Here is a 90,990-nt window from a genome sequence, read left to right as displayed (position 1 = left end):
CGATGCCGATGATGAGGTCGAATTTATCGGCGAAGAAGGCGACGGCTTCACTGCCAATCAAACCGGCTGATCCGGTAACGAGTGCAATCTTCATATCAATTCAGAGAAGTAAAGGGGTATTACCAGCCAAATAATGCTATTTCCCCATGTGCATGTTAAGACAAAAGTAACGCAAAAAATCAGACTTATGTCCGCTTATGTCTACTAAACCTCACCAGAAGAAACCAATTTTTACCAAGCGGGCAAACAAAACGAAAGCGGCAAACCAGCGTATTTACGCTAATTTGCCGCTTTTTTTAGGCTCATTAAACTAGTTTATGCGCCTTGTCCGATGGTTCCGGCACCAAATAATTTTTCACGGATTTTCTGCGTCCGTGCGTCCAAATCTGGGTTAGGCGTGTATTTATATTTTGTTTGTACAGCAGCGGAGTCTCTGCCAGCTCCGTATACTTCAGGATCGCCCGCCCGGTAATCAGCCCGGTAATCGTTGGCCCGGGCATCTTTCTGACGAATTGTGTTATATTTCTGATAGTCGCAGGATGCCAGCGATAAGACCGCTACAGCCAACAAACCTATGCTTTGTACGCGTTTCATAGCCACTTGATTACGAATTGATTCGGCAAAAATAGGTTAGACCGGTTAGGTTTCCAAACAAGAAAGCCTACTTCGGCTTTTTTTGAGAGGATTAACGGGATTGGCAGGATTTTACCTCTATGCATCCTGTCAATCCCGTTAATCCTCTCAAAAACTTGTCTGCATCTTACTTCCTTAAGGACTCAATCTCTTGCCAGACAAAGCCCATTAACTCGCGGATGTGCTCCTGCGAGAAGTCGAAAGGCACGTTTGCTGCGGCATAAATCTCGCGGATGGGTGCTTTATAACCCAGGCTTAAGGCTTCTTTGTACCCGTCAAGACCCGCTTTAGGGTCGCGCCGGTAATTTCGCCAGACGCCAATGGCCCCTAGTTGAGCAATACCGTACTCGATGTAATAGAACGGCACTTCGTACAAATGCAACTGCCGCTGCCAGAGATATTCCTGATAAAAGGCAAAACCATCCCAGTTGGTGATCGTGTCGGCAAACTGGTTGTATATACGTACCCAACTTTCACGGCGTTCGGCGTCACTATGCATTGGGTTCTCGTAAATCCAGTGCTGAAACTTATCGATGGTTGCCACCCAGGGTAGTGTTTCAATGATCGACTCCAGGTGCTGGAGTTTAGCCCGACGCAGTTCTTCAGGGTTTTCGAAAAATACGTCCCAGTGATCCATAGACAGCAATTCCATGCTCATGGAAGCCAGTTCGGCAACTTCCATGGGTGGGTTACGGAACGCTTTCAGAGACAAATCGCGGGTCAGAAAGGAGTGAACCGCGTGGCCCCCCTCGTGTACCATCGTTACCAGATCGCGCAGGCTGGAAGTGGCGTTCATAAAAATAAAGGGTACTCCAATTTCTTCCAGCGGGTAATTATAGCCGCCCGGTGCTTTGCCCTTCCGCGACTCCAGATCGAGGTGACCCATAGCGCGCATAATTCGCAGATCATCGCCCAATTCTTTATCGAGCCGGTCGAAACAGGTAATCGTTTTTTCGAGAAGTTCGGCTCCGGTGGAGAAGGGCTTCAGCGGTGGACGACCTTCTACATCGACCTTGGCATCCCAGGGGCGTAATGGATCTACCGCTAGCTTGCTCTTACGCTCCTGGGCCAGCTCGTTCAGTAACGGCACAACGGCCTCGGCAACCGATTCATGGAAGTTGATACAGTCTTCCGGGGTATAATCGAAGCGGCCCAGAGCAGCAAACGAGTAATCGCGGAAGTTGGCGAATCCGGCATTTACGGCTATCTGATGTCGTAAATCGCGTAGACGGTCAAATAGCTGATCCAGCGTTTCATGGTCCTGGAAACGCCGTTCCCAGATTTTGCGCCAGGCTTCCTCACGCACGGCCCGGTCGGTCGACTGGAGCCGGTCGCTGGCTTCGGGCAGGGTCATTTCGCGCCCGTCGATTTGCACGGTCATAGCCCCAACGATAGCACCATACTTACGCTCTTCGGTCTGGAGGTCGGTCTGGAGCGGGACGTTTTCTTCCCGATAAATTTCAATGGCTTTTTTCATGCCCCGCACCATCACGTCATAGCCATCATCGGTCAACTGGCTCAGAAAAGGGCTGTTAACCGCTTTCAGATCCAGTTCATTGCCGTAGGTGGTCATGGGCGGCTGAATTTCGGCAATGAAAAAATTCAACTGACTGACCAGTTCCTCGTTAGCCGTATCGCAGGTCATGCGGATGTACCGCCACGCAAAATTCTCGGATAGATACGATTCCAGTTCGCTCCGATCAATAAGCCATTGCTTCAGTTCATCGGCGTTGTCAATGGCGCGGTCCAGTAGTTCTTCGTACAGAGGTTTTACATCATTCCAACTGGTTAGTTCGATGGTCTCGCCAACAAAGGAACGGGTTGGCCGGGCTGGAAGATTCAGGGTTTGGTTTGCTGTCATGGGTCTTGTTACGTAGCGGCAAAGCTGTACGGCCAACGGCTATTTTTTAAGTGCTGATTTATTCAGGAATAAGCGGCTTTCGGCCACGTTACAGTAAGCCATTATGAAACTTTTTTGTTCACACACTTGCAACTACGAAATTGTTCGTATATGTTTACTACGAAATTATTCGTAGATAGATTATGAAGCCAACCGACTCCGAACTGGAAATCCTGCATGTACTCTGGGCCAATGGTCCCAGCACAGTGCGGCAAGTACACGAGAAGCTAAGCCAAAGCCGCGATATTGGTTACACAACCGCCCTGAAGTTAATGCAGATCATGCACGAGAAAGGGTTTTTATCACGCGACGAAGAGGCCCGTTCGCATACGTACACGGCCATCGTGAGTGAAGAAGATACGCAACGAGGTCTGGTCGACCGGTTTGTGGAAACAGCGTTTCGGGGTTCGGCATCCAAGCTGGTCATGCAGATCCTGGGCCAGCACAAGGCCTCCCGCGAAGAGCTGGACGAGATCAAAAAGCTGCTGAATGACCTGAACCGGGATTCATAGGATTTAAAGGATTAACACGATTTTGCCATGAACCATTTCAAATTTCTCACCAGTCCGGTTGCGGACGCCCTTGGCTGGACGTTGCTCCACGCAATCTGGCAAGGCTTTGCGCTGGTTTTACCCGTGGCCGTGGTACTGCACCTGTTGCGAAACCGGTCGAGTGCCTTGCGCTACCAGATTAGTACGCTAACGTTACTGGCTCAGTTGCTGGTATCGGCCGCAACATTTGCGTGGTATTATGAGCCACTGGTCAGTAGCGGTTCGTCAAAACCGATGGCTGTGGCGATGCAAACGCTGCCCATTCGCTGGCAGGCGATGGCCCAAACGCTGCCCTGGCCTCAGCAGCTACAACTCTTTCTGGAGAACCACCTCAGCCAGTTTGTCTTTGTGTACCTATTGGGCGTGGCGCTCTTCGGCCTGCGGCTGGCGGGTGGCTGGCTGTATCTGCAACGGCTCACGAAAACGGCTACCGAACCCACGTCTGCGGTATGGATGCAGCTCACCAACCGTCTCCGGTCAACGCTGGCGATTCGGGGCGCGGTGCAGGTTCGGGAATCGGCCCGCATCAGCGTGCCGATGGTCGTGGGCATTCTGAAGCCGATTTTATTGCTGCCCGTCTCCCTGGTTACGCAACTGACCACCCGCGAAATAGAAGCGGTGCTGGCGCACGAACTGGCGCACATCAAACGGCACGATTATGCGGTTAACCTCCTGCAATCGGTGGTGGAAGTGCTGTATTTTTTCCATCCGGCCCTGTGGTGGCTATCGGCGCGGGTCCGCGAAGAACGCGAACATTGCTGCGACGACCTGGCGGTACTGGCCTGCGGGGGCGACGGCCGAATTCTGGCACAGGCGCTGGCGCATGTCGAAGAGCTTCGGTTACGTCAGCAAACTGCCGCACCGGCGCTGGCGATGGCTTTTGCGGGTAAACGGCAGCATCTATTGCACCGGGTTCGGCGAATGCTGGGTGTACCCACGCGCCCGTTTGTTTCTAACGGTAGTCTGGCGGGCCTGACTCTGGCGACTATTTTATTGATGAGCGTATCGGTCTACGCTGTACAGGAACAGGCCCAACCGAAACCCAAACCGAAGACTAGCCAGCCGCACCCAACCCGAAAGCATAAAGCGGGGAATGGTACCGAATTCAGCATTACCGACAACCGAAAAGTCGACTACATTATCTGGAAAGGCAAGAAGTTACCCGCCAAACAGGTGGCCCAACTGCAACGGCAATTCGATCAGGTAATGGCCGGGCAGCTTAACCTCGATGACGTTAAGCAACCCAACCGCGATATTCTGCTGACCATTATCGAAACGGATTACGGGCATACGCAGGGAATGAATGCTTTGGCCGAAGGATTAGCCAATATTGATTACAGCAACATTGTGGCGTCGGCGCTGACGAACGTACCACTCAGCCCCGACGGTACGGTAGAAGGGCTGGCCAGGGTTAATTACGATTCGATCATCAATAGTGCATTGGCGTCGTTACCAGCCTTAAACGCGCTGCCCGATTCACTCGACAAGCTCAATCGGCTGAATCAGCATCTGTTTAACACGGATTCCCTTCCCGAAGAATTCCAGAATAAATTCCTGGAGCTTAAGCTTAAGTATGATCAAGTGGCTACGCAGTTGACGGAGCATGAAAAGGCTATGGAAAGATACATAGCGATGATGGAGGAGCCTTCAAAGCAGCGCCGACACATGGATCTGGAGCAACGAAAATTACAGGAAGAGATCGCCTATATGAAGAAACAGGCTTCCCGATCCGACTTTCGTGCGATCAACGATGCGCTTTCAGCACAAATCGCCACTGCCGAACGGAACCTTTCAGAAGCCCGTAAACGAATGAAGGAGCTTACTCGCAGGGAAATTAGCCCGTATTCAGATAGTTTATCCAAAGCGTTTAAGCGATTAACAAGGCTGAGGGATTCAATCCGGATCAATGAAGGCGAACTACTTAATATAGCACCTGTACCACCAATACCCCCGGCCACACCAGCCGCGCCGTCAGTTGGTGTACCGGTTCCTCTCCCGGCCCCCGCAGCACCTGCCGTTAAAGCATTGCGTGGCCGTGCAACGCCATCGGCCGTTCCTAAACCGCCAAAACCAGCTAAAGCGCCAAAAGCCGATTGGCCGAAAAAACCGGAACTTCCCGAGAAGCCGGATTAATGTAGTGCCGGGCGTCGTAACGCCGGGCGTCCCGCCCGGGGGTGTAGTCGGTGGCTAGTTACTGTCACGTTTTCTCACACCCGGGCGGGACGTCCGGTACTACTTACTCAATTTCAATCACCACGTCACGACCATCGGGGTGGGCGACGCAGGTGAGCACGTATCCGGCTTTCAGTTCGGATTCCGACAGGCCGTCTTCTTCATCCAGTTTCACTTTGCCGGAGATGCACTTGCCCAGACAGGCCGTACACATGCCCGCCTGACACGAATACGGCAGGTCGATATCCAGATCCAGAGCCGCTTCTAGAATGGTCTGGTGTGGCGCCACGGCAAACTTATATTCGCTGCCTTCGTACAATACCGTCACTTCGGGCGAACTGCTTTCGGCGGCTGTTTCGGGTTCTTCCACCACTTCACCGGCCGTAACAGGTGCCGTAGCGAAACTCTCCTTGTGGACGCGCTCCGCCGAAACACCCACCAGCGACAAAGCCGAACGGGCTTCGGCCATCATGCCATCGGGTCCGCACATGTAGAAACTGGCGTTCTGCAACTCAGCCTGCGATAGTTGGTCGAACAGTTTGGTGAGCGAATGCTGATTTAAGCGCCCTTCGGCACCCGTCCAGCCATGGGAAGGCTGGCTCAGCACGTGCGTTACCTGAAAGCGCGATTTTCCATAGGCCTGTTCCATGGCGTCCAGATGAGCTTTGTAAATGATCGACTCCTGATTCCGGTTGCCGTAGATAAGCCAGATACGGCTGTTCGGCTCCACGTGCAGGGTCGATTTTGCCATGGAAAACAGCGGTGTAATACCACTTCCGGCCCCAATCAGCACCAATGTCCGGCGGCCCTGTGGCTCCAGCTTTGGCACAAACGTGCCCATCGGTTCCAGACTCTCGATAATGTCGCCCGGCTTTATCCGGTCACAGAGATAATTGGAAGCGAGTCCACCGGGAACGCGTTTCACCGAAACCGCCAGCGATACATCTACGTGGGGCGACGAGGCCATTGAGTAGGACCGGCGTACCTTCTGGCCGTTGATGTTCAGCAGGAAGGTTAGGAACTGACCGGGTTGATAGCGAATTTCTTCGTTGATGGGGTGCCAGAAACTTATTGTCACAGCGTCGGCCGTTTCGCGGACAACGTCTTTAACTTTCAAAAAATACCGATTTGCCATTACTATTCAGGTTGTCTTTCAGCATGGATCGAATGGAGCAGAATGGAATTATCCTATTTTCTGTTTATTTCTCCGGCAGCAATTGGGTTCGGATCGCTACCTGTTCGTGCCATTGATTTCTTTTTTGCAAAGGTACAAGTGAACGGGTGGAACTTACCCATTTTTATGAAAATCAACGAGCGCTACAGCGGGTGCTTTGGTGATACGACCCATTGTTAAACCGGTTTGTTTGACAGCCTCGCGCAGTTGATCGGCGAAATAGTACGCAATCGAGCCCACAAAATGAACGGGCCACGTTTCGGACTCCGGAAAGCGTTTTACGTAAGTTGTTAGAAAGAGGACAAAAGCGTCAATTACAAGCTTCGTTATATAGGGTTGATCGAGATGCGCAAACAGGAAGGGCGTAAAGGACGCAAAGTACCGATTAGGGTACGGTTTCTGGTAGGCATTCTCCAATAAGGCCGGACGGTCGAGCGCATATTGGCTCTGGAAAGCCGCTTTCAAATCGGTGGGCAGCCGCTCCTGGAAAAAGTCGCGAACGAGGGTCTTACCCAGGTACCCCCCGCTTCCTTCATCACCCAGCCAGAAGCCCAGCGACTGAATACCCCGCGTAATCTGGATACCATCGTAACAACAGGCATTGGCCCCGGTGCCGAGAATACAAACAATTCCCGATTCATGGCCCAGGGCAGCTCTCACCGCCCCCAGCATGTCACTATTCACGTCAACCGTTTGTAAAGCTGGCAACACGGCCCGTAAGGCATCAGCAATAATATGATTTACGGCTGGCCCCGTACAGCCGGTTCCGTAGTAAAAAACCTTCGTTACAACCGCACCCGTCAGGTAAGGAATAAGCTGAGTTTGCAATGTTGCTACGATTTGTTGAGTAGTCTGATAATATGGATTGAAACCATCCGTTTGAATAGCGCGGGCCTGACCATCGGCAGTTATCAGTTGCCAGTCGGTTTTGGTCGAACCGCTATCAGCGATTAAAAGCATAAGTAAATCGAGTAGCGTAACGGTTTTGATTAGCGTAGTTTGCCGACGGCGGAAAAACGGGCAAAAACGCTGTTTGAATGAGGGGCATCCACGAGTTCGTCGGTGAGGTCCTGTCCAGCCCAGTGTTCATAATGCTTGCCGTTGCGCCAAAGGCGTGAGTTCGACAGGTCATAAATGATCCCTTCGAACGCACACCATATCTCGTCACGGTCCTGTCCATTTCGTAAGGCCAGCTGCGATCGAGTGTAGGTTGGCAAGGGCGTTTCAGGGGTTGACATGGCGTATCCATTTAGTCAAACTGTATGAATTATTGAGCATGCTTTTTGTAAGTGACAACAAAATTAGCGTAACTTAGCCACTTCTGTCTCCATTGCATTTTATTAACCATGAGAAAGACTCATTACATCGCTTTTCTTTCAGTAGTAACCCTCATTAGTGTGTTAATAGGCTGTAAGGGCAACAAACCGGCTCCCGTTTCGGAACGCATAGCCAAAGCCTGGACCGCCAGTAAAGTGAACGAGGGCACGGTTACAGTCTATACAAAAGGCGGTACGGCCAATGTTCGTAACTATGGCTCCTTCAAACTCGATTTGAGTCAGGCCCCAACGGTTCGCTATACAGAATTTGACGGCAATACATTTGTCGGAAAGTATTCTGTCCCCGCTGATAATCGCCTTGTACTGACTGACCTAACCCCTTCTCCTACCGGTGCCAATGGCACAATTGAATTTACGATCAATTCAATTGATGATTCCAGCGTTACACTCACACGGACAACGACCAGCCAGAAAACCGGTGGCACAACGAATGTTTACACGCTGACCAATCCATAGGACACCAGCAAACCAATTCATAAAAAAAGCCGTTCCGTATAGCAATCGGAGCGGCTTTTTTGGTTGTACCCACGGGTTTTAACCCGTGTTTTTCATTTTATCAACAACACGGGTTAAAACCCGTGGGTACAACCAAAAGCTTAATTAACACACAATGACTGATCTTAATACAATTGGCGAAATTGGCCTTATAGAACGTATCCGGCAGGCAACTACCGCACCTGCCCATCGCGAAACCGTACGGGGCATTGGCGATGATGCCGCTGTGTTCGACTGGGGCGATGACTATGGCCTGCTGTCGACCGATATGCTGGTTGAGGGTATTCATTTCGACCTGACGTATGTTCCCCTGAAGCACCTTGGTTATAAAGCCGTCACGTTTGGCGTTTCGGATATTGCCGCGATGAACGGGCTGCCTGTCCAACTGACCATTAGTATTGCATTGAGCAGTCGGTTTCCGGTAGAAGCCATCGACGAACTGTACGAGGGAATCCGGGCCGCCTGCGAAGCCTACAAGGTTGATCTGGTGGGTGGCGATACCTCCGCTTCCCGCTCAGGCCTGATCATTTCGGTATCGGTATTGGGTAAAGTTCCCAAAAATCTAATTACCTATCGAAACACGGCCAAACCCAACGATGTCGTTTGTGTAACGGGCGATCTGGGAGCGGCTTACCTGGGCCTTCAACTACTGGAACGCGAGAAACAGGTGTTCCTCGCCGACCCGAATATGCAGCCCAATCTCTCCGAAGAACGGGCCTATCTGGTACAGCGTCAACTCCGCCCCGATGCCCGAACTGACATGGTTCACGAACTCCGCGACCTCGGCATTCGTCCAACAGCCATGATCGACATCTCGGACGGCTTAGCGTCTGAATTGCTTCATCTCTGCCATCAGTCCGGTACCGGGGCGATCATTTTCGATGAGAATATCCCGATCGACGACCAGACGCATCTGGCAGCCGATGAATTCAAGATTAGCCCAATAACGGCGGCTCTCAACGGGGGCGAAGATTACGAACTGCTCTTTACAGTTCCTCCGCAGGAGTTTGAAAAACTGTCGGCCAACGCCCGCATTACGGCCATTGGCTATCTGACAGCTGACCCTAAACAGATTGTACTAGCCACCAAAGCCGGTCAGCAGACGCCGATCCGGGCGCAGGGCTGGAACCAGTAGTGTGCTGGCGCGGGCATTTGCCCGTGCCTTTACATAAAGCCAGTATTCACTGGCGGTTGAATGCGTCAGCGAATGCTGACTAAATGGTAGGCACGGGTGAATACCCGCGCCAGCACACACCCGCGCCAGCCACACCAAATACGATGCAAAAACGAGTACGGTTTGATTTTGAGATACAGTTCACCAACGGCGGTAGTTTGAAAGGTGAAGATTTCCGGTTGGATATTAACGACGATGCCATTTCCGATCAGGCTTTGACGGACTATATCATTGCCGACTTACGGCTGCTCATGGTGGGGCGAACCCGCATTTTCAACAAAGAGGTCATTATCGAAGCGCATAAGCGAACTCGTACGGTTGACGCAGGGCAACGGACGCGACTGGTCGATTTGAGCCATACCATTGAAGATGGCCTTATTACCTATAAAGGTTTGCCCGCACCCATCGTTTGCGACTATCTGAGCCGCGAAACCTCCCGCCAGTTCTACGAAGCGGGTACCGAGTTTCAGATCGGCAAGATCGAGATGGTTACGAATACCGGAACGTATCTGGATTGTCCTTTTCACCGGTATGCAGATGGCAAAGACCTATCCGAGTTCGGACTGGAAGCGTTTACGGATTTGGAAGGTACCGTTATTCACGTACCTCATACCGATACGCTGGCTATCACGGAAGCTCATTTGCAGGGATACGAAATCAGGAATCGGGCGGTCCTGATTCATACCGGCTGGGCCGACTTCTGGAATACCGAAGCCTATTACGAAAATCACCCGTTCCTGACCGCCAATGCGGCCGTTTACCTGCGCGATTGCGGGGTGAAGCTTGTGGGTATCGACTCGCATAACATCGACGATACCAGGGGCAATAGCCGACCGGTACACACTACGTTGCTGGGTGCGGATATTCTGATCGTGGAGCACTTGTGCAACCTGTCAGCCCTACCCGACTCCAGGTTTACCTTCAGCGCGACACCACCCAAATTCAAGGGTGTCGGGACATTCCCGGTGCGGGCTCTGGCGAAGGTGGGTTAGGTTGGCTAGGTTAGTAGTTAGTGGTTAGTGGTTAGTGGTTAGTGGTTAGTGGTTAGTGGTTAGTGGTTAGTGGTTAGTGGTTAGTGGTTAGTGGTTAGTGGTTAGTGGTTAGTGGAAAACAGTCCAACCTCGAAATTATTTACTCATTAACCGATAACTTAATAACTAACTACCAATTTATATATCCATTCCGATACCGTTGCCATTGTCTGAATCGTCGCTTTATCATCTTTGATCTCCTTCGACAGGAGGACCAGCACATACTTCCGGCCATCGGGCAGGAAAATGATACCGGAATCATGACGGACACCCGCAATGGAACCCGTCTTATGGGCTACTTTCACGTCTTTCGGCAACTTTCCGGGAATGGCGTCGTTAAATTTCTGGTCGAGCAAAGTCGTGATCATAGCTTTCGACGCGTCGGGGCTTACGGCTTTTCCCGTGGCAATCTTATCGAAAATGACCATCAGGTCGTAGGCGGTTGTGGTGTTGTTGAGTCCCTGGGCGAAGGCTTTACTATCTTCTACCCCCCGCCGAACCTGAATGTTTTTCGCCCCTAGCTCCCGCATAGTTTGCGTTACATTTTGAGCACCTACCCGCTCAATGACCATGTTGGTGGCCAGATTACTGCTCACGATAATCATGTCATAAACCAAAGCCGCCAGTGTTCGCTTTGTTCCTACGGCTTTATAGATACTCGTGTCGCTATCCTGCTCGGCACGAAGGCTGTATGGGCTACCATCTACAATACTCCTGAATTCGGTGGTGATAGTCATGGAGTCCTTGAGGGACAGCTTATGCTGAGCGACCTGCTTGTAAACCTCAATCATGACCGGCGTTTTCATGGTGCTGGCGGCATGGAACACTTCATGCTCCCGAATGAGCAATTCCTTACCGGTTGTCAGATCTTTGAAGGCAACGGCAAAAACACCGGGCTGCTTACTTAACTCCTGCTCGATCTGCTGGCGTAACTCCGGGAGTGTGGGTCGGGATTGGGAGAAAGCAGGCAACAAAAGGACTGATAAACAAATCAGGCCCAGAGCCCGGCAGCAATAGTTTACGCTCATATACCCCATACCCGCAAGTTGTGTTGTTGATTCCAGAATCAAAAATGCGGCCTATCTGGCATAATTCCTCACTTTACCCGTACGAATTTAGAGTAGCAGGGCTGCAGCTGATTACAGTTCGACAACAGCATGAGCATATCCTGCTGCACGACGAGTCGTTGTGGAACGGGAATGGTTGCCCCGTTGGTACTGATGAAGAAATTAACAAAAAGGCTATCGGGGTAGGTAGCGTCTACTCTAAAATTCTTGATAGACCGGTAATAGGTCATTTCGTTACCATTAGACGAAACCTGGCCATCAGCACCAAAAGTGAGGGTTTGTGGTGGAACAGCGGGATAGAGCTGGGTTTTATAGAAGGAGGTGTCGCGCCGAACAAAGATTGTATCGAGCTTCGTAATCGTCGTGTCTTTCCACACCGTTTGCCCGCCCACCGTCACCAAGATAGTATCGTGCCGGACATTCAGGTTGACCGTCAGAATTGACTTGATCGAATCTTTGGAAAAATAACGCTCCACGAGACGCCATGTGCCCGTAATCCGGGGATCGCCGGGGCCGGGCGAAAAGTTGGCCGTCTTGTCTTTGCAGTCAATCAGCAGGCAGGCCAGCAACAGGGTCAGACTCAGGTAGAAGACTTTTCTCACGGGGGTAATTAACGGTTCATAAAGCTAACGAACAGCGTACTAACTGCATTGTTTCGTCGGCTTTTTCTTCTCGTCACGTCTTTTTGTCTCGCCAACGAAGGAGGAAGCCCTGCTTCATCGGAAAGACAAAAAGACGTAACAAAAGACTTTATACAAACTCCGTGCCCCTTTCTTTAGCGTCGGCAACAAAGCTTTTCACCTTCTGCTCTTCTTCTTTACGGCAAATCATGAGTACATTATCGTACTCCGCAACGATATAGCCATCCAGCCCGTTAACGACTACCAGCCGATCTTTTGGGGTTTTGATGATGCAGTTTTTGGTATCGTACAATAAAATATGCCCGTCAATTACGTTGAGGTCATCGTTCTTGTCCGATACTTCGTACAACGATTTCCAGGTACCCAGATCCGACCAACCGAAATCACTCAGCACCACATACACGTTATCGGCTTTTTCCATGATACCGTTGTCAATGGAAATGCTTCGGGTGAGAGAGTACGCTTTATTGACAAATACTTTTTCCCGCTCGGTATAGTACGCGTCTTTCCCTTCTTCGAAAATCTCGGCAACTTCAGGTAAATGGGCTTCAAATGCCTTGATAATCGACTGGGCATTCCAGACGAAAATACCGGCATTCCAGACGAATTCACCGCTTTCCAGAAACTGTTGCGCCAGTTCCAGGTGCGGTTTTTCGGTGAATGTCTTTACCCGACGAAGCACTGATTTTTCAACCGATTGTCCCTCTTCGGAAACATACTGAATATAGCCGTAACCGGTATCTGGCCGACTTGGCTGGATACCAAGGGTTACCAGAATATCCTGTTCTTTTGTGGCATCGAGAGCGGTCTGAATCGTCCGTTTAAACTCTTCTTCTTTTAAGATGATATGATCGGCAGGCGCTACGACAATGTTTGCCTCTGGGTCCTGCTGGGCAATTTTATAACAGGCGTAAGCGATACAAGGCGCGGTATTCCGGGCTATTGGCTCACAAAGCACCTGATCATCAGACAATTGAGGAAGTTGCTGTTGACAAAGATCTTTATAGAGTGAACTGGTGACGATAAAAATATTTTCGGGTGGACAAACGCCATCAAATCGGTCGGCGGTTTGTTGAAGCAGGGTTCGGCCGGTGCCGAGTACATCGTGGAATTGCTTTGGATAGCTGGTTCGGCTGAAAGGCCAGAACCGCGTTCCGACACCTCCCGCCATGATAACAACATACGTATGATTCATTGACACTGGGTTATTTTGCAGCAAAGTTGTAACTATCTGCTTGATTTATAAAGTATGGAGTGAATTTACGATTCAGCGGACAGCAGAAAGGATATATCATGTAGGATGTATAATGTAGCTGGTCACTAGAGCAATACATCCTATATCATACATCTTTCTAAAAGTCTCCGCCAATAGTTCTTAAAAGAGCCACGGCAAACTGAACTTCCTGACTGCGAAGCTGCACCAGTTGCTGTTCCGTCGTTAAAATGGTTCGCTGGGCATCGAGTACTTCCAGATAAGTGGCCAGTCCTCGCACGTACAATTCACGGTTATACTGCTCCGTCCGCCGGGCCAGTGTCAGCGTTTGGCCCTGTAAGTCTATTTGCTGACGAAGCATGGTCAGGTTGTCGAGGGCGGTTTCGGCATCGCGCTGGGCAAGTTGCAGCGCCTGTAGATACACCTGCTGATTGGTCTGCGTCTGCTGTTTCGACAAAGCTATATTCTGGCGGGCGCGGTGACCTTCATACAGCGGGACCGATGCGTTGATGCCAACGAGGTACGTTGCAGCACTGGGTGTAAACCAGTTCCCTATTTTACCCGCCAAAACCCCGCCCGAGCCAACCAGCGTTACGCGTGGCTGGGTACTGGCTTGCTGAAGAATTACCTGCGCAGCGGCAATCTGGTTCTGCCGGATAAACTGCACCAGATCGGGCCGACGCTGGAGTTGCTCAGATGTGACGCTTGCATACGGGTAGGTCGGTATGGTTTGGGGCAAGGCACCGGATGGCACCTGGAACATAGTGGGGTCCTGTCCGCAAAGCTGGGCCAGCCCATTCACCAGCTCGACTCGGGCGCGTTCCAGCCCTTTGAGCGTCACCTGCAAACCGGCATAGTCTGTTTCGGCGCGTTGTACGTCGATCTGGTTGATCAGCCCCACCCGGAAGCGCTCGCGAAGAATAGACAGCGTGGTATCTCTCGACTGGATATTCCGACGAAAAACGGCCTGTTCGGCATCGTTTCCGCGAATGAGCATATAGGTGCGGGCGATGTCCGACGCCAGCGAAAGCCGGAATGACTGAAAATCAGCGTCACTGGCCTGCGCCTGTAAGTTGGCAACGGCAATCCCGCTGCGAATCCGCTTGAACAGGTCCAGCTCATAACTCGCATCGACGGGCAGCAACTGAAACGTATTCAACTGAAACCGGGGCAGTAAATCGACCTGATTGGGTATCGAAAGCGGACGCCGTTCGGACAGGCTCTGGGTTGTGATCAGAGCAGAACTTCGGAGCGAAGGCGACAAAAAGGACTGCGCGATACGAACCCGAATCCGTGATTCCTCCAGTCGGCTGAGGGCGGCCCGGAGGTTCGGGCTATTGTCCAGACCTTCCTGAATCAATGCCTCCAGCATCGGGTCGCCAAACCTCCGAAAGCCACTGGTTGTAAGCGTTGGCACCAGATCAGTAGCCGCCACCGTAGGCGTTGCATTCCCAAGGGGGCTTGCTGCCTGCGGCTGTACGGTTCCCGGCGTATTGGCCGGTCCGGTTCCCGGCTGAATGGTAACCGAACCGCCCGGTGCGTTGAGCGGGGTCGTCTGCGCGTTGACCTGAGCGACGAAAAGGCTTAAAACGAATACACTACGAAACAATTTCATCATCGTTGAACTATGATTTTTTCGGCTGGGGCTTTCCGAAATCTTACTTTCTGACCATCCCGCAGGCGGTCGTTTGGATTGGTGACAACTAACTCCTGCCCGGTCAGGCCACTTACGGCTTCGAGCGTTGTACCATAATCGCGACCAAGTTTAATCGGTACAAAATGAACCCGCTGTGTACTGTCGACTACTACCACTCGCGGCCCATCGGGGGTTATCTGCAAGGCATTCGCCGGAATCAATACGGGAGCCTGGGCGGCAATCATATCGAACTTCACCAGGCTGTAGAGCCCGGCGGGTAAGCTTTGGTTGGCATTCGGAATCACGACCTCGGCCAGCAGTGTTCGCGAATCGCTGCGTAACGCTCCCGATGTATGCATAACTTTTCCCTGGAAAGTCTGATTTTTCAACTCAGGAATTGTAACCGTAGCGGGCATTCCGATCTTCATGTATTGGTAATATGTTTGCGGCACATCCACAAATACCCGCAGCGAACCCACTTCCGAGAGTGTGAACAACGGCTGCCCCGTTCCGGGCGATACCAGTGTCCCGTTTTCGGCCGTCCGGCTGGTGATGATTCCGCTGAAGGGTGCCCGAATCTGTTGCAGGTTTTTCAGCGCCTGCAATCGGCCCACATTGGCTTCCGCTACCGTCACCGCCGACCGGCGTGTATCAACATCCTGCTGGGCAATGGCACCGGGCAACTGAACGCTTTTCAGGCGATCGAGATTAATTTGAGTCAATTGTAGATCAGCTTTGGCGCGGGCAATGTCCTGGTCCAGTTCGGGCACGTCGATGGTAGCCAGCAGTTGACCCTGTTTCACCTGTCCGCCAATGTCTACATACCACCGGCGCAGAAAGCCCTGCGTGCGGGCGTAGAGGGGCGTTTGCCGGAAGGGTTGTATCTGGCCGGGCAAGGTAAGGCCGGTTGTATCGGACGAGCGTTTGAGCGGCACCGCAGTCACAATTGGGACGCGGCTCTTTTCCTCCGAAACGGCCGCTTTCAGTTGCTGCGTATTACGCATCCGGGGCAATACGCCGAAAAAGACGAACACAGCCACCAACAGCAAAAGAGGAATTAGGATGCGAAGTGCTTTCATGTAGTAAGATTGACTAATGTATTCAGGTTATGGGTAGCGTAGCGACGTTATCGGCAGCCTATCAAAAAAGCGCGGCTTCCGTTCATTTATAAAATTTCGACATGAACTACGGCGTCTTTGTTAAGCGGCCCGTAAAGGTGTGGAAAAGCTTCGTTATTGGTAGCCAGTTCGTACTTCAGTTCACTGGTCAGCTTGCTGGTATCGACGTGCAACAGCAACAAATCGGGTACGTTTTGATAATAGCGGCTCAACGTTCCCGCCACCTGTTCTTTAGTGGACAGGTGGATGAACCCTTCCGTTTGCAGACTGGGCGCTTCGTAGGTAGACGTGCTTTCCTGCTGTTGCCAGTCGGCGGCTGAAACAATATGGTAGATGAGGTTCATTAAACGGACTTGGGTTTGCGAGCCAGATAGCTGAATACAACAGGAACAAAGAGGAGTGTGGTAAAGGTAGCCAGCAGCAGGCCGCCAATTACCGCCCGGCCCAGCGGAGCGTTTTGTTCTCCACCTTCACCCAGCCCCAGCGACATCGGCAGCATACCGATAATCATGGCGATGGCGGTCATGATAATGGGGCGCAGGCGTGTTCGACCCGCTTCGAGAGCGGCTTCGTAGGCATTCCCGCCCACTTCGGGGAGGTGGTCTTTGGCAAAGCTGACCAGCAGAATACTGTTGGCCGTGGCGACACCCACACTCATGATGGCCCCCATGAGCGACGGAATACTGAACGTTGTGCCCGTCAGGAACAACATCCACACCATGCCGCACAAAGCACCCGGCAGGGCGGTGATAATGATGAACGGATAGCGGAACGACTGAAAGTTGACCACCATGAGCAGATACACCAGCAAGGCCGCAAAGACAATGCCCAGACCCAATCGGCTAAAGGCACTTTCCATGCTTTCCACCTGCCCGCGAATCGAAATGACGTTACCGGGCTTGAGTTGTGTTTTGTATTCGGCCGTAATTTCTTCCAACGCTTTGGCCACCGACCCCAGATCCGTTTTTTCTACCGAAGCATATACATCGTAACTCGGCTGGGTGTTGACCCGGTTGATGATGACCGGTGCCGTGGTGCGCTTCATGGTCATCACGTTGCTCAGCAGTTGGGGCGTGGACCGGTCGGCCTGACCCGGTGCAACGGGTGTTTGCAGTAACTTATCGTAGGAGTCCAGCTTGTAGGGTGGCGTTTGTACCGCAATGATGTACGGAAAGCCTGTATTTGGATCAGGCCAGAAGTTCGGTCGGGTTTGGCCGGTACCGCTCAGTGAAATATTGAGGTTAGTTGCCACCCGCTGTTCGGTGAGGCCCAGTTGCCCGGCCCGCTCCCGGTCGACCGACAGAAAGAGTTCGGGCGCATCCAGCACCTGATGGAGGTGTACATCCACGGCACCGGGCACCTGGGCTATTTTCTGCTCCAGCTCTCGGGCTACTTTGAGGTTGTTCGCCCGGTCGAAACCGGACACCTGCACATCGATGGCAGCCGTCAGACCAAAGTTCAGAATCTGACTGACGATATCGGCGGGCAGAAAAAAGTACGTTACGTCGGGCATCTCCTCGCGCAGTCGGGCCCGGAGTTCGCGAACGTAGTCGATGGTTGGGTTCTCCCGATCTTCACTTAGGGAAATCAGCAATTCGGCATCCGCCGAACTGGCGGTCGAGTTATCCGAGAAGAAAAAGTTATACCGCTCCGATGTCAGACCGATGTTGCTGATCACCGAGCTTACTTCCTCTTCCGGAATAACTTCACGAACGATTTCGGTGGTTTGGGCGGCAATTTGTTCGGTATATTCCAGTCGGGAGCCTACCGGAGCACGCAGGTGAAGCTTTATCTGGCCACCATCCACCTGCGGAAAGAAATCCCGGCCAACGAAAGGAAGCAGCACAAACGTAAACACGACAACCACCAGAAAAACAGCGAACACCGTCCGCCGGTTAGCCAGCACCCACTCCAGCGCCCGAATGTAACGCGCCTGAAACCGGTCGAAACCCGCATTGAAGCGGTTATAAAATCGTGCGAAAGCGTTTGGCCGTTTACCCTCCGCATGACCATGCTGCGTTTCGCCACGCAGCATTAAATCGGCCAGAGCGGGCACTAACGTACGGGATAGTATATACGAAGCCAGCATGGCAAATACCACCGCTTCGGCAAGGGGGCCAAATAGGAAACGCGCCGGACCTTCGAGAAATAGCACCGACGTAAACACGATACAGATGGTGAGCGTCGATACCAGCGTTGGGGTAGCAATCTGCTGCGCCCCTTCCAGAATGGCCTGCCGCAGCGGTAATCCCAGCTCTTCGTTTCGGTGAATATTTTCAATAGTAACCGTGGCGTCATCGACCAGAATACCGATGGCCAGCGCCAACCCGCCCAGCGTTTGAATGTTCAGCGTTTCGCCAAGGAGGTACAACACAATCAGCGACGCCAGAATCGACAGCGGAATCGAGATAGCCACGATGAGCGTACTGCGCCAGCTTCCCAGAAAGAGCAGAATCAGCCCTGCCGTCAGCAAAGCGGCAATTAGTCCTTCCACCAGCACCCCTTTGATGGATGCCCGCACAAACACCGACTGGTCGAACAGGGCTTCGACGCGCAGGTTCGAGGGAGCCGCAGCGCGTACGGTAGGTAAAATCTGGTTCTTGATCTTATCGACAATCTCGGTGGTCGATGCATTTCCCGTTTTCACGATCCGCATCAGCACCCCTTTGCTGCCGTCCTGCTTCACAATATTAGACTGAACAGCCGCGCCATCGTGTACATTGGCCACATCGCGCATGTGCACGGTTGTACCGCCGATTGTTTTAATGGGAATATCGTTGAGGGTATTGATCACATCCGGTTTGGAGTTCAGGCGGATGTTGTATTCCCGCTCGGCCAGCCGGAGCGAGCCGCCGGGCAGGGTTAGATTCTGGGCAGCAACGGCATTCGTTACTTCTTCGGGCGTGACATTATAGGCCACCATCTGGTCGGGGTCCAGATCGACCGCAATCTGGCGGCTCTTTCCACCAAATCCCTGCGAGAGTCGGCTTCCCGGCACAGTCGAGATTTGTGGTCGAACCCGCGTTTGGGCGTAGTCGGTGATTTGAGCCTCGGTCAGGCTGTCGGATGAAAGGCCGAGCTGGAGAACAGGAACGTCGGTGGCGTTGTATCGGACAATGAGGGGCGGTTGCGTACCGGGCGGCATTCGAACCAGGATTGTCTGCGAAATAGCCGTCACCTGCGCCAGTGCCTCTTCAATCTTGACGGTTGGCTGAAAGTAAATCTTCAGAACGGCAGTCCCATTATACGTCTGCGATTCGAGCCGCTGGATGTCGCTAACGTTATTGATGAGGGAGGTTTCGGAGAAGTTGGTGATCATCTTCTCCATTTCGTTGGTCGACAGACCGGTATAGCCCCAGATGACTGAAACGACCGGAATATTGATTCTCGGAAAGATGTCGGTTGGCATTTGGATAACGGCCAACCCGCCCATAATCATGATAAGCAACGCCATGACAGCGATGGTATATTTTTTTTCAAGCGCCAGGCGTACAATCCACATGATGAGCCAACAAAATCAGAAATTTAGCGAATACTGCGCATGTACTACTACTCAGTCAGGTAGAAAGAGCAACGTATAATTGCATAAATCCAAGAAGTCAAAGGCGATGAAGTACCGTTTCTAACTTACCATCAGGCAATTTAGTTGGATTATTCCAAAAAAACGAATCTTAATAATTGACTTATTCGAAGAATAAATTGTTATGACAACTTTTTTGTTAAAGTAGACGGATGGACTGTACCAATCTGCTATTGACGGGAAATCCTCTTAATTTTGTAACAAACAAATCAATTTGAGTTATGCCAAAGGCACAGATGAATACCGACAAGGGGACGATGCTTATCGAATTTTTCGAGAAAGATGCGCCCAAAGCGGTTGATAATTTTATTACGTTAGCCAAGAAGGGATTTTACGACGGCGTTAAGTTTCACCGGGTTATCCCCAACTTCATGATTCAGGGGGGCGACCCAACCGGCACCGGAGCAGGTGGGCCGGGTTACACCATCGACTGCGAACTGACCGGCGATAATCAATACCACGACCGCGGTGTTCTGTCGATGGCTCACGCAGGACGTAACACGGGTGGCTCGCAGTTTTTCATCTGCCACAACCGGCAGAACACTGCCCACCTCGACCGCAACCACACTGTTTTCGGTAAAGTTGTAGACGGTCTGGACGTAATCGACCAGATTAAGCAGGGCGATAAAATTACCAGCATTACGGTAATTGAAGAGGAAGCGTAACGTGGCCGGAAGGCCGCGTAGCCGAAGGCTAAATTGAAGCGATTAACTGCTTCAATTTAGCATTCGGCTACTTAACTCAAAGGGTTAACAGTGAATGAATTAATTAGCCAAAATTAAACGATTAGTCTCTTTAAGTCTTTGATTATTAGGCTGGAATCTTGAACTTGCGACAGCTACCTGTAACACGAAAGGTTGAAAGGGGGACTAGCACCAAAAAACTAAAAAAATCGTTTCTTTCAGGTAATCAGTTGTTTTTTATTCTCTAAGGCCATGTTCGACGCAATATATATAGCCAACTACTTTGTGAATTTAGGCATTCTCAAAGATGCACCTGTCACTCACATGAAGTTGCAGAAGATGCTATATTTTGCCAACGGCCTGCATCTGGCTTTGACTGACAACCCGTTACTTAAGGAGGAAGTAGAAGCGTGGCAATATGGTCCCGTTGTTAGTTCGGTTTATCAACGCTTCAAAGAATGGGGTAGCCGCCCGATCACAAGTCCACAACCCTCAGGCAATATTGAACCTGATAAACAGACACTTGATGTGTTAGGAGCTGTTTGGGATATTACTAAAGATATTGATCCTATTAAATTGGCGAACTGGACTCATTTAGAAAATTCGCCCTGGTATACAGCATTCAAAAAGGCAGGTTGTACAACTAATTGTAATGCACCAATAGATAATGAACTTACAAAAAAATATTTCACAGAAACTTTTGGCGTTCATGCCGGTGCTGAAACTATGAGTTAATCCGACTCTTATCCATATATGTCTACAACCATACCAACCGGATTAACTCAACAGGCAACAGATCTCCTTAATCAACAACCCAATAGCCCAGATCCCAATACTGTAGCCAATTTAGCACGTGATAAGGCGCAGGCGGAATTGGCAAGCTACCTTCAAGATATGCACGAGCGACGAAAGTTTGCTCGGTACATTTTCTGGATGGTAGCGTTGTGGCTTTTAGGAATATTTTCGGTTGTCGTGTTCAAAGGATTAAAATCTTTCAAAACCGTAATGGTTATCAAGCTAAATGAAACTTACAGATTAATAGCTGACATTGCGTTTGACTTCGACCTCTCTGACACTGTCATGGTTGCCTTGATTACAACAACTACCATAAATGTAGCGGCCTTCTTTTTAGCCGTGACGAAATACCTTTTCCCCAGTAAACCAGAATCAAGCCAAAGTCAATAGATACATTGGCTCATTAGTAGGGTGCATATCCATGAGAAGATGATTAGCTAATCTCAAGCCCCCACTTTTAAGTGTTTACTATTAGCCGTAACTACTTGGTGAATTTAAGGCTCCTTCTCTGAACGTTCCCCAAACGCTAACTCACTTGCAAACCTCAACCCGGCCAATCGGAACACTCAGTCAACCAGGGTCCGAGAATGTAGGACTGAAACTTAACTAGCAGAGCGCTCAAACTGCCGTCCGGAAATGGAACTGAAGCATTTCTTAGCCTTCCTAGCTTCCCCTAACTATACACCGGCGTTTTCCTAGAAATAAGCCCAATAATGGCCAGCAACACAGCCACAATAGCACCCGCTCCCGCCACCAGCGGTACCTGGCCAACGCCCTCCTGCTCCACCGCAATTGCGGCATAGGCCCAGGCAAATACCAGAATATACGCCACACTTCGAAAACGGTTAAAGACGATAGCTCCCACCACCAGACCAACGATCAGCATGGCAATGGCCCAGGTCTGTTCACTCAGCCCCATGAGGCTAAATTCCGTCGATTTCAGAAAGACCGTTACGTTCAGAATCGTTGCAACGGTGAGCCAGCCAAAGTAGATCGAAAAAGGGATTCGGGCAACCCATGTTTCCGTTCCCGAAGCAGATGACTCGGGTAGGGTTAGATCGGGGTCGGCGTCAATGATCGGGACGTGCTTTCGTTCCAACAGACGCTGCTCGATAACGACCAGCGAGAGTAACATCACCAGAATAACGATCAGTGCTATCCCGATCTTTTCATTGTTGAAAAGCGGACTCCAGATGGCGTTTCCGAAGGCATTCAGCACCACCCACCAGCCTATAGCCCGGAAACGCGGATTCGTGCGTTGCGACCCAAGCCCCTGGTAGATGCCGAAGGCCAGCAATCCCAAAAATATAATTCCCCAAATGGAAAAGGCGTACCCGGCGGGCGTAATCAACGTATGGTACTGGTCTGAAATTTCCTTATTCGTCTTACCTCCAAAAGCAGCCATGTTGGACAGGTAGTTCATGACAATAAGCGTGATAATGCTGAAGAGGACGAAGAACTGGCGGAGTTTGTCGTTTTGCATAAGAAAAGGGCCTGATTACGGTTTAGTAACCAGGCCCTTCAAGGTAGTGTTTACGGGAATCAAAACCAATATACCTACCCTCCTTGTATCGACGCTCCCTTAGAGTTCCAGAATCTTGAACTCCGTTCGGCGGTTACGCTGGTGCTCCTCTTCCGTTTTGGCATTCTTGACGATCAACTGTGTTTCGCCGTATCCTTTGGCAATCATCCGGCTGGCGTCAACACCCTTCGAAACAATGTACTCAACGGCCGACTTAGCCCGGTTTTGTGACAGCTTCATGTTATACGCATCCGTATCACGAGCATCGGTATGTGAACTCAACTCAATTTTCAGGGTTGGGTTGTCCTTCAGAATAGTCACCAGCTTATCAAGTTCTTCGGCTGCATCCGGGCGGATGTTGAACTTGTTAAGATCATAATAGATATTCTCCAGTACGAACGTCCTGTTGAGCGTTGCCCGGTCGAGCAGCAGAGCCACGTTGAACGTGGTATCGGTCTGCGCTTTCGTCAGGAAAATAGCCGGGATACTTTTGCCCTGCATGGTAAATTGCTCCCGGCGGGTCAGGTAACCCCGGCGCTCAGCCAAGAGGGTATAATCTTTTCCTTCCTGCAACGGGTATTTGCCGAACGTGCCCGGCTGGCCGGTAGTGGCTTCGGCAATGGGTTGGCCCGTGGCATCGTCCAGAATGCGCACCCGTGCCGAGTCGAGCGGGACAATGGGCGTTTCGTTAGCCGAAACCGTTCCGGCAATGAAGTACCGCACAATTTTAGGTGCGTTGGCTGGTGGTGTCTGAACAATGGTCGTTGTTGTATCCGAAATCGGACCTTCCTGGAAGAAATAAATGTCGTCGTCTCCCTTTCCTCCTCCCCGGTTCGAGGCCATGAAGCCTTTGGTAGGTTCGGTATAAATCAGCCCGAAATCATCGGCGGGGGAGTTGATGGGCTGGCCCATGTTTTCCACCCGCGTTACCCCACCCGAACGGGTCGCTACGAATACGTCCAGCTTTCCTAAGCCGGGATGCCCGTCGGAAGCAAAATACAGTTTGGCGTTGGCACCCACGTATGGGAACATCTCATCGCCGGGCGTATTGATGTCGCGACCCATATTGACCGGACGGCTAAAGCGACCCGACGCGTCAATGCTGGTGCGGTATAAGTCGATACCACCCGCACCACCAGCCCGGTTCGATGCGAAATACAAGGTCTTGCCATCGGCCGAAAACGCGGGCGAACCATCCCAGGCGAGCGAGTCACTGATGGGCAGACGCAGCGGCTGGCTCCAGGCATTCCCTTCACCTAACCGACTGATGTAGAGGTCAACATCCAGTCCGCCTTTGCGCTTGCCGTTGTTGCCCCGCGCCAGAATCATGGTTTTGCCATCTTTCGAAAAAGCGGGTGTCCCTTCGTTCACATCGCCCTGAAAGATGTTCGTGCTGAATGGTTCGGGTTGGCCCGATGCACCGGTACTACCCGTTTCGTCGGGCTTCTGGTTCAACTTTGTTTTGTACAGGCCCAGCATGGGCTGGCCGTTGTTCTTATAAACCGTTTCTTTCCGCGATGCGGTGAAGACCAACTCCTCGCCCCGTACAACGGGCGCAAACTCGGCCCCCGGCGAATTGAGGTTGCTCATGTTGCGAAGCGTAATGAGCGATTTATTCTGGGCGATGATGTTGATGGCTTTCAGTGTTTCTACTTCGCGCCGGGCTTTGTCGAGGGTGGCTTTAGCGGTCGTTTTTGGGGCGTTGGCCACGTATTGTTGTAGCTGTTCAAGCGCACCGGTATAATTTCCCTGCGATTTTAGTGCGTAGGCGTAATTGAAACGGGCGTCCGGCTCCGTTGTGTTGGCTTCAATGGCTTTCTGGTAGAACGGCACGGCCTCGCTAAATCGGTTGGATAGTCGGTACGATTCGGCGGTATAATAATTCAGGCGGGCGGGGTCAATGGCACCTTTGGCGGCCTTCTGGAACTGGGTCAGGGCCAGATTATATTCACCGGCATCGTAATGACGAACTCCTTTTTTATACGCCTGCATGGCCGAATTGCAGCCCGTAAGTCCGCTGGCCAGACCGAACACGACGAGCAGTACAGATAACGTATTGATTTTCATATGGCTAAAAAAGCAAATCGCTGTTTCTCGCCCAAGATACTGGAAATTTGGGCGGGACATACGTTTAACGCTTATAATCGCTTTTTATTGAGGGTTGTTTACAGGAACGCGGGTTTCTATTCGCACTTTGTAGTCTTCTGTTTTGACGATTACAAAGCGTAAATAAAAACCCGCGTTCCTTACTCTATTTTCTTATGCCTGTTGCGCTACACCGGCTTCTTCGGCTACTTCCGTTGCGTATTCCTCAACGGGAATGCAGGAGCAAACGAGGTTCCGGTCGCCATAAGCCGAGTCGATACGGCTTACGCTTGGCCAGAACTTACGGGCACGCACCTGCGGCAGCGGGAAAACAGCTTTCTCGCGGCTGTAAGGCCGGTTCCAGGTATCACTCAGGGCAACCGTTGCTGTATGTGGCGCATGTTTCAGCACGTTGCTGGCCCGGTCGGCTTCGCCCGCTTCGATCTCCCGAATTTCGTTGCGAATGGCAATCATGGCTTCGCAGAACCGGTCGAGTTCGGCTTTCGACTCCGACTCGGTTGGCTCGATCATCATCGTTCCCGCTACCGGGAACGACACCGTTGGCGCGTGGAAACCATAGTCCATCAGTCGCTTGGCGATATCCTCAACCTCAACACCCGTCGTTGCTTTAAACGGACGGCAGTCGATGATCATTTCGTGGGCACAACGGCCGTTAGTACCCGTGTACAAGGTGTCGTAATGACCGTCCAGACGCGCTTTGATGTAGTTGGCATTCAGGATCGCCCGTTTTGTGGCATTCGTCAGCCCTTCGCCACCCATCATCGCAATGTAAGCGTAGGAAATAGTGAGGATGCTGGCCGAGCCATAGGGCGCTGCCGATACCGCGTGAATGGCCTGATCGCCACCGATGTGTACCACCGCGTGACCCGGCAGGAACGGCACCAACTGCGACGCGACACCGATAGGGCCCATACCCGGACCGCCACCACCGTGCGGAATGCAGAAGGTTTTATGGAGATTCAGGTGACAAACATCGGCACCAATAGCCGCCGGTGAGGTCACGCCAACCTGGGCGTTCATATTCGCGCCATCCATATACACCTGCCCGCCGTGCTGGTGAATTATGTCACAGATCTCTTTGATGCTTGCTTCAAATACGCCGTGGGTGGATGGATAAGTGACCATCAGGCACGACAGATCGTTGCTGTATTGTTCGGCTTTCGCTTTCAGGTCGGCGAGGTCGATATTGCCGCGCTCATCGCACTTCACGATAACGACTTTCATACCAGCCATCACGGCGCTGGCAGGGTTGGTGCCGTGCGCCGACTGCGGAATCAGCGAAATTGTCCTGTGGAAATCACCCCGGCTTTCGTGATACGCCCGAATCACCATAAGACCGGCGTATTCGCCCTGAGCACCGGAGTTAGGTTGTAGCGACATAGCCGCAAAACCCGTCACTTCGCAAAGCCAGGCGTTCAGGTCGGCGAACATCTGCTGATAACCCGCCGTCTGATCTTTCGGCGCAAACGGGTGCAGTTTGCCCAGTTCAGGCCAGGTAACCGGAATCATCTCGGCGGTGGCGTTCAGCTTCATGGTGCAGCTACCGAGCGAAATCATGGAATGAACCAGCGAAAGGTCTTTTTCTTCCAGCGACTTCAGATAACGCAGCATTTCGTGCTCCGTATGGTGCGTGTTGAATACCGGGTGCGTCAGGTAATCCGACTGCCGGATGAGTTCGTCCGGCCAGGTGATCTCCAGACTGTCCAGAATAGCCTCCATATCGGGTTTAATCCCAAAAACGGTCAGCAGTTCGGTTACGTCGTGAAGGGATTTAGCTTCGTCGAACGACACGCCTACGTGCTCCTCATCGTCGGAGTAACGGAGGTTGATTTGCGCAGCCTTCGCCGATTTCTTCAGCGATTCGGTGTCGGCTACGGCTACCGTAATGGTATCGAAATAATTCTCGGTCATCACCTCATACCCATTCCAGCGAAGCGCGGTAGCGAATATTTTGGTGAGCGTGTGCACCTGTTCAGCAATGGCACGGAGCCGTTCGGGGCCGTGATACACGGCATAACTACCGGCCATAACGGCCAGCAGTACCTGTGCGGTACAAATATTTGACGTCGCTTTTTCGCGACGGATGTGCTGTTCGCGGGTTTGAAGCGCCATCCGAAGGGCGGGACGGCCTTCGGCATCCTGCGACACTCCGATAATCCGGCCCGGAATCTGCCGTTTGAAGGCATCGCGGGTTGCGAAGAAGGCGGCATGTGGACCACCATAGCCCATAGGAACACCAAACCGCTGTGATGAGCCAACCACTACATCGGCTCCCATTTCGCCGGGAGGAGTTAATAAAGTCAGCGCCAGCAGATCGGCGGCAACGGCAACGGTAATAGTCAGCTCATGGGCGGAGGCAATCAGATCGGTGTAGTCGAATACTTCACCATCCGAAGCGGGGTATTGCAACAGCATCCCGAAGATATCGCCACTGGTCAGGTCGACTGTGCGGTGATCGCCAATGAGCACCTTCACGCCAATGGGGGTAGCCCGCGTCAATAATACGTCGATGGTTTGCGGGTGGCACCGGTCGGATACAAAGAACGTGGACGCCGATTTTTTCTGGGCCGGACGCATGGCGTACAGCATGTGCATGGCTTCGGCAGCAGCGGTGGCCTCATCGAGTAGCGACGCATTGGCCAGATCCATTCCTGTCAGGTCGGAAATTACCGTCTGGAAGTTCAGCAACGCTTCGAGTCGTCCCTGCGCAATTTCGGCCTGATAGGGCGTATAGGCGGTATACCAGGCTGGATTTTCGAGAATGTTCCGGAGGATAACGTTCGGTGTCAGGGTGTCGTAATAGCCCGTGCCGATGTATGATTTAAAGATTTTGTTTTGCCCGGCAACTTTTTTAAAATCAGTCAGAAAGGTCATTTCTGATTTTGGTTCGGGCAGATTCAGGGGATGGGCCAGCCGAATCGCGTCGGGTACTGTCTGGCTAATTAACTCATCAATTGATTCCACGCCAACGGTCTGGAGAATCTCGGCCAGTGCCGCGTCGGTTTGACCGTGATGTCGGTCTTCAAATAGGTCTGTCTGTTGAAGTTTTAGTTTCATGCCGGGATCACCCACCTTTTCGTTTTAATGGAAACTCAAATTTACGGCAAAACGTGCGAAGTCGGCGGATTCGGCACATTAGTTGTTAACTTTCGTTTGGAACATACATTGATGTCCTGTTTTTATCCAGTATCTAACCCTCTATCAACGCATTTATATGAAACAGGCCCTCCTTAATACGGTATCGACAGCCCTCGACAAACTAGGTTTTGATGGTGATCGTGTGCTGTTTAAAACGGCCATTTTAGCCCATAAACTAGGCTTAAAGGGATCAATCGACAACAGTAAGCCGTACAATTTCGGTGACTTTTCGATGTACGTGGATCCACACGATACGCTCCAGATCATCAACTCCGGGAAGTTCGAAGAGACCGAAACCCAGACCATTCTTTCGTTCGTGAAGGCCGATACGGTCATGCTCGACATTGGTGCTAACATGGGTTTTTACAGCATCCGGGTTGGCCAGAAAGCTGTACAGGGCAAAGTGCTTGCCTTTGAACCCGACCCCGGCAATTTTGCTACCCTCCAGAAAAACCTGGCCCTCAATAACCTGACGAACGTAACGGCGTACAATGCAGCTTTGTCTGATAAGAAAGAGACGCTCCGGCTGTATAAACACCCCTTCAACGTTGGTGATTATCGCCTGTACAACGACGGCGATTTTACCGAATACGTCGATGTGCCAACACTACGGCTCGATGATACCGTTAGGGAACGGGTCGACCTCATCAAGATTGACGTTCAGGGGTTTGAGTATTTTGTTCTCAAAGGCGGCAAGGCTCTTTTAGCGAAGTACATGCCCATTGTCATTAGTGAGTTCTGGCCGCGTGGGTTATACAACAGTGGCGCTTCTCCCGCCGATTACCTGTCGATGATGCAGGACCTGGGCTACGGTGTCAGTCAAATTGATGAGGAGAAAAACGAAGTGGTCGCTACGACGTACGATGCCTTGTTTGACTTAGGCAAGAAGCCCCTTAATCGATATATCAATTTGGTTTTTCAGGCTACCCGATAGCACAAACTAGTATTCGCTCTCTGTAAGCATAGACTTAATAGCTATTTTCACCCGCTCAACGCTTATCTCATTGATGGAGAGCGGAGATTCAGGGTTAAAGTCGGGGGCGATAGCGGACAAGTCGGCCCGATGCTGCTCAATGTAATCCGGGTACAGATAGGTTATCATTTCCCCAAACTCGGCTGGATACGGGTGCCAGCGCACCAATGATTTTCCCTGCGAAATGACGATAGAGGGCGTTTGCGTGGAAGCCGCTATGTGCACGATGCCCGTTTCATTGGCAATCAGCAAATCAGCTTTTGTCAATACATAGACCAATTGAGGAATGGACAGTGAACCCGTTAGATCAACAACGTCCGACGTGTCGGGCAGCTGTTTCAGGAACGATTCGGTATAAATCTTCTCACTCGGTGCTCCAGTCAAAACGAGTTTATAGGCTGGATACTGCACTGAAACGAACCGGGCGACCTCCGCAAATCGGTCGGCGGGCCATATCCGAAATTCCTGTCCGGCTCCTAACGAGAGCACAATGTATCGCTCAGGAACAGTTAGGGCGTTGGCAGAGTGGCTGTCCAGAAGCGGGGGATGAACCGCCACCGGCTCCTGTACGAACCCTTCCACAATTCGCCGGTCGCGTTCCATTTCAAACAGAATGCCTGGCCCGGAGTCGATCAGGCGCGTGTACAACCGGTCGCCCAAAGCCGCTTCCCAGGGCGCTATGTTGATGTAGTCCGTCCGGCAGCCTACCCGTTCCGAAGCGCCGGTTGCCCAGGCCATGAAATCGTCCAGCACCAGCACCCGGCTGTAGGTCGGGCAGAGAACCACCGAAAATCCCTGAGAACGCAACTGACGCGCAACCCTGAACCGATAAAGCGGCTGCGTCGATAACTTGTATATGTCGACCCAGATAAAGTGATCAATCAGCGCGTTGTCAAACGTTTCGGCCAGCGATTTCACGGCCAGATTACCAAACAACGTGATCGAATGGTTTCCGTATCGGTCCGACTCTTTGATCTGACGCAGGTAATTCCGAAACATCAGGTAGTCACCCATCACATCCAGCCGAATCACCACCAGTGAAAGCGGCTTTGGCGGTGTGCGCACGGTTAGTACGGCCAGCCGGTCAACCAGCCACAGGACAAGGTCAATGGATGCCAGTAGAGGTAGCAGCAGCGGGGACGTTTTGAGGAGCCGGATAAACCGCTTGAGCATCACTTTACGAAGTTATAAACGGAGGTTATAGCCCGGTTGTGCAGTTTGTGGAGCAATCGAATGGGAGTTCCGGACCAGTATCGACAGCAGGTCTCGTAATCTTCATCGAACTGAAGCGTGTATTGATTGCCGCCTTTGGAATTGGCGTGAATTCGAAAAGCCGTTAACGGTTGCGGCAGGATGGCCGGGGGCTGGAGCGTTTGCAGGCGTAACCACCAGTCGTAATCCATCGTAAAATGCAGCGACTCCGTCAGGTACCCCAGTTGGGCGTGTGCATCTCGTCGCCAGAAAGTAGCGGGCTGACAAATGGCATTGGTCATGCCCAGATACAGAGCCGGTGTCAGGGAACGAAGCAGCCGTTTGTAGTGCCGCACCGGCTGCTGAATCGGTACGCTAGCCTCATCGACAATCTGACAGTCACCGGTGAGCCAAAGCGCATTGGGATGCTGGGCGAAGAAATCCCCGACAGTAGCCAGTGCACCCGGCAGAAAGTAATCGTCGGAGTTCAGCCAGCAGACAATATCGCCGGTAGCCCGACGCAATCCCTTGTTGATGGCGTCGGTTTGGCCGTTGTCCCGTTCGGCAATCAGCGTGAGCCGATTGGCATACTCGCCCACAATCGATAGCGTGTCATCCGTCGACAACCCATCCACCACAATATACTCGACACGGGGGTAGTCTTGCGAGAGCACCGATTCCACCGTTTGCCGAATAAACTTGCCCTGGTTGTACGACGGAGTGATAACGCTAATAAGGGGTTGCATAATCAATTGGTAAGAGCCGCCGATGGCGACGCTGCGCTGGTTTCCGGCTCGTTGATCACATGCCGGTTCTTGAGTTCGTTTCGCAGCAGCGCCACTTCCTGCGTCAGTACTTTTATCTGGTTCTGCTGCCGGGAAACCACAACCGACAGGTGAACCAGGAAAATGGTAATCGCAAAAATGGCCCCTAGAAAGATCAGCGAAGGTGGGTAAAATACGCCCAGCGCCAGTGAAATCTGTTCAAGACCTTTCCGCCAGATCGAGAAGATGATCAGGATTACGGTGCAGACGATCCATAAGATCGAGTACTCCTCGCGCAGTTTTCCTTTTACAATCAGCCGAAAAATAAAGAGCAGAAACAACAATGCGCTCAATAGGCTGATAATCTGAATGGTTATGGGTACAGAAGCCATCAGCGATGCCGTTTATTGTTCAGACGAAAATACATAAACACGATCCCCAGCGACACCTTGAGCATGTAGTACAACGCCCGACTGGTGTTGATGGACGATACACCCTCTGCCCGATTGCGCATCCGAACGGGCACTTCCCGGATGCGAAGCCCCTGCAAACCAAACTGCACAATCGACTCTGGCTCAGGGTACTCGTCGGGATAATAACGATTTACAATCTCGATGGTTCTCCGGTTAAACGCCCGGAACCCCGATGTACTGTCGTGTACAGTTTCGCCGATGAGTAGTTGATTCAGCCAGCGAAAATACTGAATCCCCAACCGGCGGCTGAACGACGACTGAAACCCCTCTCGGCTGATAAACCGGGACCCGATGGACACGTCGGCTTCCTGCTGAAAAATAGGCTGTAATACCGTTGGCAGTTCGTTTGCCGGATGCTGGCCGTCGCCATCCATCTGTACAGCTATGTCATACCCGTTTTGGTAGGCGTACCGGTAGCCGCTGTGCATGGCCCCGCCAATGCCGAGGTTGACCGGCAGGTTCAGGTACGAGCAGGGCAGCGACCGAATAATACTCAGTGAGTTATCCGTCGAGCAATCATTGACGACCAGAATGTCCAGTTTATACCCTTCCCGATCCCGCACGGCCATCAGTTCATGGACCACATTGGCAATAGCGCCCTGCTCATTATAACAGGGTACGATAACCAGAATACGTGATTGAGGAGTCATTTGGCTTGCACTAAGGATTAGCCTGATAAATAGTGAGCGAACCCAGCGTAGCGACCGATTTCATACAACGCACTTCTACCGGTTGCGGCTGGTGGTCGAAAACCTGATATTTAACGTTCAGCTGCTTCATCCGGGGCGAACAGGGGTCCATGGCAATTACGTAAGCATCTTCGAACTGATTGAACAGAATCACCGAATCCCGGCCATTGATGTAGCTTTGATTCGTTACGTGGGCGTATCGGTTATAGGCCGAATCCCGCTTCATTTCCGGGTCCAGCACCTTAAGAACGTGCTTTCTGTCGGGCAGGTATTTTACGCCCGTAATCTGTTTGGCCCCCGTTGCCGTAACCATATAGGTCAGGTACTGGCTACCATTTACCAGCCAACGGGCCTGCGGGTCCTGCTCCACCAGTTGCCGGACGGTTTTGTAAAATACATTATCGGTAATGGGGCTCAGCCCTTTCGACAGGGGATTGGCTTTCAGGTTTGGCAACAGAAAAATCAGCAGACCGGCGCAAAAAATAGTTACCCGGTAACGAACCGGAATGGTGAACAGCAGCAGCGCATTCATGAGCGCAAAAAATACGACCGGCACGAATGTCTGATAGGGCTTAATTAAGCCATCCGAATCGTTGACATTCACATAGGCGGTGTAGACGACGAAGCCAACGATAGCGGTCAGCGCCAGGGCGTTACCCCAAACCGGAACCCGACGGTACAGGTCACGAAGGGCACTGTCCCGGATGGCCCCCAGGTAGGAAATCAGCAGAATAATTCCCCCGACGCCCATCGGAATCTGTGCCCGACGCGTAGGAACCATACTCATTAGGCTGGCTTTAGCCAGTCCTGACGGGAAGCCCACCTCCACCCAGATCCACATCAGTACAACAAATAGGGCCGTTGCCGCCAGCATCCAGTCGATTTTCCGGTTAAGCACAAACAGCAGAATCATCAGTGGAATAATGACCGGTGCGAAATTAAGGTAATGCGACAATTCGCAAATATTAAGCCATCCTTTAGGCACTTTCTGATCATCAAAAAACCAGCTATAATACTCTGAATACCAGTTAGCCACAAAGCCTGTACCACCGCTTTCACTGCGCTGACCCGGATACACCGTACCGGTCACCGCCTTGAGCGTTTCCTGTACATCGCCCAAAAACAGCCACAGCACAACGCCCGCCAGACCAGCTGCAACGGCCAGCGAAGCCAGCTTGACCACAACAGCTTTGAGCGGAAAAATGCTGCGGTAGTTATTGGCCAGATACCCGATCAGCGCAAAGCCGAACAGATAAGCCATGGGCAGCTGGTAAGGCGGATACAGGATCAGGGCAAAGGAACAGACTAACCAAACGAGAAGGAGAGCAAAAAGGGCCACCCGCGCCGGTTTCTTTTCGTGTAACAGGTAGACAACCGTGACAAAAGCCGCACAGCAATACCCGATCATGGCCGACGGGATAAAAGACCAGCGAACCGTTCCGGACGATAATAACAACGTAAGCGCTCCCACCAGCGACAACCCGTATTGATTGCGCGTGATCAACAGGAAGAACAGGAACGAACCAACCAGCAGAATGAGCGGATTGATGTCATAAATCCAACTGTACCCCCGTTCGGTGTCGAGGAACATGAATCCCCAGTGCCCTGGCCTGAACAGCGTAACCACGTGATGCGTTGGTAAAAGTATCAGCGAGGAGTTCAGTCCGCCGATGGCTTCATTTTCCTGCGCAAAGCCGTTGGTGGCATTGGACAAAATCCACGGAGCCGCCACAGCATAATCGTCCATCCGGATCTGTTTGGGTGTTCCGGTAACCAGGCCACGTGTGGTTGGGGATCCGTCGGGCAGAATTGTGTTCCAGATGGGCAGCGACACGTAGTGCCATTTGAACAGGACAAACAACAGAAACAGGCCGACAAACACCCCGAGGGTGATTTTCACCCGCTTTGTAAACCGAATCAAGTCAAAACCAGACGCACTCTCGTCGGAGTCAACGGGTTGTGTTGTGGGCTGTGACGAGGTGGGGCTGGCGGGAGTCGGGGGTTTCGGGGCTGGGCTGGCACTGACAACAGCGGCCCGGCCTTTTTGTTTCTTTGACATAAGAAAGGCAATGAACGAATTTTCGGAATGGGTTAGCAGTACGCGCAATCAAACTTACTAATACCATGCCAGTTTGCCAACATCGGGCATTTTCTTTCCGAAAATCGGTAATTTGGCCACATGAATAAACGGGTCATGCGGCAGGTAGTGCCGATTTTACTAGCCACTGGCTTACTCTGGTATGTTCTGAACGATGTACCACTGACCCAAATTGGCAACCAGTTCAGAAAAGCCGACTACGGCTTGCTGGGGCTGGTAGGTCTGCTGATTGGCCTGTTTTATGTTCTCCGGGCGGCCCGCTGGCAGCTTACCCTCCAGGCTATTGGCTATAAACCATCGCTCTTCCGGGCCACGGTGGCACTCCTGGCCGGATCGCTGGCCAGTATGATCGTGCCGGGAGCCGGTGAATTGACCCGGTGCGGCTCACTTCAGCAAACGGATGGCATCCCGGTTTCGCAGGGACTTGGCTCGGTAGTCGCCGAGCGGATCATCGACTTGTTCATGCTGGTTCTTGTGCTTCTGCTGACTATCCTGCTGGAATTCGGCCGGGCAAAAACGTACTTTTCCAACCTGACACTGGCTTTGCCGGGTACGGTGATACTGGTAGTGGGCCTGATACTGGCCTTGCTGGCAGCCCTCATCATCTGGCAGATGCTCAGGCATCCAGCGGCACAAAACCGCCCCTTTGTTCTGAAATTAACTAACCTGATCCGGGGGTTCGGCCGGGGATTTATGGCCATTCGGCAACTTCCCAGGCCCGGCCTGTTCGTTTCAATTACCCTGCTCATTCAGGTTTTCGCCTGGCTAACAACTTATGTCCTGCTGCTAGCTACCGACAGCACGCAGCACCTGCCCCTTACCGCGGCCCTTACCATTCTGGCGGTCAGTTCGCTGGGGGGGCTGGCCATACCAACGCAGGGCGGCATAGGTACCTACCATTTTCTGGTCAGCCGGGCGCTGGTGCTGTATGGATTCAGCACCACAGAAGGGGTTTCGCTGGCAACGTTCATGCACGCCGTTAGCTTTGGGTTCAACCTGTTGTTCAGTAGCCTGAGTTTCCTGATCGTCCCGGTACTGGTGCAGCAACGCAAACAGCCAACCCCTTTGGAGCGGGACGTATGAACGCCGGAAAAACGGAGCCTTTACTAGCTATAACCTGTTCCATTTATCGTTATCACCATCGTATATTGTGGATTGATTAGATTCTCAAACAAATCCGTTACATGACATTTCAACAACTAATGCTGGCCACCGGGCTCATTTCCCTTCCTTTTGTGAGTAGTGCGCAGGAAAAATTTGCCAATACCATCACCGCCAGCGACCTCGAAAAACACCTCCGCGTGCTGGCCGCCGATGACATGGAGGGCCGCGAAACCGGAACCCGTGGGCAACGTAAAGCCGCCGAATACATTGCTACCCAGTTTGCCGCCGAGGGTCTGAAACCTATCGTCAAGGCCGACGATGGAAAACTTGTTTATCAGCAACCCTACACGCTTTACAAGAAAAACTGGGGAGATTTCTACGTCAGCGCAGGCGGCAAACGCTTCGAACCATCCAAAGACTTCATGCCGAATGGGCTATTGTACCTCCCTACCGAAACAAGCTACGAAACGGTCTTTGCAGGTTATGGAATCGGCGACGCCAATTACGACGACTATGCCGGGCGCGACCTGAAAGGCAAAGCGCTCGTAATCCTGGATGATGAGCCAAAAACCGCCGATGGCAAAAAACTAGTCAGTGGCACCACCGAAGCCTCTAAATGGGGTGGCCCGGACGGCTGGCGGGCCAAAAGTTTGCTGGCTAAGGAGAAAGGCGTGGCTCAATTGTTCATCGTTTCGGCCGAATCCGCAGAAGCGTTCAAGCAGTTGCTCACCCAGCGTAGTGCCATGCAGGCTCGGTTTAACCGGCTCAGCCTGAAGGCTGGTGCTGAAAATGTAGGGACAATGGGTGTGTTTCTGGTCACTGCCGACATGGCTGCCAGTCTGCTGAATACAACCACCGCTACCTTAACGCAAACCATGACCCAGGTAGCTCAATCAGCTAAACCCGTATCGTCGACCCTTGCAGGCAAGGTAGCCGTGAAAGCCGACCGCGTCGATGAAAAAACCGAATCGTCGAACGTGCTGGGTTTCATTGAGGGAACGGACAAGAAAGACGAAGTATTGGTTGTTTCGTCGCATTACGACCATATTGGCATCAGCGCCGATGGGCAGATTAACAACGGCGCGAATGACGATGGCTCGGGAACGGTATCCGTTCTGGAAATTGCGCAGGCGTTTGCCAAAGCCAAAGCCGCCGGCAAAGGCCCCCGTCGGTCCATTCTGTTCCTGACCGTTTCGGGCGAAGAAAAAGGGTTGCTCGGCTCGCAATACTACGCCGACATGAACCCGGTTATTCCGCTGGAGAAAACCGTGGCCGACCTGAATATCGACATGGTAGGCCGCGTCGATGACCTGCACCTGGGCAAATCCGACAATTACATTTATGTGATCGGCTCGGACAAGCTTTCGTCGGATCTGCACAAGATCAGCGAGGAAGCCAACAAGAAGCACATTAACATGGAGCTGGATTACAAGTACAACGATCCGCAGGATTCCCAGCGCATTTATTACCGCTCGGATCACTATAACTTCGCCAAGCACCAGATTCCCATTATTTTCTATTTCAACGGGCTACACCCGGATTACCACAAACCAACGGACGACATCGAGAAGATCGACTTCAAACTGGCCGAAAAATCCGCCCGGCTCGTGTTCTACACCGCCTGGGAAATCGCCAACCGCGAGCAGCGCCTGGTGGTGGATAGTAATAAGCAGTAGGAAGGTAGTATTAGTATTAGTATTAGGAGTGAGGAGTTAGGAGTTAGGAGTTAGGAGCCATCCGGCGGCACAGCGTGCGCCAGCCCTCCTCACTTCTCGCTCCTCACTCCTAACTCCTTGTACTTCCCCTTTCCCTCACAATTCGAGCAAACTTTATCCTCTTTGCCAGCTGCTGCGGGTTTACCCGTTGATGAGTGGATTGCATCCGTCAAGTACAACCGGTGTTCTACTCCAGTCTGACCTAAAAAACGGATGAAACAAGTAAAGCTATTATTTATGGGACTGTGCCTGGCTGCCTGTTCCACCCAAAGTCGGGATAATTTAGAAACCCTCAATGCCGCCGGTGCCGGAGACGCCGACAGTAAACTAGCCAGACGCGTTAGCGGTACCTGGTTGCTCAGCACCGATTATCGCTATCAGGAACGGTGCAACTACCTGCCCGAAGAGTTTGTCAAGAACCTCTTCAAACTCGGCGAAGACGTCGAACTGGCGAAGTACAGCGGGCTTAACAACTGCGAACTTCGCTGGGGGAACAACAAAATTGCCTTCTATCTGGAAAGCAAGAAGCCGTTTGAGTCTACGTTTCAGTCTGAGTATCATTTTAACAAGCTGTTTGAACCACAGGCCAATGTAGCCGAGGAACAAGCTAACCAGCCTAAGCCAACAATTTACGGCCCCGCACCTGAAGGAACCGGTGCCGAATTCCCGGCTACGACGGAGTCCACTACTCCGGAGCAGGATTCAACCCGAGGGGGCGACCCATCGGCTCCGCTGGCAGGTATCACCGCTCCAAGTCCGCCCATTGCTACACCTGCCAAAAACACGGCAACTGGCGAAGCCGTAACCGAAGTGGGTGATAAAGCCATCTGGGAACCGGGCAAAAAAGCACTGCACGTTTTGTATAACAATCACGTTTTCAGCGTTGTCGTACAGGCGCCCGGTAGCATTGATCAAGCAAAACAGGGAGCCATCAGCCTCGCTAAATTAATTACCAACTCCCTCGACGACCCCAGCGACGCTAATCACGGGTAGGTCTATCTCCCGGTTCTTACCGTACCGTTCCCTTACTTCTTATGGCAATAGATGCCTCAAATGAGTTGGTTTAGATACAGCGCTTCAATAAGTGTCTGTATCTAAACCGACTCATTTGAGTAAATAACCTATGAAAACTATCATCATCACCCTGGCCATGACCCTGTTGATCGGTGTGGCCACCGTTAACGCCCAGGCAGCCGGAGGAAAATATAGCGGCAACAGCAGCAACGCCGGACGACAGGGAAACTCTTCTCAGAATAATGCCCGAAAGGCCAATACGAGCCAGACGATGGGCAATGGGGTTCCCTATAATAAAGACGCAGAACAGAAACGAGCCATAGCCAGCGGGTCGACCTCCACCACGGGCGGACCAACGGTTAACCGGGGGCAATCGGCATCCGCATCGGCACCTGCTACCGCTAAACGAAACAACTCGTCGGGCACTAAAACCGGTACAAAATCGGGAGGCACACCGCCCAAAGGTTCGGGTTCGAGCAACCAGTAGCCTTCAACAGATAAACAACAACTAAACGAACGAACACGCGTATGCTAGCTATGAATTATCGGGGGCCGTTCCGAGTCCGGGCCGCCCAAAAACCGTATCCAGAAATCCTGCATCCGGGCGATGCCATTGTTCGGGTCACCCGTTCCTGTATCTGCGGGTCCGATCTACACCTTTACCACGGGCTGGTCCCCGACACACGCGTTGGAATGACCTTCGGCCATGAGTTTATCGGGGTAGTGGAAGAAATTGGGTCGTCGGTTCAGAATCTCTCGGTAGGCGATAACGTGATCGTACCCTTTAACGTTGCCTGTGGTAAATGTGCCTTTTGTAAGCAGGGGCTATTCGGCAACTGCCACGAATCCAACCCCGAAGCCACCGCAGTAGGCGGCATTTTTGGATACTCCCACACCGCCGGCGGCTACGACGGCGGACAGGCCGAGTTTGTACGGGTTCCTTATGCCGATGTAGGCCCGACAATCATTCCCGACTGGATGGACCACGACGATGCCGTACTGCTCACCGATGTCGTACCCACTGGCTATCAGGCAGCCGAGATGGGCGGTATAAAAAAAGGCGATACTGTGGTCGTATTCGGAGCTGGCCCGGTGGGTATTATGGCCGCTAAATCGGCCTGGCTGTTTGGTGCGGGACGGGTTATTGTGATCGACCACCTCGAATATCGGCTCGACTTTGTCAAGAAGTACGCGCAGTGCGAAGCCTACAACTTTCGGTCAATGGAAGATCCGGTTCTGTTCATCAAAAAAACCACCGACTGGTTTGGGGCTGATGTTTGTATCGATGCCGTGGGTGGCGATGCAGCCGGTAGCGCCCTGCAGACCATTACGGGCCGAAAACTGATGATTCAGGCGGGTTCCGCGACCGCACTTCACTGGGCTATAAACTCGGTCAAGAAGGGCGGCATTGTCTCCATTGTAGGTGTTTATGGTCCTACGGATAACCTCGTCCCCATAGGTAACGTCGTTAACAAAGGCATTACCATCCGGGCCAATCAGGCTTCCGTCAAGCGGCTATTGCCCCGGCTCATCGACCATATCCAGGCGGGTCGGCTGAATCCGAAAGAGATTATAACGCACCGCGTTCCATTGGAAGAAGTATCGGATGCTTATCACATCTTTTCGGCCAAACTCGACAACTGCATCAAGCCCATTCTTATCCCCCCATCCGCCAGACAATAACAACGCGCATTATGGAACCAACAGCAACCGATTACTCGCATATTAACGGCTGGGGAATAGATGCCGATCCCAACAATGAGCCGACATACCCGCTTAAGAACTACACCGGCGACGACCACCAGCGGCTAAATTGGGAAAGGCCCCCGCAACAAGTTCAAACGGTAGAAATTCTTCACTCTAACGAACGTCCGAACCTGACGGCGGTTTTTGGTACCTCTTCGCCCCCATCGGGTCTGAGTGGCGTCATTCGCCGGTTTGCGTTCAGGTTCAGTGAATCAGAATACGGCCACTGGCTTCCGCTGTTACTGGCCGACCGCGTCAATGTGGTAGAAGGTATTGTGGATGATTTAGCCCACGGGCATATTCCGAATATTTTTGCTGAAAAAGGCTGGAAAGCCGACTGGAAGCACAACCGCGCCGGACTGGTACAGAATGTAGTGATTGGTGTAGCCGCTACCGCTCTTGTCTTTGCGTTCATCAATCGCAACAAGAAAGAAACGGCTTTCACAAGGCTGAAAAAGACGATTTCAAATTAACACCATTCAGTAGCTGGCAGATTACCCATGCTATCAATCCACTTATGAAACTTAAACCAGCCATCGATCAGCTTCAGCACGAGACAAAAGCGGTTCAGGGTGATGCCAGTAAGGACAAGACTTATTCCAGTCAGAATACCTTTCCTGACGAAGCTGCCGCCCGGGAAGCCTTTGCCCGGTCGGTGGAGAAGTTGCTGAATGTGAATGGCTGGTCGGGGCTATCCGCTTTCACCGCCGACTTTTCGTTGTATGACTCCACCGGCAGGGAGAAGCCTAACGGGCCGGTACAGCAGGGCGACTTTATTCAAATCCTGTTGCCTGGCCCTATGCCCGAAAACTGGGTACATGTTACGGAGGTAGCCTCCAGCGCAAGGTGTGTGCAGTTCACGGTCCAGCCAAGCCATGACCCCGGCAGCAGCCATCCGGAACAAACGGAGCACTTCTTTAGCGAACAGGCGCGTAGCACATTTCGGGTCGAATTGCTGGGCAATACGGTTCGCGCTGCCGAAATTGGGAAGGACGAAAGCATTAACAACCAGCAGCCCGAGGCCGGTAGTATTGGCCGCGCCCTGGTAAACACCGTCATTGCCGAAGGAGGCTGGCTCTTTTATCAAAAGTTACAGTGGCAACTCCTGACCGATTACCTGGTGCATTTATAATACCAATCGTCAATGGTACAACAGAAAGGGTTTATTAACCATAATGACACCATGTGTCCGGAGGTTGATGAACCCTTTTTGTTTGATGCCTGCTAACTGGCTGATCACTTTATTTGTTTGACTTTATTTGAGCCGTTTCCTCAGCTTACACAATTTTTTCGGTACACTTGGTGCCTTTGTTAGTTAAGTGTGTGTATAACCTATTCATCTTTATACTAAAGCCATAAGATGAGAGCATAACTCTTAATTTTCTGTTTGGCATGGCTCACCATTCGTTTGATTATTCACACACGCTCGACGAAATAGCTGCGTTTTTGTTTAACCGGCGGGAAACACTGTTAAATAACTGGCGTACAGCTTGCGAGGCAGACCCCTCTCTCAAGAAAATATCAGCACTTAGTCGTGAAGAGTTCAACAATATTGTCCCTATTATTCTTGATAGCTTAGAGCAACAGTTACTGGGGAAAAAGTTAGAGGTAAATCCGGCCATAGCAGCACAGTCTCATGGCTTGCAGCGCTGGCAAAAGTCGCTCGACTTGCCGGATTTATTAACCGAGTTGAGTCATTTATCCGTCATTATATTTGATGAATTAAAGCTCTTTCGTCAACTGTTTCCACAATCGGAACCGGATGCTATTTTACAGGTGCAGCAAAAAGTTCTGGTGTTCATGCACGAAACTATGCTGGGCAGTATCACCAAGCACGATGAACTTCAGCGGCTGGAAGCAGCCAACCGGGCCGCCAGCCTGGAACAGGCCCTGCAGGAGATGGAAGACCTCTCCCGGCAGCGGGGCGATTTTTTGCGAACATCGTCGCACGATTTGCGAAGCGGCCTGAGCCTGAGTATGGGGGCTGCCCATTTTTTACAGATGGACGACCTAAGCCCCGAAGAAAGGCAGCAGTACGCTGACATGTTGACGCGTAACCTTACGAACGTTCAGTCACTGCTTACGGGCCTGATGGACCTGGCCCGACTGGAGGCTGGTCATGAACCCGTACAACTACAGGAGTTTGATGCCGCTCACCTGTTAACCGATTTGGTAACGGGTGTTCAGCCCATCGCTGCCGAGCGAAGCCTTATCCTGCGTGCCGATGGTCCGGCTTCCATGGTGGTAAAAACAGACCGGCTCAAGCTATACCGCATTGCGCAGAATTTACTGACGAATGCGCTGAAATATACCCCTTCTCTTCCAGACCGCCCCGGCCTGATATCCATATCCTGGTCGGCGGAGAACGATTGGCGATGGGGCTTCAGCGTTCAGGATTCAGGGCCGGGCTTACCGGCGGGTTTGCTGGAAGTATTTCATAAGCAACTCAAGCCCATTGTTGAGGAAACCAGCACACTAGCGCCGGATGCGGCTCAACCCGCAGCAGCCTTGCCAAACGACGAACACCGAGTACCAGACGATCCCTTAACGGAAACGCCACCCGGCGCATTGACGGACAAAGGAGAAGGCATTGGCTTACAGATTGTCAAGCGGCTTTGTGAATCAATAGGCGCTAGTCTGGAAATTGAATCGACGCCGGGTCGGGGAACGCTCTTCCGTGTTCGTATGCTTATGCAGCCTTCCTCCTGAATTGAATTCACCGTTCTTATCTACCTATACCCAAGCTATCTGTCAGGTAACATCTATTCAGAATTTAGCGTCACACAATTATGTTACTTTTTATAAATGGAATCTATGAAGGCGTTGAATGTGCTCATGTAGGGTACTGGGTCGACGACTATGAATTGGCTTTTGAGTTATTGACGCAGCTCGTTACTGATAACTGGATCTTGCAGGAAGCTACCATTGTGGACGGTCAGGATCGGCTTGATGTTCCGATAAAAGCCATCGACGGTGAGCCTATTCAGGCTCATATCCGCATGTTGCAACGTCAGTGGGAGCTGATTCTGAACAACAGCGGCAACAACGACCAAACTAACTCATCAATCGCGCTCAGGCAGCAACAATTTATAAGCTGGCACCTTCATCTGGATGCCTACTATGACGATATGCTGCTTCACCTGGAGAAGATGATTGTGTCGCTGGAAAAAAGAAAGTCGTTGATGTTGATCAGCCAGTCGAACGAGTCATTACGTCTGCTCATGAATGATCAGTATGATTCCCTTCTTAAGAGCAATAAGCGTATGTACAGAAAGACCAAATTAAATCGCCAGAAGAACATGATTCGCTTACAGCAGATTAATAATGATCCGTCTGTACGATAACAAGAGTAGCTATCAGGATGTAAATAGCGTTAGAAGTTTCTAACTTACTTGACAAACCAATTATACTCTACAACTAGCCAGACGAGATGCATATCTGATTCGACCAAAACCAAACGGATACTGCATGTTGATATACATGAATACAAAGGCTGCGATTTCTCCCATAAATTCATAGTTTGCCCATCCACGCCAACCCTGACTTTATGGCTTGATGAGGGTCGACAGCAGAAATTTCTATGGATACATGGTCCAACCGAACGGCAACTTTACAAGGATTGGAGGAGTGATACCAGCGTGGTAGTAACAATATTAACGGGAACCCTCTAACCCGAGGGCAATCAATTGGTACGGCGAGTTGGAATTTTAGCCAGTTCAAACCAGTAAAGTCGTATCTGTTCGGCCAGATGAACTAGTTCCTGGTGGTTGTGCGGTTTAGTAATAAACGTATTGGCGCCCAACTGGTAAGCTTTGTTTATGTCTGCTTCGTTAGACGACGTCGTTAAAATAACAATGGGAACGTGGCGATAAAAAACCGATTGCTTTAAATGATAGAGTACTTCAAACCCATTAATAACGGGCATGTTCAAATCCAGCAAAATCAAGTCCGGTAAGAACGCGGGGCTTTCGATACCTTCCAGAACATCCGTTCCATCGGCAGCAAATTGAACGATATAACGGCCTGAATCTTTCTCAAAAGCCATTTTAACGAGAAATTGGTCATCGTAGTCATCATCAACGACCAGAACATTGTAGGTTGTTTTCATATAAGAGGCAGTAACGGTAGGGTCATAAACTGAGTGAGACTTGTAATATACAAGGAATGGATCGACTTCCGGAGAGTATATACGCAACGGATAAAATTCCACAACAAAACACCGTACTCTTTTGCTATGGCAAGAAGAGTACGGTGTTTTATTGTGGAGTGATTGTTTAGATCACCATCCTTCAGGGTTTTCCTGAAGGGTAGCGTTGGATGATAAGCGCACTGGGTATAAACAGGACAACTAGTTTGACGTCCCTTGCAAAGCCAATTCGGCTTCCGCAATTGCCCGCCGAATTTGCCGATTTAAATAGATGCGTTGGTCATCCAGGAAAAAGGCGAGATCACCCTCAAATTCAGTAGTAAAGAATACGCCGTTAGCGAAATAGCCCGTTCCTCGATTGAAGTACCAATTGAAACGGGGATTAGTAGCGTACACCTGTGGATTCACGCTGATGTTTGGTAAACCTGCACGCAGCCAGCTCACCAGCGAGGTAATATCCTGAATTTTACCGTGAACACCCACACCTTCGTAAAAGTCGATTCGCTTGCCTTCATGCTGCGCTCGTAGCAGTATGTAATCTACCAGAATGATTAATTCAGCAAATTTCGGTTGCCATGGATTTACTCCATCCGCATCGTGTTTGAACTCGGGCGAATCCAGCAATTGATGAATCCGGCTAAAGCGTTGTTCAACTTGATTATCAGAGTATAACATATCAATATTGTTAAAAATAATGAACTGGCGTCGAGCTTTATTTACCCTTTGTGGCGGCCTTACCCGAGGGTGGCACAAGTCCAGTGGTAATGGCCGCTTCGCGCTGAGCGTACTTAGGTAATTTAACTGCACCTTGTTTCTTAGGCGCTTTGGTCGCTACTTTTTTAATATCTTTCTGATGGTTGGCCATAATTGAATCTGTTTACTAGTCGGTGATCAATAGAAGTAGACACAGAGAGGTGCTCCGGTAAGAGCTAACCTCAACCCACAAGGGTACACATTGCCCATCAGTCAATTATCAGTGAGGTCCAACTAAGTAGTATCAGGTAAGGCAGGGATTCCTGATTCGCGGAGAAGGAAGTTATTCCATAAATAGCCCAACAACTTCATCACTACTAGTTGATGGATCGATCGGCTTAACGCTGTTACATATGTTTGTTGATAAGTGAACACTACCAGAGAGAAAACGATTTAAAATAAGTGAATTACTTTCTCCCGGCAGGCCATCAATTCCCTTTCGGCATACAACCACGCCTATACCGATGAACGTATGCTAACACAATACCGTTGTTAACCATAAATGGCTTCACGGCATAACTAAATGAATTTCAAGCAAATCTATCAACTCGAACAGGGCCAGCAGGTTCAGCACCAGGTATATGGACCCTGCACAGTAGACGGTGTTATACGCAGTTATGGCCCTCTTTTACTGCCAAACACCATTGCCGGACGGACGCTGCTCAGTCAGGCATCCAGAACGCCCGTGGGTACTCCTGTTGTTGAAACAGACTTTCATCTACTAACCAGCTTAAGCGCACCTGCGCTGGCCCAAAAGCCGGATAATCCCAGTCCGCTAACGGGAACGATACCCCGCTATTGACCATAAACCTGAAGAAATATTCTACAGCGTCTATAGTTCATCCTTATTTTGGTACTACCCATTTATGGCATTTTTTAATTTGTTAACCAGTGATATTGCCATTGACCTGGGCACGGCCAATACCCTGATTATTTTGAACGATGAGATAGTGGTCGATGAACCATCCATCATTGCAATAGATAAAGTTAGCGGCAAGGTTCTGGCCATTGGGCATAAAGCCATGCAAATGCACGGCAAGACCAATGACAGCATCAAAACCATTCGTCCGTTGAAAGACGGGGTGATTGCCGACTTCACCGCTGCCGAGTTGATGATTCGGGGACTGGTGAAACTGCTCAAACCAGGCAACCGGCTTTTCTTACCGTCGCATCGGATGGTGGTGAGCATTCCATCGGGTATCACGGAAGTCGAAAAACGGGCCGTGAAGGACTCCTGCGAACATGCCGGGGCCAAGGAGGTCTATATGGTATATGAACCCATTGCGGCTGCCATTGGCATCGGTATCGACATTACGCAACCTAATGGAACCATGATCGTCGACATTGGTGGAGGCACAACCGAGATTGCGGTCATTGCTCTGTCGGGAATTATCTGCGAACAATCCATCCGGATTGCGGGGGATGTTTTCACCCGCGATATTGTCGATTACATGCGTCGGGAACACAATCTGCTCATTGGCGAGCGGTCGGCCGAGCAGATTAAAATGTCGGTAGGCTCTGCCCTTTCCGAACTAGCGAACCCACCGGCGGATTACGAGATTCGGGGACGCGATTTGATGACGGGTATTCCCAAAGAGATTAAAGTAACGTACAGTGAAATTGCGTACTGCCTCGACAAATCCATTGCTAAGATTGAAGAAGCGACCCTGAAAGCGCTGGAAATGGCCCCCCCCGAGGTATCGGCCGACATTTACACCAATGGCATTCATCTGACCGGCGGTGGGGCTATGCTGCACGGCCTCGACCAACGTTTACGGGCCAAGACCAAGCTTCCGATTCACATCGCCGACGATCCCCTCAAAGCGGTCGTAAAAGGAACGGGGGTAATCATCAAGAACCTGGAAATGTACCAGTCCATCCTTATTCGTTAAGGTTGGTTGGGCATGAACATCGTACTGTGGTTTACAGGATTGACGGAGTCGGACTGCGTTGATCAGGTAATGTTCCGGCCACTAATGCCGTCTGTAAAAGTTGCCAGGCTTCCCGAAAAGATGCGGATTTGGGTTTACGTTGCCGCTTATCGGCTTCTACAAGGTGAATTTCGGAGCCATACCCAATAAAATCAGCAACGGGCATTATGTAAAAGACGTGCAACGTATCAAGATAAATAATCGCAAAATCGAAGTCGGTCAGGCAGTAATTTTCCCGCACCATCGCACGTCTATTCGTTTTGGTGCGTCGATTATCAACGACATAGTTTCCTCGGCTATCATCAAACCAGGCACTTTTAACCTGGATTTTCAATAAACACCCATCTATATCAAACACTAAATCATAAGGTAGCCTGTCGCCAACGGGTTTGCAAACACCCCAGCCCAAGCGCAGAGCCTGTAAAATGACAGCTTGCTCAGCAATGTCTCCTTTTTGCTTCGTTATCATAGTTGAAAACTAACAAAAAAGGCTTAAACGCAAAAAAGCCACTGAATTTCAGTGGCTTTTACTTAGTAGCGGGAGCTGGACTCGAACCAGCGACCTTTGGGTTATGCTTACTACTACAACTTTCGTTGCTCCTGCGTTGGCAGAATTTGTAGTCTGGACTGTCTCTTCGCCCTCGCCATGATGCGTTAGGGTGCCTACCATTCAGTCTCTACACCTTCCCGAAGTTTCCTTCGGGCTTGGCTCGGGATTACCGCACTACCGGCTTCCCCGAATTTGGCAAGTTAACATACCGGCGTTTCCCCCGGTACCGCCCATCAAGTCAATCATTTGAATCTTTCAATTCGCTAATTAGAAACGTGCTTCCTAATTAAACTAATGTTGACATTGCCATTACCGTCTTACCGGTAAACTTGAGCCCAACGAGCTACCAACTGCTCCATCCCGCGCTGTTGGGACTGCAAATGTACGACGACTTTCTAGAAATACAATTATCTTTGTAAAAAAAGTTTTAACCCCTGTCGAAACGTTTTCTGCCGGGAGAGAGTTGTTGTCTAAAGCCGCTGGTAATCAGCCAGCGGGATCACCTACGAATGAATACGGAAACTATAGAAAATTTCCCGGCCGATCATAAGGCTGGGTTCGTCAGTATCGTTGGAAAGCCAAACGTCGGCAAATCCACCCTGATGAATCAACTCGTCGGCGAGCGGTTATCCATTATTACCGCTAAAGCGCAGACCACCCGCCACCGCATTATGGGTATCCTTAACGGAACCCACGAGGGCACAGAATTCCAGCTCGTTTACTCCGATACCCCCGGCATTATCAAGCCGCTCTACAAGCTTCATGAGTCCATGATGAGCTTCGTGCGTGGTTCTATTGAAGATGCCGACGTGGTGCTGTTCGTAACCGACATTTTTGAGCAGCACGACGAAAACGATGTGATCGAGCGATTACAAAAATCCGAAGTGCCGGTTCTCTTGCTGATCAATAAGGTAGATCAGGCCACGCAAGACCAGGTAATCGAGAAAATTGCATACTGGGAAGAACGATTTAAGGCTACGGAAATAATCCCTATTTCGGCCCTTAACGATTTCAACGTCGATCGCGTTTTTGAAGGCATAATCAGCCGCCTACCGCAACACCCACCCTATTTTCCTAAGAGTGAACTGACCGACAAACCCGAGCGTTTCTTTGCGTCGGAAATAATTCGGGAAAAAATCTTTCTGAATTACAAGAAAGAAGTTCCCTACAGCAGCGAAGTGGTAGTAACAGGCTTCAAAGAGAAAGACGACATCATCGTCATTCAGGCTGAGATTTTGGTGGAGCGGGCCACTCAACGGGCGATCCTGCTCGGCGAAGGCGGTAGAATGATTAAGAAAACGGGTATCATGGCTCGTGAAGAACTCGAACGTTTCTTCGGCAAGAAAGTATATCTGGAACAGTTCGTTAAAGTAGAACCCGACTGGCGGCAAAAAGAGCGCATGCTCAAGCGGCTCGGATATGATGAATAAGTATGTAGGAGTTAGGAGCGAGTAGTGAGGAGCCATCCGGCGGCACAGCGTGCGTCAGCCCTCCTCACTTCCCATTCCTAACTCCTCGCTCCTTAAATAAGTAGAAGCCAGAAGCGCGAAGTAAGGAAATGCCCATTGGCATAACTTGCGTCAGCAACTCCTCACTCCTCGCTCCTCACTCCTCACTCCTTCTAAAAAAATGGCAAACATAGTTGCAATCGTTGGCCGCCCAAATGTGGGCAAGTCCACGCTGTTTAACCGCTTGACGGAACAGCGCCAGGCCATCATGGATAATGAAAGTGGTGTTACACGCGACCGCCATTACGGCACCGCCGAGTGGAACGATAAATATTTTACCGTCATCGACACGGGTGGTTATGTAGTGGGTTCGGAGGATGTATTCGAAGAGTCTATTCGTGAGCAGGTCGAAATGGCTATTCAGGAGTCAACCCTGCTGCTGTTCGTCGTTGACACTCAAACGGGCATTACCGGGCTGGACCAGGACTTCGCCGACGTACTCCGCCGGTCGAAAAAGCCGGTTTATGTGGTGGCGAACAAAGCTGAAACGGCCGAACGGGCGCACACAGCCGCCGAATTCTACGCACTTGGTCTGGGCGACCCTTACCCGATCTCGTCGCAGACGGGTACCGGTACCGGCGATCTGCTGGACGAAGTGGTGAAGCACTTCCAGACACCGGGTATCGAAGATCCCGACGCGGGTATTCCCCGAATCGCTATTCTGGGACGGCCGAACGTAGGTAAATCATCGTTCCTGAATGTCCTCACGGGCCAGGAGCGTAGCATTGTTACGGACATTGCCGGTACCACCCGCGATGCCATCAACACGCGCTATAAAGCTTACGGGAAAGATTTTATCCTGACCGATACAGCGGGTATCCGGCGCAAAGCCCGGGTCGACTCCAACATTGAGTTTTACTCGGTGCTGCGTTCGATCAAGGCGATGGAGGACTCCGACGTTTGTATTATCATGCTGGACGCTACCCGCGGGCTGGAAGCGCAGGACCTGAATATTATTGGTCAGGCCATCAAAGCCAAAAAAGGCGTGGTGATCATGGTGAATAAGTGGGACGCCGTTGAGAAAGACCACCGCACGGCTGATGTGTTGCGCAAAGAGATGATTCAGCGGATGATGCCCATTGACTATGTACCCATCATTTTCGCGTCGGTTCACGAAAAACAACGCATCTTCCAGGTTATGGAGAAGGCGATGGAAGTCTATGAAAACAAGACCAAGAAAATTGCAACGTCGAAACTAAACGAAGCGATGCAGGCAGAAATTGAAAAGTACCCGCCACCATCACTTAAAGGGAAATTCGTGAAGATAAAATACATGGTTCAGGTGCCAACACCATCGCCTACGTTTATCTTCTTCTGTAACCTGCCCCAGTATGTTCAGGAGTCGTACCAGCGCTTTCTGGAAAACCGGCTCCGTGACCACTTCGACTTTACGGGCGTTCCCATTACAGTGTTTTTCAGACAGAAATAAGTTTTATTACACTATCTGAACAGGGTCAGGGATTTTAACTAATTCCTGACCTTTTTTTGCACAATTAACAACTTTTTGCCAGTTGTGGTAATGGAGGTAGTACCTTAATTATTACCATGCTGAGTCTAAATTCGCAATTGTATTGATAACAATTATATTGCACGAAGTGGGCAGTATTGAACAGCTGGTACATACCCTTTCTATACTGGCAGACACTGTTTAATTACCTGACATGGTAAGATACAATTTGCCAATAATTATAAGATTAGGTATTATTGCTCAAAATATAACGTTCATTTCTTACCAAAAAGTTACCAAGCGGGAAAATCAACAAATGGTCATCTTATGATAGGATTTTAAAAACAACCATTAAATAAATTCCTGCTCACTTTCAGAGCGTTAGTGATTAATATGCAACACCTTTCATTACTATACCTTATAGACTAAAGACTTTTTTATGGCAACTGATAAACTAGTTGATGACGAGAAGCGGATTGATAAAGCTGCTTATGTTCTTAAAGCAGTAGCGCATCCCCTGCGTATTAGAATCATTCAAATGTTGAACGATAACAAAGAATTGAATGTGTCGGCGATTTACAAAAATCTTAATGCCGAACAATCTCTTATCTCTCACCATCTGATCAACATGCGCGACAAAGGGATACTGGATATTCGACGTAGTGGAAAAAATATCTATTACTTTCTGGTCGATACCGCCGTAGCCGATGTGATTGAATGCATTTACAAGAGCAAGATTCTGAATTAGTTCGGCACTCTTTGACAACACAAAGCGCCCTAACATCAGACTAGTAGTCTGTATTAGGGCGCTTTCTCTATCTTCAGTGTTTTTTTATCCAAAAAGCTCACCAGCTTTATAAGGAGGAACAATGCCCAGATGGATATAGGCCCGCTCGGTAGCTTCCCGTCCACGAGACGTTCGCTTCAAAAAACCCTCCTGAATAAGGAAAGGCTCGTACACCTCTTCAATGGTTTCTGACTCCTCACCACAGGCCGTTGCAATCGTCGATAAACCAACCGGACCACCCTTAAATTTTTCGATAATCGTCATCAAAATCCGGTTATCCATCTCGTCTAATCCGTTCTGATCGACTTCGAGAGCACTTAACGCAATCTCGGCGATATCGACGTTAATATAACCGTTACCCTTAACCTGGGCAAAATCCCGGGTTCGGCGCAACAGGTTATTGGCAATACGTGGTGTACCCCGGCTCCGGCGGGCAATCTCATACGCGCCGGTTTCGTCAATGGGTGTTCCCAAAATAGCCGCCGATCGCTGCACAATCGTTGTGAGCAGTTGGGCGTCGTAGTACTCCAGTCGGGAGCTAATGCCAAATCGTGCCCGCAAGGGAGCCGTCAGCATACCCGCACGGGTCGTAGCGCCAATGAGCGTAAACGGATTCAGTTTGATCTGTACCGTTCGGGCATTAGGACCGGAGTCCAGCATAATATCAATCTTGTAATCCTCCATTGCCGAATACAGATACTCTTCCACAATGGGGTTAAGCCGGTGTATTTCGTCAATGAACAGAACATCATTAGGCTGTAGGTTCGTGAGCAGCCCCGCCAGGTCGCTGGGTTTATCGAGTACCGGGCCAGAGGTCATCTTAATACCCGCATTCAGCTCATTAGCGATGATGTGCGAGAGCGTTGTCTTACCTAATCCCGGAGGTCCGTGAAGCAGTACATGGTCCAGGGCTTCCCCTCGCTGCATGGCAGCTTTAACAAAGACCTCCAGATTTTCAAGCGCTTTGGCCTGACCGGTAAAGTCTTCGAACGAAAGGGGCCGAAGCGCCCGTTCAATTTCTTTATCGGTAGCGGTCATCCCGTCGGCTGAACCTTTCAAAAAGTCGTTTCGCATGGTTTTGATTGGGACAAACCCTATTCAGTAATTGCCCTGAAACGGGCAGATTTTGCCGGGTCGTTTACCTCAAATTTACGAAAAAACAGCCGAATTTACTAGCGTATCAGGAGGACGGAGCCGCGCTTTACAGCCCTATCCCGTTCCGGGAAAAACTCACTTTTATAGGTAACAACATACGGGTAAATCATGGATGGATAAGTGCTCCCTTTGTACGTTCCATCCCATTTTTGCTCGGGGTTATTGCTGGAAAAGATGACTTCGCCCCAGCGATTGTAGATCCGGAATTCGTAATCGGTGATGTAGGCAGTAAACACTTGAAGCAGGTCGTTCGTGCCATCGCTGTTTGGGGTAAACGCATCCGGCACATTAACGCGCGGCTCACATAGGTTCAGGACTTTGGCAACCGCCGTAGCTGTACAGCCCAGGGGATCGGTAACTCGAATGGGATAGTCGCCCGCACGCTGAACCGTTATGGTTTTGGTCGTATCGTTACGGCTTACCCACAAGTACGACAAGCCAGTTGCTCCATTGGCCGAGAGAGTAGTCGTACCTTGGTCGCCCTCACAAAGAGCCGCTTTCTGGGTGTATGAAAACGCTGGCGGTGGTCGGTCGCCCACGCGAATACTACTCCGGCCAACGCAGCCGTTTAACGTGTTTCGCAGGACGAGACTATAGGAACCCGGCTGCGCCACAGAAATAGTTGGCGTGGTGGCCCCCGTACTCCATTGATACACATTGCCAGGTATGTCGCCGATAAGGGGAACAAGCGCCACGGCAACACCATTACATTTGAGAGTGTCGGGCCCCAATCGGGCAAAGCCTGTACTATCCAGTCCTACCTTTATGCTGTCTTCAAGTGCTTTGCATCCGTTAATGTCTACCACTTGAACGGTATATAATCCTGGTGCGGCTTCGCCAAATACAGCCGTTGTGGATACAACTTTGTTCGTTGCGTCCAGCCAGGCATACGTAGCCGGGGTTCCGCCCGTTACCGTCAGAGTAATGGTACCGCTATTCGGTACGGCACAGAGCGCATCTCTTACTCTGGGCGTGAGTTGTAACTGGTTGGCTGGTGATTTTAACACGAAGGCTGTATCTACTTTACACTCATGCAGCGTATCGGTCACATTCACCTTGTAGCCACCCTCGGCCAGATTCGCCTGTTGGTTTGAACTATCCCTTAGCGTTGCTCCATCTACACCCGTCCAGACGTACTGGTAATTACCCGCCGGAGTGGGTGTTAGAACGATAGAACCATCGGTCGAGGTACACGCGGTTGGGCCGCTCAGAGCCGCCTGTACCCTGATTTTGGGCAACTCCGTAACCCGAATCGTGTCCGAATTGACGCAGGTTGTTCCATTAACAGTCGATTGTGCCGTTACAGAATATACGCCGGATGTACTCACCGAAATTGTCTGCGTATTTGCGCCGTTGCTCCACTGAAACTGTGTCCAGGTTCTCTGTGGCACAGTTACATCAACTTTCGATCGATAACAGAAAAGCGTATCTGGTCCCAGGTCGAGAGAGGGTACCGGTTTTACCTGTACCTCAATGGTATCGCTTTTGAAGCACTCGCCATTAGCGGCTAACCCAACGGCAAAGTAATAGCCTGGCCTGGTGAGTGTGAGGGTCCGTTGCCTACTTACAACGGCCCCGTTAACCACCCAGACATATACTTTGGCTTGTACTTTTATGTCGAGTGTAATGCCCTGCTTATTACAAATGGCCGTATCGGCACCCAGCTTTATATCGGGCGGGGTTTCCAGGATGGTTAGTGCATAGGTACTGTCAAATGTCTGGCAAATGTTGCCCGCGCTTGTTCGTGTAATAATTGACAGCGCCACCGTATACGAACCCGGCCTTGTATAGGTATGTGTAATTGGCTGCGTTGATGTCGTTGACGTTGGTCGACTTCCATCGCCAAAATTCAGGGTGTAAGTTTCTTTCAGCTTCGGGCAGTTCGGACTGACCTGGAATACGGTTGGCTGATTAGCACAGGTATCTGAATAGGTTAATCCGGGTCCGCTGGACTGGTCGTTGAAATTCGCCACCAGGTTCGGCAAACCCAACTGGCTGGTTTGCCCGCCCAGCGATTGCCCGGAGGGGTTAAATATCAGACTATCGAGCAGACCGCCATTGGGGTTTTCAATAGTTCCCAGGGAGGTACTGCCTTTTATGGCAACGTAAATTCGGCCGTCGGGTCCAATCTGAAGCGAACCGTACTGCCGGGTGGTACTGCTGTCGACAACTGTTTTTGAGCGAGTCAACAGAGAATCCCGTTGATTTAAGTCATATTTCAGAATATAGGAAGACCCCTTCTGGCTGCCGTCGGCGTTTGTATCGGCCAGCATGCTCACGTACAGGCTTTTACCGTCGGGCGAAAACTCAACCCCGTAAGCTTTCGGTGGTGCCGGTCCTATATCAATCGTCCGGTCAAATTTCAATACGCCCGTCGAGTCATTAAAGGTATACAGGTCAATAGAGTTTTTGGGGGGGCCAGGAATAACGACCGCCATGGGGCGATTACCCTGGTTACCACCGGTAGTATCGGCAGGGCCAATTTTAATGTATCCTTCGGCATTGGCCAGGGAGTCGATTACCTGACCACCCGTATACGTTATAGGATCAACGTTATCGCCACGGGTCAAATGGCGAACCTCGAACTGATTGGTTCCGTACTTCCGGGTAATGACCCAGTAAGTAGAATCGCGTGTATTCGCCACCGATGCCGACTGCTCAGTACTCTGACCGGAAAGCGGAATGTTTTTTTCAACAATAGCTCCTTTCCCTCCGTTCTGACGCATGTCTACCACGCTATACGTCAGGGTCTTCTGGCCCCTGATCTCAGAAGTCGTGTAGACGTAGTAGAGGTATTCGCAACCCCGGCAGGTTGGTTTTGGTACGATCAATGCCGACTGGGTCGAGTTTTTATTCCCTCCTAACGGCACCTGCGTAGCCAGCGTATCGCCCGGCACCAGGGACTTCATGGGTTTACCATCTTTGTCGTAAATAGTAATCCCGTCAGAGTAGAACAATAAGATCCCCTTTGTATTGGCAATGGACGATGAACCCTCGATGGTGTTCAGCTTACCATCCGTAATGGGTTGAGGAGAGCCCCCGCCACTGAAGTCCAGACCGGCGTTCTGCCCGAAATACCACTTTACCCCCTGCGATTCTTTCTTTTCTCCGCACACATCGACATTGATCCGATCCTGATAGGAGCACCCCAGCGAGTTGATTACCTCTACAGAGTAACAGCCCGAGCTGTCAATCTGAATACTCTGGGTGGTATCTCCTTTAGGATACCATATAAACCGAAGTCCCGATTGTGGAGGTCCTCCCGCATACGGGTCCAGGGTGATAACCTCGCCTTTACAAATAGTGGTATCCGTTCGCCAGTTCACGAAAGACTGGGGGCGGTTACCAATTGTAATATCCCTCGTTGACGTAACAGATACGCCGTTAACCGTTCGAGTCAACCTTACGGTATACCTACCGGCTTGCTGATACACGTGCTTAGCAACGGAATCCCGCTGTTTTGTGATCGTAGTGCCGTCTCCAAAATCCCAGACACGCGTTGTCACACCCGTCAGTATACTATCTGTGAACGTTGCAGAATCCGCACTACACTCCACATCAGGTACACAAAATTTACCACTGACTTTAAAGCCTGTGCCCGACTGCCCCAGAGCCACAGAGAGCCCCGCCAGCAGAAACAGCACGGCCCAAAGCCCAACTACCCGAATATGCTTATTAAAGATTGACATGAAAAACGTTGAATGAAGTCCGCCCACGCAAATTCGATACTCAACATAACAACAACAGGGGCATTACGTTAGTATAAACGACATTGTCCCGTTAAAATTTTATCCGACAGTAGCCACAAAAGCGCCTAAAATCCAACTAATTTTAGAGGTTGTTGTGCTGATAAATACTTGGTTTACGTTACAAACGTTGCAACACTATTATTGGCCCAGTCTTTGCCTTGCTCTAGCCATATGTTTAACAGATTTATACTAACAGTTTTGGTGCTGACCCTGAGCCGCCCTGTATTTGCTCAGGACCCCCAGTTCACTCAATTTTATGCGGCCCCACAGTATCTGAACCCGGCATTTGCAGGCTCGGCACTGGCACCACGCGTAACGGCGAACTACCGGAACCAATGGCCGGCTATTACGAATTACGTGACAACGATGGTTGGTGTGGATCACTTCATCGAAAAGTACAACAGCGGTGTTGGTTTACTAATTCAAAGCGATAATCAGGGACAGGGAAGGATTCAATCGACAGACATAGGGTTGCAATATGCCTACCAGTTTCAGGTAAGCGAATCGGCGTTTGTGCGTCTTGGGTTACAAGGCTCTTACGTGAACCGAAGTATCAACTATTTTGGTCTGACAACGGGCGATCAATTTACTGATCGGGGTTTCATTACGGGCAGTATCTCTGGTGACCCAACCTTACAGGGCGGATTACCCACTAAAAAATACGTGGATTTTTCGACTGGGGGCCTTTTTTACTCCGACTGGTTCTGGATTGGTGCAGCAGCTCATCATATCAACCGTCCCGAGCAGGGCTTCTTTGCCGGAGACCAGGATCGACTACCCATGAAAACAAGCATTCAGGCCGGATTACGCATTCCACTGGGCGGCTTCACGGGATTAGCAGACGAAGAGGATCGTGAAATCAGCTTTTCACCCGTTTTGATGTATAAGCATCAGGGCAAATACGATCAGCTAGACATAGGCGCTTACCTGACCTACTCCCCGCTAACTGTTGGTGCCTATTACCGGGGCATTCCCTTCAAGAAATACAACCAGACGTTGAATAACCACGATGCCGTTGCCGCATTGATTGGCTGGCGGATGGAAAAATTCTCTATTGGGTACAGTTACGACATTACGGTCTCCACGCTCGGCAACAGCGGTGGCTCACACGAGTTATCCCTCTCCTATGTGTTTGACAAACCGGAAGCACGACGGGGCGGAGTTAAACGGCGCAGCAAGAAGCTGCCCTGTCCGAAGTTTTAATAAGCTATTTATTAACGAGAGAGGGCCGATATTGACATCGGCCCTCTTTTATTTTTACCCTAGGCCAACTTCTTATACTTGATCCTAGTCGGTGTAGCCTCGGTGCCAAGTCGTTTGCGCCGGTTTTCTTCGTATTCCGAGAAGTTGCCTTCAAACCAGTAAACCTGTGAGTCGCCTTCGAAGGCCAGAATGTGCGTAGCGATCCGGTCCAGAAACCAGCGGTCGTGGCTGATGACTACGGCGCATCCGGCAAAGTTTTCTAATCCTTCTTCCAGCGCCCGTAGCGTGTTTACATCCAGATCGTTGGTGGGCTCATCCAGCAGCAGCAGGTTGGCACCTTCTTTAAGGATCATAGCCAGGTGAACGCGGTTCCGCTCCCCACCCGACAACATACCTATCTTCTTTTCCTGATCGGCTCCGGCAAAGTTGAACCGGCTCACGTACGCGCGGGCGTTCGATTGCTTACCCCCCATCATAATCCACTCACTCCCGCCCGAAATTGTCTCAAATACGGTTTTGTTCGGGTCAAGGCCGTCGTGCTCTTGGTCGACATAAGCGACTTTTACAGTATCACCTACATCAAACGTACCGGCATCGGGTTTTTCACGGCCTGTTATAAGCTTAAAAAGTGTCGTTTTACCAGCGCCGTTTGGTCCGATAATCCCTACAATGCCACCCTGTGGCAGTCGGAAACCCAGGTGTTCAAATAATAGCCGGTCGCCGAAGGCCTTGGCAACATCCTCCGCTTCGATCACTTTTGACCCCAGACGTGGTCCGGCCGGGATAAAGATTTCGAGCTTATCGTCGCGTTGTTTAGCATCTTCGTTCAGCAGTTTTTCGTAAGCACCCAAACGGGCTTTCGATTTCGCCTGCCGGGCTTTGGGAGCCATTTTTACCCACTCCAACTCGCGCTGAAGTGTCTTCTGCCGTTTCGACTCGGTCTTTTCTTCCTTAGCCAGGCGGTTTTGCTTCTGCTCCAGCCAGGATGAGTAATTTCCCTTCCAGGGGATACCCTCGCCCCGGTCGAGTTCGAGAATCCAGCCCGCTACGTTATCGAGAAAGTAACGATCGTGAGTTACGGCAATGACCGTTCCCGTGTATAGGCGTAGGTGTTCTTCGAGCCACAATACCGACTCCGCATCGAGGTGGTTGGTCGGTTCGTCGAGCAGCAGAACATCGGGTTGCTGAAGCAGCAGTCGGCAAAGAGCCACCCGCCGTTTTTCACCACCCGACAGGTTATCGATTACAGCCTCGGGGGGCGGACAGCGCAGGGCATCCATGGCCCGTTCCAGTTTCTGATCGAGTTCCCAGCCGTTGAAATGGTCAATTTTTTCCTGTACTTCACCCTGCCGGGCAATCAACTTATCGAAGTCGGCATCGGGGTCGCCGAAAGCTTCGTTAATCTCATCAAATTCTTTTAACAGATTAACTACTTCCTGAACGCCTTCTTCAACAATTTCGCGAACCGTACGGCCGGGTGTAAATTGGGGTTCCTGTTCCAGCATACCCACCGAGTAGCCGGGCGAGAAAACGACTTCGCCGGTGTAATTTTTATCAATACCGGCAATGATGCGTAATAAAGTAGATTTACCAGAACCGTTAAGCCCTAAAACACCAATTTTAGCACCATAAAAGAAGGAAAGGTATATGTTCTTTAGGATTTGTCGGTTAGGCGGAATATTTTTACTCACGCCTGCCATAGAGAAAATTATGGTTTCCTGGCTCATTAATTTCTGATAGATTTGCGGTTAGCATTAATCCTCAAATTTAACCCACAGCGCAGCCTTAACCAAGCACAGTAATGGAAAACGCTTCACTGGTAGATGAATACGGTTACGTCAAAGACGGAAAGGTATTTTTGAAAGGCTACCTGAATTACGAAGACCGCCAGATTGGCGAAGTCAAACGCACCGAGCAGGAAGCGCTCGATTATTTCAAGAATCGCTTCATCATCGCTGAAAACAAAGTCAGCCAGTTAGAAAAAGATATTGAAGAGGCCCAGAATAAAGGCTCTTATCTGACAAAACTGGTTCAGCTTCGCAAGAAGCTCCTTGGTTTCGACGCGCTGGGCGATTTCCCGCCCCTGCTCGAACGGCTGGATGAGCAGGAAAAGCTACTAGCTGATCTAATTACGGTCAATCAGCTGAAAAACCTTGAAATCAAACGAGCCCTGATTGCCGAAGCAGAAGCCCTGGCCGATAGCACAGACTGGCGTAATACGGCCGATGCCCTTCAGGAAATCAAGGTCAAATGGATTAAAACAGGGCCCGTCGACAAAACCGCCGAAGCGGAGGTAGAAGGCCGCTTTCAGGAGCTTCTGGATGGTTTCTTTACCCGCCGACGTGAGTTCTTCAATGAACAGAACAAGGTTATTCAGGAGCGGCTTGATAAGTACGATGAGCTGATTCGACTGGCATTCCGCGCTAACCGATTGGGCGATCTGGATGCGGCATTTCAGGAAGTACGCAAACTGAACAATGCTTGGAAACAGGTTGGTGAGGTGCCTATTAAGAAAAGCGGCAAACTCTACAAGCAGTTCAAGAAGGCGACGACCATGTTCTACGCCAAGTACAACGACGCGAAGGGCATTGTGATCGTACCGAAAATTGACCCGCGTATCGAGCAGCAGATGAAAATGGCCGACGAAGCCGAAAAGCTGTCGAAACAGTCGGATATTTTCGCGGCTGCGGAACGAGCCAAAGTGCTACTCAACAGCTGGAAAGAAATTCGGGTGCCGTTTAAGCTTCAGGATAAAGTTGTAAACGAACGCTTCCGGGCCGCCTGCGACAAGATTTTCGAGCTGAGCTACCTCGGCCGCGTACTTACGCGCAAATACCCGGCGTTTGAACTCAAAAGCCAGTCGGAGCAGATTCGGACAAAGATTAGGGAGATGGAATACCTCGTTAAACGCGAGAAAAACGACCTTCAGTTTGCCTTACAGGACGCTGATGGCCTCGACCCCAATAAGGACGAAGACAAACAAATTCTGAACAAGATCAATACCCAGAAGCGCAAAATCGCGATGAAAGAAACCATTCTCCGCGAGTTTCAGAAGCAACTGGAAACGGCTGGCTTTTAATTTACCCTTGTTCTAAACGAAACGTGCCCCGGTTTTAATCGGGGCACGTTTCGTTTAGGGGGTTTGTTCTATTGATATGGAAACGAACCTGATTAATTCTGATTTTACTGCCGACGAAACGGCCTTCAGAGCCGCGATTATCCCCGGCAAATTTGTGCGGCTTGAGTACCTCACCGACCTGAATGAGTTCATAAAAGCCGACGTAACCATCAAGCAAATTCTAAACGGGAACGGAATTGAATCGCTGGAACTAGCCACCGGTGACGTTGTACCGCTGGACCGTGTAGTAAGTGTTTCGGGTAATTTGTCGCCCCGCTATCCCGGCTATGGTAATTACTCCTGCGATTGTTAATTTGCCGGGGTTTCCTGCTTTAAACCCTTGTTTTTATGAAAGTTCGTCCGTCTGCTCTTATCTGGCGTCAGTTTGACGGCCAGACTCAAGTCTTGTTTATGCGCTACTCTTACGGCGGGCAGGATGTGTACGCCTTACCCGGCGGCAACCCCGATAGGGGCGAGATTCTGACGGAAACGGTCATCCGGGAAATCCAGGAAGAACTGCGTGTTTCGGTCGATCTGGGCGAGATGATTCTGGCGGGCGAAATGCTCCTGTCAGAGCGCAATGACGATGTGTTACATGTCGTGTTCGCAGCCCGCAACCTCAAAGGCGAACCCGTCCTGAACCCCGACGAAACTACCGCGCTCGACCTCGTCTGGTTGCCCGTTGCCGATCTGGATCAGTACAATCTCTATCCAAACATTGGGGCCCGGCTCCAACCCTGGTTTAGCAGCGCCACCTATCTGGGCTATGTCGGCCGGATTGAGCAGAAGTACTTCGAGTAGAGGTAGAAGCAGGCTCCAGCTGTTTATTTATAGCTAACCCACCAAACCACATGCTCATTCAAACCTTAAAAACCCTCTTCCGTCGTGATCTAAGCCGCTTACGAACGGAAGTAGACGCCTACAAAAGCGAAGAAACTATCTGGCAGATTGAACGCGGCATTGCCAACTCAGCGGGTAATCTCTGCCTGCATTTGATCGGTAATCTGAATACCTATGTAGGGGCCGAACTTGGTAAAACGGGCTATGTTCGTCATAGAGAGCTGGAATTTTCCCTAAAGGATATTCCCAGGGCCGAACTTCTGAAGAAAATAGACGAAACCATTCTCGTTGTCGATAATGCACTGAATACGGTTACCGATAGTCAACTGGAGGAAGAATATCCGTTGCTGGTCTTTGACGAAAAGACATCGACGGGGTATTTTCTGGTGCATCTGGAAACCCACCTCGGCTATCATTTAGGCCAGATCAACTACCATCGTCGATTGCTGGATAGCTGACCAAACGTTAGCTGCTCCCTTTGCTTTTTACAGATTTCGCCTTATTCGCTAAACTTCCGACGATCATGGCCACGGTACTCGCTAATAATCCCCAAAGCATCGGCGAGTATTCCGTATCCAGCCACAGACAGGCAAGCCAGACGCCAAAGCCAACCAGCATCGAATACAGGCAACCGGTCAAATTGGCCCGTTTCCAATAAATACCAGCCGCTAAGGGCACAAAAAGAGATACCAGACTAAACGCCGACGACTCGCCCACCAGATCGAATATATTCGCATCACGCGTTGTGCTCATAATTACGCAGATGACGGTAATAACAACGACCACCCACCGAATCGTCTGTAGCAAAGCTTTGTCGCTAATGTCGGGTCGAAAAAACTTCATTACGTTTTCTCCAAAAACGGTTGCCGGAGCCAGTATGGCCCCGCTCGATACACTCAGTATGGCCGATGTTACGGCACCAAAGAACAACACCTGTAGGGGTAGGCTACCGTGCCGCATGACCATATTCGGGATAATGAGTTGATTATCTTTGGGCAGATCGGGGTGAAGTAGTTTGGCACTTAGCGCAATAAACAGCGGCAGCATGGCAATGGTGAGATACATTCCCGAGGCTAGAAACGAGGCCCGAACGGCCGTCTCTTCCGTCTTGGCGGCCATCACACGCTGAAAAACGTCCTGCTGTGGAATGGAGCCCAGGCCAATGGTTATCCAGGCCGCTATGTACGTAAGCCAGTCTTTAGTGGTTGACTGGGGCAGAACACGGAAGAAGCCTTCCGGAGTACGTTTCTCAATCGTTTCCCAGCCACCTACCTCATTCCAGAGCATAACGCCCAGCACCGCCAGGGCCAGAATGATAATCAGGTTATGAAAAAAATCAGTAACCGAAATAGACCACATACCACCCAACAGGGTATAGGCCATAACGATTGCCGCGCTGCCAATGATACAGTACTCCCGAGGTATATCCGTCACCACGCTCAACACGATTCCAATAGCGACGAGTTGCGCCGAAATCCAGCTAAAGTAAGACGGGATAACCATAATGGCCGACAGTAACTCTGCCGAACGACCAAAACGGATATGGAAATAATCGCAGAAGGTCGTGATATTGAGCCGGTAAAGTGGCCGGGCGAAAAAGGCACCAACCAGAAACAGGCACAACGCAGAACCGAACGGTTCTTCGATAACCGCCAGGAATCCACCTTCCACGAACATTGCCGGAGCGCCCATAATCGTCTCGGAACCAAACCACGTGGCAAAAGTCACCGAAGCCGCCAGCAACAGCGGCAGTCGTCGCCCAGCCAGTACAAAATCCTGAGAAGTGGTTACCCGCCGGGCTGCCCATGCACCGACGGCTACGTTGGAGAGTAGATACAGTGTTATGAAAAAGAGAAGCATTGGCGGGGAGTTAAACAAAAAGGCACAACGCATACAAATTAGCTTTGTACACATTGTGCCTTCAAATTACATCGTAACCACCTATTTACGGCAGTTTTTCGTGCAAATAAGCCAAGACTAGCTGTAAGGTTTGCTTGATGGTGCCTACGTCCTGCTTGAGGATGCTCACATCCTGCTTGAGGATACTCACGTCCTGCTTGAGGACGCTAACATCCTGCTTGAGGACGCTCACATCCGCTTCCAGGTTATCAAGTCGGGCATTGACTTGCTTAAACCCTTCTGTTACATCCCGGCGAATAGCGCGTACATCAACTGTAAGGTCAGCCACCGCATGAGCGGTCATCTTATTTTGTTTCTCAACCTGCTCAATGCGATCTTCCAGGTACATATAGCCTTGTTTTTACGGTGTCGGTCTTCTTTGTACAATTATAAGAAGAAGTAGTTACAACCGCAACGTAGCCGGTAAATACTTAGCAATCAAATCTTCATAATAAGGCTTCAATTCGCTCACGACTGGAGGTTTAGGGCTCTTTGAATACAGATCATACGGATTGAATTTCCGAACCCATTTGAACATCTCATGGTCGTGCTCGTCCATCAGATGGTTATAAGCCTCCTCACGGTGCTGGGAATAGAATGAGTGATACCGCATCATGTACAGAGCCGGTTCGGGCATGTAGTCTTTCATGATCTGGTACAAGTACTCATCGTGACCCCACGACATATGCACGTTACGCAGACCGCAATTGGGCTCATATACGCCATATTTCGTGTTGTACCGCTCATCTTTCGAATCTGGGTTGTTGGCGAAGTACTCTGGGTAAACAATCTTGTCGGAGTGCTGGCAACCCACCGGAAAGGTATCGCCCACAACGGCCCACTGTGGCTCACCGAACAGACAAAGGACTTTACCCATGTCGTGTACAAAGCCCGTCAGGACGAACCAATCGGGGTGACCGTCGGCGCGGATGGCTTCGGCGGTTTGCAGCAGGTGCTGAAGCTGGTCAAGATCCGTATCAGGATCGGAGTCATCTACGAGGGTGTTCAAAAACTCCATTGCCCCCCAAACCGGCAGTTCTTTTTTGTCGAAAGCCAGAAACTCGCGCTCTTTCTCCCGCACAAAATCGTAGGTCTGGTAGGTGTGGTTTAACCGATAGAACTCCCGTACGGTATCGCGCTCCGGTGAGTCATAATTTCGGTAATCTTCTTTCGATTTGTGCTCGGGTTCGGGGTAGCGACTCAGCAGGTCGTCTTCCCACTGATCGAGGCTGGTAAGAGGGGCAGTTTCGCTGATCATGTCCAAAATAGTTAAGAGGGCAAATTTAAAAGTTTATTACTGTCAACCAGCAAGATAGAGCAAAAGTTATTCCTAGAATTTATCACTGTGTCAGATCGTCCAGCGCCAGTATATCAGCAGCCTTCGAATACCCGGATTCAGCCAGTACCTTCATAATGGCCAGGGCGTTCGGCTTGTTGTTCGCTTTATTCGAGAAGCAAACCATTAAAAACCGTTCCGACGGTATACTGACAACGTAATTATTAAAGCCGCAGGTACTACCAGAGTGAAATAGTATTGACTTTTCGGGCTGCTGATAAAACCAGCCAGCCCCGTAAAAGCTATCCCCCGTTTGCGAAATTGCCTTGCCTGTTCGTGCCAGCGCTACCTTCAGATCAAGCAGTTTATTGGTAGAAAGCGCATCGCTCCATTTCTGGTAGTCAATCAGGGACGTATACACTCCCCCATCACCCTTGGTCGCACTCGTTACACTTTGATCGGAGAAAACGAATTGACTACCCTCCTTTCGGTAACCCATTGCACGCTTGTTAATTGGCTTTCCAGCTTCGTATACAGTCGACTGGTTCATGTGCAAAGGCTGAAAAATCCGTTGCCGAACGAACGACGCGAACGACTGACCGGAAACCCGTTCAACAATCAACGCCAGCAGACAATAGGCCGAATTACTGTACCTAAATTGTGTCCCGGGTTCGAAATAAAGTGAATCCCGATTTTTGATCAGCGTCAGCACATCGGCATCCAGTAACTGCTCCCGTTGTTGTGGGTTCATCACGGACTCATAATCAAAAATGCCCGACGTATGTGTCAGCAGGTGGCGGATTCGTACTTTTTGGCCCACAGTCGGATTAAAATCCGGACAGAAGTGGGTCGATGGATCTTTCAACGATAGCTTCCCCTCTTTTTCCAGCAACAGAATACACATGGCCGTAAACTGCTTGGAGACCGATGCCATGCGGAAGTTCGTTTCGGGCGTAATGCGTGCTTTTGTTTCGGTGTTGGCTAGTCCGTACCCGTTTTTATAGATCGTTTTTCCGTTCACCAGCACCAGCAGGGCAGCTCCCGGCTCAGTCGGTGCGTTCATTGACCGCATAACGGAATCGAGTCGCTCTGTCACTTGCGCTATTGTTGACAAGCTCATAAACAGAAATACCGCTGGCAAAAACGTCCTCATTGACTCTACCAAAACTTGGTGTACAGGACTACCAGAATCGCCAAAATCCCAACCGACCCGATGACGAACGAAGGCGTAACGCGGAACAGCTTCTGGTCAACAATTATGCTTTTGCCGGTTTTGTATCCGGCCGGGTCAGTGAGCGATACTACGACCATCAGAACCATGTCGATGCAGAAAACCAGCGTGGTCCGGTGTAAAAAGGGAATGGTATCGACCTGCACATCGAACAGGCCCATTACTTCCGGCCAGAATTTAAGCAGGGTCGAAAACGGAATGGTCATGATAGCCACCGTCAGAGCGGCCCGGTTGGTAGCCCGTTTCCAGAAGAAACCCAGCAGGAAAATGGCAAATACGCCCGGCGTAATAAAGTTGGTATATTCCTGAATGTACTGGTACACCTGATCGAGCGACCGCAGCATGGGTGCCAGTACAATTGCCACGGCAAACGACGCGACAATAGCCCAGCGCCCTACATTAACCAGTTTCTGCTCCGACGCTGTTTTATCGATGTATTTCTTGTAGAGATCGAGCGTAAAAATCGTCGAGATCGAGTTGCATTTGCCCGCCAGCGAGGCCACTACGGCAGCCGTCAGAGCCGCAAAAGCCAGGCCTTTCATGCCAATGGGCAGCAGATTCATCAACACCGGGTATGCATGGTCGGGTTTTACAACGCCCGACGCATCGGTCATGGCATCGTGGAAGGGACCACTCTGGTACAAAACATACGCGGCAATACCGGGAATAACGACAATGACCGGAATAAACAGCTTGAGGAAAGCGGCAAACAGGATTCCGGAACGAGCCGTTTTCAGATCGGCCCCCAGTGCCCGCTGAACGATGTATTGATTACAGCCCCAGTAAGAGAGATTATTGATCCACATGCCGCCCGTAACCAGTGCCATACCCGGCAGTACCTCGTAATGCGGATGCCCTTTCGGGAAAAACATGTGGAAATGGCTATCGGCCTGTTCTTTTATTGTCACCAACCCAGTCCAGACACCCGATATACCCGACTCCTGCGCCACAAGCTGCAAAGCCAGATAGGTGACGACCAGGCCTCCAAAGATCAATACAACCACCTGAATAACATCGGTATACCCGATCACTTTCATACCGCCCAGCGTAATGAAAATGGCAAACAGGGCCAGACCAATGGTGCAGGTCGTGAACGAAATACCTACCAGCGACTCGATAGCAATAGCACCGAGGTACAAAATGGACGTCAGGTTGACCAGCACATACACCACCAGCCAGAACACCGCCAGAATGGTACTAACGGTATCGCTATACCGCTGCGCCAAAAACTGTGGCATGGTATAGATGTGATTTCGGAGATAAATCGGGATAAAAAAAACGGCCACGATAATCAGGGTGGCCGCAGCAAACCACTCGTAGGAAGAAATGGCCAGGCCCATTGCAAAGCCGGAACCAGCCATCCCGATAAAGTGCTCGGCCGAAATATTAGAGGCAATCAACGAGGCACCGATAGCCCACCAGGTCAATGACCCTTCGGCCAGAAAAAAGTCAGTTGTATTCATCTGGGCCTGGCGTTTGCGCCGATAGACCCAGTAGCCGTAGCCAACAACAATAATGAAGTAAACGAAGAAAACGATGTAATCGGCCGTAGCGAGGTGATTCATGCAGTAAGTACAAAAAAACGGGGTGTCTTGCCACTAAAGCAAGACACCCCGTTTTTTCTAATGTATACCGCCTGCCAGTGCTCTGGCAAGCCTACTATATCTTACTGAAATCGAACGTTTCCAGAAAAGCCGTTGTAAACTGACCAGATTGAAATTTAGGGTCATCCATTAGTCGAATATGGAATGGTATCGTGGTTTTAATGCCTTCAATTACGAACTCCTGCAACGCCCGCTTCATCCGCGTGATGACTTCCTCGCGCGACTGACCCGATACGATCAACTTGGCGATCATAGAGTCGTAGTTGGGCGGAATGGTATAGCCGCTGTACACGTGGCTGTCGATCCGGACGCCGTGTCCGCCGGGGAAGTGCAGGTTTGTAATTTTACCGGGCGATGGCCGGAACCCGTTGGCGGGGTCTTCGGCATTAATCCGGCACTCCATGGCAAATAATTTCGGGGTGTAGTTACGGCCCGAAATTTCGGCACCGGCGGCTACTTTAATCTGCTCTTTGATCAGGTCGAAATCCGTTACCTCTTCGGTGATGGGGTGCTCCACCTGAATTCGGGTGTTCATTTCCATGAAATAGAAATCCCCGTGCTTGTCGACCAGAAACTCGACTGTTCCGGCACCTTCGTAACCGATAGCCTGCGCCCCTTTGATAGCAGCTTCACCCATTTTCTCCCGAAGTTCGGGCGAGACGATGGGCGATGGGGTTTCTTCAATCAGTTTCTGGTGACGACGCTGAATGGAACAATCCCGCTCCGACAGGTGACACACTTTGCCGTACTGGTCGCCCACAATCTGAATTTCGATGTGGCGGGGTTCTTCAACGAATTTCTCCAGATAGAGGCCATCGTTGCCAAAGGCAGCACCCGCTTCTGTACGGGCGTCGTTCCACGCTTTTTCGAAGTCCTCTTCTGCCCGAACAATCCGCATACCACGGCCACCACCACCAGCGGTTGCTTTCACAATAACCGGATAACCCATTTCGGCTGATAATCGCTTGCCTTGCTCCACGGATTCAAGTAGTCCGTCCGAACCGGGAATAACCGGAACACCAGCCGCTTTCATCGTTGCTTTGGCCGTCGATTTATCACCCATACCATTGATCTGCTCGGCGGTAGCTCCAATGAATTTGATACCATAATCGGCGCAGATCTGGGAGAATTCAGCGTTTTCGGAAAGGAAGCCGTAGCCGGGGTGAATGGCATCGGCACCGGTTACTTCGGCCGCCGAAATAATGCTGGGAATACTTAAATAAGATAGTTTGCTAGTGGGCGGGCCAATGCAAACGGCCTCATCGGCGAAACGTACGTGCAGGCTATCGCGATCGGCAGTTGAGTAAACAGCCACCGTTTTAATACCCATTTCACGACACGTACGGATAATCCGCAACGCGATCTCTCCCCGATTGGCGATTAATATTTTTTTGAACATGATATAAATGATAAATGAGTGAATGAGTGAATGAGTGAATAATTCTAAATCAACTATTCACTCATTCGCTCATTCACTCATTCACTAATTAAATTAAATGGGTTCTACCAAAAACAGCGGCTGGTCGTATTCGACTGGCGTGGCATTTTCGACAAGAATTTTCACGATACGGCCCGAAACTTCCGATTCAATTTCGTTGAAGAGCTTCATAGCTTCAATGATACAAACCACTTTACCTTCACTCACCGTATCGCCAACTTCAACGAACATCGGCGAGTCTGGATTTGCCGACCGGTAGAACGTTCCGATCATCGGCGACTTAATCGTGATGTAGTTTGAGGTGTCTGCTTTAGGCGCGGCTGGAGCAGCAACGGGTGCCGCCGGAGCGGCTACCGCCTGTTGTACAGGGGCTGGTGCAACGGCTACAGATGCGGCTGGTGCTGCAGGTGCGCCGGAACCATACCGTTTGACGCTGATTTTCAGGTCAGTTGTTTCGATGTTAACCTCGTCTAAACCAGATCGCGAGATGAAGTCGATAAGTTGCTGTATGTCTTGTGTGCTCATAGTTCAGGAGTGAGAAGCGAGGAGTGGGGAGTGCGGAGTAATCCAGACATTGCGTCTTCTCACTCCTCACTCCTCGCCCCTAACTCCTCGGTTATTTCACTCGTTCTACATAATCTCTGGTTCGGGTATCGACGCGGATTTTCTGACCTGACTCAATAAAGAGGGGAACCATGATTTTGGCACCCGACTCCACTTCAACCCGCTTTTTAGGGCTGTTTGCGGTATCGCCTTTAATACCCGGCTCAGCGTAGGTTACTTCCAGTTCAACGAACGGAGGCAGCTCGCACGAAAGCGGTGTATCGCTGTCAGCATTTATTAAAATTTCAACTTCCTGCCCTTCTTTCATCAGATCAGCTCCGTCAATGAGTTTTTCATCGAGGTTAATCTGATCAAACGACTCCTGGTCCATAAAGTTAAACCCGGCTTCGTCTTTGTAAAGGTATTGGAATTTCCGACGCTCTACACGAACAGGGTAAATTGTTGCCCCTGAGTTGAAGGTGTTGTCAATTACCCGGCCTGTGGTTAGGCTTTTCAATTTCGTACGAACGAAAGCTGCGCCTTTGCCCGGCTTTACGTGCTGAAATTCAGTTATTTGAAATAGGTCGTTGTTGTAATTAAGAACCAATCCGTTACGGATATCTGCGGTCGTTGCCATGTTAAAAAATATATGATGTATGATGTATAATGTATGAGCTAGTTTGCTGGTCAAAGCATATATCCTATATCATACATCATACATAAAATTAATACGCCCATTTTACGTAGGCGGCTCCCCAGGTGAAGCCCCCGCCAAACGCGGCCAGTACCAGATTATCACCTTTGTTTAACTGCGATTCGTAGTCGAACAGGCAAAGTGGAATGGTAGCGGCTGTCGTATTTCCGTACTTATGAATATTCAGCATCACTTTATCGGACTGAATACCCATTCGATGCGCGGTTGCGTCAATAATGCGTTTGTTGGCCTGGTGCGGTACCAGCCAGGCAACGTCGCTGCCCGACAGGTGGTTACGCTCCATAATTTCGGCGGATACATCGGCCATGTTTTTCACGGCAAATTTAAAGACCGACGGGCCGTCCTGATACACATAATGCCAGCGTTTTTCGACAGTCTCGTGGGTGGGTGGATAGCGGCTTCCCCCGGCTTTCTGGAACAGGTGGTTTTGCCCGGTACCATCCGACTTGATGATCGTGTCCAAAATACCGAAACCGTCGGTATTGGGCTCAAGCATGACGGCCCCGGCTCCATCGCCAAACAACACGCAGGTGGTTCGGTCGGTATAATCCGTAATGGCCGACATTTTATCGGCACCAACTACGATTACCTTCTTATACTTCCCGGATTCTATAAATTGAGAACCCACCGTGAGAGCGTACAGGAAGCCCGAGCAGGCAGCCTGGATATCAAAGCTACCCACATTTCGAATACCAACCATGTCGCAAATAAGGTTTGCCGTACATGGAAACAGATAGTCGGGCGTGGTTGTCGCGCAGATTAGCAGGTCGACTTCTTCGGGTTTAATAGCCAGCTTTTCGAGCAAACCTGCCACGGCTTTTGCCCCCATGTGCGACGACCCCATGCCTTCGCCTTTCAGAATATGCCGTTCTTTAATACCCGTTCGGCTGGTAATCCACTCATCATTTGTATCTACCATACGCTCCAATTCGGCATTGGTCAGTATGTAGTCTGGAACGTAGCCGTGGATTCCAGTTATGGCAGCTTTACTCATAGGAGATAGTACAATTATCAATAAACAGTACCGTATGAACAGGTATCAGCGAAGTAGCGGGGTAAATCCTGCTGCCGATGCCTGGTCATCGTTAACTGAGTGCCTGTGCAATTTTCGTGTATGCGTCGGACTCAACCTGCCGGATGGCCAGACCAATCATGTTTTTAATCGCTAACGGAGATGAAATGCCGTGGGCAATAATCACATTGCCGTTAACGCCCAGAATTGGACTTCCTCCAACCGATTCGTAGTTGGTTTTATCTAAGAACTCATCGCTGATCCCGCGCTGTGCCGCTACTTTGTAGAACGACTCGCCCAGCTTAAACATCGCGTTTCCGGTAAAACCGTCGGTTATAATAACATCGGCATGTCCGCCGAAGAAATCTCCGCCTTCAATATTACCGATAAAATTGATCCGGTGATTTTCTTTCAGAAGTTGATGGGCTGCCTGCGCTACCAAAGAGCCTTTCTGCTCCTCAGAACCGATATTCATCAGTGCCACACGCGGCTTGTCGATGTTAAAGGTCGATTGTGCGTAAATGGACCCTATGTGCCCGAATTGAGCGAGCATTTCAGGTTTACAATCGGCATTGGCTCCAATGTCGAGCATAACGGCATAGCCGCCGGTCAGCTGCGGAACAAATCCCGCAATACACGGCCTTAGTACACCTTCGATGGCTTTTATGCTAAATAAAGCACCAACGTGCATAGCACCGGTATTGCCGGCACTACAAAACGCCTGGACCTTACCTTCTTTCAAAAGTTTAAACCCAACCCCGATGCTGGAATTGGGTTTCTGCGAGAGCGCCTTGGTTGGGTGCTCACTCATATCAATAACATCATCGGCGTTTACCAACTCTATATTGGCAACGGCTTCCGCAGTATGCTTCTTGATTAACTCCTGCATTATAGCCTGCTTGCCAATCAGCACAATGGCTACATTATCCGGCAATTCAGCAGCGGCCATCAGGACTCCCTCTATAATAGCGTTGGGAGCGAAATCGCCACCCATTGCGTCCACTGCAATTTTCATTGACTCTGTTTGTTCAATACCCTCCAGTTAAGCTGGTTTTTTTACTAAATGCGCGTAAAAATAGGGAGGTGACAGGCAATAAAAAAGTATTTCACGTTCATCTTGGGAAAGACGTCAGCGAAATACTTTTCAAAAATGGATAAGAACTAAGCTGTTTTTGCGTAATTCTCAATGATCATTTGTCCTTTGTAGAACAGATTGCCTTCAAAAACGTGGGCGTGATGCCGCTCGTGTACTTCGCCGGTTTGGGCGTCGGTTGAAAGCGCAACAGGCGTAGCCTTGTAATGCGTTCTGCGCTTGTCGCGCCGGGTGCTGGAGTGGCGTCGTTTGGGGTGTGCCATATCAGTTTACAGTTGTCAGTTATCAGTTTTCGGTCGGGGCCGGTAGGCAACAACCGTTTAATTATCACTCAGTTTTCGCAAAGCGGCCCAGCGAGGATCCATATCCTTCTGGTCGTCTGCATCGTCATTACTCGTTGCGGTGTCCGAACGGTAAATAAGTTTACCGTTCTGGTCGTCGTTGTCCTGATCGTCCTCATCCCGATACCGGGGATGGAGCCGCTTCATGGGCAACGACAGGCTTATGAACTCAAAAATGTAGCGGGCTACATTAATAGTCGACGTATTGCGCTCAATGAGTTCAATCTCGTCGCTCAGTTCCTCGTTGTGGTCGCCAAACTTCAGCAGCATTGTGCGCTGGGTATCGACCGATTCATCATATTCATCAAGGCTACGGTCGCACGTTTGTTCGACGGTACCCACGATGTGAAAATCCAGACGGATCATGGTTTCTGACTTTTCCAGCACCAGATGCGTCTGAACATTGCCTGCTTTGATCAACTCCTGCTCAAGCGCAGCAAAAAACGTACTGTCCGATGTGAAATCGTACTCGTGGCGTTTGTTGTCAAGGCCGACAATGTGGATGTCGTATGCGCGTAGTGGGTTCACCTCGTATCTCCTCCTCAAAAATAAGACCGCAAAGGTACGAAACGTTTGTGAATCAGGAAAGTGATGTGCGAAAAAAGGTTTTTACTTCTTGATTTATCCGTTTTATAGTGGACTTTTAGGCAATTCGCTATGATCCTGACCATTACCACCGTTACATACCTGGCCGTTCTGACCCGCATTGTGGTCAATCCGCTTCAAAATGTCTTCCAGAAACAGTTGACACAACGAATGGCCAATCCGTTGTTCATTATGTCGACAACCTATGGCGTACTGGCAATTGTTTGCCTGGCGTTCTGGCCCCAACTTCAGTTTGCTGGCTTGCCTTCAGCTTTCTGGCAAACTATTCTGGCGACCAGTTTATTTGCCATGTTCGGAAATGTCTTCCTGGTTCGGGCAATCGGGCTGGGCGATTTGTCGGTACTGGGGCCAATCAATGCCTATAAAGCCGTGGTTGGCATGGTATTCAGTATTTTTCTGCTGCACGAAATTCCGGGATGGTGGGGCCTGGCCGGCATTCTTCTGATCATTACCGGCAGCTACGTTGTGCTGGCAGACCGGCAATCCCGAACGTCGTCGACGCAGGCCGATTATGTCCCTCTCTGGAAAAGGCCGGAAATAAAACTGCGGCTGGCGGCACTGGTTTTTTCGGCGATTGACGGTACTTTTCTCAAAAAATCCATTCTGCTCTCAACACCAACCATCGCCTTCTTTTACTGGTGCCTGTTTGGCTTCATCTTCTCGTTTATCTGGATTGTCATAGCCATGCGGGCAACGTGGTGGACGCAGATGAGCGTAGTTTTTTCGCAAAAGACGATGTATCTGGCCTTGTGCGCAACGGCGGGTATTTCGCAGTTGATGAGTAACATCGCACTGGCCAATATGCCCGTCGGCTATGCACTGGCACTGTTTCAACTATCGGCTTTGATCAGCGTGTTGTTCGGGTATCAGTTTTTTAATGAACAGGGAATTTTGAGGAAGCTGATCGGCGCGGGCATTATGGTTGGGGGCGCCGTGCTGATTACATTGCTTGGATAACCATCTATCTATCTTCCGAGTTATCGTTACCAAACTACTTTTCTCTACCATGGCACAATACCAGCTTGTCGAAAAGCACACCATTGAGCACCATAATGAATATTATGAAGTGCGTATCACTCAGGACAACGATCAGACAAAGAGTCTGTTCTTTACAACCAACGAAGAAAATCTGGAAGAAGTAGCGGGCGCTATCGTGGCCGAGAATATGCCCAGCGTAAAGCACTGGACGGTTATTCCGCATCGGAAAGACAACTAATTGACGCGGTTAAATCGACCGAAAACAAAATTTTAATGAGGTAACAAACAATTCCTATTGATTTTAGTTGCGCTAAATTTTATCTTCACGAAATGAATACCGAGAAATTCTATAGGATTTCTTATACCGTAACGTGAAAAGATGAAGATTAGTAAAACATTTACTTTAATAGGTCTATTTGTCGGCTTAAGTTATCAGATTCTTTCAGCCCAGACGCTTACGCCAGCCCAGGCTCGCGCCGACCTCAGTTACTTAAAGCGAAAGCTCGACCTGCTCCATCCCGGCATGGGCTACTACACGCCACAACCCCGGATGGAGCAGTTGTATGATTCGTTATACAATCGGCTAACGGCTCCCTACGACTACATGGCATTTTTCCACCACGTCAGTCCACTGGTAGCGGCTATTAAAGATGGACACACGAATCTGAACCATCGAAAGAATTACATCGGCAAGTCTACGCGTTTCATCCCGTTCTACATCCGGCTGGTCGATTCGCAGTACTACATAAGCCACAACGTATCGGCCGACACCACCCTGCAACGCGGTACTGAGTTGCTGTCTATTAATGGCAGACCGGTGGCCGATGTTCACCGCGAACTCATGAATACGGATCACTCCGGCTCCGATGGCGACAACCTCACCGGACGGCGGCAGTGGAGCATGGTTCAATTTGCCGATTATTACGCAGCCTGGTTCGGCTCGGCCGATTCGGTTAAAATCACCTACCGGCTCACCGACGATACCCTCGTTCGGCAAGCGCGGGTTCGGTGTTTGAGTCTGGCTAATTTCCGGTCTACCATCCAGCGTCGGTACGGAGCGGAACTCGCCCATCGTCCTAACCTGTCCGTTCGGATCGTCGATACGCTGACCCGGACGGCGGTGCTACGGGTTTCGTCGTTTATGGGCGTCAAAAAGAATGACCCGTTTCAATGGGCGTTCAACCGACGACTGAAACGGGCGTTCAAAACAGTACGCGAGCAGAATGTTCAGAACTTAATCGTCGATATGCAGGGTAACGGCGGTGGTATCGTGGTAAACTCGGCGCGGTTGCTTCGGTACTGGATGCCGAAACCGTTCCGGATTATGGACCACGAAGAAATGAAGCAAGCCGCCCGCGCAGAGCTGGTTACCCGCTGGAATCCATTCTCGGCATTGAATTTCAGTCTGCAATACCGAACCGATAAATCCGGTGGATTTGCCAGCCGCTCCGGCAACCGGCGCTATCGGCCCCGACACCGGGATGCGTTTCATGGAAACATTTACTTCATGCAAAATGGCGCGTCTTTTTCGGCAACCACCACGGTGCTGGCTAAAACCCTCGACGCTGGTATGGGCACCTTCGTTGGCGAAGCGAGCGGTAGTGCGTACTGGGGCGACTTCGCCGGGCACTTCAAAACTGTAACGCTACCCAACTCCCGGCTTCAGGTGCGGATTCCGCTCAAAAAACTGACGCACGCGGTCAACACCGAGCGGGCCAATGGCTTTACCGTCGAACCCGATTTTATCGTTACCCGCAATTTCGACGATTTGATGGCCAATCGGGACTATATTTTGGAGTATACATTGCGGCTTATCCGGGAGGGCGTGGTGGTTCGGCCGGCGCTGGATAAACAACCGATTCGCGACCGGTCGTTGCAGGCTTCGCGGTAAAACCGTACCTTTATAGGGTATTCGGTTCATCGTTTACGATATCCGGCTAAAATTTACGGATTACCGTCAAGTCTCTGACGATCATGTCTGCTTTAGCCGAAGAAGTGAACGCTTCCCGTAAACTTTTCTTTTGTGTATTGTATCGTTGACGTTGAAACGACTGGGGGCGTGAAAGGCCCTACTCGCCTTACCGAAATTGCCATCTTCCGCCACGACGGTCAGCAGGTAGTTGATTCATTCCACTCACTGCTTAACCCCGGCTGCCCAATTCCACCGTTTATTCGACACCTGACCGGCATTTCCGACGAAATGGTGCAGGACGCACCCACCTTCGCAGACGTAGCCAAAGATGTGCTGAACATCACTCAGGACGCTATTTTTGTGGCCCATAATGTTGGCTTCGACTTTAATTTTATTCAGAAGGAGTTGAACTGGCTGGGCCATGATTTTTTCCGTCGAACACTGTGTACGGTTCGCACCAGCCGGAAATTACTGCCGGGCCATCCTTCGTACAGCCTGGGCAAGCTTTGCCGCTCACTCGAAATCCCGCTCAACGGCCGTCACCGGGCAATGGGCGACGCAGCAGCTACGGTCCTGTTGTTCGAGATGCTGTTAAAAAGCGACGCGCAGGGCCTGATTCCGCGCATCACATCTCGTATCGAGTACAACGCCCGCTAACCCGAAAGGGGCAGATTTGATTGCGGTGCAGAAAACGTATGTTTGACCAACGGCCTCACGGGCACATCTATCGTAGCCTGTACACCTTTATCGACCTGGCTTTTCCAGCTAATGTGACCGCCTAAGATGGCCACCCGCGATTCAATATTTCCTATACCCAGCCCCGATGCTTTTTTTTGCGTTTGCTCGTAGTTAAAACCCCGTCCGTTATCCTGATAGACCAGCACGATCCGATTGGGCATCTGGGTTATGCTCAGGTCGATCATTGTGGCATTGGCGTGCTTGAGGGAGTTACTGACCAGTTCCTGCGTAATTCGATAGAGCATTACCTCCACTTCGGCCAGGAGCCGGTTTTCTTGTTCCGAGATTCCATCCAGCGAATATTGGGCATGCACAATGCCACTGGCCGTAATCCGGGAAAACAGTTCATCCACGGCGGCTATGTACCCATGCCGCTCCAATGTTTGGGGATTTAATTTCCGAAGCATATTCCGCACATCACCGATGGTGTCGTTGATCAACTGAAATATGGTTGCTTTAAGCGCAAGAATACCCGGCGTTTCACCGGCAAGCTGCGTAAGCTGGGTTGTGTAGAGTTTAATGGTTGCCAGCCGGGTTCCGATTTCGTCGTGTATGTCCCGGGCGATTTCTTTCTTTACCTGTTCCTGTATGTCGTATGCCAACCGAACCCGATCGGCCTGCTGGGTACGAATGGCATTTTCGCGGTGGATAATCCACACCCACACCAGTGCCGCCAGAATCAGTAGGACGAGAATAACAAAAGGCCCTTTCCGCCAGAAAGGGGGTTCAATGTAAATAGCCAGCGTACGTATATGGACACTCCAATGCCCATCCTGATTGGCGGCTTTCACCTGAAACGTATAGGCACCGGGCGGTAGATTGGCATAGCGGACATAGTTTCGTTCACCGGCCATTACCCAGTGGTCATCGTACTTGGAAAGCTGGTATTGGTAACTGTTATGGCCGTTGCTGGCGTAGTCCAAAGCAGCAAACTCCAGCGACAGGGTGTTTTGTGTATGCCGGAGCCGAATGCGCCTGGCTTCGCCGACGTAGGTATCAGCCATAAAAGGCTCCTCGTTAATGTTCAGCGAATGAATTGATACGTACGGATTATAAGAACTAGGCCGAAACATATTGGGCAGGCACCGGTTGAATCCACTGACACCTCCAAAATACAACTCGCCGGAAGCCGTCTTCAAAAAGGCATTTCCATTGAATTCGTACCCCTGAAGCCCATCATTCGGCATAAAATTCTTGATCATCTGCGTAGACGGGTCAAGTCGGGAGATGCCCCGGTTTGTACTCATCCAGATGTTATTGTCTGCATCGGACAGAGTTCCGTACACAAATGAGTTGGCCAGCCCCTGTCGCTCCGTATACAGCCGGAATCGATTACTTTTATCCGTCAGATTAACCAGCCCCCGGTCGCTGGAGAGCCAGAGAGTAGGATGGCGGTCGTCGGGCCGAATGTTTAATATGGTGTAGCCTTTCAGACCGGACTGGACAAACCGCCACGCCTTGTTTGCTCCGTCTAATTGATAGCAGTAATAGCCATTCAGAAAAGTGCCGACCCAAAGTTGCCGGGTCAATGAGTTATAGTAAAGACTAAATACGTTCTGATTAGCCAGCGTCGACACTTTCGACCACAAACGCCGTTGGGTATTCAGCGCGTATAAACCGCTCTCGGTGGCAGCAATCAGCACGGTATCCGAAATACTGACCAAGTTCCGGACGTAGTCGTCCGTTGGCAGATCTGGAATGGACGATTCAAAACGAATGGACTCGAACACACTGGCCGTCGGGCTGTAGACCAGTACGCCCCCCCGAACTCCCAACCAGATCTGCCGTTTCGGGTCTCGATAGAGGCATCTGACCTGCGGGTTTACCAGGCCCGAGCCCGACGGTTTTCGCGTCAGAAAACGCTCTACTATCCGGTTTGTGCGGGGGTTAAACACATTAATACCGTTTTCGGTAAGCACCCATAATCGGTCGAACCGCTCCTCCATAAATCCTCGAACGGTATAACTGCTCAGTTTTTGATTAGCCGACAAGGTATCGTAAGCGACCGCTTTAACAAGTCCGCCAAACAGAAAGGCATTGGGCACGATTCTGGCCAGCCCGTCGGGATCCATATTAGCCCAAATCATTCCCTGCCGGTCAACATACACTTTACTGATTTTCAACTCACTCAACTGGCGGCTATCCTGGGTAAACCGATTTACCTGCCCAAACAGCCGGGATCGCTTGTCGAAGTACAGCACCCCGTCGCTCTGGGTACCTAACCAGAGCTGACTACGCTGGTCGGAGGCAATGCTATAGATTTCGCTGATGAGTTTGGTACCAACGGTTTGGTAGGTCTGGGCCATTTTCCGGCGATGGTCGAACCGGATCAATCCATTTCCGGTGCCAATCCAGGCAATATCATCGGCATCAACAAAGAAGGAGAAGACATTCTGAACGGAGCCAAACTGATTGTCGGGATGATCGCTGAAATAACGGGATAGCGTCCGGTTCCGAATATTGTAGCGCATTAGCCCGGTTGAGGCATGCAGCCAGACATCGCCCGAGGGCGTGCGAACTGTCGAACTTTGCAAATCGTACTCTTTCGCTAGATGCGGGACCGACGCCAGAACGGTCTTACGCTGGGTTCGGTACTGATACTGCACCAGCCCTTCGGCATCACTTAGATAGAGAAGTTCATTCGTATCGACGAAGAACGGCAGGATTCGGCTGGCAAGCCGTTTCTGGCTTGCACCCGGCCGATTCGCAAAAAAGCAATCGAACCGGTCGCGTTGCCGGTCATAACGATTGAGTCCTTCTTCGGTACCTATCCACAAATTACCGTCGGGGTCCTCCACAATACCGAAAATATTAATACCCCGGATGGAGCCCGGCACCACAGCCCCCTCTTTCCCAAGGGCGGGCCGGTACGTTCGAAACTGACGTCCGTCGTAGCGATTGAGCCCGTCCTGCGTGCCGAACCACAGAAAGCCCCGGCTATCTTTCAGCATGTAATAGACCGACCCCTGGGTCAGCCCGTCACGCACGCCAATGTGATCGACCCGAAAAACCGGAGCGGTACCCGATCCAACTGCCTGTGCCTGCCCTGTCTGATGCAACTGGCAACAGATAATGACTTGAATACAAATGCACAGCAGGATTCGCATCGTTACTAAACAACGAACATGACAATAATGACTTATGAATAAGTCACTTATATAGTATTTTTTGACTTGATTTGGGACTAAATGTAAATAAATAATTGATGTTCCTAATGGCGATCTACTCCATTCGAATTAGATTATTTGCTTTTTCATCGCCAGCCCCGTAATTCGCGTAGATTCCCCTAACCGTCTAAAAAACGCCCCAATGATGCGTTACCTTCATCTCATTCGATTGCTTCCTATGTTGAGTTCGTCTGTTATTCTAGCCCAGACCACCGGCCCGCTTCCGTACCCGGTTACCAAAAAAACGGATCAGGTCGATACGTATCACTCGACAACGGTTGCTGACCCCTACCGATGGCTCGAAGATGACCGCTCGGCCGAAACAGCCGCCTGGGTCAAAGCCGAAAATCAGGTTACGTTCGACTACCTCTCGCAGATTCCCTACCGCAAGCAGTTTCAGGACCGGCTTGAGCAGGTATACAATTACCCGAAATACTCGGCCCCGAGCCGGAAAGGCGACTGGTTCTACTTCTCGAAAAATGACGGTTTGCAAAATCAGGCCGTCCTCTACCGGCAGAAGGGCCTCGACGGTAAACCGGAACTCGTAATCGACTCCAATAAACTGTCGACCGATGGCACCACCCGGCTGGGCGCGTTTTCGCTTTCCAAAGATGGTAAATACGCCGTTGTGGGCCTGTCGAAAGGAGGGTCCGACTGGCAGGAATATCAGGTGATGGAACTAGCCACCAAGACGTACCTGTCCGACAGGATCGAATGGGTCAAGGTGTCCGGGGCCGCCTGGCAGGGCGACGGTTTTTACTACAGCCGCTACCCAAAACCGGACGGCAGCGCACTGGCGGCTAAAAACGAAAACCACCAGGTTTATTTCCACAAGCTGAACACGCCCCAATCGGCCGACCGGCTGGTGTACGAAGACGCCAAAAATCCGCAACGGTTCCACACCATCAGCACGACCGACGACGAGCGGTTTGCGCTACTGTCCATCAGCGACCGGGGCAAGGGGAAAGATGGCAACTCACTTTTTTACCTGGATGCCAAATCGACAGTAAAAACGTTCACGCCTGTGGTGGCCGAGGTTACGGATTTCAGCTACGGGGTTGTCGACAATGACGGCGACCGGTTGCTGATCCTGACCAACGAAAAAGCACCAAACAGTAAAGTCATTGCCTTCGACACAAAAAAACGGACGTTTTCCACGCTTATTCCCGAAAAACCCGAGCCTATCTCCGAGAACAGTGTCAGCGCGGCCGGTGGTAAACTATTTGTAGAATATGCTAAAGACGTGACCTCCAAAGTAGAAGTGTACGACTACAGCGGCAAGTACGAAACGGACGTTCAGTTACCCGGCATTGGCTCATCGAGTGGGTTTGGCGGTGAGAAAGACGACAAATTCGTTTTCTATTCGTTTACGTCGTTCACTTTCCCGCCCACTATTTACCGCTACGATATTGCCAGCCGCAAGAGTACCGTTTTCCGTGCGCCGGAAGTCGATTTCAAACCGGCCGATTACGAAACCAAACAGGTATTTTACACCAGCAAGGACGGCACCAAAGTGCCCATGTTCCTGACGTACCGGAAGGGGCTGAAGCTGGACGGTACCAACCCAACGCTGCTGTATGGCTATGGCGGTTTTAACGTTAGCCTACCGCCATCGTTCAGTCCGTTCCGGATTCCGTTTCTGGAGCAGGGCGGTGTGTATGTCCAGGCCAACCTGCGGGGCGGCAGCGAATACGGCGAGAAGTGGCACGAACAGGGTATGAAGCTCAAGAAACAGAACGTTTTTGATGATTTCATTGCCGCAGCCGAATACCTCATTGCCCAGCACTACACCAGCCCGGCCAAGCTCGCCATTCAGGGCGGCTCAAACGGGGGCCTGCTGGTGGGTGCGGTCATGAACCAGCGGCCCGAGCTGTTCCGGGTGGCCATTCCGCAGGTGGGTGTGATGGACATGCTGCGGTTCCACAAATTCACCATCGGCTGGAACTGGATTGCCGATTATGGCAGCAGCGACAATGCCGAGGAGTTTAAAGCCCTGTATGCCTATTCGCCCCTGCACAACATCAAACCCGGCATCAATTACCCCGCTACGCTCATTACCACCGCCGACCACGACGACCGGGTAGTACCGGCTCACTCGTTCAAATACGCGGCAACGTTGCAGGCAGCCTACAAAGGACCGAATCCGGTGTTGATACGAATTGACACGAACTCGGGGCACGGAGCCAGCAACACCAAAAAGAACATCGAAACGACGGCTGATATTTATTCCTTTATCCTCTGGAACATGGGCGTGAAAACCCTGAAGGAAATCGCCAGTAAGTAGTCTTCGCATGAATGAAAAATCGCAGCTCAGTCGACGGATTGAGCTGCGATTTTTTATGTCTGTAAGTACAAATAGCTTGCGAAAGGCTGATTGATATCGGGAAACGAACTGGTTTATGGCCTCTACTGCTCCGCCAAAACTCCCTTTAGCTGCGAATTCATAAGCCGCTGCATTTGCTGCCAGGTGTTATCCCAGGATTGTTCTTTCAGCTGAGCGTCAATGGCTTTCCAGTCGGCATCATGACCGGCTTTGAGGGCAAACTCAATGGCCTTTTCGAGCGTAACGGCCGAATCGCCAATGAGTACCGGACCCCAACCGCCATACGAGCGTACCACATCCCGAATGGGCGTCGACACAACGGGCAGGCCAGCCGCCAGGTATTCGGGTGTTTTGGTCGGGCTAATGTAGCGGGTAGCTTCGTTGATGGCAAAAGGCATCATAGCCACCTGCCAGTTGCCAAAATAGGCGGGCAGATCGCGGTAGTTTTTCATGCCCAGGTAATGCAGGTTGGGTGCCTGGGGCAAACTGTCAGGATCGATCTTCACGACCGGCCCCAACAGAACAAACTGCCAGTCGGGTCGACGCTGGGCCAGTTGCCGGAGCAGGTTCAGATCAAGGCGCTCGTCGATAACACCACAAAAACCAATGCGGGGGCCGCCAATGGCCCGCTGATCGTCGGGGTCGGCTATGTCAGCCCGGCCGGGCAGAAAATGATGGGCGTCGATGCAACTGGGAAACGCGAACACCTGCGGATGCCGGTTTTGTTTAGCTTCGTACAAGCTATACCCACCGGTATACACCAGATCGGCCCGACGGATGAGCTTTTCTTCCTGATCGAGCAGTAGCGGGGAGGCTCCCGAAAAAGCGGATAGTTCGTCCATACAGTCGTAGACCGTCAGGCGGGGTTTTAGGTGGCTGCTGAAACGAAGGGCCATGGGGGTATAGTACCAGGCAATAAAGTTGGTGAGCCGTTCCTGTTCCAGAAACTGATTCACCAGCTGGCGCTGCAACCGAACGGCGGTTTCGTCGTCGATGCCGTGCGGCAGATGCGGTACAACGACCCGAATCTGGTCATCGACCGACCGGATATCGAGCCGCAGGGTTTCGCTCCACTGAGGTTCTTCTATGTACCAGACCTTCCATTGTTTACTGGCACGGCTGAGCAGGTGCTGCGGACGTTGATAAACGAAATCCCAGCGCAGGTGTGAAAAACAGATCAGATCCTGAACCTCGGGCGAATTGGCAAAGGCGTAGGAAGCTACGCTATTTTTAACGAGTACCTTTTCCGGTTGGGGCTGTAAGGCACTACTCTTGGCGGACTTGTTAACAAAATAATTCATTGGCTATTCATTAAGCCGACAGCAAGCTACATACCCTGTAAAACCTGCCGGACTGGCGTGATCGTGGCTATTGAACTGTTCTATGGCTCCTACTTTCCGGTAATCGACTGAATTGGTGAGCAAACGGCCCCCAGCCTTATCTTAAAGAGGAGACATTCACCACAGCGACTTTAAACCAGAATCAGCCTTCGGGGGCTGAAGAGCAGCCCCCCAACATGAACTTCAAGGGAGGTAGACCGGTATTCGTTAAAAATACAGTTAAACACAAAAATTCTACGTAAGTAATTTTTGACAAAGTTCATATTTTATCATTTTTGCAAACAAAAAGTTTACAAAAACTCATTCTTTATGAAAAAGGTCACCTTTTTAATACTTATTATAGCTTTTGTATTAAGTTGTACGCGAACTACAGTAGAGCCCACCCCAATTGCCGTCAATCCGCCAACAACAGGAGGCAACGGGAGCCCAAAACCCTCTACAGACACAATTGTCATACTTGGTTCGTCTACGGCAGAAGGCTGGGGTGCCTCGGAGTACAAAAATTCATGGGCGGGAACGCTCGCCCGGCGATTATCAACCAGTCGCATTGTTAATCTGGCAAGAGGAGGCTATACTAGTTATCAACTTTTGCCAACAAGCGCCAGTCGTCCTGCTAACCGGCCGGATGCAGATACACTGCGAAACATAACCGCTGCTCTTAAGGAAAAGCCCACCCTGTTGATCATTAGTATATCGTCCAATGATGCCGTTGCTGGCTATGATGTCGATGAGATCATAGCCAATTTCAATACCATCAGGAGTGGTGCTTTGGCCGCTGGTGTAGCCAGTGTACTAATTACAACGCCTATACCGCGTCGGTTCAATGAAGAGGTTACGACCAAATTGCTGCGTCAACGAGATCTGGTTATGAAAAACTATGCCCCGTTTGCTATCAACATTTTTGACCCGGTCGCAAACCCGGATAATCTAATAAAGTCGGAACTGCTGAGTGAGGATGGCATCCATCCAAATGATAAAGGGCATGCAGTAATCTACAAGCAAATTGAAAGTTTCATACTTTAACGAACAGGTGGCTTCTATGAGGTGCCTAAATGGGCCTCAACTACCAGGTACGATCCTTTGGGATTCGTCATGGGTTTTCAAAAGGGTTGCCTGGTCGGCAAACACCAGCGGACGCAGCTTCTCAATTTCCATTTAGCCTGGCTGATCTGAGTCTGGTACTCCGAGGCAGGTAACTTGGTGCATCGGCCGCTACATGCTGGACAACAAAAATTGTGGCCGGGAAATTGAGCGTCAAGCCAGCAACTAGTTTCTTACGCGCATATACCCCCGCAGCAATACCCGTGTAATAATGAGGAAGTAGCCTCGTGGATAGGCGTACTTGAAGATCACGTTGTACTATTCGTGCAATAAACTGTACCCCAAACTAAAAAAAGTGAATGTGCCTAAGTAGCAAGCCCTTACGAGGTCTGTAGTTATTTCTACCTAAGTCACTTATTATCAATCCATTTCGAAAAGTCTATCCAAATAGAAGACTATACAATTGACTATCAACCGCTTGCAAAGTCATGCCTGGCTCCATACAGAGCTAAAATCACTTTGGTACATTTGCAATAAATCCACAATTAGCTAACGACTTCATGTACCTTAACCCCCGTATTCTTCTGCTTGAGGATAATCCCGTCGATGCGGTCGAACTTTGTCTGGCCCTCGAAGAAAGCGTGCCAAACGTCCAGTTGGCGATAGTTAATGATCATCCTGGCCTGATAGACTACCTACGTCGTATTGAAGAAAGGAGTCACGAGACACCCTGGTTGATTTTCCTAAGTGTACGTTTTTTAACCCCTGCCGCTAAAATAGAGGCTCTCGCGCACCTGCGAAGTTACCCTTCACATGCATCAAGGCCCTCTATTCCGGTCATTGCCGTGGGTTCACCCGCCGAGTTAGCCAGTGTACAGGCTTTATATGAATCTGTTATCAGTGCTCATCTGATTAGATCAGACGATTTTCAACAGTTGGTGGCGGACTGTCAGGCTATCGCTACCCATTGGTTTAAAACAGCCGTGCTCCCCCCCAACGCATCGGGCTGTACCTAGCGTGGCCGCGGCCTTACTCAACCAGCAGCTCTATGGATTTGACGCCCTGCGGAGTCGTTAACCGCCCAATGTAAAGCCCCCCCGGCAAGTCTTTGACCTCCCAGATTACGCGATTGAGGGCACCGGCCTGGGCTTTCCCGGTCTGAAGTGTACGCAGTATACTTCCTTTCATATCCAGAATGCTCAACACATAGTCTCCTCCGTTGGGAAGGATAAATTCAATAGCGGTTTTTGTCGCAAATGGGTTAGGATAGTTCCTTAGTAAGAAGGCATCGTTCAGCGTCTTTGCGGCCTCCCTGGCACCGACAGATGAAACTGACGAGCTCCCGCCGATTGCTGATTCGGTACTGGCATCATAGACAACAACATAGTGATGTACCTGACTGGCCGATTTACCGCACATGTCTGTCAACATAACGGTAACCGAGTAAACGCCAGCCCTGGTATACCGATGAGCGCCCCGCCCGGCAGTTCCTTCTATGGTTCCAACCGACGATGTATCGTCTCCCCAGTACCATATAACCTGCCAACCATTGTTATCGGTAAAATTAACACTGAGGTTTACCTCGCTACCTACTTTTACCGGGTCATTAGGTGCTTTGATCAGGCTTAGAACGGGGTGCGTATTAGTAACCATGATGGTTTGCGTAACGGCGGTCGCTGCATTTCCGTTAATGTCTTTGGCATTCCAGGTAACGGTTGTTGTGCCTACCGGATAAGCGGCCGTTAAGGGCTTCCCATCGCTACGTACACCAATGGGTTGACCAACCGAGCAGTTATCCGTAGCCAAAGCAAACAGGTCAACAACGGCCCCACACTTCCCGGCATCGTTCGCCAGCACTTTATTGCCATTGGTGCTGATAACCGGTGCTTCGTTATCAATTACTGTGACGGTCTGCGTAACAGTGGATGCAGGATTGCCATTCGCATCTGTAACGCTCCAGACGATGGTTGTAACCCCCGCCTGATACTCAGCCGTTAAGGGCTTCCCATCGCTACGTACCGCTTTGGGTTTGCCCACCGAGCTATTGTCGGTAGCTAACGCGAGTGCCTCAAAGAAAACCCCACACTTACCCGTCTTATACGTAAACGTTTTATTGCCATTAGTCTTGATAACCGGCGCTTCTTTGTCAACTACCGTGATGGTTTGCATAACGGGGGTCACTGCATTTCCGTTAGTGTCTTTAGCATTCCAGGTAACGACTGTTGTGCCCACCGGGTACTCGGCCGTTAAAGGCTTGCCATCACTGCGTACGCCAACGGGTCGACCAACCGAGCAGTTGCACGTTGCGGAAGCAGATACGACAACCGTAGCGCCACGCTTACCGGCATCATTGGGAAGGGTTATGTTTCCATTCGTCGTGATAACCGGTGTTTCATTTTCAGTCCATGCAGCTGTGCTGTTATTGGTGGGTAGCGGAGGTTTAGAATAAGCCGCTTTAGACTGAACACTAAACACCAGAAACATGAGCGCATACAACAAACGTATGTTTCTCACTAAAGCCATAGCCCCTGACGAGGGGGACAAGCTATATTGACGTAAATCTGTACCTGAACGATCACTTACTGGATATAACAACCGGAAATTTTCAAGTATAGCTTGCTTTAGTATATGGGTCATACCCTGTTAATTTAGCAGTGTGGACATTAACGATTTTTTCCCTCTTTCGGGAGTTTAAACCAGGGCCGATAGACTGAAATTATGGGAATATTTTTCTAAACAGCCATAACTCTGCCAATGCCTTTATTTTATCGTCCGCAAAAATAGACGTTATAAATCTTACAACACTGAAGTAGAACTACAATTAAACTCGTTTTTACTAACCGCTTAGTAACTTTCGATTCTTTTTACTACATCATTTTAGAAGAAAAAAAAATGGTGCTCACGTATATATCAGGCGGGCTCTTTTAGTATAAAAAAAGTGAAGTCACACGCTAATAAAGATAAGTATCCATTTAGCGAAACCAGTTGAAAATCAAGTTCACAGAGTCCTGATATTGCCTCTACTACCTAAAATCAAAAACTTGAAATACAGTATTTTATGCCTAATAATTTATAAGTGCTTTTTATCAAATAGCATTGATTACCAGCTATTAATCCGCCCTGCAGATCATTTTTATCGCTATTTATCAGGACCGTAACTACCCGGAGCGGGTTAATTAACTTTATTCGACAACGAACTTTACCTATATATTATATTTTAATCGATATATAAATTAATACTCATTATAAGTAAAAATATATACTTATTTTATACTAAGAGTACATTAAAAACCTCTTAACCGTACAGCAGCTTTTTGCCAACATAAAAGCAGCACTTATTTTTGTTCAAGTCGTAGTGCTAAACAAGGACTGAGTAGATTGAACATTTGTTTCGAGTGTTTACAGAATATTGTTTCTTTCTGATCTTCTTTTTCACCTTTCATACTTGGTTTTATTAGCCAGTTGCCAGGCTTTTGATGATATAGCTAATGCATTTTTTTAGTCTAAAAATGGAAGCTAATTATCACCTAACATGACATGACAAAGATGAAAAATATCGACTACTCTATGTTCAAAAAATTCACACTTCGTATACAGATTTAAGTGAGCGGATTTTGCTTACAGCGCATCTACTAACAGAGCGTTGAGTAAAAACTGGATGATTGATGAACGTGTCGAAGCAGAAAATAATTAGTGTTGAAGTCTGGACTAACTACAGGCGTCTGCCAGTGAATTAACAAGTCTATCCAGTGAATGGCTACTGCTAAAACAGCAAAGGCTATTCATTAAACACCAACCTTACGGATATGAGTAACTCAAAAAAAATGTACCCGTCAAGTCATCAGAGCCTACCAGACCCAGGGTATGCTTTGCGCCTGCGTTATTTCTTCAGGAGCTCTGTAAACGAACATCTACCCAACTGGTATGGTGCCTGCCAACCTGTCTGGTGGATTAGTAACATGTACTGTCTGGAAGCTCCTATCGGGAAAACGCACCAATCGTAGAATCAGGCATCTGTAAACGTAGGCTGCTCCTTGTTTTTACTGTCATTCCTACATATACGTACTAGAAGCAGCTCCTGGTAGGCAGTCCGTTCAACCGGCCTGTTCCGTATATACCACAAGGTCAGTATTCGGCTTTATTCCAACAACTTCCTAAAGTACAGTTGTGGCTTGATTCACTCAAACACAGCCATACTTAGTTGCTATGGCTACATGCTGCACAGGTGTCGACGGCTGGCCGACCTCGATTCTCCACGTTAGCGCTAACGTGGTCGTTTACTTAATTAACTCAATTGCATTCAATATGAAACACGTATTCTTTCTGTTCTTCTTTTTTGCCAGCGTGATTTCCTTAAAAGCTCAGGTGTCTGAAACGACGGCGATCCGGCTCTATCGAGTCAACGATCATCTGGTCAGGGCAGAAGGGGATGGCTCCAATCCAGTCAGCTATTCTTATGGAAATGTCAATGTACGTGCCATTAATGACCTGATAGAGGTAAGTATCGTAAGCGGAAGTACATCCTATTACCTTCCTTCTCTTTTTCTGAATGACCAGGGGATTCCATACGGAACTACAGTCAGCTCAGCCATAAACGCCTACTTGCTGAATCTTCCAGCCACATCAGGTACAGGCAGCAGCGAAACCGCCGTGACAACTAATGCCAGTTCATTAACGTCAGGCACGCTGGACGATGCCCGCCTGAGCGAAAACGTGGTCAAAACCACCGGCTCCTACACCAACCCCGCCTGGATTAGCGCCCTCGATCCCACCCGCATCACCCAGAACAGCCTCCACCGCTTTGTCTCCGAGGCCGAGAAAGAGGCCTGGAACCAGAAACCCGATCTGGCGCAGGTCAAACTGGCCATCAAAGACAGCACCCGCACCTATACCTTCGTCAATGCCGCCGTGACCAGTTCGGGCACCTCCACGACCGTCACCATTCCCTCGGGTGGGGGAACTTCCATGCCGGTCGATACGGTCCTGAACACGGCATCGCCCAACGCCATTGCCAATGCCGCTGTTGCCAAAGCCATCAACCAGACCAACGCCAACGTGGCCACTAACTCGGCCAACATCGCTACCAATGCGGCCAGCCTAAGTGCCCTGCAAACCCAACTGACTGCCGTTACTGCCATCACCGCTGTCCAGACGGGGCCCATCGACGATGCCCGCTTAAGCGAAAACGTAGTCAAGACCACCGGTTCCTACACTAACCCCGCCTGGATCAGCGCCCTCGATCCCACCCGCATCACCCAGAACAGCCTCCACCGCTTTGTCTCCGAGGCCGAGAAAGAGGCCTGGAACCAGAAACCCGATCTGGCGCAGGTCAAACTGGCCATCAAAGACAGCACCCGCACCTACACCTTCGTCAATGCCGCCGTGACCAGTTCGGGCACCTCCACGACCGTCACCATTCCCTCGGGTGGGGGCGCTTCCATGCCGGTCGATACGGTCCTGAGTGCTACCTCGCCCAACGCCATTGCCAATGCCGCCGTTGCCAAAGCCATCAATCAGACCAATGCCAACGTGGCCACCAATACGGCAGCCATCAGTCAGGCCAACGCTAACATCGCCACCAATGCGGCCAGCCTAAGTGCCCTGCAAACCCAACTGACTGCCGTTACTGCCATTACCGCTGTCCAGACGGGGCCCATCGACGATGCCCGCCTGAGCGAAAACGTGGTCAAGACCACCGGCTCCTACACCAACCCCGCCTGGATCAGTGCCCTCGATCCCACCCGCATCACCCAGAACAGCCTCCACCGCTTTGTCTCCGAGGCCGAGAAAGAGGCCTGGAACCAGAAACCCGATCTGGCGCAGGTCAAACTGGCCATCAAAGACAGCACCCGCACCTACACCTTCGTCAATGCCGCTGTGACCAGTTCGGGCACCTCCACGACCGTCACCATTCCCTCGGGTGGGGGAACTTCCATGCCGGTCGATACGGTCCTGAGTGCTACCTCGCCCAACGCCATTGCCAATGCCGCCGTTGCCAAAGCCATCAATCAGACCAATGCCAACATCGCCACCAATACGGAAGCCATTAATCAGGCTAATGCCAACATTGCCACCAATACAGCAGGCATCGCCACCAATGCGGCCAGCCTAAGTGCCCTGCAAACCCAACTGACTGCCGTTACTGCCATCACCGCTGTCCAGACGGGGCCCATCGACGATGCCCGCTTAAGCGAAAACGTGGTCAAGACCACCGGTTCCTACACCAACCCCGCCTGGATCAGTGCCCTCGATCCCACCCGCATCACCCAGAACAGCCTCCACCGCTTTGTCTCCGAGGCCGAGAAAGAGGCCTGGAACCAGAAACCCGATCTGGCACAGGTTAAACTGGCCATCAAAGACAGCACCCGCACCTACACCTTCGTCAATGCCGCCGTGACCAGTTCGGGCACCTCCACTACTGTTACCATTCCCTCGGGTGGGGGCGCTTCCATGCCGGTCGATACGGTCCTGAGTGTTGCCTCACCCAACGCCATTGCCAATGCCGCTGTTGCCAAAGCTATCAACCAGACCAACGCTAACATCGCCACCAACACAGTAGATATCGCCACCAATGCGGCCAGCCTAAGTGCCCTGCAAACCCAACTGACTGCCGTTACTGCCATTACCGCTGTCCAGACGGGGCCCATCGACGATGCCCGCCTGAGCGAAAACGTGGTCAAGACCACCGGTTCCTACACCAACCCCGCCTGGATTAGCGCCCTGGATCCCACCCGCATCACCCAGAACAGCCTCCACCGCTTTGTCTCCGAGGCCGAGAAAGAGGCCTGGAACCAGAAACCCGATCTGGCGCA

The 90,990-nt window shown here is 50.7% G+C and carries 78 protein-coding genes; 36 read left to right on the top strand and 42 right to left on the bottom strand.

Translation table 11 applies throughout. The features are described 5' to 3' along the window. Positions 1 to 315 precede the first annotated feature (315 nt). A complete protein-coding gene (locus tag CRO74_RS26680) occupies positions 316 to 594 on the bottom strand; it encodes a hypothetical protein (protein ID WP_097130537.1) in 279 nt (92 codons plus the stop codon). Between the two features lie 166 nt (positions 595 to 760). Then, positions 761 to 2,494, bottom strand: coding sequence for a M3 family oligoendopeptidase (locus tag CRO74_RS26675; protein WP_097130535.1), 1,734 nt, complete (start codon positions 2,492 to 2,494; stop codon positions 761 to 763). A 182-nt stretch (positions 2,495 to 2,676) separates the two neighbouring features. Between CRO74_RS26675 and CRO74_RS26670 the strand changes: the two genes are divergently transcribed. Together CRO74_RS26670 and CRO74_RS26665 are read left to right on the top strand one after the other, a co-directional pair. After that, positions 2,677 to 3,045 (top strand): BlaI/MecI/CopY family transcriptional regulator, encoded by a 369-nt coding sequence (locus CRO74_RS26670; protein WP_097130534.1) that lies wholly within the window; start codon positions 2,677 to 2,679, stop codon positions 3,043 to 3,045. A 27-nt stretch (positions 3,046 to 3,072) separates the two neighbouring features. Next, a complete protein-coding gene (locus CRO74_RS26665) occupies positions 3,073 to 5,217 on the top strand; it encodes a M56 family metallopeptidase (protein WP_097130532.1) in 2,145 nt (714 codons plus the stop codon). 103 nt (positions 5,218 to 5,320) lie between these two features. Here CRO74_RS26665 and CRO74_RS26660 read toward each other — a convergent pair whose 3' ends face one another. The 3 genes from CRO74_RS26660 to CRO74_RS26650 form a co-directional block, all read right to left on the bottom strand. Next, positions 5,321 to 6,391, bottom strand: coding sequence for a ferredoxin--NADP reductase (locus CRO74_RS26660; RefSeq protein ID WP_097130530.1), 1,071 nt, complete (start codon positions 6,389 to 6,391; stop codon positions 5,321 to 5,323). A 153-nt stretch (positions 6,392 to 6,544) separates the two neighbouring features. Continuing rightward, entirely contained in the window at positions 6,545 to 7,390 is an 846-nt protein-coding gene (locus CRO74_RS26655) for an N-acetylglucosamine kinase (RefSeq protein WP_097130528.1), read from the bottom strand. Between the two features lie 29 nt (positions 7,391 to 7,419). Then, positions 7,420 to 7,668 carry a cytochrome b5 domain-containing protein gene (locus CRO74_RS26650; RefSeq protein ID WP_097130525.1) on the bottom strand — a complete coding sequence of 83 codons (249 nt, stop codon included), beginning with the start codon at positions 7,666 to 7,668 and terminating at the stop codon, positions 7,420 to 7,422. 108 nt (positions 7,669 to 7,776) lie between these two features. Between CRO74_RS26650 and CRO74_RS26645 the strand changes: the two genes are divergently transcribed. From CRO74_RS26645 to CRO74_RS26635, 3 genes are all read left to right on the top strand, one after another. Further along, positions 7,777 to 8,223, top strand: a complete 447-nt coding sequence (locus tag CRO74_RS26645) for a hypothetical protein (protein WP_097130524.1) — start codon at positions 7,777 to 7,779, stop codon at positions 8,221 to 8,223. Positions 8,224 to 8,377: 154 nt separating this feature from the next. Continuing rightward, positions 8,378 to 9,397: a thiamine-phosphate kinase gene (gene thiL, locus CRO74_RS26640; protein ID WP_097130522.1), complete on the top strand. Its 1,020-nt coding sequence runs from the start codon at positions 8,378 to 8,380 to the stop codon at positions 9,395 to 9,397. A gap of 143 nt (positions 9,398 to 9,540) precedes the next feature. Further along, positions 9,541 to 10,428: a cyclase family protein gene (locus CRO74_RS26635; protein WP_097130520.1), complete on the top strand. Its 888-nt coding sequence runs from the start codon at positions 9,541 to 9,543 to the stop codon at positions 10,426 to 10,428. A gap of 158 nt (positions 10,429 to 10,586) precedes the next feature. Here the strand turns inward: CRO74_RS26635 and CRO74_RS26630 are convergent, their stop codons facing one another. The 7 genes from CRO74_RS26630 to CRO74_RS26600 form a co-directional block, all read right to left on the bottom strand. After that, positions 10,587 to 11,495: a serine hydrolase gene (locus CRO74_RS26630; RefSeq protein WP_179830314.1), complete on the bottom strand. Its 909-nt coding sequence runs from the start codon at positions 11,493 to 11,495 to the stop codon at positions 10,587 to 10,589. A 68-nt stretch (positions 11,496 to 11,563) separates the two neighbouring features. Next, positions 11,564 to 12,136: a hypothetical protein gene (locus tag CRO74_RS26625; protein WP_097130516.1), complete on the bottom strand. Its 573-nt coding sequence runs from the start codon at positions 12,134 to 12,136 to the stop codon at positions 11,564 to 11,566. A gap of 148 nt (positions 12,137 to 12,284) precedes the next feature. After that, a complete protein-coding gene (locus CRO74_RS26620) occupies positions 12,285 to 13,370 on the bottom strand; it encodes a mannose-1-phosphate guanylyltransferase (protein ID WP_097130514.1) in 1,086 nt (361 codons plus the stop codon). A gap of 157 nt (positions 13,371 to 13,527) precedes the next feature. Then, the gene (locus tag CRO74_RS26615) at positions 13,528 to 15,006 is read right to left on the bottom strand and encodes an efflux transporter outer membrane subunit (protein WP_097130513.1); all 1,479 of its coding nucleotides are present in this window, start codon (positions 15,004 to 15,006) and stop codon (positions 13,528 to 13,530) included. Further along, positions 15,003 to 16,103, bottom strand: coding sequence for an efflux RND transporter periplasmic adaptor subunit (locus CRO74_RS26610; RefSeq protein ID WP_097130511.1), 1,101 nt, complete (start codon positions 16,101 to 16,103; stop codon positions 15,003 to 15,005). Before CRO74_RS26610 ends, CRO74_RS26615 begins: the two co-directional genes overlap by 4 nt. Before the next feature lie 86 nt (positions 16,104 to 16,189). Next, positions 16,190 to 16,486, bottom strand: coding sequence for a DUF952 domain-containing protein (locus CRO74_RS26605; protein WP_097130508.1), 297 nt, complete (start codon positions 16,484 to 16,486; stop codon positions 16,190 to 16,192). After that, positions 16,486 to 19,644, bottom strand: coding sequence for an efflux RND transporter permease subunit (locus CRO74_RS26600; protein ID WP_097130507.1), 3,159 nt, complete (start codon positions 19,642 to 19,644; stop codon positions 16,486 to 16,488). The genes CRO74_RS26605 and CRO74_RS26600 overlap by 1 nt, the downstream gene beginning before the upstream one ends. 299 nt (positions 19,645 to 19,943) lie before the next feature. On the opposite strand from CRO74_RS26600, the gene CRO74_RS26595 reads away from it, so the two are divergent. The 3 genes from CRO74_RS26595 to CRO74_RS26585 all read left to right on the top strand — a co-directional run bounded on the left by CRO74_RS26595 (position 19,944) and on the right by CRO74_RS26585 (position 21,590). Then, positions 19,944 to 20,387, top strand: coding sequence for a peptidylprolyl isomerase (locus CRO74_RS26595; protein WP_097130505.1), 444 nt, complete (start codon positions 19,944 to 19,946; stop codon positions 20,385 to 20,387). A 270-nt stretch (positions 20,388 to 20,657) separates the two neighbouring features. Continuing rightward, positions 20,658 to 21,140 (top strand): Panacea domain-containing protein, encoded by a 483-nt coding sequence (locus tag CRO74_RS26590; protein ID WP_097130504.1) that lies wholly within the window; start codon positions 20,658 to 20,660, stop codon positions 21,138 to 21,140. An 18-nt stretch (positions 21,141 to 21,158) separates the two neighbouring features. Further along, complete coding sequence (locus CRO74_RS26585; protein WP_097130502.1) at positions 21,159 to 21,590, top strand: hypothetical protein; 432 nt, start codon at positions 21,159 to 21,161, stop codon at positions 21,588 to 21,590. Between the two features lie 283 nt (positions 21,591 to 21,873). Here the strand turns inward: CRO74_RS26585 and CRO74_RS26580 are convergent, their stop codons facing one another. The 3 genes from CRO74_RS26580 to gcvP form a co-directional block, all read right to left on the bottom strand. After that, a complete protein-coding gene (locus tag CRO74_RS26580; protein WP_097130500.1) occupies positions 21,874 to 22,683 on the bottom strand; it encodes a TspO-related membrane protein in 810 nt (269 codons plus the stop codon). A 99-nt stretch (positions 22,684 to 22,782) separates the two neighbouring features. Beyond that, the gene (locus CRO74_RS26575) at positions 22,783 to 24,789 is read right to left on the bottom strand and encodes a CHU_0125 family OmpA-like outer membrane integrity protein (protein ID WP_179830313.1); all 2,007 of its coding nucleotides are present in this window, start codon (positions 24,787 to 24,789) and stop codon (positions 22,783 to 22,785) included. A 192-nt stretch (positions 24,790 to 24,981) separates the two neighbouring features. Next, positions 24,982 to 27,885 carry an aminomethyl-transferring glycine dehydrogenase gene (gene gcvP / locus CRO74_RS26570; protein ID WP_097130499.1) on the bottom strand — a complete coding sequence of 968 codons (2,904 nt, stop codon included), beginning with the start codon at positions 27,883 to 27,885 and terminating at the stop codon, positions 24,982 to 24,984. 157 nt (positions 27,886 to 28,042) lie between these two features. Between gcvP and CRO74_RS26565 the strand changes: the two genes are divergently transcribed. Continuing rightward, entirely contained in the window at positions 28,043 to 28,900 is an 858-nt protein-coding gene (locus tag CRO74_RS26565) for an FkbM family methyltransferase (protein ID WP_097130497.1), read from the top strand. Between the two features lie 6 nt (positions 28,901 to 28,906). Here the strand turns inward: CRO74_RS26565 and CRO74_RS26560 are convergent, their stop codons facing one another. The 5 genes from CRO74_RS26560 to CRO74_RS26540 are packed head-to-tail and all read right to left on the bottom strand — an operon-like array spanning position 28,907 to position 34,115. After that, the gene (locus CRO74_RS26560) at positions 28,907 to 30,112 is read right to left on the bottom strand and encodes a glycosyltransferase family 9 protein (RefSeq protein ID WP_097130496.1); all 1,206 of its coding nucleotides are present in this window, start codon (positions 30,110 to 30,112) and stop codon (positions 28,907 to 28,909) included. Beyond that, on the bottom strand, positions 30,112 to 30,876 hold the full coding sequence (locus CRO74_RS26555; RefSeq protein WP_097130494.1) for a glycosyltransferase family 2 protein: 765 nt from the start codon (positions 30,874 to 30,876) through the stop codon (positions 30,112 to 30,114). Before CRO74_RS26555 ends, CRO74_RS26560 begins: the two co-directional genes overlap by 1 nt. A gap of 2 nt (positions 30,877 to 30,878) precedes the next feature. Next, positions 30,879 to 31,286 carry a DUF2304 domain-containing protein gene (locus tag CRO74_RS26550; protein ID WP_097130493.1) on the bottom strand — a complete coding sequence of 136 codons (408 nt, stop codon included), beginning with the start codon at positions 31,284 to 31,286 and terminating at the stop codon, positions 30,879 to 30,881. Further along, positions 31,286 to 32,017, bottom strand: a complete 732-nt coding sequence (locus tag CRO74_RS26545) for a glycosyltransferase family 2 protein (RefSeq protein WP_097130491.1) — start codon at positions 32,015 to 32,017, stop codon at positions 31,286 to 31,288. The genes CRO74_RS26550 and CRO74_RS26545 overlap by 1 nt, the downstream gene beginning before the upstream one ends. 10 nt (positions 32,018 to 32,027) lie before the next feature. Continuing rightward, complete coding sequence (locus CRO74_RS26540; RefSeq protein WP_097130575.1) at positions 32,028 to 34,115, bottom strand: DUF7657 domain-containing protein; 2,088 nt, start codon at positions 34,113 to 34,115, stop codon at positions 32,028 to 32,030. A 120-nt stretch (positions 34,116 to 34,235) separates the two neighbouring features. Between CRO74_RS26540 and CRO74_RS26535 the strand changes: the two genes are divergently transcribed. From CRO74_RS26535 to CRO74_RS26495, 9 genes are all read left to right on the top strand, one after another. Next, a complete protein-coding gene (locus CRO74_RS26535) occupies positions 34,236 to 35,237 on the top strand; it encodes a lysylphosphatidylglycerol synthase transmembrane domain-containing protein (protein ID WP_097130489.1) in 1,002 nt (333 codons plus the stop codon). Positions 35,238 to 35,338: 101 nt separating this feature from the next. Then, positions 35,339 to 36,934, top strand: a complete 1,596-nt coding sequence (locus CRO74_RS26530; RefSeq protein WP_097130488.1) for a M28 family peptidase — start codon at positions 35,339 to 35,341, stop codon at positions 36,932 to 36,934. 252 nt (positions 36,935 to 37,186) lie between these two features. Then, positions 37,187 to 37,966 (top strand): hypothetical protein, encoded by a 780-nt coding sequence (locus CRO74_RS26525; protein ID WP_097130486.1) that lies wholly within the window; start codon positions 37,187 to 37,189, stop codon positions 37,964 to 37,966. A gap of 130 nt (positions 37,967 to 38,096) precedes the next feature. Further along, on the top strand, positions 38,097 to 38,474 hold the full coding sequence (locus CRO74_RS26520; RefSeq protein ID WP_097130485.1) for a hypothetical protein: 378 nt from the start codon (positions 38,097 to 38,099) through the stop codon (positions 38,472 to 38,474). Between the two features lie 41 nt (positions 38,475 to 38,515). After that, positions 38,516 to 39,670 carry a zinc-dependent alcohol dehydrogenase gene (locus CRO74_RS26515; protein WP_097130483.1) on the top strand — a complete coding sequence of 385 codons (1,155 nt, stop codon included), beginning with the start codon at positions 38,516 to 38,518 and terminating at the stop codon, positions 39,668 to 39,670. An 11-nt stretch (positions 39,671 to 39,681) separates the two neighbouring features. Beyond that, a complete protein-coding gene (locus CRO74_RS26510; RefSeq protein WP_097130482.1) occupies positions 39,682 to 40,206 on the top strand; it encodes a hypothetical protein in 525 nt (174 codons plus the stop codon). A gap of 44 nt (positions 40,207 to 40,250) precedes the next feature. After that, on the top strand, positions 40,251 to 40,865 hold the full coding sequence (locus tag CRO74_RS26505; RefSeq protein ID WP_097130480.1) for a hypothetical protein: 615 nt from the start codon (positions 40,251 to 40,253) through the stop codon (positions 40,863 to 40,865). Between the two features lie 260 nt (positions 40,866 to 41,125). Continuing rightward, positions 41,126 to 42,442 carry a sensor histidine kinase gene (locus tag CRO74_RS26500; RefSeq protein ID WP_097130478.1) on the top strand — a complete coding sequence of 439 codons (1,317 nt, stop codon included), beginning with the start codon at positions 41,126 to 41,128 and terminating at the stop codon, positions 42,440 to 42,442. An 80-nt stretch (positions 42,443 to 42,522) separates the two neighbouring features. Then, positions 42,523 to 43,077 (top strand): hypothetical protein, encoded by a 555-nt coding sequence (locus tag CRO74_RS26495; protein ID WP_097130477.1) that lies wholly within the window; start codon positions 42,523 to 42,525, stop codon positions 43,075 to 43,077. A gap of 338 nt (positions 43,078 to 43,415) precedes the next feature. Here CRO74_RS26495 and CRO74_RS26490 read toward each other — a convergent pair whose 3' ends face one another. From CRO74_RS26490 to CRO74_RS31725, 3 genes are all read right to left on the bottom strand, one after another. Next, the gene (locus CRO74_RS26490) at positions 43,416 to 43,841 is read right to left on the bottom strand and encodes a response regulator (RefSeq protein WP_097130475.1); all 426 of its coding nucleotides are present in this window, start codon (positions 43,839 to 43,841) and stop codon (positions 43,416 to 43,418) included. A gap of 240 nt (positions 43,842 to 44,081) precedes the next feature. Next, complete coding sequence (locus CRO74_RS26485; RefSeq protein ID WP_097130474.1) at positions 44,082 to 44,555, bottom strand: hypothetical protein; 474 nt, start codon at positions 44,553 to 44,555, stop codon at positions 44,082 to 44,084. A 37-nt stretch (positions 44,556 to 44,592) separates the two neighbouring features. Then, positions 44,593 to 44,745: a hypothetical protein gene (locus CRO74_RS31725; protein WP_179830312.1), complete on the bottom strand. Its 153-nt coding sequence runs from the start codon at positions 44,743 to 44,745 to the stop codon at positions 44,593 to 44,595. A gap of 411 nt (positions 44,746 to 45,156) precedes the next feature. On the opposite strand from CRO74_RS31725, the gene CRO74_RS26480 reads away from it, so the two are divergent. Continuing rightward, a complete protein-coding gene (locus CRO74_RS26480; RefSeq protein ID WP_097130473.1) occupies positions 45,157 to 45,435 on the top strand; it encodes a hypothetical protein in 279 nt (92 codons plus the stop codon). Between the two features lie 64 nt (positions 45,436 to 45,499). Continuing rightward, a complete protein-coding gene (locus CRO74_RS26475) occupies positions 45,500 to 46,525 on the top strand; it encodes a rod shape-determining protein (protein WP_097130471.1) in 1,026 nt (341 codons plus the stop codon). 31 nt (positions 46,526 to 46,556) lie between these two features. On the opposite strand, the gene CRO74_RS26470 is transcribed toward CRO74_RS26475, so the two are convergent. After that, entirely contained in the window at positions 46,557 to 47,033 is a 477-nt protein-coding gene (locus CRO74_RS26470; protein WP_097130469.1) for a group I intron-associated PD-(D/E)XK endonuclease, read from the bottom strand. 590 nt (positions 47,034 to 47,623) lie between these two features. Here CRO74_RS26470 and era point away from each other — a divergent pair. From era to CRO74_RS26455, 3 genes are all read left to right on the top strand, one after another. Continuing rightward, positions 47,624 to 48,544 carry a GTPase Era gene (era, locus tag CRO74_RS26465; protein WP_097130468.1) on the top strand — a complete coding sequence of 307 codons (921 nt, stop codon included), beginning with the start codon at positions 47,624 to 47,626 and terminating at the stop codon, positions 48,542 to 48,544. 199 nt (positions 48,545 to 48,743) lie between these two features. After that, complete coding sequence (der, locus tag CRO74_RS26460) at positions 48,744 to 50,051, top strand: ribosome biogenesis GTPase Der (RefSeq protein WP_097130466.1); 1,308 nt, start codon at positions 48,744 to 48,746, stop codon at positions 50,049 to 50,051. 457 nt (positions 50,052 to 50,508) lie between these two features. Next, complete coding sequence (locus CRO74_RS26455) at positions 50,509 to 50,817, top strand: ArsR/SmtB family transcription factor (protein WP_012929701.1); 309 nt, start codon at positions 50,509 to 50,511, stop codon at positions 50,815 to 50,817. A gap of 84 nt (positions 50,818 to 50,901) precedes the next feature. Here CRO74_RS26455 and ruvB read toward each other — a convergent pair whose 3' ends face one another. Both ruvB and CRO74_RS26445 read right to left on the bottom strand, forming a co-directional pair. Then, complete coding sequence (ruvB, locus tag CRO74_RS26450) at positions 50,902 to 51,930, bottom strand: Holliday junction branch migration DNA helicase RuvB (RefSeq protein ID WP_097130464.1); 1,029 nt, start codon at positions 51,928 to 51,930, stop codon at positions 50,902 to 50,904. A 98-nt stretch (positions 51,931 to 52,028) separates the two neighbouring features. After that, positions 52,029 to 55,700: a PKD domain-containing protein gene (locus CRO74_RS26445; protein WP_179830311.1), complete on the bottom strand. Its 3,672-nt coding sequence runs from the start codon at positions 55,698 to 55,700 to the stop codon at positions 52,029 to 52,031. A 231-nt stretch (positions 55,701 to 55,931) separates the two neighbouring features. On the opposite strand from CRO74_RS26445, the gene CRO74_RS26440 reads away from it, so the two are divergent. Continuing rightward, positions 55,932 to 56,963, top strand: a complete 1,032-nt coding sequence (locus CRO74_RS26440) for a PorP/SprF family type IX secretion system membrane protein (protein WP_097130462.1) — start codon at positions 55,932 to 55,934, stop codon at positions 56,961 to 56,963. A gap of 59 nt (positions 56,964 to 57,022) precedes the next feature. On the opposite strand, the gene ettA is transcribed toward CRO74_RS26440, so the two are convergent. Next, positions 57,023 to 58,690 (bottom strand): energy-dependent translational throttle protein EttA, encoded by a 1,668-nt coding sequence (gene ettA / locus CRO74_RS26435; RefSeq protein ID WP_097130460.1) that lies wholly within the window; start codon positions 58,688 to 58,690, stop codon positions 57,023 to 57,025. Between the two features lie 74 nt (positions 58,691 to 58,764). Here ettA and CRO74_RS26430 point away from each other — a divergent pair, with 74 nt between their 5' ends. From CRO74_RS26430 to CRO74_RS26415, 4 genes are all read left to right on the top strand, one after another. After that, the gene (locus CRO74_RS26430; protein WP_097130459.1) at positions 58,765 to 60,042 is read left to right on the top strand and encodes a DUF349 domain-containing protein; all 1,278 of its coding nucleotides are present in this window, start codon (positions 58,765 to 58,767) and stop codon (positions 60,040 to 60,042) included. 76 nt (positions 60,043 to 60,118) lie between these two features. Then, positions 60,119 to 60,394, top strand: coding sequence for a hypothetical protein (locus CRO74_RS26425; protein WP_097130457.1), 276 nt, complete (start codon positions 60,119 to 60,121; stop codon positions 60,392 to 60,394). Positions 60,395 to 60,429: 35 nt separating this feature from the next. Beyond that, complete coding sequence (locus CRO74_RS26420; RefSeq protein ID WP_097130455.1) at positions 60,430 to 60,882, top strand: NUDIX hydrolase; 453 nt, start codon at positions 60,430 to 60,432, stop codon at positions 60,880 to 60,882. A 50-nt stretch (positions 60,883 to 60,932) separates the two neighbouring features. Beyond that, a complete protein-coding gene (locus CRO74_RS26415) occupies positions 60,933 to 61,379 on the top strand; it encodes a DUF1572 family protein (protein ID WP_097130453.1) in 447 nt (148 codons plus the stop codon). 7 nt (positions 61,380 to 61,386) lie between these two features. On the opposite strand, the gene CRO74_RS26410 is transcribed toward CRO74_RS26415, so the two are convergent. The 12 genes from CRO74_RS26410 to CRO74_RS26355 form a co-directional block, all read right to left on the bottom strand. Beyond that, the gene (locus CRO74_RS26410; protein ID WP_097130451.1) at positions 61,387 to 62,781 is read right to left on the bottom strand and encodes a high affinity choline transporter 1; all 1,395 of its coding nucleotides are present in this window, start codon (positions 62,779 to 62,781) and stop codon (positions 61,387 to 61,389) included. Between the two features lie 85 nt (positions 62,782 to 62,866). After that, positions 62,867 to 63,169 carry a hypothetical protein gene (locus tag CRO74_RS26405; protein ID WP_097130449.1) on the bottom strand — a complete coding sequence of 101 codons (303 nt, stop codon included), beginning with the start codon at positions 63,167 to 63,169 and terminating at the stop codon, positions 62,867 to 62,869. 54 nt (positions 63,170 to 63,223) lie between these two features. Continuing rightward, positions 63,224 to 64,078, bottom strand: coding sequence for an inositol oxygenase family protein (locus CRO74_RS26400; protein ID WP_097130447.1), 855 nt, complete (start codon positions 64,076 to 64,078; stop codon positions 63,224 to 63,226). An 82-nt stretch (positions 64,079 to 64,160) separates the two neighbouring features. Beyond that, positions 64,161 to 65,216, bottom strand: a complete 1,056-nt coding sequence (locus CRO74_RS26395; RefSeq protein ID WP_245877993.1) for a serine hydrolase domain-containing protein — start codon at positions 65,214 to 65,216, stop codon at positions 64,161 to 64,163. 38 nt (positions 65,217 to 65,254) lie between these two features. After that, positions 65,255 to 66,892 (bottom strand): sodium/sugar symporter, encoded by a 1,638-nt coding sequence (locus CRO74_RS26390; protein ID WP_097130444.1) that lies wholly within the window; start codon positions 66,890 to 66,892, stop codon positions 65,255 to 65,257. A gap of 94 nt (positions 66,893 to 66,986) precedes the next feature. Further along, positions 66,987 to 68,330, bottom strand: a complete 1,344-nt coding sequence (gene accC / locus CRO74_RS26385) for an acetyl-CoA carboxylase biotin carboxylase subunit (protein ID WP_097130443.1) — start codon at positions 68,328 to 68,330, stop codon at positions 66,987 to 66,989. A gap of 93 nt (positions 68,331 to 68,423) precedes the next feature. Beyond that, positions 68,424 to 68,894, bottom strand: coding sequence for an acetyl-CoA carboxylase biotin carboxyl carrier protein (gene accB, locus CRO74_RS26380; RefSeq protein ID WP_097130441.1), 471 nt, complete (start codon positions 68,892 to 68,894; stop codon positions 68,424 to 68,426). A gap of 91 nt (positions 68,895 to 68,985) precedes the next feature. Beyond that, positions 68,986 to 69,549 carry an elongation factor P gene (efp, locus tag CRO74_RS26375; RefSeq protein ID WP_097130439.1) on the bottom strand — a complete coding sequence of 188 codons (564 nt, stop codon included), beginning with the start codon at positions 69,547 to 69,549 and terminating at the stop codon, positions 68,986 to 68,988. 88 nt (positions 69,550 to 69,637) lie between these two features. Beyond that, a complete protein-coding gene (locus CRO74_RS26370) occupies positions 69,638 to 70,621 on the bottom strand; it encodes a beta-ketoacyl-ACP synthase III (RefSeq protein WP_097130438.1) in 984 nt (327 codons plus the stop codon). 91 nt (positions 70,622 to 70,712) lie between these two features. Then, a complete protein-coding gene (plsX, locus tag CRO74_RS26365) occupies positions 70,713 to 71,654 on the bottom strand; it encodes a phosphate acyltransferase PlsX (RefSeq protein WP_097130436.1) in 942 nt (313 codons plus the stop codon). A gap of 146 nt (positions 71,655 to 71,800) precedes the next feature. After that, the gene (gene rpmF, locus CRO74_RS26360) at positions 71,801 to 71,995 is read right to left on the bottom strand and encodes a 50S ribosomal protein L32 (RefSeq protein ID WP_012929722.1); all 195 of its coding nucleotides are present in this window, start codon (positions 71,993 to 71,995) and stop codon (positions 71,801 to 71,803) included. Positions 71,996 to 72,052: 57 nt separating this feature from the next. Beyond that, entirely contained in the window at positions 72,053 to 72,601 is a 549-nt protein-coding gene (locus CRO74_RS26355; protein WP_097130434.1) for a YceD family protein, read from the bottom strand. A gap of 129 nt (positions 72,602 to 72,730) precedes the next feature. Between CRO74_RS26355 and CRO74_RS26350 the strand changes: the two genes are divergently transcribed. The 4 genes from CRO74_RS26350 (at position 72,731) to CRO74_RS26335 (ending at position 76,226) form a co-directional block, all read left to right on the top strand. Continuing rightward, positions 72,731 to 73,636, top strand: coding sequence for a DMT family transporter (locus CRO74_RS26350; protein ID WP_097130432.1), 906 nt, complete (start codon positions 72,731 to 72,733; stop codon positions 73,634 to 73,636). Between the two features lie 49 nt (positions 73,637 to 73,685). Then, on the top strand, positions 73,686 to 73,895 hold the full coding sequence (locus CRO74_RS26345; protein ID WP_097130431.1) for a hypothetical protein: 210 nt from the start codon (positions 73,686 to 73,688) through the stop codon (positions 73,893 to 73,895). Between the two features lie 141 nt (positions 73,896 to 74,036). Next, positions 74,037 to 75,548: a S41 family peptidase gene (locus tag CRO74_RS26340; protein WP_097130429.1), complete on the top strand. Its 1,512-nt coding sequence runs from the start codon at positions 74,037 to 74,039 to the stop codon at positions 75,546 to 75,548. Positions 75,549 to 75,680: 132 nt separating this feature from the next. Next, on the top strand, positions 75,681 to 76,226 hold the full coding sequence (locus tag CRO74_RS26335) for a 3'-5' exonuclease (RefSeq protein WP_097130427.1): 546 nt from the start codon (positions 75,681 to 75,683) through the stop codon (positions 76,224 to 76,226). Here the strand turns inward: CRO74_RS26335 and CRO74_RS26330 are convergent. Then, positions 76,223 to 79,414: a ligand-binding sensor domain-containing protein gene (locus tag CRO74_RS26330; protein ID WP_097130425.1), complete on the bottom strand. Its 3,192-nt coding sequence runs from the start codon at positions 79,412 to 79,414 to the stop codon at positions 76,223 to 76,225. The two genes, CRO74_RS26335 and CRO74_RS26330, sit on opposite strands and share 4 nt — an antisense overlap. Positions 79,415 to 79,652: 238 nt before the next feature. Here CRO74_RS26330 and CRO74_RS26325 point away from each other — a divergent pair, with 238 nt between their 5' ends. Then, on the top strand, positions 79,653 to 81,758 hold the full coding sequence (locus tag CRO74_RS26325; protein ID WP_097130572.1) for a prolyl oligopeptidase family serine peptidase: 2,106 nt from the start codon (positions 79,653 to 79,655) through the stop codon (positions 81,756 to 81,758). 122 nt (positions 81,759 to 81,880) lie between these two features. Here CRO74_RS26325 and CRO74_RS26320 read toward each other — a convergent pair whose 3' ends face one another. Then, positions 81,881 to 83,098, bottom strand: a complete 1,218-nt coding sequence (locus CRO74_RS26320) for a glycosyltransferase family 1 protein (RefSeq protein WP_097130423.1) — start codon at positions 83,096 to 83,098, stop codon at positions 81,881 to 81,883. A 348-nt stretch (positions 83,099 to 83,446) separates the two neighbouring features. Here CRO74_RS26320 and CRO74_RS26315 point away from each other — a divergent pair, with 348 nt between their 5' ends. Further along, positions 83,447 to 84,160: an SGNH/GDSL hydrolase family protein gene (locus CRO74_RS26315; protein WP_097130422.1), complete on the top strand. Its 714-nt coding sequence runs from the start codon at positions 83,447 to 83,449 to the stop codon at positions 84,158 to 84,160. Positions 84,161 to 84,738: 578 nt separating this feature from the next. Next, complete coding sequence (locus CRO74_RS26305) at positions 84,739 to 85,194, top strand: response regulator (RefSeq protein WP_097130420.1); 456 nt, start codon at positions 84,739 to 84,741, stop codon at positions 85,192 to 85,194. 13 nt (positions 85,195 to 85,207) lie between these two features. Here the strand turns inward: CRO74_RS26305 and CRO74_RS26300 are convergent, their stop codons facing one another. Further along, positions 85,208 to 86,701, bottom strand: a complete 1,494-nt coding sequence (locus CRO74_RS26300) for a LapB repeat-containing protein (protein ID WP_179830310.1) — start codon at positions 86,699 to 86,701, stop codon at positions 85,208 to 85,210. A 1,782-nt stretch (positions 86,702 to 88,483) separates the two neighbouring features. On the opposite strand from CRO74_RS26300, the gene CRO74_RS31720 reads away from it, so the two are divergent. After that, positions 88,484 to 90,990 (top strand): hypothetical protein (locus tag CRO74_RS31720; RefSeq protein ID WP_179830309.1); only part of this gene is annotated, 2,507 nt, incomplete at its 3' end.

Origin of the sequence: Spirosoma fluviale (assembly GCF_900230225.1) — a bacterium.
GTDB lineage: Bacteria > Bacteroidota > Bacteroidia > Cytophagales > Spirosomataceae > Spirosoma > Spirosoma fluviale.
The sequence above is the reverse complement of the archived record's forward strand: the minus strand, read 5'-3'. Positions and strand labels throughout refer to the sequence as shown.

Bases quoted from the DNA above. Each gene is read 5' to 3' on its own strand.
- CRO74_RS26680 (WP_097130537.1), bottom strand. From the start codon at position 594: ATGAAACGCGTACAAAGCATAGGTTTGTTGGCTGTAGCGGTCTTATCG.
- CRO74_RS26675 (WP_097130535.1), bottom strand. From the start codon at position 2,494: ATGACAGCAAACCAAACCCTGAATCTTCCAGCCCGGCCAACCCGTTCC.
- CRO74_RS26670 (WP_097130534.1), top strand. From the start codon at position 2,677: ATGAAGCCAACCGACTCCGAACTGGAAATCCTGCATGTACTCTGGGCC.
- CRO74_RS26665 (WP_097130532.1), top strand. From the start codon at position 3,073: ATGAACCATTTCAAATTTCTCACCAGTCCGGTTGCGGACGCCCTTGGC.
- CRO74_RS26660 (WP_097130530.1), bottom strand. From the start codon at position 6,391: ATGGCAAATCGGTATTTTTTGAAAGTTAAAGACGTTGTCCGCGAAACG.
- CRO74_RS26655 (WP_097130528.1), bottom strand. From the start codon at position 7,390: ATGCTTTTAATCGCTGATAGCGGTTCGACCAAAACCGACTGGCAACTG.
- CRO74_RS26650 (WP_097130525.1), bottom strand. From the start codon at position 7,668: ATGTCAACCCCTGAAACGCCCTTGCCAACCTACACTCGATCGCAGCTG.
- CRO74_RS26645 (WP_097130524.1), top strand. From the start codon at position 7,777: ATGAGAAAGACTCATTACATCGCTTTTCTTTCAGTAGTAACCCTCATT.
- thiL (WP_097130522.1), top strand. From the start codon at position 8,378: ATGACTGATCTTAATACAATTGGCGAAATTGGCCTTATAGAACGTATC.
- CRO74_RS26635 (WP_097130520.1), top strand. From the start codon at position 9,541: ATGCAAAAACGAGTACGGTTTGATTTTGAGATACAGTTCACCAACGGC.
- CRO74_RS26630 (WP_179830314.1), bottom strand. From the start codon at position 11,495: ATGAGCGTAAACTATTGCTGCCGGGCTCTGGGCCTGATTTGTTTATCA.
- CRO74_RS26620 (WP_097130514.1), bottom strand. From the start codon at position 13,370: ATGAATCATACGTATGTTGTTATCATGGCGGGAGGTGTCGGAACGCGG.
- CRO74_RS26615 (WP_097130513.1), bottom strand. From the start codon at position 15,006: ATGATGAAATTGTTTCGTAGTGTATTCGTTTTAAGCCTTTTCGTCGCT.
- CRO74_RS26610 (WP_097130511.1), bottom strand. From the start codon at position 16,103: ATGAAAGCACTTCGCATCCTAATTCCTCTTTTGCTGTTGGTGGCTGTG.
- CRO74_RS26605 (WP_097130508.1), bottom strand. From the start codon at position 16,486: ATGAACCTCATCTACCATATTGTTTCAGCCGCCGACTGGCAACAGCAG.
- CRO74_RS26600 (WP_097130507.1), bottom strand. From the start codon at position 19,644: ATGTGGATTGTACGCCTGGCGCTTGAAAAAAAATATACCATCGCTGTC.
- CRO74_RS26595 (WP_097130505.1), top strand. From the start codon at position 19,944: ATGCCAAAGGCACAGATGAATACCGACAAGGGGACGATGCTTATCGAA.
- CRO74_RS26590 (WP_097130504.1), top strand. From the start codon at position 20,658: ATGTTCGACGCAATATATATAGCCAACTACTTTGTGAATTTAGGCATT.
- CRO74_RS26585 (WP_097130502.1), top strand. From the start codon at position 21,159: ATGTCTACAACCATACCAACCGGATTAACTCAACAGGCAACAGATCTC.
- CRO74_RS26580 (WP_097130500.1), bottom strand. From the start codon at position 22,683: ATGCAAAACGACAAACTCCGCCAGTTCTTCGTCCTCTTCAGCATTATC.
- CRO74_RS26575 (WP_179830313.1), bottom strand. From the start codon at position 24,789: ATGAAAATCAATACGTTATCTGTACTGCTCGTCGTGTTCGGTCTGGCC.
- gcvP (WP_097130499.1), bottom strand. From the start codon at position 27,885: ATGAAACTAAAACTTCAACAGACAGACCTATTTGAAGACCGACATCAC.
- CRO74_RS26565 (WP_097130497.1), top strand. From the start codon at position 28,043: ATGAAACAGGCCCTCCTTAATACGGTATCGACAGCCCTCGACAAACTA.
- CRO74_RS26560 (WP_097130496.1), bottom strand. From the start codon at position 30,112: ATGCTCAAGCGGTTTATCCGGCTCCTCAAAACGTCCCCGCTGCTGCTA.
- CRO74_RS26555 (WP_097130494.1), bottom strand. From the start codon at position 30,876: ATGCAACCCCTTATTAGCGTTATCACTCCGTCGTACAACCAGGGCAAG.
- CRO74_RS26550 (WP_097130493.1), bottom strand. From the start codon at position 31,286: ATGGCTTCTGTACCCATAACCATTCAGATTATCAGCCTATTGAGCGCA.
- CRO74_RS26545 (WP_097130491.1), bottom strand. From the start codon at position 32,017: ATGACTCCTCAATCACGTATTCTGGTTATCGTACCCTGTTATAATGAG.
- CRO74_RS26540 (WP_097130575.1), bottom strand. From the start codon at position 34,115: ATGTCAAAGAAACAAAAAGGCCGGGCCGCTGTTGTCAGTGCCAGCCCA.
- CRO74_RS26535 (WP_097130489.1), top strand. From the start codon at position 34,236: ATGAATAAACGGGTCATGCGGCAGGTAGTGCCGATTTTACTAGCCACT.
- CRO74_RS26530 (WP_097130488.1), top strand. From the start codon at position 35,339: ATGACATTTCAACAACTAATGCTGGCCACCGGGCTCATTTCCCTTCCT.
- CRO74_RS26525 (WP_097130486.1), top strand. From the start codon at position 37,187: ATGAAACAAGTAAAGCTATTATTTATGGGACTGTGCCTGGCTGCCTGT.
- CRO74_RS26520 (WP_097130485.1), top strand. From the start codon at position 38,097: ATGAAAACTATCATCATCACCCTGGCCATGACCCTGTTGATCGGTGTG.
- CRO74_RS26515 (WP_097130483.1), top strand. From the start codon at position 38,516: ATGCTAGCTATGAATTATCGGGGGCCGTTCCGAGTCCGGGCCGCCCAA.
- CRO74_RS26510 (WP_097130482.1), top strand. From the start codon at position 39,682: ATGGAACCAACAGCAACCGATTACTCGCATATTAACGGCTGGGGAATA.
- CRO74_RS26505 (WP_097130480.1), top strand. From the start codon at position 40,251: ATGAAACTTAAACCAGCCATCGATCAGCTTCAGCACGAGACAAAAGCG.
- CRO74_RS26500 (WP_097130478.1), top strand. From the start codon at position 41,126: ATGGCTCACCATTCGTTTGATTATTCACACACGCTCGACGAAATAGCT.
- CRO74_RS26495 (WP_097130477.1), top strand. From the start codon at position 42,523: ATGTTACTTTTTATAAATGGAATCTATGAAGGCGTTGAATGTGCTCAT.
- CRO74_RS26490 (WP_097130475.1), bottom strand. From the start codon at position 43,841: ATGAAAACAACCTACAATGTTCTGGTCGTTGATGATGACTACGATGAC.
- CRO74_RS26485 (WP_097130474.1), bottom strand. From the start codon at position 44,555: ATGTTATACTCTGATAATCAAGTTGAACAACGCTTTAGCCGGATTCAT.
- CRO74_RS31725 (WP_179830312.1), bottom strand. From the start codon at position 44,745: ATGGCCAACCATCAGAAAGATATTAAAAAAGTAGCGACCAAAGCGCCT.
- CRO74_RS26480 (WP_097130473.1), top strand. From the start codon at position 45,157: ATGAATTTCAAGCAAATCTATCAACTCGAACAGGGCCAGCAGGTTCAG.
- CRO74_RS26475 (WP_097130471.1), top strand. From the start codon at position 45,500: ATGGCATTTTTTAATTTGTTAACCAGTGATATTGCCATTGACCTGGGC.
- CRO74_RS26470 (WP_097130469.1), bottom strand. From the start codon at position 47,033: ATGATAACGAAGCAAAAAGGAGACATTGCTGAGCAAGCTGTCATTTTA.
- era (WP_097130468.1), top strand. From the start codon at position 47,624: ATGAATACGGAAACTATAGAAAATTTCCCGGCCGATCATAAGGCTGGG.
- der (WP_097130466.1), top strand. From the start codon at position 48,744: ATGGCAAACATAGTTGCAATCGTTGGCCGCCCAAATGTGGGCAAGTCC.
- CRO74_RS26455 (WP_012929701.1), top strand. From the start codon at position 50,509: ATGGCAACTGATAAACTAGTTGATGACGAGAAGCGGATTGATAAAGCT.
- ruvB (WP_097130464.1), bottom strand. From the start codon at position 51,930: ATGCGAAACGACTTTTTGAAAGGTTCAGCCGACGGGATGACCGCTACC.
- CRO74_RS26445 (WP_179830311.1), bottom strand. From the start codon at position 55,700: ATGTCAATCTTTAATAAGCATATTCGGGTAGTTGGGCTTTGGGCCGTG.
- CRO74_RS26440 (WP_097130462.1), top strand. From the start codon at position 55,932: ATGTTTAACAGATTTATACTAACAGTTTTGGTGCTGACCCTGAGCCGC.
- ettA (WP_097130460.1), bottom strand. From the start codon at position 58,690: ATGAGCCAGGAAACCATAATTTTCTCTATGGCAGGCGTGAGTAAAAAT.
- CRO74_RS26430 (WP_097130459.1), top strand. From the start codon at position 58,765: ATGGAAAACGCTTCACTGGTAGATGAATACGGTTACGTCAAAGACGGA.
- CRO74_RS26425 (WP_097130457.1), top strand. From the start codon at position 60,119: ATGGAAACGAACCTGATTAATTCTGATTTTACTGCCGACGAAACGGCC.
- CRO74_RS26420 (WP_097130455.1), top strand. From the start codon at position 60,430: ATGAAAGTTCGTCCGTCTGCTCTTATCTGGCGTCAGTTTGACGGCCAG.
- CRO74_RS26415 (WP_097130453.1), top strand. From the start codon at position 60,933: ATGCTCATTCAAACCTTAAAAACCCTCTTCCGTCGTGATCTAAGCCGC.
- CRO74_RS26410 (WP_097130451.1), bottom strand. From the start codon at position 62,781: ATGCTTCTCTTTTTCATAACACTGTATCTACTCTCCAACGTAGCCGTC.
- CRO74_RS26405 (WP_097130449.1), bottom strand. From the start codon at position 63,169: ATGTACCTGGAAGATCGCATTGAGCAGGTTGAGAAACAAAATAAGATG.
- CRO74_RS26400 (WP_097130447.1), bottom strand. From the start codon at position 64,078: ATGATCAGCGAAACTGCCCCTCTTACCAGCCTCGATCAGTGGGAAGAC.
- CRO74_RS26395 (WP_245877993.1), bottom strand. From the start codon at position 65,216: ATGAGCTTGTCAACAATAGCGCAAGTGACAGAGCGACTCGATTCCGTT.
- CRO74_RS26390 (WP_097130444.1), bottom strand. From the start codon at position 66,892: ATGAATCACCTCGCTACGGCCGATTACATCGTTTTCTTCGTTTACTTC.
- accC (WP_097130443.1), bottom strand. From the start codon at position 68,330: ATGTTCAAAAAAATATTAATCGCCAATCGGGGAGAGATCGCGTTGCGG.
- accB (WP_097130441.1), bottom strand. From the start codon at position 68,894: ATGAGCACACAAGACATACAGCAACTTATCGACTTCATCTCGCGATCT.
- efp (WP_097130439.1), bottom strand. From the start codon at position 69,549: ATGGCAACGACCGCAGATATCCGTAACGGATTGGTTCTTAATTACAAC.
- CRO74_RS26370 (WP_097130438.1), bottom strand. From the start codon at position 70,621: ATGAGTAAAGCTGCCATAACTGGAATCCACGGCTACGTTCCAGACTAC.
- plsX (WP_097130436.1), bottom strand. From the start codon at position 71,654: ATGAAAATTGCAGTGGACGCAATGGGTGGCGATTTCGCTCCCAACGCT.
- rpmF (WP_012929722.1), bottom strand. From the start codon at position 71,995: ATGGCACACCCCAAACGACGCCACTCCAGCACCCGGCGCGACAAGCGC.
- CRO74_RS26350 (WP_097130432.1), top strand. From the start codon at position 72,731: ATGATCCTGACCATTACCACCGTTACATACCTGGCCGTTCTGACCCGC.
- CRO74_RS26345 (WP_097130431.1), top strand. From the start codon at position 73,686: ATGGCACAATACCAGCTTGTCGAAAAGCACACCATTGAGCACCATAAT.
- CRO74_RS26340 (WP_097130429.1), top strand. From the start codon at position 74,037: ATGAAGATTAGTAAAACATTTACTTTAATAGGTCTATTTGTCGGCTTA.
- CRO74_RS26330 (WP_097130425.1), bottom strand. From the start codon at position 79,414: ATGCGAATCCTGCTGTGCATTTGTATTCAAGTCATTATCTGTTGCCAG.
- CRO74_RS26325 (WP_097130572.1), top strand. From the start codon at position 79,653: ATGTTGAGTTCGTCTGTTATTCTAGCCCAGACCACCGGCCCGCTTCCG.
- CRO74_RS26320 (WP_097130423.1), bottom strand. From the start codon at position 83,098: ATGAATTATTTTGTTAACAAGTCCGCCAAGAGTAGTGCCTTACAGCCC.
- CRO74_RS26315 (WP_097130422.1), top strand. From the start codon at position 83,447: ATGAAAAAGGTCACCTTTTTAATACTTATTATAGCTTTTGTATTAAGT.
- CRO74_RS26305 (WP_097130420.1), top strand. From the start codon at position 84,739: ATGTACCTTAACCCCCGTATTCTTCTGCTTGAGGATAATCCCGTCGAT.
- CRO74_RS26300 (WP_179830310.1), bottom strand. From the start codon at position 86,701: ATGGCTTTAGTGAGAAACATACGTTTGTTGTATGCGCTCATGTTTCTG.